The 115343-nt window shown below is 70.3% G+C and carries 102 protein-coding genes, 1 tRNA gene and 1 pseudogene (1 of these 104 cut by a window edge); 54 read left to right on the top strand and 50 right to left on the bottom strand.

What is annotated here, in order from left to right:
• The 3 genes from ER308_RS04785 to clpS form a co-directional block, all read right to left on the bottom strand.
• A protein-coding gene (locus tag ER308_RS04785; protein WP_131153923.1) for a TetR/AcrR family transcriptional regulator crosses the window boundary here: on the bottom strand, window positions 1-236 show its beginning. Its footprint begins 400 nt before the window's first position; 236 of the gene's 636 nt are visible here — the first part of the coding sequence; the start codon lies at window positions 234-236; its stop codon lies beyond the left edge, outside the window.
• Between the two features lie 69 nt (window positions 237-305).
• Window positions 306-809, bottom strand: coding sequence for a DUF2017 family protein (locus ER308_RS04780; RefSeq protein ID WP_131153922.1), 504 nt, complete (start codon window positions 807-809; stop codon window positions 306-308).
• Window positions 810-840: 31 nt separating this feature from the next.
• Window positions 841-1170 (bottom strand): ATP-dependent Clp protease adapter ClpS, encoded by a 330-nt coding sequence (gene clpS, locus ER308_RS04775; protein WP_131153921.1) that lies wholly within the window; start codon window positions 1168-1170, stop codon window positions 841-843.
• A gap of 66 nt (window positions 1171-1236) precedes the next feature.
• Between clpS and ER308_RS04770 the strand changes: the two genes are divergently transcribed.
• The 6 genes from ER308_RS04770 (at window position 1237) to ER308_RS04745 (ending at window position 5936) form a co-directional block, all read left to right on the top strand.
• Complete coding sequence (locus ER308_RS04770) at window positions 1237-2007, top strand: PIG-L deacetylase family protein (RefSeq protein ID WP_131153920.1); 771 nt, start codon at window positions 1237-1239, stop codon at window positions 2005-2007.
• Between the two features lie 197 nt (window positions 2008-2204).
• Window positions 2205-2873 carry a hypothetical protein gene (locus ER308_RS04765; RefSeq protein ID WP_131153919.1) on the top strand — a complete coding sequence of 223 codons (669 nt, stop codon included), beginning with the start codon at window positions 2205-2207 and terminating at the stop codon, window positions 2871-2873.
• Between the two features lie 153 nt (window positions 2874-3026).
• Window positions 3027-3572: an FxsA family protein gene (locus ER308_RS04760; RefSeq protein WP_165491824.1), complete on the top strand. Its 546-nt coding sequence runs from the start codon at window positions 3027-3029 to the stop codon at window positions 3570-3572.
• Complete coding sequence (locus ER308_RS04755) at window positions 3569-4375, top strand: HAD family hydrolase (RefSeq protein WP_131153917.1); 807 nt, start codon at window positions 3569-3571, stop codon at window positions 4373-4375. Before ER308_RS04760 ends, ER308_RS04755 begins: the two co-directional genes overlap by 4 nt.
• Window positions 4376-4383: 8 nt before the next feature.
• Window positions 4384-5481 (top strand): Fic family protein, encoded by a 1098-nt coding sequence (locus ER308_RS04750; RefSeq protein ID WP_131153916.1) that lies wholly within the window; start codon window positions 4384-4386, stop codon window positions 5479-5481.
• Window positions 5482-5705: 224 nt separating this feature from the next.
• Window positions 5706-5936, top strand: a complete 231-nt coding sequence (locus ER308_RS04745; protein WP_131153915.1) for a DNA primase — start codon at window positions 5706-5708, stop codon at window positions 5934-5936.
• A 110-nt stretch (window positions 5937-6046) separates the two neighbouring features.
• Here ER308_RS04745 and pncB read toward each other — a convergent pair whose 3' ends face one another.
• From pncB to ER308_RS04725, 4 genes are all read right to left on the bottom strand, one after another.
• The gene (gene pncB, locus ER308_RS04740; protein WP_205745905.1) at window positions 6047-7366 is read right to left on the bottom strand and encodes a nicotinate phosphoribosyltransferase; all 1320 of its coding nucleotides are present in this window, start codon (window positions 7364-7366) and stop codon (window positions 6047-6049) included.
• A 56-nt stretch (window positions 7367-7422) separates the two neighbouring features.
• Window positions 7423-9462 (bottom strand): ATP-dependent helicase, encoded by a 2040-nt coding sequence (locus ER308_RS04735; protein WP_131153914.1) that lies wholly within the window; start codon window positions 9460-9462, stop codon window positions 7423-7425.
• Between the two features lie 111 nt (window positions 9463-9573).
• Complete coding sequence (locus tag ER308_RS04730; protein ID WP_131153913.1) at window positions 9574-11679, bottom strand: thioredoxin domain-containing protein; 2106 nt, start codon at window positions 11677-11679, stop codon at window positions 9574-9576.
• A gap of 156 nt (window positions 11680-11835) precedes the next feature.
• Window positions 11836-12444 (bottom strand): SRPBCC family protein, encoded by a 609-nt coding sequence (locus tag ER308_RS04725; RefSeq protein WP_165491823.1) that lies wholly within the window; start codon window positions 12442-12444, stop codon window positions 11836-11838.
• A 218-nt stretch (window positions 12445-12662) separates the two neighbouring features.
• Between ER308_RS04725 and ER308_RS04720 the strand changes: the two genes are divergently transcribed.
• Window positions 12663-13694: a radical SAM protein gene (locus ER308_RS04720; RefSeq protein ID WP_131153911.1), complete on the top strand. Its 1032-nt coding sequence runs from the start codon at window positions 12663-12665 to the stop codon at window positions 13692-13694.
• Between the two features lie 80 nt (window positions 13695-13774).
• Here ER308_RS04720 and ER308_RS04715 read toward each other — a convergent pair whose 3' ends face one another.
• From ER308_RS04715 to ER308_RS04705, 3 genes are read right to left on the bottom strand one after another with little or no spacing between them, the layout of a single operon-like run.
• Entirely contained in the window at window positions 13775-14404 is a 630-nt protein-coding gene (locus tag ER308_RS04715; RefSeq protein WP_131153910.1) for a histone deacetylase, read from the bottom strand.
• Between the two features lie 13 nt (window positions 14405-14417).
• On the bottom strand, window positions 14418-15317 hold the full coding sequence (mca, locus tag ER308_RS04710) for a mycothiol conjugate amidase Mca (protein ID WP_205745904.1): 900 nt from the start codon (window positions 15315-15317) through the stop codon (window positions 14418-14420).
• A 32-nt stretch (window positions 15318-15349) separates the two neighbouring features.
• On the bottom strand, window positions 15350-16174 hold the full coding sequence (locus tag ER308_RS04705; RefSeq protein WP_131153909.1) for a competence/damage-inducible protein A: 825 nt from the start codon (window positions 16172-16174) through the stop codon (window positions 15350-15352).
• 108 nt (window positions 16175-16282) lie between these two features.
• Here ER308_RS04705 and ER308_RS04700 point away from each other — a divergent pair, with 108 nt between their 5' ends.
• Together ER308_RS04700 and ettA are read left to right on the top strand one after the other, a co-directional pair.
• The gene (locus ER308_RS04700) at window positions 16283-17155 is read left to right on the top strand and encodes a hypothetical protein (RefSeq protein ID WP_131153908.1); all 873 of its coding nucleotides are present in this window, start codon (window positions 16283-16285) and stop codon (window positions 17153-17155) included.
• Window positions 17156-17245: 90 nt separating this feature from the next.
• Window positions 17246-18922, top strand: coding sequence for an energy-dependent translational throttle protein EttA (ettA, locus tag ER308_RS04695; protein ID WP_131153907.1), 1677 nt, complete (start codon window positions 17246-17248; stop codon window positions 18920-18922).
• Window positions 18923-19187: 265 nt separating this feature from the next.
• Here ettA and cysS read toward each other — a convergent pair whose 3' ends face one another.
• From cysS to ER308_RS04665, 5 genes are all read right to left on the bottom strand, one after another.
• Entirely contained in the window at window positions 19188-20336 is a 1149-nt protein-coding gene (gene cysS / locus ER308_RS04690) for a cysteine--tRNA ligase (protein WP_131153906.1), read from the bottom strand.
• Window positions 20337-20348: 12 nt separating this feature from the next.
• Entirely contained in the window at window positions 20349-20606 is a 258-nt protein-coding gene (locus ER308_RS04685) for a GlsB/YeaQ/YmgE family stress response membrane protein (RefSeq protein ID WP_205745903.1), read from the bottom strand.
• Window positions 20607-20650: 44 nt separating this feature from the next.
• Entirely contained in the window at window positions 20651-21346 is a 696-nt protein-coding gene (locus ER308_RS04680) for a ribonuclease HII (protein WP_165491822.1), read from the bottom strand.
• A gap of 23 nt (window positions 21347-21369) precedes the next feature.
• Window positions 21370-22755, bottom strand: a complete 1386-nt coding sequence (locus ER308_RS04675; protein ID WP_131156898.1) for an NAD-dependent malic enzyme — start codon at window positions 22753-22755, stop codon at window positions 21370-21372.
• A 101-nt stretch (window positions 22756-22856) separates the two neighbouring features.
• Entirely contained in the window at window positions 22857-23273 is a 417-nt protein-coding gene (locus tag ER308_RS04665) for a co-chaperone GroES (RefSeq protein ID WP_131153904.1), read from the bottom strand.
• 63 nt (window positions 23274-23336) lie between these two features.
• Here ER308_RS04665 and ER308_RS04660 point away from each other — a divergent pair, with 63 nt between their 5' ends.
• Entirely contained in the window at window positions 23337-23726 is a 390-nt protein-coding gene (locus tag ER308_RS04660; RefSeq protein WP_131153903.1) for a hypothetical protein, read from the top strand.
• A 55-nt stretch (window positions 23727-23781) separates the two neighbouring features.
• Here ER308_RS04660 and ER308_RS04655 read toward each other — a convergent pair whose 3' ends face one another.
• The gene (locus ER308_RS04655; RefSeq protein ID WP_131153902.1) at window positions 23782-24843 is read right to left on the bottom strand and encodes a S1C family serine protease; all 1062 of its coding nucleotides are present in this window, start codon (window positions 24841-24843) and stop codon (window positions 23782-23784) included.
• Between the two features lie 456 nt (window positions 24844-25299).
• Here ER308_RS04655 and ER308_RS04650 point away from each other — a divergent pair, with 456 nt between their 5' ends.
• On the top strand, window positions 25300-25947 hold the full coding sequence (locus ER308_RS04650) for a hypothetical protein (RefSeq protein WP_131153901.1): 648 nt from the start codon (window positions 25300-25302) through the stop codon (window positions 25945-25947).
• A gap of 421 nt (window positions 25948-26368) precedes the next feature.
• Here ER308_RS04650 and ER308_RS04645 read toward each other — a convergent pair whose 3' ends face one another.
• Window positions 26369-27592 (bottom strand): zinc-dependent metalloprotease, encoded by a 1224-nt coding sequence (locus tag ER308_RS04645; protein WP_165491821.1) that lies wholly within the window; start codon window positions 27590-27592, stop codon window positions 26369-26371.
• Between the two features lie 73 nt (window positions 27593-27665).
• Between ER308_RS04645 and ER308_RS04640 the strand changes: the two genes are divergently transcribed.
• The 3 genes from ER308_RS04640 to ER308_RS04630 all read left to right on the top strand — a co-directional run bounded on the left by ER308_RS04640 (window position 27666) and on the right by ER308_RS04630 (window position 29862).
• Complete coding sequence (locus tag ER308_RS04640; RefSeq protein ID WP_131153899.1) at window positions 27666-28739, top strand: NAD-dependent epimerase/dehydratase family protein; 1074 nt, start codon at window positions 27666-27668, stop codon at window positions 28737-28739.
• 99 nt (window positions 28740-28838) lie between these two features.
• Entirely contained in the window at window positions 28839-29429 is a 591-nt protein-coding gene (locus ER308_RS04635; protein ID WP_131153898.1) for a hypothetical protein, read from the top strand.
• A gap of 7 nt (window positions 29430-29436) precedes the next feature.
• Window positions 29437-29862 carry a molybdenum cofactor biosynthesis protein MoaE gene (locus tag ER308_RS04630; protein WP_165491820.1) on the top strand — a complete coding sequence of 142 codons (426 nt, stop codon included), beginning with the start codon at window positions 29437-29439 and terminating at the stop codon, window positions 29860-29862.
• A 316-nt stretch (window positions 29863-30178) separates the two neighbouring features.
• On the opposite strand, the gene ER308_RS04625 is transcribed toward ER308_RS04630, so the two are convergent.
• Window positions 30179-31444, bottom strand: a complete 1266-nt coding sequence (locus ER308_RS04625) for an IS110 family RNA-guided transposase (RefSeq protein ID WP_205745615.1) — start codon at window positions 31442-31444, stop codon at window positions 30179-30181.
• Window positions 31445-31749: 305 nt separating this feature from the next.
• Here ER308_RS04625 and ER308_RS04620 point away from each other — a divergent pair, with 305 nt between their 5' ends.
• The 8 genes from ER308_RS04620 (at window position 31750) to ER308_RS04585 (ending at window position 41041) form a co-directional block, all read left to right on the top strand.
• Window positions 31750-31989, top strand: coding sequence for a hypothetical protein (locus ER308_RS04620; RefSeq protein ID WP_131153896.1), 240 nt, complete (start codon window positions 31750-31752; stop codon window positions 31987-31989).
• A complete protein-coding gene (gene mreB, locus ER308_RS04615) occupies window positions 31958-33022 on the top strand; it encodes a rod shape-determining protein (RefSeq protein WP_131153895.1) in 1065 nt (354 codons plus the stop codon). The genes ER308_RS04620 and mreB overlap by 32 nt, the downstream gene beginning before the upstream one ends.
• Window positions 33023-33164: 142 nt before the next feature.
• On the top strand, window positions 33165-33542 hold the full coding sequence (locus tag ER308_RS04610) for a hypothetical protein (protein WP_131153894.1): 378 nt from the start codon (window positions 33165-33167) through the stop codon (window positions 33540-33542).
• A gap of 635 nt (window positions 33543-34177) precedes the next feature.
• Entirely contained in the window at window positions 34178-37192 is a 3015-nt protein-coding gene (locus ER308_RS04605) for a UPF0182 family membrane protein (RefSeq protein WP_131153893.1), read from the top strand.
• Window positions 37193-37270: 78 nt separating this feature from the next.
• A tRNA-Met gene (locus ER308_RS04600) sits at window positions 37271-37347 on the top strand.
• Window positions 37348-37672: 325 nt separating this feature from the next.
• The gene (locus tag ER308_RS04595; RefSeq protein WP_131153892.1) at window positions 37673-38035 is read left to right on the top strand and encodes a hypothetical protein; all 363 of its coding nucleotides are present in this window, start codon (window positions 37673-37675) and stop codon (window positions 38033-38035) included.
• Window positions 38035-40446 (top strand): tyrosine-type recombinase/integrase, encoded by a 2412-nt coding sequence (locus ER308_RS04590; RefSeq protein WP_131153891.1) that lies wholly within the window; start codon window positions 38035-38037, stop codon window positions 40444-40446. Before ER308_RS04595 ends, ER308_RS04590 begins: the two co-directional genes overlap by 1 nt.
• A gap of 319 nt (window positions 40447-40765) precedes the next feature.
• Window positions 40766-41041, top strand: coding sequence for a hypothetical protein (locus tag ER308_RS04585; RefSeq protein ID WP_131153890.1), 276 nt, complete (start codon window positions 40766-40768; stop codon window positions 41039-41041).
• Here ER308_RS04585 and ER308_RS04580 read toward each other — a convergent pair.
• From ER308_RS04580 to ER308_RS04570, 3 genes are read right to left on the bottom strand one after another with little or no spacing between them, the layout of a single operon-like run.
• On the bottom strand, window positions 41022-41822 hold the full coding sequence (locus ER308_RS04580; protein ID WP_131153889.1) for an ATP-binding protein: 801 nt from the start codon (window positions 41820-41822) through the stop codon (window positions 41022-41024). The two genes, ER308_RS04585 and ER308_RS04580, sit on opposite strands and share 20 nt — an antisense overlap.
• Window positions 41761-42231: an AlbA family DNA-binding domain-containing protein gene (locus ER308_RS23100; RefSeq protein ID WP_131153888.1), complete on the bottom strand. Its 471-nt coding sequence runs from the start codon at window positions 42229-42231 to the stop codon at window positions 41761-41763. Before ER308_RS23100 ends, ER308_RS04580 begins: the two co-directional genes overlap by 62 nt.
• A gap of 4 nt (window positions 42232-42235) precedes the next feature.
• A complete protein-coding gene (locus tag ER308_RS04570; protein WP_131153887.1) occupies window positions 42236-45070 on the bottom strand; it encodes a TrlF family AAA-like ATPase in 2835 nt (944 codons plus the stop codon).
• 228 nt (window positions 45071-45298) lie between these two features.
• Here ER308_RS04570 and ER308_RS04565 point away from each other — a divergent pair, with 228 nt between their 5' ends.
• The 5 genes and pseudogenes from ER308_RS04565 to ER308_RS04550 all read left to right on the top strand — a co-directional run bounded on the left by ER308_RS04565 (window position 45299) and on the right by ER308_RS04550 (window position 48568).
• Complete coding sequence (locus ER308_RS04565) at window positions 45299-45844, top strand: IS1096 element passenger TnpR family protein (protein ID WP_131153886.1); 546 nt, start codon at window positions 45299-45301, stop codon at window positions 45842-45844.
• A gap of 12 nt (window positions 45845-45856) precedes the next feature.
• Complete coding sequence (locus tag ER308_RS04560; RefSeq protein ID WP_131153885.1) at window positions 45857-46552, top strand: hypothetical protein; 696 nt, start codon at window positions 45857-45859, stop codon at window positions 46550-46552.
• Between the two features lie 158 nt (window positions 46553-46710).
• A pseudogene (locus tag ER308_RS23095) lies at window positions 46711-46947 on the top strand (DUF4062 domain-containing protein); the annotation flags it as partial.
• A gap of 566 nt (window positions 46948-47513) precedes the next feature.
• The gene (locus ER308_RS22260) at window positions 47514-47819 is read left to right on the top strand and encodes a hypothetical protein (RefSeq protein ID WP_240731960.1); all 306 of its coding nucleotides are present in this window, start codon (window positions 47514-47516) and stop codon (window positions 47817-47819) included.
• Window positions 47816-48568 carry a hypothetical protein gene (locus ER308_RS04550; protein ID WP_131153883.1) on the top strand — a complete coding sequence of 251 codons (753 nt, stop codon included), beginning with the start codon at window positions 47816-47818 and terminating at the stop codon, window positions 48566-48568. Before ER308_RS22260 ends, ER308_RS04550 begins: the two co-directional genes overlap by 4 nt.
• Window positions 48569-48603: 35 nt before the next feature.
• Here ER308_RS04550 and ER308_RS04545 read toward each other — a convergent pair whose 3' ends face one another.
• From ER308_RS04545 to ER308_RS04535, 3 genes are read right to left on the bottom strand one after another with little or no spacing between them, the layout of a single operon-like run.
• On the bottom strand, window positions 48604-52713 hold the full coding sequence (locus tag ER308_RS04545) for an Eco57I restriction-modification methylase domain-containing protein (RefSeq protein WP_131153882.1): 4110 nt from the start codon (window positions 52711-52713) through the stop codon (window positions 48604-48606).
• The gene (locus ER308_RS04540) at window positions 52710-55607 is read right to left on the bottom strand and encodes a helicase-related protein (protein ID WP_131153881.1); all 2898 of its coding nucleotides are present in this window, start codon (window positions 55605-55607) and stop codon (window positions 52710-52712) included. The genes ER308_RS04545 and ER308_RS04540 overlap by 4 nt, the downstream gene beginning before the upstream one ends.
• Window positions 55604-61114 (bottom strand): DEAD/DEAH box helicase, encoded by a 5511-nt coding sequence (locus ER308_RS04535; protein WP_131153880.1) that lies wholly within the window; start codon window positions 61112-61114, stop codon window positions 55604-55606. The genes ER308_RS04540 and ER308_RS04535 overlap by 4 nt, the downstream gene beginning before the upstream one ends.
• A gap of 474 nt (window positions 61115-61588) precedes the next feature.
• Here ER308_RS04535 and ER308_RS04530 point away from each other — a divergent pair, with 474 nt between their 5' ends.
• Window positions 61589-61780, top strand: coding sequence for a hypothetical protein (locus tag ER308_RS04530; RefSeq protein WP_131153879.1), 192 nt, complete (start codon window positions 61589-61591; stop codon window positions 61778-61780).
• A 296-nt stretch (window positions 61781-62076) separates the two neighbouring features.
• Here ER308_RS04530 and ER308_RS04525 read toward each other — a convergent pair whose 3' ends face one another.
• Window positions 62077-63156, bottom strand: coding sequence for a hypothetical protein (locus tag ER308_RS04525; protein WP_131153878.1), 1080 nt, complete (start codon window positions 63154-63156; stop codon window positions 62077-62079).
• 322 nt (window positions 63157-63478) lie between these two features.
• Between ER308_RS04525 and ER308_RS04520 the strand changes: the two genes are divergently transcribed.
• Together ER308_RS04520 and ER308_RS04515 are read left to right on the top strand one after the other, a co-directional pair.
• Window positions 63479-63808, top strand: coding sequence for a hypothetical protein (locus ER308_RS04520; protein ID WP_131153877.1), 330 nt, complete (start codon window positions 63479-63481; stop codon window positions 63806-63808).
• Between the two features lie 256 nt (window positions 63809-64064).
• Window positions 64065-64598 carry a hypothetical protein gene (locus tag ER308_RS04515; RefSeq protein ID WP_131153876.1) on the top strand — a complete coding sequence of 178 codons (534 nt, stop codon included), beginning with the start codon at window positions 64065-64067 and terminating at the stop codon, window positions 64596-64598.
• Window positions 64599-64651: 53 nt separating this feature from the next.
• On the opposite strand, the gene ER308_RS04510 is transcribed toward ER308_RS04515, so the two are convergent.
• The gene (locus ER308_RS04510; protein WP_131153875.1) at window positions 64652-65332 is read right to left on the bottom strand and encodes a hypothetical protein; all 681 of its coding nucleotides are present in this window, start codon (window positions 65330-65332) and stop codon (window positions 64652-64654) included.
• A gap of 358 nt (window positions 65333-65690) precedes the next feature.
• Between ER308_RS04510 and ER308_RS04505 the strand changes: the two genes are divergently transcribed.
• Window positions 65691-66248 (top strand): hypothetical protein, encoded by a 558-nt coding sequence (locus tag ER308_RS04505; protein ID WP_131153874.1) that lies wholly within the window; start codon window positions 65691-65693, stop codon window positions 66246-66248.
• Between the two features lie 877 nt (window positions 66249-67125).
• Here the strand turns inward: ER308_RS04505 and ER308_RS04500 are convergent.
• Window positions 67126-68115: an AAA family ATPase gene (locus tag ER308_RS04500; RefSeq protein WP_165491819.1), complete on the bottom strand. Its 990-nt coding sequence runs from the start codon at window positions 68113-68115 to the stop codon at window positions 67126-67128.
• Between the two features lie 743 nt (window positions 68116-68858).
• Here ER308_RS04500 and ER308_RS21380 point away from each other — a divergent pair.
• Window positions 68859-71486, top strand: coding sequence for a hypothetical protein (locus ER308_RS21380; protein ID WP_165491818.1), 2628 nt, complete (start codon window positions 68859-68861; stop codon window positions 71484-71486).
• A gap of 412 nt (window positions 71487-71898) precedes the next feature.
• Here the strand turns inward: ER308_RS21380 and ER308_RS04490 are convergent, their stop codons facing one another.
• Together ER308_RS04490 and ER308_RS04485 are read right to left on the bottom strand one after the other, a co-directional pair.
• Window positions 71899-72210, bottom strand: coding sequence for a hypothetical protein (locus ER308_RS04490; protein WP_131153872.1), 312 nt, complete (start codon window positions 72208-72210; stop codon window positions 71899-71901).
• A 406-nt stretch (window positions 72211-72616) separates the two neighbouring features.
• Window positions 72617-73300: a hypothetical protein gene (locus ER308_RS04485; protein WP_205745902.1), complete on the bottom strand. Its 684-nt coding sequence runs from the start codon at window positions 73298-73300 to the stop codon at window positions 72617-72619.
• Between the two features lie 347 nt (window positions 73301-73647).
• Between ER308_RS04485 and ER308_RS04480 the strand changes: the two genes are divergently transcribed.
• Window positions 73648-74193: a hypothetical protein gene (locus ER308_RS04480; RefSeq protein WP_131153870.1), complete on the top strand. Its 546-nt coding sequence runs from the start codon at window positions 73648-73650 to the stop codon at window positions 74191-74193.
• A gap of 99 nt (window positions 74194-74292) precedes the next feature.
• Here the strand turns inward: ER308_RS04480 and ER308_RS04475 are convergent, their stop codons facing one another.
• From ER308_RS04475 to ER308_RS04435, 10 genes are all read right to left on the bottom strand, one after another.
• Complete coding sequence (locus ER308_RS04475) at window positions 74293-74706, bottom strand: hypothetical protein (protein ID WP_131153869.1); 414 nt, start codon at window positions 74704-74706, stop codon at window positions 74293-74295.
• An 11-nt stretch (window positions 74707-74717) separates the two neighbouring features.
• Window positions 74718-74906, bottom strand: coding sequence for an antitoxin Xre/MbcA/ParS toxin-binding domain-containing protein (locus tag ER308_RS04470; RefSeq protein ID WP_131153868.1), 189 nt, complete (start codon window positions 74904-74906; stop codon window positions 74718-74720).
• Between the two features lie 345 nt (window positions 74907-75251).
• Window positions 75252-76031, bottom strand: a complete 780-nt coding sequence (locus ER308_RS04465; protein ID WP_131153867.1) for a hypothetical protein — start codon at window positions 76029-76031, stop codon at window positions 75252-75254.
• 337 nt (window positions 76032-76368) lie between these two features.
• The gene (locus ER308_RS04460) at window positions 76369-76962 is read right to left on the bottom strand and encodes an RNA polymerase sigma factor (RefSeq protein WP_131153866.1); all 594 of its coding nucleotides are present in this window, start codon (window positions 76960-76962) and stop codon (window positions 76369-76371) included.
• A complete protein-coding gene (locus ER308_RS04455; RefSeq protein WP_131153865.1) occupies window positions 76959-78179 on the bottom strand; it encodes a hypothetical protein in 1221 nt (406 codons plus the stop codon). Before ER308_RS04455 ends, ER308_RS04460 begins: the two co-directional genes overlap by 4 nt.
• 21 nt (window positions 78180-78200) lie before the next feature.
• On the bottom strand, window positions 78201-79298 hold the full coding sequence (locus tag ER308_RS04450) for a DUF4062 domain-containing protein (RefSeq protein ID WP_131153864.1): 1098 nt from the start codon (window positions 79296-79298) through the stop codon (window positions 78201-78203).
• 404 nt (window positions 79299-79702) lie between these two features.
• On the bottom strand, window positions 79703-82492 hold the full coding sequence (locus ER308_RS04445) for a DUF4365 domain-containing protein (RefSeq protein WP_165491816.1): 2790 nt from the start codon (window positions 82490-82492) through the stop codon (window positions 79703-79705).
• A gap of 225 nt (window positions 82493-82717) precedes the next feature.
• Window positions 82718-82873: a hypothetical protein gene (locus ER308_RS21375; RefSeq protein ID WP_165491815.1), complete on the bottom strand. Its 156-nt coding sequence runs from the start codon at window positions 82871-82873 to the stop codon at window positions 82718-82720.
• Window positions 82874-82912: 39 nt separating this feature from the next.
• Window positions 82913-83194 (bottom strand): hypothetical protein, encoded by a 282-nt coding sequence (locus tag ER308_RS04440; protein ID WP_131153862.1) that lies wholly within the window; start codon window positions 83192-83194, stop codon window positions 82913-82915.
• Between the two features lie 458 nt (window positions 83195-83652).
• Window positions 83653-83841, bottom strand: a complete 189-nt coding sequence (locus tag ER308_RS04435; protein ID WP_131153861.1) for a hypothetical protein — start codon at window positions 83839-83841, stop codon at window positions 83653-83655.
• Between the two features lie 720 nt (window positions 83842-84561).
• Here ER308_RS04435 and ER308_RS04425 point away from each other — a divergent pair.
• Both ER308_RS04425 and ER308_RS04420 read left to right on the top strand, forming a co-directional pair.
• Window positions 84562-86319, top strand: a complete 1758-nt coding sequence (locus ER308_RS04425; RefSeq protein ID WP_131153859.1) for a DUF4209 domain-containing protein — start codon at window positions 84562-84564, stop codon at window positions 86317-86319.
• Between the two features lie 323 nt (window positions 86320-86642).
• Entirely contained in the window at window positions 86643-90551 is a 3909-nt protein-coding gene (locus tag ER308_RS04420; protein WP_131153858.1) for a hypothetical protein, read from the top strand.
• 721 nt (window positions 90552-91272) lie between these two features.
• Here the strand turns inward: ER308_RS04420 and ER308_RS04415 are convergent.
• Entirely contained in the window at window positions 91273-91710 is a 438-nt protein-coding gene (locus ER308_RS04415; protein WP_165491814.1) for a transposase, read from the bottom strand.
• A 774-nt stretch (window positions 91711-92484) separates the two neighbouring features.
• Between ER308_RS04415 and ltrA the strand changes: the two genes are divergently transcribed.
• Together ltrA and ER308_RS04405 are read left to right on the top strand one after the other, a co-directional pair.
• A complete protein-coding gene (gene ltrA, locus ER308_RS04410; protein ID WP_131153856.1) occupies window positions 92485-93738 on the top strand; it encodes a group II intron reverse transcriptase/maturase in 1254 nt (417 codons plus the stop codon).
• 227 nt (window positions 93739-93965) lie between these two features.
• Window positions 93966-94883, top strand: coding sequence for a DUF5996 family protein (locus ER308_RS04405; RefSeq protein WP_131153855.1), 918 nt, complete (start codon window positions 93966-93968; stop codon window positions 94881-94883).
• A 564-nt stretch (window positions 94884-95447) separates the two neighbouring features.
• On the opposite strand, the gene ER308_RS04400 is transcribed toward ER308_RS04405, so the two are convergent.
• The 5 genes from ER308_RS04400 to ER308_RS04385 all read right to left on the bottom strand — a co-directional run bounded on the left by ER308_RS04400 (window position 95448) and on the right by ER308_RS04385 (window position 99298).
• Window positions 95448-95909 (bottom strand): SRPBCC family protein, encoded by a 462-nt coding sequence (locus tag ER308_RS04400; protein WP_131153854.1) that lies wholly within the window; start codon window positions 95907-95909, stop codon window positions 95448-95450.
• Complete coding sequence (locus ER308_RS23350; protein ID WP_476700501.1) at window positions 95906-96025, bottom strand: immunoglobulin domain-containing family protein; 120 nt, start codon at window positions 96023-96025, stop codon at window positions 95906-95908. The genes ER308_RS04400 and ER308_RS23350 overlap by 4 nt, the downstream gene beginning before the upstream one ends.
• Before the next feature lie 590 nt (window positions 96026-96615).
• The gene (locus ER308_RS04395) at window positions 96616-97011 is read right to left on the bottom strand and encodes a type II toxin-antitoxin system VapC family toxin (protein ID WP_131153853.1); all 396 of its coding nucleotides are present in this window, start codon (window positions 97009-97011) and stop codon (window positions 96616-96618) included.
• 435 nt (window positions 97012-97446) lie between these two features.
• On the bottom strand, window positions 97447-98952 hold the full coding sequence (locus ER308_RS04390) for a multicopper oxidase family protein (protein ID WP_131153852.1): 1506 nt from the start codon (window positions 98950-98952) through the stop codon (window positions 97447-97449).
• A 118-nt stretch (window positions 98953-99070) separates the two neighbouring features.
• Window positions 99071-99298, bottom strand: coding sequence for a hypothetical protein (locus tag ER308_RS04385; RefSeq protein ID WP_131153851.1), 228 nt, complete (start codon window positions 99296-99298; stop codon window positions 99071-99073).
• A gap of 264 nt (window positions 99299-99562) precedes the next feature.
• Between ER308_RS04385 and ER308_RS04380 the strand changes: the two genes are divergently transcribed.
• The 16 genes from ER308_RS04380 (at window position 99563) to ER308_RS04315 (ending at window position 111788) form a co-directional block, all read left to right on the top strand.
• Entirely contained in the window at window positions 99563-100516 is a 954-nt protein-coding gene (locus ER308_RS04380) for a sensor histidine kinase (RefSeq protein WP_131153850.1), read from the top strand.
• Window positions 100513-101193, top strand: coding sequence for a response regulator transcription factor (locus tag ER308_RS04375; RefSeq protein ID WP_131153849.1), 681 nt, complete (start codon window positions 100513-100515; stop codon window positions 101191-101193). The genes ER308_RS04380 and ER308_RS04375 overlap by 4 nt, the downstream gene beginning before the upstream one ends.
• A 206-nt stretch (window positions 101194-101399) precedes the next feature.
• The gene (locus ER308_RS04370; protein ID WP_131153848.1) at window positions 101400-102611 is read left to right on the top strand and encodes an FAD-dependent oxidoreductase; all 1212 of its coding nucleotides are present in this window, start codon (window positions 101400-101402) and stop codon (window positions 102609-102611) included.
• A gap of 448 nt (window positions 102612-103059) precedes the next feature.
• Window positions 103060-103344 (top strand): hypothetical protein, encoded by a 285-nt coding sequence (locus ER308_RS04365; protein ID WP_131153847.1) that lies wholly within the window; start codon window positions 103060-103062, stop codon window positions 103342-103344.
• 286 nt (window positions 103345-103630) lie between these two features.
• Window positions 103631-104500: a phosphotransferase family protein gene (locus ER308_RS04360; protein WP_131153846.1), complete on the top strand. Its 870-nt coding sequence runs from the start codon at window positions 103631-103633 to the stop codon at window positions 104498-104500.
• Between the two features lie 143 nt (window positions 104501-104643).
• Window positions 104644-104775 (top strand): SRPBCC family protein, encoded by a 132-nt coding sequence (locus tag ER308_RS23090; protein WP_420826202.1) that lies wholly within the window; start codon window positions 104644-104646, stop codon window positions 104773-104775.
• Window positions 104776-105506: 731 nt separating this feature from the next.
• The gene (locus tag ER308_RS04355) at window positions 105507-105971 is read left to right on the top strand and encodes a hypothetical protein (RefSeq protein WP_131153845.1); all 465 of its coding nucleotides are present in this window, start codon (window positions 105507-105509) and stop codon (window positions 105969-105971) included.
• A gap of 179 nt (window positions 105972-106150) precedes the next feature.
• Window positions 106151-106747, top strand: a complete 597-nt coding sequence (locus ER308_RS04350; protein WP_131153844.1) for a TetR/AcrR family transcriptional regulator — start codon at window positions 106151-106153, stop codon at window positions 106745-106747.
• Between the two features lie 128 nt (window positions 106748-106875).
• Window positions 106876-107235: a hypothetical protein gene (locus ER308_RS21370; RefSeq protein ID WP_165491813.1), complete on the top strand. Its 360-nt coding sequence runs from the start codon at window positions 106876-106878 to the stop codon at window positions 107233-107235.
• Window positions 107172-108185: an MMPL family transporter gene (locus ER308_RS04345; RefSeq protein WP_165491812.1), complete on the top strand. Its 1014-nt coding sequence runs from the start codon at window positions 107172-107174 to the stop codon at window positions 108183-108185. Before ER308_RS21370 ends, ER308_RS04345 begins: the two co-directional genes overlap by 64 nt.
• Entirely contained in the window at window positions 108185-109072 is an 888-nt protein-coding gene (locus ER308_RS22715; protein ID WP_165491811.1) for an MMPL family transporter, read from the top strand. The genes ER308_RS04345 and ER308_RS22715 overlap by 1 nt, the downstream gene beginning before the upstream one ends.
• A complete protein-coding gene (locus ER308_RS22710; protein WP_276319873.1) occupies window positions 109039-109386 on the top strand; it encodes an MMPL family transporter in 348 nt (115 codons plus the stop codon). Before ER308_RS22715 ends, ER308_RS22710 begins: the two co-directional genes overlap by 34 nt.
• 63 nt (window positions 109387-109449) lie before the next feature.
• Window positions 109450-109830: a VOC family protein gene (locus tag ER308_RS04330; RefSeq protein ID WP_131153840.1), complete on the top strand. Its 381-nt coding sequence runs from the start codon at window positions 109450-109452 to the stop codon at window positions 109828-109830.
• A 67-nt stretch (window positions 109831-109897) separates the two neighbouring features.
• Window positions 109898-110737 (top strand): AraC family transcriptional regulator, encoded by an 840-nt coding sequence (locus ER308_RS04325; protein WP_131153839.1) that lies wholly within the window; start codon window positions 109898-109900, stop codon window positions 110735-110737.
• A 4-nt stretch (window positions 110738-110741) separates the two neighbouring features.
• Window positions 110742-111158, top strand: coding sequence for a VOC family protein (locus ER308_RS04320; protein ID WP_131153838.1), 417 nt, complete (start codon window positions 110742-110744; stop codon window positions 111156-111158).
• A gap of 90 nt (window positions 111159-111248) precedes the next feature.
• Window positions 111249-111788: a DUF1697 domain-containing protein gene (locus ER308_RS04315; protein WP_131153837.1), complete on the top strand. Its 540-nt coding sequence runs from the start codon at window positions 111249-111251 to the stop codon at window positions 111786-111788.
• 51 nt (window positions 111789-111839) lie between these two features.
• Here the strand turns inward: ER308_RS04315 and ER308_RS22250 are convergent, their stop codons facing one another.
• From ER308_RS22250 to ER308_RS04305, 3 genes are read right to left on the bottom strand one after another with little or no spacing between them, the layout of a single operon-like run.
• Window positions 111840-112337 carry an ABC transporter permease gene (locus ER308_RS22250; protein ID WP_338029793.1) on the bottom strand — a complete coding sequence of 166 codons (498 nt, stop codon included), beginning with the start codon at window positions 112335-112337 and terminating at the stop codon, window positions 111840-111842.
• A complete protein-coding gene (locus ER308_RS22245) occupies window positions 112319-112597 on the bottom strand; it encodes a hypothetical protein (protein ID WP_240732155.1) in 279 nt (92 codons plus the stop codon). Before ER308_RS22245 ends, ER308_RS22250 begins: the two co-directional genes overlap by 19 nt.
• 11 nt (window positions 112598-112608) lie before the next feature.
• Window positions 112609-113100: an ATP-binding protein DrrA1-3 family domain-containing protein gene (locus ER308_RS04305; protein WP_205745899.1), complete on the bottom strand. Its 492-nt coding sequence runs from the start codon at window positions 113098-113100 to the stop codon at window positions 112609-112611.
• A gap of 106 nt (window positions 113101-113206) precedes the next feature.
• On the opposite strand from ER308_RS04305, the gene ER308_RS04300 reads away from it, so the two are divergent.
• Entirely contained in the window at window positions 113207-113638 is a 432-nt protein-coding gene (locus tag ER308_RS04300) for a helix-turn-helix domain-containing protein (protein WP_131153835.1), read from the top strand.
• Window positions 113639-114370: 732 nt separating this feature from the next.
• On the opposite strand, the gene ER308_RS04295 is transcribed toward ER308_RS04300, so the two are convergent.
• The gene (locus ER308_RS04295; RefSeq protein ID WP_131153834.1) at window positions 114371-114991 is read right to left on the bottom strand and encodes a class I SAM-dependent methyltransferase; all 621 of its coding nucleotides are present in this window, start codon (window positions 114989-114991) and stop codon (window positions 114371-114373) included.
• A gap of 44 nt (window positions 114992-115035) precedes the next feature.
• On the bottom strand, window positions 115036-115287 hold the full coding sequence (locus tag ER308_RS04290) for a hypothetical protein (RefSeq protein ID WP_131153833.1): 252 nt from the start codon (window positions 115285-115287) through the stop codon (window positions 115036-115038).
• Between the last annotated feature and the right edge of the window lie 56 nt (window positions 115288-115343).

Raw genomic sequence — 115343 nt, 5'->3', positions numbered from 1 at the left:
GTGCCCTCCAACGCGGAGCGGACCTGCTTCTCCATCTCCTGGACGGCCTCGCCCACGAGCGCGAGGTAGAGCTCACGCTTGGACGGGAAGTGCTGGTAGAGGACCGGCTTGCTGACCCCGGCGGCTTCCGCGAGTTGCTCCATCGACAAACCGTGGTAACCGTGCTCGGAGAACAGTCGGCTCGCGATCGTGATGAGCTGGCGGCGTCGCTCGGCGGCGCGCAAACGGGTTCGCATGTCCCTGATGTTACCGAACGGTATCTTCCCGGCGCCGCTGCCGTGCCGTGGCCCCCGGGCGGAGCCCGATCACTCGTCGAGCAGGCGCCCGCCGAGGACGTCGAGGAGCTCCTCCTGCAGGAGGCCCAAGTAGTGGAGCGCGATCAACGACGGGTCATCGCCCGGTCCTTGCTCCCACTGCTCCTCGGACTCGATTCCCACGAGGGTCGCGAGCGCGAGCCGCGTGTCGTTCAGGGCAGAGAGCCACGACTCGGCCTCGTCGCCGTCCAAGCGGAGCTCCAGCGCGTCGCCGCGCTCGCTGGCGCGTTCGAGCGTGCCGGCGAACGCTTCGATCACGACGCGCTTCTCCTCGGCAAGGGGCTCCCCGATCAACTGGCGATACTCCGCCTCGGCCTCCTCGTCGTCCGGGTAGGCCGGGGGGAAGAGCCGGGCACGGACACCGCCGGGATCGCCCGCGTCGCCGAGGAGGGCATGCAATCGCTCCGGCAGGGTGGCGAGCAGTTCGTACTCGCGGGGTGGCAGGCGGACCCGCAGACCGCCGTCGTTGCCGGGCGCGATGCGCCGTTCGACCATCTCGGCCCCCGAGTCTCGTTCGGTGTCAGAACTAGGCTCGCGACAGCGTCGCGTGCAACCCGTGGGCGTGCAGCCGCGAGACGTAGTGCTCGGCCTTCTCGCGTGGCTCGCTCGCGACCACGGCCTTGCCCTCGTGGTGCACCTGTAGCATCAGCTGGGTCGCGGTCGCCTCGTCATAGCCGAACAGCTTGCGCAGTACGTAGACCACGTAGGACATCAGGGTCACCGGATCGTTCCACACGATCACGTTCCACGGCTGATCCAGATCCGTGTGCTCCTCGACGTCCGCGTCCGGGGCCTCGACCGGTAGTGTCGGCGCGGCCGCGGTCAGCGTGGTGGGCGGGGTCGAGGTGGTCGGCATGACCGCAGGGTACCGAGCGCCGGGTCGGTCCCGCGAGCGTCGAACGAACCGTTCGAAGGAGCACCCGTGCGGATCTGGGAGCCGGAGCGACCCTTTCGTCGTGCCCTCGTGGTCGTGGCGCATCCCGACGACGCGGAGTTCGGGGCAGCGGGCACGATCGGCCGCTGGGTCGCCGACGGCACCGAGGTCCGCTACCTGGTGATGACCGACGGGGCCAGCGGCTCCCAGGACCCGGGGATGTCCCGTGGCCGGCTCGCGGCGATCCGCGAGGCGGAACAGCGGGCCGCGTGCGCACGGCTGGGGGTGGCGGGGGTGCAGTTCGGCGGGTGGCCGGATGGCTACCTGGAGCCCGACGTCGGTGCCCGTCGGTACGTGGCGAGCGTCATCCGCCAGCACCAGCCCGAGGTCGTCCTCACGCTCAATCCGCTGGTGCGCTGGACCGACACCGGCCGGATCAACCATCCCGACCACCGGGCCGTGGGTGATCTGGTCCTGCACTGCATCAACCCCGCGGCCTCCACGCGCCTGTGGGACACCTCGCTGCTGGACGATGGGCTCGAACCCTGGGACGTGTCCGAGGTTTGGCTCGCGAGTCCCGGAGACCCCGCGTTCGCCGATCAGTCGGGCGGTGACCTCGTCGAGTTCGTGGACATCGCCGACACGTTCGGGACGAAGCTGGCCGCGTTGCGGTGTCACGAGAGTCAGCTCGGGGAGACCGATCCGGAGCCACGGGTGCGCGGGATCGCCGCCGAACGTGGCGCGGCGGTCGGCAGGGAGTTGGTGGAGCCCTTCACCATCCTGCGTCAACGCGACCTGGCGCCATTGCCGCCCGTGTAGTCGCCGTTGCTAGAGCGTCTGACTCCGGGCTCGGCCCTGGCCGGTGTCAACCGCACTGTGTAATTCTCGATCACTCACAGCTTTCCTTCGCGGAAGGTTTGCGTTAGGCTACGCAGGGTCAGGTCGTGCGTGACGTCCGATGGCGGGAACGGCTCGGGCATGACCACGGCGGGGGCATGACGACGGGAAGGAAACCGGTGCTGCGGACCACCGGAGATCTGCCGGAGCTCCAGCGGGCCGTCCGGGAGCTGCACGGCGTGGCGGAGGCGATGGTGCGGTGGCCGGATCCCCGCGGTCCTGCCGAGCTGCGGGTCGTCATCGGTCCCGACGCGGAGGCGAGCGACACGACGGACGAGGTCATCCAGGTCCTCGAGCGAGTCGGCGGGGTCGACCTCGACACCCTCGCGCCCACCCCGCGCACTGCTGCCGAACGTCCGGTCTTCGCAGGGCTGGAGGTCCAACGCGGTGAACTCGACACCCGGGTCGAGGTGACCTTGCGCTACCGAGGACGGGAGGTCCGGGGCGCGGCCGAAGGTCTCGCGACCGGGGATCACACACCCCGCACCGCGGCCGCGGCCACACTGCAAGCATTGCGGGAGGTCGTCCGTGACGACGTGCGGATGCACGTCGAGTGGATGTCGCGCGACGGTGCCGGCGGGTCGCGGGACGAGGTCTGCTCGATCGCCGTGACCGTGCTCACCCTCGACGGCCAGGACCAGCACATCGGTTCCGCGCTGATCCGCGGGGACCTGCGCGAGAGTGCGGTGCGGGCGACGCTCGACGCCGTCAACCGGCGCCTCGGGCGCTTGATCGGCGACGCCGCCCTCGACGAGGAGATCGCGAGGCGCGGCCTGCCGAAGGGCTGAGGCCGCGGGCGCAGGGCGACCCGGCCCCTGTGGGATGCACGGCCCGAGGGGTGGACCGGGTCGCCGCATCGGCCGAGGCCGCGGAACGTGCAGGCTCTTAGAATCGAGTGGGCCTCCGATCGTCGAGTCGGACTACCATCGACGGGAGCCACCGTGCGCGCGATCCTCTTCCTCGTCTTCGTCGTCGGACCGATCCTGGAGTTGCTGGTCATCATCCAGGTCGGTCAGCTCGTCGGGCCGTGGCCCACCGTCGGCCTGCTGCTCGCGGTCTCGGTGCTCGGCGCCCTGCTGGTCAGGCGCGAGGGCCTCAAAGCCTGGCAGCGCTTCACGCGGAGCCTGCAGGAAGGACGGGTCCCCGCGGCGGAGGTCGTCGACGGGGCCCTCTTGCTGCTGGGTGGGGCCTTCCTCGTGACCCCCGGCTTCATCACCGACGCGCTCGGCCTCGCGCTCCTGTTCCCGCCCACCCGGGCGGGTCTCCGCCGGCTCGTGCGTGCACGCAGCAGTCTGTTCGTGGCCGGCGCGACGGGCCTGCGTGGTGCGCAGTCGTCGCCACGGGGCGGCCGTGCCCGCCCGCATGACACGAACGACGTGGTCGATGTCGAGGTGGTGCGGGTCGAGCGCGAGGACGCACCCGAGGCCAGTGAGGCGCTCGAGGACGGCCATCGCGACGACCCCTCCGAGGAGGAGCCCCCCCGATGACCAAGGCCGCCGCGTTCTTCGACCTCGACCGGACGCTCATGTCGGGCTCGAGTGCCTACTACTTCGGCAAGGCTGCCTATCGCGAGGGGCTGTTGCCGCTCCCACGGTTACTCGCCGACGGTGTGAGCGGCCTCGTGTTCCGGCTGTTCGGCGCGAGCGACGAGAAGAGCGAGAAGTTGCGCGACCGCATCCTGGCGAGCGTCGCGGGTCACGAGGCCGAGTCGTTCCGTCGCCTCTGCCCGCAGGTGGTCGAGGAGATCCTCCCCCGGATCCGGCCGGAGGCGCAGGCGCTGCTCGACATGCACGCCGAGGCCGACCGCGACGTCTGGATCGTGTCGGCCAGCCCGGTCGAGATCGTCGAGGAGCTCGCGAGCGCGCTCGAGCTGACCGGTGGCCTGGGCACGCAGAGCGAGATCGTCGACGGGGTGTACACGGGGAACCTCGCCGCGCCCTTCTGCTACGGCGAGGGCAAGGCCGAGGTCATGCGCAAGCTCATGGCGGAGCGGGGCTACGAACCGACGAGCTGCTACGCGTACTCCGACTCCGCCAGCGATCTGCCGATGATGCAGCTCGTGGGCAATCCCGTGGCGGTCAACCCCGATCGGCCGATGATGGCCGTCGCCCACCGACGCGGGTGGCCGGTCATCGAGTTCAACCGCCAGCAGAAGCGTGTGATGCGGTGGTCGCTGTCGACCGGTCTCGGCGCGGTCGCCGGCGTCGGCGGCTACGGGCTCGGGCGGTGGCACGGACGTCGCCGGGCCGCCGCGCTGCTCGCCCAACCGCGGCGGATGCGGAAGCGATAGGCGCGCTGGTGTCGTCGATCGCATCCCTGCGCCACACCGAGCGCCTGGTGCAGCTGATCGCCCGTGCAGAGGAGGCCTCGGCACGGCTGGTCGCCGCGCCGACCGATGGGCGTGATCGCCTCGCCGCGATCGCCCGGCGGGAGCAGGCGCGCGCCTCCGCGCGCCTCGACGCGAGTCCGCTCACGGAGGCGACCGCGGACGAGGTGGACGCGGGCGGCGCCGTCGCGCGGACGAAGTCGGAGGAGAGCGGCGCTCGCGAGCCCCGGGGAAGCTGGAGCCGGGCGTTGCGCCTCGAGGGGATGCCCACCCAGGACATCGCCGCCATCGAGTACGCGAACCTGCTGGCCGTCTGGGACCAGGAGTCCGTCCTCGTCCAGCGGTTCGCGCGGGACCCGCTCGACGTGCTCGCCGAGATCCACGGTCGGCTGACCGACGGCTTGGTCGATCCTGCGGTGGTCGGGCGTCCGCGGACGAGCGAGCAGGACGTCCACGACGGTGCCCACGGTCAGGTCGTTTACCGCGGAGCCCCCGTCGCCGAACTCGCTGACCGGCTCGCCGCCCTGGGGCACTGGCTCAGGGCGGGGGCTGACGACGAGCCGGCGCTCGTCGTCGCCGGCGTGGTCCACGAACGGCTGCTCGAATGGCAGCCGTTCGAGGCGGCGAACGGTCGGGTGGCCCGCGTGGCGGCCCGATTGGTCCGTCGTCGGCTGGACACTGCGGGGCTCGCGGTGCCCGAGCTCGATTGGGTCGCCGATCCCCTCGCGTACGCCCGCGAGGTCGCGGCCACGATCCGTCGGCGCGGGGACCTGACCCGATGGGTCGAGTGGGACGCCGAGGTGACCGTTCGCGCCCTGGAGCATGCCGCGGACACGGCGCAGGGGAGGCCTCCGCCGGCCCCCCCGGCGCGCGCGGTTGACGCGCTCGCGGCGCTCGGAGAGGTCATCACCGTCGTGGAGTACGCGGAGGCCGCTGGCGTCGACCGAGCCACCGCCCGGGCCGATCTCGCGCAGCTCGAACGGGCCCGGCTCGTTCGACCCGAGCGGGGGACCGCGGGCCTCAGGGTCCGCCGGACCCGGTCGCCGGATCCGTCCGCCGATCCCGTTTGAGTTCACCTGTCCCGAGCGACTCGGAACCGGGCGAACCACACGCAAAGCACCGCAGGACGTCCTATTGCCTCGACGAAACCCGAGGGACCCTGTCCGATCGGGACGTGCCCGATGGGGCGGGGGTCATCGGCCGTGGGGGCACGTCTTCGAGGGCCGTGTGGCGGTGAGGCTCTCACTGCGCCGCCGCGGGCGGCCGTTGACCCCGAACATGAGAGGTGCGAACCATGCGGAAGAACCTTCTGGCAGCGATCCTCGCCGGCCTCCTCGCCCTTGGCGTGGTTGCTTGTGAGGACGACGCCATCGAGGACGATGCCGGTGACGACGCGCTCGACGAAGAGCCCGATGACGGCATGGACGACGAGATGGACGACGACCTCGACGAGGACCTCGACGAGGACGACGACATGGACGACGACCTCGACGAGGACGACGGCGAGGACGACGACGACCTCTAACCGCGGCACGTCGGCCCGCGTGACCGCGGGTCCACGCGAACGACGATGCCCCCGGGTTCGAACCCCGGGGGCTTTCTCGTCAGCAGGGCGGCGTGAAAGGGCTCCGCGGGTCAGGTGGAGGGGCTGGTGGGTACCGCCAGCTCATCGGTGAGCCGGTCGCGCAGTGCCTGCAGCCGCTCGGTCCGGCGCGGTTGCCCGGGGTGCTCACCGACGCGAGTGACGCTCTCGCGGCACCGTTCGGCCGCCTCGGCCACCGACCGGGCGGGCCGCGTCCGTCGCCCGTCGCGCATGGCCAGCTCGAGCATCTCGCGGCCCTCGAGCCCCTCGTCCGCCAACCCGATCACGTCCCCGTCCGCTCCGCGCCACACCTGCTTGCGGCCGGGATTCGTGGCCTTCTCGGGGGTGCTCGACACCTTGAGGACGGGATTGCCGTCCACCTCGGCGAGCTTGTACACGCCGCTGAACGCGGGATCCTGGCGGGCGGTCACGAGCGCCGTGCCGACGCCGTACGCGTCGATCGGCGCGTCGGCCCGTTCGAGGTCCTCGATCCGCGGGGCATCGAGGTCCCCCGAGACGACGATGCGTGCCTGGGTGTGCCCCGCCGCGTCGAGGCGGGCCCGGACCTCTCGCGACAGCGAGTCGAGGTCCCCCGAGTCGAGCCGCACCCCGCCGAGTTCGTGGCCGTCGGCGGCGAGCTCGTCGGCCACTTCCAGCGCGTGCGGCAGCCCCACGTGCAACGTGTCGTACGTGTCGAGCAGGAGGATGCAGTCCTCCGGGAACACGCGGGCGTACGCACGGAAGGCCTCGGCCTCGGACTCCCACGCCATGACCCACGAATGGGCCTGTGTGCCCGACAGGGGCAGACCGAACCGGCGGGCGGCCTCGACGTTGCTGGTGGAGGCGCACCCACCGATCATCGCTGCGCGGGTCGCGGTGATCGCGCCGTCGGGACCGTGGGCGCGGCGAGCCCCGAACTCCAGGACCGGCTTGCCCCGGGCGGCCCGTGTCACCTGCAGTGCGTTGCTCGCGATCAGCGAGGAGTACGCGATGCGGTTGATCAGCAACGTCTCGACGAGTTGGGCCTGCGCGAGCGGTCCTTCGACCCGCACCAGGGGTTCGTCGCCGAAGACGATCTCGCCCTCGGGGATTGCCCACACGTCCCCGGTGAACTCCAACTCGGCGAGCCATTCGAGGAATGCCGGGTCGAACCGGTCGAGCGACGCGAGATAGTCGATCTCGTCCCTCGTGAACGACAATCCCTCGAGCGATTCGAGCACCGGTTCGAGTCCCGCGCAGACAACGAGATCCACACCCTCGGGGTTGTGGCGGAAGAACAGGTCGAACACGGCGGGTTCGTCCGCTCGGCCGGCCGCGTGGTAGCCCGCCATCATGGTGAGCTCGTAGAAGTCGGTAAAGAGCGCGTCGGACACGCTGAGCCAGCCTCCTCCCGTTCTCCGCGCCGGAGCCGCAACGCTATCGCACCGGGTCACCGCCGCTGCACGAGCGCGAGCAGGTCGTCCCCGTAGCGCGCGACGCGTTTCGGGCCGAGACCGGTCACTGTCGCCAGCTCGGCGGACGTGCGGGGCCGTCGTGCAGCCACCTCGCGCAGCGTCGCATCGGTGCAGACGACGTAGGCCGGCACTCCGTCCTCGTGAGCCCGTGTCCGGCGCCACTCGCGCAGCGCGCCCACCAGCGCCTCGTCGTCGCCATCGGCCGGGCCCCGCTCGTGCGGTCGTCGGCCCTCGTCGCTTCGGGCGGTCCGCGGCCGCGGCTCACGGGCGTCCGGGGCGGACCGCGTTCGGGTGTCGAGCAGAGGGTCGAGGAACCGCGAGGGGCGTCGGCGACTCGGTTTCCCTTTGGGGCCCTCCCGCTGTTGCGCCCACGAGAGGGAGAGGTAGCGACGGGCCCGGGTGCACCCGACGTAGAGCAGGCGGCGCTCCTCCTCGACCTGATCGGGATCATCGCGCGCATGGCTGATGGGGATGAGCCCCTCCTCGACCGCGACGAGATGGACGGCCTCGAACTCGAGCCCCTTTGCCTTGTGGAGGGTGAGCAGGGTGACGGCCTCGACCTCGGCCGGCTCGGGGGCCCCGTCCCCCTCGCGTACCCGCTGCTCGAGCTCGGCGACGAGCCGGTCGACCGACAACGTTGGCTCCTCGGCAGTGCGACGGGTCGCCAACGCCGCGAGCGCCGACAGGTTGCGCCATCGCTCCAGCGCGGTCTCGCCCTCGGGTGCCCGCTTCGGGTGCCATCCCATGCGTCGGCCGAGGACCCGCTCGACGAACCGGTCCGGTCGCGGACCGCCGGCGGGGCGCGCCTCCACCGGAGGTGGGGGATCCTCGCGGACGGACCCGACCCGCCCCTGCTCCTCGGCGAGCGCCGCCACCGCCTGGCGGATCTCCCGGCGGGCGAAGAAGCCGACGTCACCTCGGACGGTGTAGGCGATCCCCGCCCGACGCAGTGCCTCCTCGATCGTCTGCGATTGGCTGTTGATGCGGTACGCGACCGCGATCTCGGCCGGCGGGACCCCCTCCTCCCGCAGCCGCTCGATTCGGCGGACGAGCAGCGCGAGCTCCTCGTCGGCGTCGTCGGCCGGCAGCAGCGTCGGGTCGGGTCCGTCCCCGAGCGTTGGCCGCAGGGTCTTCCCCTGCGCGCCCAGCACTCGGCCGGCGGTCGTGAGCACCTGCGGGGTGGACCGATAGTTCCGCTCCAGCCGGACGACCTGCGCATGGGGGAAGCGCTCCGTGAACCCCGTGAGATACCTCGGTGTCGCGCCGGTGAAGGAGTAGATCGACTGGTCGTCGTCACCGACGACGCACAAGTCGTCCCGATCCCCGAGCCACGCGGAGAGCAGGTCCCACTGTGCCGGGTTGGTGTCCTGCACCTCGTCGACGGTGAAGAACTGGTATCGGTCCCGCACCTGCGCCGCGATGTCGCGACGTTCGGTGAGAAGTCGTGTGCAGAGTGTGAGCATGTCGTCGTAGTCGATCAGACCCTGCTCACGCTTCTGTCGCTCGTAGGCCTCGTAGAGTTCGGCGACCGTCTCCGGCTCCACGGGCGCGGACCGCCCCGACTCGGCGTAGCCGGCCGGGTCCAGCGTCCGGGCCTTCGCCCACGAGATCTCGGCGGCGAGGTCTCGCCCGAGCAGGCCCGCCCGTTGCCCCAGCGGGATGAGCAGCCGCAGTGGCTGGTCGAGCACCTCGGGGAGGGGTTCGTTCCGCCACTCGCGCCAGAAGTGCCGCAGTTGGGCCCACGCGGCGGCGTGAAACGTCGCTGCGCGCACCCGCCCCACCCCGAGCGCGGCGATCCGCTCGCGGAGCTCGCCCGCAGCGCGGTCCGTGAAGGTGACGGCCAGGACCTGATCGGCGTGCGCGACCCCGGACGCGATCTGGTGGGCGACCCGGTGGGTGATGGTCCGGGTCTTGCCGGTCCCGGCCCCCGCGAGAATGCAGACGGGACCGGCAACGGCCGAGGCCGCCGCGCGCTGTTCGGGGTCGAGTCCCGTGAGGAGATCGGAGGCCGTCATACCGTCGTGCAGGCTAGCGCGACGATGATGCGACTCGGCCGTTGGCGTCCCCAGCCTCGAGCCACCGATCCAGGCCACCACCTGGTCGGGCCGCACACGCACGACCCGGGGTCAGCGGTCCTCGGGATACGCGGTGGGCGCATCGTCGCCGAGTTGGCGGCTGAGTTCCGAGGGGTCGGTCGTGGGGGCCTCGCAGGCGAAGTTGCGGCAGACGTACGCCGTCGGCGTGCCGTCGATGCGAGGACGCCCGGCGAGGAGGGGGACGACCTTGCCGGCGTCGTCGGGTTCCCCGAGGGCGAGGACGCTGCCCGGGCGCCACCGCGCCCGGTAGCGGGCCCGTAGCTCGACAGTGTTGGCCTCGTCCGCGGTGCCCACGATGGCCACCTCCTGCGGACCGCCGAGGCGGCGCTCCACCGCGGTCAGCAGCTCGCCGTACCCCGTCGGGACTTGCGCCGCGCGGCCGGCGAAGAGTTGCAGCGTTGCTTCCCCGCGTTCGGCATGGACGGGGTCGCCGGTGAGCGCGGCGAGGCGCAGCCCGGCGTCCGCGAGCGCGCTCGCGGGGGCCGGCACGGCGTTGTCCCAGAGCTCCTTCGGCCGCGTGACGAGCGGTTCGCCGTCGTTGGGGGTGAGGTGGTAGGCGCCCGACGTGTCCCGGTCGGCGAACCGGTCGACGGCGTCGGCGACGAGCTCCTCGGCCCAGCCGACCCAGCGCGGGTCGTGATCCGCCTCGTAGAGGCGCAGGACGCCCTGGGCCACGCACGCTACGTCCTCGGCGAAGGTCTGGGGGATCGGCTCGTGACCCTGCTTCCAGGAATGCCGGAGCCGTCCGTCCACCACCAGTCGCTCGGCGAGGAACGTCGCGGCGTCGCGCGCGGCGGTGACCCAGGCCGGCTCGTCGAGCGCCGCTCCCGCGTCGGCGAGCGCGCCGATCACGAGGCCGTTCCACGACGCGAGGACCTTCTCGTCGCGTCCCGGGCGTGGTCGTGCCGCACGCCGGGCGGCGAGCGCGCCGCGCACCACCTCCCGCGCATCCTCGTGGGCGGGGTCCCCCGCGGGGTCGTCGGGCTGCCCCGCCGCCGGGTCCACCAGCTCGCGGAGCACCGTGGTGCCCCCCTCGAAGTTGCCCTCGCGGGAGACGCCGAAGTACGCCGACCAGCGGTCGGGATCCGCGCCGGCCTCGGCGACGACGTCACGGAACTCGTCCTCGGTCCACACGTAGAAGGCGCCCTCGCCGCCCTCGTGGGTCGCGTGCCCGGGGCTGTCGGCGTCCAGCGAGCTGTAGAAGGCCCCCTCGGGGTGGCGGAGCTCGGTGAGCAGGAACGCCGCGGTCTCGCGGACGACCCGCGCGTAGCGAGGGGCGCCGGTCACCTGCCACGCGTGGGTGTAGGCGCGCAGCAGCAGCGCGTTGTCGTAGAGCATCTTCTCGAAGTGGGGCACGATCCACTGCGCGTCGACCGCGTAGCGCGCGAAGCCTCCCCCCACCTGGTCGTGGATGCCGCCGCGGGCCATCGCGTCGAGCGTGTGCGTGGCCACTCGCAGGGACGTGTCGCCGCCGGCGCGCACGTGGTGTGCGAGCAGGAAGTCCACGGTCATCGCGTGGGGGAACTTGGGGGCGCTCCCGAAGCCCCCGTGGCGCTCGTCCCACGCCTGGGCGGCCTGCTGGGCGGCTTGTGCCGAGAGGCCCGCGTCGATCGTGTCCTCGGTGGGCTCGAGGTGCTGCAGTGACTGCAGATGGTCGGTGACGCGCCCGGCGCTCTCCTCGACCTGGTCCCGCTGGTTCGTCCAGGCCTCGTGGGCGGCGTCGAGGACGCGCGGGAAGGACGGCATCCCGTGACGCTCGGCCTTCGGCCAGTAGGTGCCCGCGAAGAACGGTCGTCCGTCGGGCGTCAAGAACACGCTCATCGGCCAGCCGCCGTGGCCGGTCATCGCCTGCACTGCGTCCATGTAGACCGCATCGACGTCAGGACGCTCCTCGCGGTCGACCTTAATGCTCACGAACCGGTCGTTCAGCGCCTGGGCGATCTCGGCGTCCTCGAAGGATTCGTGCGCCATCACGTGGCACCAGTGGCACGCGGCGTACCCGACCGAGAGGAAGACCGGCTTGTCCTCCTCGCGGGCCCGGGCGAAGGCGTCGTCCCCCCACTCGAACCAGTCGACGGGGTTCTCGGCGTGTTGCTGCAGGTACGGGCTCGCGGAGTCGGCGAGTCGGTTCGCCACAGTGGCCTCCAGGGTGGGTCGGGGCGGGCCCGGGCGGTGCCGGGTGCCCGCTGTGGACGTGTGCTACCGAGAGCCTCGCCGTTGATCGCGCTGTCCACACGACCCGCGGGGTGCTCGGGCCGGACGATCCTCGGGGCGACCAACGTGGCGTGCGGGTCAGCCTGCCTCGTGGCGTCCCTGGTCCGCGGCGGCGATGCGTGCCAGCCGAGCCATCGCGATGCGGGCGAGCGGGCGATAGCCCTCGAGGGCGATCCGACCCGGTCCGGCGAAGACCCCGTCGACCCGCAATCGGGTCGCCACGCGGCTGCCGGTGCCCCACGGCGCCACGACGTGGGCGCTGTCGAGCCACTGCGCGGCGGGTAGGCGGATCCGAAAGTCCCACCGGTGGCCCGGTTCCACGTGGGTAACGACCCCCTGCACACGCGTGCCGGCAGGACCTCGGACGAACAACCGGTCTCCCGGCGCGACGAGGCACGGCTCCGAATGCTCTGCCCGTGCCGCGGTGCCCGACGGGGCAGTGGGCGGGGCGGCGTCGGGGCCCCGTGATCGCGAGCCACCGCGGGGGCGCTGCGGGGCATCCATCGTGGCCACGCGCGGTCGGCTCGCCTGGATCCAGCGAATGTGCGGGGCCCAACGAGCCCACTGCTGCGGATCGGCGAGCAGCGCCCAGACGTCTGCGGGCGGAGCGGTGCTCTCGGCGGCGACGATCACGCCGCCGTTGCCCTCGTCGAACGGGTGTCGGGGATCGTCCGTTCCGATGGTCACGGCAGATCCGATTCGTTCCCGGGAACTCGAGGCGTCGCCACGTGTCCCCCGCAGCTATACCCGTGTTCGCTGCATCCGAACGAGGGTCCGGGCCGGGCCCCCCGGGACATCGCGAACGCCAGCGTCGTCCGCATCCCGGGGTGCGGCCACGAGTGCGCCGGCCGCTCGACGGTGCGCACGGGCGACAATCGAACACGAGTTCGCTATACTGGGATGCCATGCGCACCCTCGCGGACCTGCAGCGCGACCCCGACGAGCAGCCCGCCGACGCTGACGTGCTGCCGATCGAGGTACAGCGCGAGCGAACCTTCGAGACCCCCGAGTTCGCAGGGATGCGGTTCCTGGAGGTCGAGACGAAGTCCGCGCTGAACCACGTTCGGGGCATGCCGTTCGAGTGGTCGATCAACCCCTACCGGGGCTGCTCCCACGCCTGCTCGTACTGTTTCGCCCGGCCGACCCACGAGTACCTGAACCTGTCCCCGGGCACGGACTTCGAGAAGACCGTGGTCGTGAAGACCAACATCGCCGAGGTGCTGCGGCGCGAGCTCGCGAGGCCGAACTGGCGGGGCGCGCACGTCGCGATGGGCACGAATACCGACAACTATCAGCGGGCCGAAGGGCGGTATCGGCTCATGCCGGGGATCATCGACGCGCTGGGCGCCTCTCGGACGCCCTTCTCGATCCTGACGAAGGGGACCCTGATCCTGCGCGATCGTGACGCCCTGGCCGAGGCGGCCGAACGTGTGCCGGTCTCGGCGGCGTTCACCGTCGGGATGCTCGGTGATCGGCTGTGGCGCGAGGCCGAGCCCGGCACCCCGGACCCCCGCGCGCGGCTCGACGCGATCGCTCGGCTGAACGAGGCGGGCATCCCGACGGGGATGATGCTCGCGCCGATCATGCCGGGACTGAACGACGATCGGGACGAGCTGGCCGCGCTCGTCGAGGCGGCCGCCGAGGCGGGTGCCCGGCACATCACCCCGATCGTGCTGCACCTGCGCCCCAAGGTCCGCGCGGTCTTCTGGCCGTGGCTCGTCGCGACCCACCCGGAGCTGGTGTCCCGCTACCGGGAGCTGTACGCGCGCGGCAGCGAGGCCTCGCCCGCCTACCGGCGAGCGGTGGTGGGGTTCGTCCACGAGCGGATCCGGGCGGCGCGGGTGCGCCACGGCGAGCCGGAGCCGCCTCCGGCTTGGCGAGGAGCGGAGTCCGCGGCCGGCGAGCCCGACCCCGGCGTCCAGCTGTCGCTCCTCTGAGCGACACCCCGGCCGCATCTGGGCGGGATTCTCGGCTCGAGTGCGCACGGGCCCGCCCAGACGGGGATGTGTGCCCGCGGTCAGCCCGCGCGTGCCGCGAGGTGAACGAGGCGCTCTCGGGACCAGTGCAGCGCGACGCCGTCGGCCCCGAGGAGATACGCGGCGATCTCGTCGGTCGAGAGGCCCGCGACCGTCCGCAGGCCCGCGCAGAGCCGCTCGAGGTACGCCGCTGGGGGAGGTGCGTCGGGCCACCGCGAGGTGTCGGCACAGGTGAACGTCACCGCGGGCTCACCCACGTCGAGCCAGTCGCCCGCCAGGACCTGTCCGTAGGGCAGTTCCGGATCCAGGGTCGTCCCCCCGCGCTTGGCCGCGGCGACGAGATCGACCGTGAGGTCGGGTCGGCCGTTCTCCTGCCGCAGCACGTCCTCGGCCTGCTCGGTGGTCAGCAGGTAGGCGGTCGCGTGGGCGGCTCCGATGCGCGCGGGATCGACGAACGCGGCGGCGCCTCCCCACGTCGCGAAGTCCCCCCCGAATCGCAAGGGATGAGGCAGCGTCGCGGCGCGGATCGCCTCGGGCGGACTCGGATCCCGCGCCCCGGGGGTGGCGCGGGTGGCGCCCGGGGCCCGCCCGCCGGCGAGGTACCGGCGCAATCGCGCAGGGTCCAGGTTCGAGCCGTAGCCCAGGTACCAGATGCGCGCAGCGGTGGACACGTGACGCTACCCGTTACGCGGCAGGCACGCGTCGGGACGCGTGCACGGCCTCGAGACCGTCGAACAGGCCGGCCTCGGGGATCGACACGCCGACCCGGCTCCGGGCCAGGGTGAAGTCCTCGTAGGGGTAGACCTCCCGGACGATCTCGTCGGGCACGGCGAACCAGCGCCCGTTGGGGTCGACCTGCGTCTCGTGGGCCAGCAGCGCCTTCCGGCGGTGCTCGAGGTAGTCCGCGACCTCGACGCGGGTCGTGACCGGGTCATCGAAGCCACGTGAGCGGCGGCGGGCGAGCATCTCCCCGTAGGGGGACTCGAGGCCGCGCTCCTCGCAGGCGTCGTGCAGCGCCTCGAGCTTCGGCCGGGTGAACGGGTGGCAGTAGTAGAGCTTCTGGGGGGTCCACGGTGCCCCGGCTTCGGGATACGCCTCCGGATCGCCGGCCGCTTCGAAGGCCGCGGCGCTCACGTCGTGGCAGCGGATGTGGTCGGGATGCGGATAGCCGCCGTCCTCCGGGTACGTGACGATGACGTGCGGACGCGTCGAACGGATGACCTCCACCAGGCGCGCCGTCACCTCCTCGAGGGGCTGGTTGTAGAAGGCGTTCGGTGCGAGCAGACCACCGTCGCCCTCGAATCCCTCCACGAAACCCGAGTCCGGATAGCCGAAGGCGAAGTGGTCGGTCACACCGAGGACCTCGAGCGCGTGTGCGAGCTCGGCGCGGCGGACCTCGCCCAGCCGCTCCTTGATCCCCGGCTCGTCCTTGGCGGGGTTGAGGATGTCGCCGGCCATGCCGTCGGTCAGGGTGACGACCGAGACCCGATGACCCTCGTCCGCGTAGCGCGCCATCGTCGATGCCGCCTTCGAGGACTCGTCATCGGGGTGCGCGTGCACGAACATTGCGTGGAACGTCTGCATGCCTCCCACATTACCCCCGCACCATCGGACGCCTACTCCCAACGAGCCTGCCAGCGGGCGGACTGGCGGGCGGCGACCGGGTCGCTCTCCAGCGTCGCGAGGCGCTCTCGGACGCGAGCCTCGACGCGCGCGACCTCCTCCGGGGGACCCTTCAGCCGCACGACGCACTCCTTGCCGGGATACGACCCCACCGCCACGGCCGGATGGTCCCGCGTGAGCTCGCCCAGCAGTGGTGAGAGGGCGGATTCCGGATAGGGGTGGGTGAGCTCCCGAACGTGGACCGACTGTCCGATCTCGGCGAGCAGCGGCTCCACCCCCTCATCCACGATGCGCTCGAACTCGCGGGGCACCCCGGGCAGCACGATGACCGTGGCGCCCTGGGGCGAACGGCTCCCCCCGTCCAGGTCGATGCCCACCCCCGGGGTGATGCCCCGCATGCCGGGGAGGAGGTAGGCACCGTCGGGCACGAGCGCCATCTTGCGCATCGCCTCGAACTGGTCGTCGGGGATCGGGGCGTCGTCCTCCACCGATTGCCTCGCCCACCCGGTGAGCCGAGCGTCGAGGTCGGGATGTGCCACGAGATCGACGTCCAGATACGTCGCCACCGCCGCCATCGTGCGGTCGTCGGGCGTGGAACCGATGCCGCCGCTGGTGAGCACCAGACGGGGGCGAGGGCGCGCGAGCTCGTGGCCGAGTGCCTCGTGGATCGCCGAGTCCTCGTCGGGGACGGTGACGATCCGGTCGACGGCGATGCCGTGGTCGCTGAGCCGGCGGGCGAGCCATCCCGAATTGGTGTCTCGCGTGTGGCCGTCCAGGATCTCATCGCCGATGACGACGATCGACGCGCGGTTGCTCATGGCCGGGAGCGTACCGAGTCCGCACCCAGCCGCCGACTCACGCGTAGGATGCGCGACGGTGCGTTGCCCCACACGTGCCGGCGACACCGTTGGCCGACCGAGAGGCGCATGTACACCACCCCCGACGAGGACCGCTCCGACCTGCTGCTCGCGTGCGCGGTGTTCGTGTTCGGCCCGCTGGTGCTGACACTGCTGCTGCAGGTGCTGCCGATCCAGCGACTGCCGTTCGTGACCCCCGTGCTGCGGGTCGCCCAACCGGTCGCGCTCACGATGCTCGTGCCGTTCCTGCTCATGCGGTATCGACGCGAGTCGTGGGCGACGTTCCGGTTCGGCGACCGCCCGGGCGCCGGGTTCGGAGCGGGCGCGCTCACGGCCTCCCCCCTGGTCGTCGTGAGCCTCCTCGGCCCGATCACCATGGGCGGGTCCCCGTTCGAGTGGATCCCGCTCGTGCCGCAGGTCCGCCCCGGCGGGTGGCTCGTGTGGGTGCTCGAGCGGCTGCTCACGTGGGTCGGCCTCGCCGTGCTCGCGGTCTACGTCTCGACGAAGGCGCGCGAGGCGTTTCACGGCCAGTCCCGCACGCTGCGGGACGGGATCATGGAGATCGGCCGGATCCTGGCGATCATCGTGGCCGTCACGGCGGTGCTACGGGTGCTGGTGACCGGGAGCATCGGGTCGTTGCTCTTCCCGCTGGGCATCACCGTGGCCGCGATTCTCGTCTTCCGCGCGGCCAGCGGCCCGTCGGCCGCGAACCGCGCCGCGCTGCTCGCGCCGACCGTCGTGCTCGCGATCGGCTCGCTGCTCATCAGCTTTCGCCTCGCCCAGTTCATTGACAGTGTCTGGTCGGGCGCATTCATCGCGACCGCCGGCCTGTTGATGGCTGTCATGACCGAGACCCGCCGGAGCGCGTGGGCCCCGGTGGGGTTCGCGGTGACCGTGGCGTTGCTGTCGTTCTCGCCGATGCCGATCCGGCTCATCGTGTAGCCGTCGCGGCTCCGCGACGGCTGCGGCCGGCGTTACGCTGTCGCCCGCGAAACCTGCGACAACTGCCCGCAACCTGCGAGGACGTCGATCGTGGCCGAGTACCAGTACGTCATGAAGGGGCTCACGAAGATCGTGCCCCCGAACCAGGAGATCCTGTCGAACATCTGGCTCTCCTTCTTCCCGGGGGCGAAGATCGGGGTGATCGGACCGAACGGCGCGGGCAAGTCGACGTTGCTGCGCATCATGGCCGGCGTCGACACCGAGTTCGAGGGGGAGGCCTGGCCCGGGCACGGCGTGACCGTCGGCTACCTGTCCCAGGAGCCCGAACTCGACCCGGACAAGGACGTGCGCGGCAACGTGATGGAGGGCACCGCGCACGCCGCCCGACTGCTCGAACGCTTCAACGAACTGTCGGCGAGGATGGCCGAGCCCCTCGACGACGAGGAGATGGGCAAGGTCTACGAGGAGTTCGCCGAGGTCCAGGACGCCATCGAGGCCGCGGGGGCGTGGGACCTCGACCGCACCCTCGAGATCGCGATGGACGCCCTGCGCGTGCCACCCGGTGACGCGGACGTCACGGCGCTGTCGGGCGGCGAGCGCCGCCGCGTGGCGCTCTGTCGGCTCCTGCTCCAGCGGCCGGACCTGTTGTTGCTCGACGAGCCGACCAACCACCTCGACGCCGAGAGCGTCGCCTGGCTCGAACGCCACCTCGAGGAGTATCCGGGCACCGTCGTCGCGGTCACCCACGACCGCTACTTCCTCGACAACGTCGCGGGCTGGATCCTCGAGCTCGACCGGGGCAAGGGCATCCCGTTCCAGGGGAACTACTCGGGCTGGTTGGCAGCCAAGCAGGAGCGGCTGCGCCAGGAGGAGAAGCAGGAGACGGCACGGCAGAAGACCCTCGAGCGGGAGCTCGAGTGGGTCAACGCGAGCCCCAAGGCCCGCCAGGCCAAGTCGAAGGCGCGGATCCAGGCCTACGAGGCGCTGCTCAACCAGAAGCCCGAGGAACGCCAGGGATCGGCGGAGATCCTCATCCCCGAGACCCGGCGGCTCGGCGACCTCGTCGTCGAGGCGGACGGCGTCGCGAAGGGCTACGGCGACACGCTGCTGTTCGAGGATCTCACGTTCAGCCTGCCCCCGGGCGGCCTCGTCGGGGTGATCGGACCGAACGGGGCCGGGAAGACGACCCTGTTCCGGCTGATCGTCGGCGAGGAGGAGCCGGACGACGGCGCGCTGCGGGTCGGGGATTCCGTCGATCTTGCCTACGTGGATCAGAGCCGCGAGGCGCTCGAGGGGTCCCGGACCGTGTTCGAGGAGATCACGGGCGGGCAGGACATCCTGCACATCGGCGGTCGCGAGGTGCAGAGCCGCAAGTACGTCGCGCAGTTCAACTTCCGAGGGCCCGACCAGCAGAAGAAGGTGGGGGACTGCTCGGGGGGTGAGCGCAACCGCATCCACCTCGCCAAGCTCCTCCAGCGGGGCGGCAACCTCGTCCTCCTCGACGAGCCGACCAACGACCTCGACGTCGACACGCTTCGCGCGCTCGAGGAGGCGCTCCTGTCGTTCGCGGGCTGCGCGGTGGTCATCAGCCACGACCGCTGGTTCCTGGACCGCATCGCGACCCACATCCTCGCGTTCGAGGGGGACAGCCAGGTGCGGTGGTTCCAGGGGTCGTACTCGGAGTACGAGGAGGACCGCCGCAAGCGGCTCGGTGACGAGGCCGATCAGCCGACCCGCATCAAGTACAAGCCGCTCACCCGTCCGTAGCGCTCGTCGTGAGCTGCCGTCCCGGGGCTTCGTGACGGCGATCGAAGGGGTGCCAAGAGGAGAGGCCCCCGTGGTCGGCCGGGGGCCTCTCCTGGCGCACGTCGGTTGGCTGCGGGCGGGCCATCCGGGCGCGTGAGTGGTTCGCCCTGAAGCGTGCCCGTCGCCGGGACGCGCTACACACGCGACGGCGAACTTCTACGCGGGATCGATCGATCGGCCGGGCAGCGCCACCCTCCCCGCGAGTCGAGCGGGCCGATGCCGATCGCTACGCGGCCCCGAGATCTATCCCCAGTAGGCCTGCCCCCCACCGAACGGATTCCCCGCGTCCGGCGCCGGCGAGCTCGTCGAGGACGGCGAGCGCGGTGGGGGTGTCCAGGTCGTTCTCGAGCGCGTCCACCATCCGCGCCTCGGCTGCCTCGTCTCGGCCCGCGTCGCCCGCCACATCGGCCCACGCCTTCACCGACTGACAGGCCGCGTCCAACTGGTCCGCGTCGAACGACCAGTCCTCGCGGTAGTGGTGCTGCAGGAGGTAGCGCTTGATCGCCGCCGGTGCGTACCGTTCGCGGAGGTCGGCCACGAACACGAGATTGCGTTCGGACTTCGACATCTTGTGCCCGTCGAGCCCGGCCATCCCGGTGTGCAGCCACCAGCGTGCGAACGGTCCCTGACCGGTCAGGCCCTCGGACTGCAGGATCTCGGCCTCGTGATGGGGGAAGACCAGGTCCCGTCCGCCGCCGTGGACGTCGATGACGCCGCCGAGTTCCTCCATGGCCATCGCGGAGCACTCGATGTGCCACCCCGGCCGGCCGGCCCCCCACGGGCTGCCCCAGGCCGGCTCGTCGGGGGCACTCGGCTGCCACAGCAGGAAGTCGAGCGGATCGCGCTTGTCCGGAGCGTCCGGATCGCCGCCCTTCTCGCCGAACTCGACGAGCATCGTCTCCCGATCGAGCTTCGACAGCGCACCCAAGGCATCGCCCGCGGCCCGGACGTCGTAGTACACGCGGCCGTCCCCGACGTCGTAGGCGACGCCCTGCTCGAGGAGGCCCGCGATCGCGCGCTGGATCGCGGGCACGGCCTCGCTGGCCCACGGTTCCACGTCGGGAGGACGGAGGTTCAACGCGGCGCAGTCGCTCAAGAAGCGCTCGACCTCCTCCCGGGCGATCACCTCGTGCGACCGGCCCGCCTCGCGCGCGGTGCGGAGGATGTCGTCGTCGACGTCGGTGACGTTGCGCACGTACCGCACGCGGTGACCACGGTGTTCGAGCAGGCGGACGAGAGCGTCGAACGCCGTGTACGTGAACGCGTGGCCGAGATGGGTGGCGTCGTACGGCGTGACGCCGCAGACGTAGAGACGGACCGTTCGCGCGCCGACGAACGGCACCACGCGATCACGCCGAGTGTCATACAGCCGCATCGCTTCTATCCCCTAGAGCCGACGTCGCCCCGCGAGCGCGCGGAGCCCGAGCAGCAGGAGCACCGCTCCCAGAACACTGAACGCGAAATCCACCAGCGGACCTTCCGGGCCGCCGAGAATTCCTCGTCCGAGCAGCCCCCCGAGGGCCCCGCCCGCGACCCCGATCGCGATCGTACCGATGCAACCGATCGGTTGGGGTCCCGGTAGGGCCAACCGCGCGACCGCGCCGACGATCAGGCCGCCGAAGAGGATCCCGATGATGCCTTCCACTCACGCCTCCTCCCTGCGCTGCGGGACGCGACCGGTCGGCAGGCCTACCCGAACGCGGATGATCCGACCCCCGTCACCTCGTCGAGCGGGAGCCTCGGCGCGGTCGCGTTCCAGCGAGCCGCGGCCACCGGTCGCCAGCTCAGCCGGTGCAGCTCACAGGGGCCCTGCGCGTCCAGGCTCGCGAGATGCGCCGGGGTGGGATAGCCCTTGTTCGACGCGAAATCGTACGGGGGGAATCGGGGTTCGGCGTGACGCATGAGGGAGTCGCGAGCGGCCTTCGCCACGATCGAGGCGGCCGCGATCGAGGCGCACCGGGCGTCGCCCCCGATCAGGCGTTCGTTGTGGCTGGGGAAGTCGGCGAGGAAGTCCCAGTTGCCGTCCAGCAGCAGCACGTCGGGCCGGTCCGGCAGCGCCTCCACGGCGCGCCTGGCGGCCAGCCGCATCGCGAGGCTCATCCCGAGCCGGTCGATCTCGCGGTTCGACGCGTGGCCGATCCCGATGCCCGGCGCGACGCCCCGCAGCCGCCGCGCGAGGTGCTCGCGTGCCGCCGGGTCGAGCGTCTTGGAGTCCCGCAGCTTGTAGACCCGCCGGTCGGTCGGCAGCACCACCGCGGCGTACGTCACCGGTCCGGCCCACGCGCCGCGTCCGACCTCGTCGACGCCGGCCACGACCGCACCCTCGGCCCACCAGGCGCGTTCGCGGTCGAGTCGTGGTGCGGGGCGGCGGTGGCTGGGCGGCAACGGCACTCCTCGCTCGTCGCGGACTATGTACTCGGTGCGGCATCCCTGACCGCCTCGGCGACGGCAGGGGCCACGTCCGGGTTGAACACGCTCGGCACGATATAGCTGGGGCGTAGCTCCTCCGGGGGCACGACCCCCGCGAGCGCCCTGGCCGCGGCGAGCTTCATCTCGGGGGTGATCCGGGTCGCCTGGGCGTCGAGCGCGCCGCGGAAGATCCCCGGGAACGCGAGCACGTTGTTGATCTGGTTGGGCTGGTCACTGCGGCCGGTGGCAAGCACCGCCGCGTGTTCGCGTGCGCCCACCGGATCCACTTCGGGGTCGGGGTTGGCGAGCGCGAACACGATCGGGTCGCGGGCCATCCTCGCGAGGTCCCCTGGCGCGATGAGGTCGGGCCCCGCGACGCCGATGAACACGTCGGCACCCTCGAGGGCGTCGACCACGGTGCCCCGTTCCCCGCTCGAGTTGGTGGTCCGTGCGATCCGTGCCTTCGTCTCGTGCAGGTCGCTGCGGCCGCTGTGGACGATCCCCTCGCGGTCGGTCACGACGACGTGCTCGACGCCCTCGCCCTGCAGCATCTGCAGGATCGCCACCCCGGCGGCGCCCGCGCCCGCCATCACGATCCGGGCGTCCTCGAGCCGCTTGCCGACGAGTCGCAGGGCGTTGCGCAGCGCCCCGAGGACCACGATGGCCGTGCCGTGCTGGTCGTCGTGGAAGACGGGGATGTCGAGCAGCTCCTGCAGCCGTTCCTCCACCTTGAAGCACCTGGGGGCGGCGATGTCCTCCAGGTTCACGCCCCCGTAGACGGGGGCGAGGAGCTGGACGGTCCGCACGATCTCGTCAGGGTCGCTCGAGTCGATGCAGACCGGCCATGCGTCGACGTCGGCGAACTCCTTGAACAGCGTGGCCTTCCCCTCCATCACCGGCAGCGCGGCGGTGGCGCCGATGTCCCCCAGGCCGAGCACGGCCGATCCGTCCGTGACCACCGCCACGGTGTTGCGCTTGATCGTGAGGCGGCGAGCGTCCTCGGGCCGGTCGACGAGGGCCTGGCAGACCCGGGCCACACCCGGGGTGTAGGCCATCGAGAGGTCGTCGCGGGTCTTTATCGGGCTGGTCGCCCGGACCTCGAGCTTGCCGCCGAGGTGCATCAGGAAGGTGCGGTCGCTCACTTTGTGCAGGGCGGCACCGGGGACGGCCTCCACCGCGGCCGTGATCGCGTCGGACTGGGCACCGTCGGCGGCGTTGACGGTGATGTCGGCCACGAGGATGTCCCCCTGGGCATCGACGATGTCGACGGCGGTCACGCTGCCACCGGCGTCGCCCACGGCGGTGGTGACCTGGCCGACCCCTCGCGAGGAGTCCTCGAGGTGCACGCGCATGGTCATCGAATACTGCGCGCTGGGCAGGGACATGGCGGCCTTTCGACTCTCGTCCGGTTCGTCGTGTCGTGCAGCGTTCGTGGTCACGCCCGGGGCTCGGAGGGTGAGGTGCGCGAGCCCAGTCACGCGCGGGTTCACAAGTAGAGGCCGGTGGGGTCGGCGGCCCGCTCGGCCGACGCCACCGCGTGGACGTCGCGTTCGCGCACGACGAGGAACAGGTCGCCGCGGATGTCGACCTCGACCGCGTCGTCGGGCAGGAAGAGGACCCGGTCCTCCGCTTCGATCCCACGCACCAGCGGACCGACCGCCACCACCCTGCACCAGAGCCCACGGCGCCCCTCCTGTTGGGCGGTGGCGGGGATCAGGATGCCGCCCTTGGAGCGACGCTCGCTGTCCTGGGGTGGCTCGCAGAGCAGTCGGTCGGCGGTGACGCGGACCGCGTGCGTGCCCTCCGGCTCGCTGGCGCCGTCGGGGCTGCCCTCCTGCGGGTCGGACGCGTTGCCGTCCGCGGCCGCGTGCGGGTCTGGTGGGGTGGGCTCGGGAGTGTCCATCGCCGATCGAGCATACCGGTCACCGGGCGTCGTACCGCACCGGACCGTAGGTAGGCTGGGGGTATGCGACCAGGTCCGCAGACGTCCATCGCAACGTCCGAGCGCCTCGCCCGCGCCATCCGGCCGCTGCCCGAGCCCGCGCGTGGCGCCCTCGCGGAGGTCGCGGCGCGCGAGGACCTGCCGCTCGTGGCGGGTGCCTGGGACCGGGACGCCGCCGGATGCCTGGTCGCGAACGTCGTCGCGGTCCGGGAGGCGGGCGGCGGTTCGGAGCCGGACACGCTCGACCGCCGGATCCTCGCGCTCTTCCCGGAACTGTCCAGTCGCGATCTCAACCGGCTGATCGTGGCGTGGGACGAGGCCGCCGGGGAGGCCGGCGCCGACGACGACCAGGCGCTGCGCCGGCTGCTCCGGGCGGCCCTCGCCCGTGTCGAGGAACGGGTCGCGGGAGTCTAGGGCCCCGCTGAGCGCCGGGCTTCGTCGCCCGGCGGACCTCGGGCTACGGCTACGGCTACGGCAGCTCGGTCTGCTCGGGCTGCTCGGTCAGCGTGGTCTCGAGTTCGAGTTCCTCTCCGTCGCGCACGACCGTCAGCGTGATCGTCGTGCCGGGCTCGGTGATGCGGATGCGGCCCTGCACGTCGAACATCGACTCGACCCCGTCACCGTCGATCCCGGTGATGATGTCCCCCTCGGCGAGGCCGGCCTCGTCGGCGGGACTGTCCGGGACGACAGCGACGACGACGGCGCCGGACGCCACGTCGAGGTCGAATTGCTCGGCTGCGCCCGGCTCGAGGTTGTCTCCCTGGATACCGAGGAAGGCCGGCGAGACCTCACCGTCGTCGATGAGGCGCTCGGCCAGCGACACCGCCGTACTGGCCGGGATCGCGAAGCCGATGCCGGCGTCGGTGCCGGTCTGCGAGATGATCGCGGTGTTGATCCCCATCACGCGGCCTTCGCCGTCGACGAGTGGCCCGCCCGAATTGCCCGGGTTGATCGCGGCGTCGGTCTGGATGAGATCGCTCAGGACCACTTCGCCCCGCTGATCGGCCGGTAGGGTGCGGTTCAGGGCGCTCACCACCCCCGAGGTGACGGTCGCGTCGAACCCGAACGGCGAGCCGATCGCGATGGCGGGTGCGCCGACGTTCGGGGCCTCGTCCGTGAACTCCGCGGTGGGGAGTCCGTCCTCGTCCACCCGCAGGACGGCGATGTCGGCGAACGGGGCCGTCGCAACGACCTCGCCGCTACGCGCTTGGCCGTCCCCGAGGGTGACCTGCACCTGGTTCGCGTTGCCCACCACATGGGCGTTCGTGATGAGGTACCCGTCCTCACGGAAGATGACGGCCGAACCGGTGGCGCCCTGGCCGGTCTCCAAGTGCGCGACCGACGGCATCGTGGCTTCGGCGACGACCTCGACCGAGGTGTCGGCCTCCAGCCCCGAGAGGTCCGGGGTGGGAACCTCGTCCGCGTCGGCGGTGTCCTCGCCGGCGGGGGACGCGGCACTGTCCACGTCAGCGTTCTCGACGACGCCGGCGGCCACCACCGCCGCGACGATCGCGGCGACGATCGCGGACACGATGGTGCTTATCGCGATCGCCCGGCCCGCGGGGGGCCGCCGAGGTGGCTCGTGTCCGACCGGTGCGGCCGGCTCCGACCGCGGTGGCCACGTCGCGGCGGGATCTGCGGGTGGGGGCGATGAGCCCCCGGGTGGCGGCGAATCGGGACCCACCGTGCCCAGCGGGTCGGACGTCCCCCCGGGCACCGCGGGACGGTCGGTCTCGGTCGGCTCCCCCGGGTCCGAGGGTTGCTGGTCCGGGCCGGTTGTCTCCCAGCCGCGCGGATCACTGCTCATAGGGAGTCTGGCTCCTGCTGCCGGTTCGGGCGGGGAATGCCTGCGCTGCTCCCCGAAGAGTCGCGTGTGTTCACCCCCGATTCGTACCCTCGGTCGCGGCTCGCGCATCCGTCCGCCCGGTCGATACCAGGGGAACTGTCGACGCGAGGTGCCGTATCGGCTCGGGATAGACTGCGGCCAATGCGTCGAGTTCTGCTGGCCGTTCTGTTCGTCGCCGTTGCTGCGTGCGAGCCCGCCGAGAGCGAGGATCCGCTCGACGGAGCCGAGAACGGGGCCGGCGACGCGGACGAGTCGGTCCCCTCGACGCTGTCAGGCCTTCAGGAGGTCGCCGGGCCGGCGGCGGAGGAGTGGAACAACGACGCGCGGCTCGCCGAGTTGCACGCGGACCTGGGTGAAGACGACGTCGAGAGCGCGCGGCTCACCTATGTCGCTCCCGGAGCGACCTCGTTGCTGCACGTCGATGTCAGCGAGGCGGGTGTGGGCTCGAACACCGCGACACTCGAGACGATCGGGCTCGACCCGGTCCCCGAGGAGGCGCTGACCGAGGTCCCCGATCTCGACGACGCGATGGATCCCGCGGAGACGGCGGCGGCGGGGGAGCCGGCGCTCTCGGAGTGCGGTCACGGGGCCGCCGAGGAGGTCCGTTACATGTCGGGCGCGCCCGAGGGTTGGGACGGGGACACGTGGCGGGTCGACCCGCAGTGGCGGGTCATGCTCCTGGTCGGGGAGGGCGGGGTCGTGTTCGACGACCTCGCCGATCTCGACGTTCCGCCCACCGAGAGCAGCGACGTGGACGTGGCGGACTGCGTGGACCTCCCCGACGGCTGAGGACGCTCGACGGCGCAGGGTCCCGAGGACGCTCGACGGGGGAGCGGTCGAAGGAGAAGCGCACGACCCTCGGTGGCCCGCGCCCATCCCCCCTTCCCCTAAGAGGACGGACCCGGTGACCGACCGAGGGCCGAGCTAGCGCGAACCGTATGGCGCGCGCGCCTCAAGGGTCAACGCGAGTGTCCACAAGTACGGTCCACAGGCCTGACCGCTCAGCGCTTGACCTGCTCGGATGTGGGCAGCGCCTGCGGACAAACCTGTGGATGCGGATGTGGATCGCTGGTCGGATCGCGAACGCGAACGGGCGTGCGCAGGATCGACGCGACCCGATCGTGTGGATTTCGGCGATACCGGCGGGCTCGTGCGCGGGACGGACGTCCTCGGGCACCAGCGCGCCGGGAGGCCCCTCCTGGAACCGCTCCTAGTGCTGCTCGGGCGGGTCGCCGTCGACCCCGAGCTCGATCGCGGCCATGCGCACGAGCCAACGGCTCGGGTCCTCGAGCTCGTCCGGGCGCGGAAGGTGCTCGGCCCGCGCCCAGGCGCGGTCGAGTCCCTCGAGGTCGCGCGCGGCGACCACCGCGTCGCAGAAGTCGCGACCCTGCCGCAGATCCGCGGGCTTGAGGTCGAGGCCCATCAGCTGCTGCAGGAACCGTTCGCCCGGACCGTGCTCTGCGCGGTGGCGCAGCGCGGCCTCCTCGATCCGCCCGAGGGACGGTAGCCGGTCGGCCGCCGCGGCGTGCACGATCGTGGCGCTCCACCCCTCGGTGAATGCGACCAGTGTCTGCAGCTCACGCAGGATCCGCTTCTGGGCCTCCGTCGGCTCGATCTCGAACGCGTCGGGATCCTGCAAAGCCTGCTCGAGCGCCTCGGGATCGGACGGGTCGAAGCCGGCCCCGCCCAACGCGTCCATCATGCGGCTGGGATCGAGGTCGGCCTCCGAGGCGAAGCGACTGATGAGGTCGTCGAGGTGCTCCCGAAGCCACGGCAGACCACCGAACACCCGTCGATGCGCCGCCTCGCGCAGCGCCAGCCAGTACCGCGCCTCGGACTCATCGAGGTCGAAGTCGGTCGCGAACCGCCCCAGGCCACCCCCGACCGTGCCCACCACGCGGGGGTCGGTCGTGGGGACACCGAGGTCGTAGGTCCCGACGAGCTGGTCGGCGAGGTTCCCGGCGACGGTGCCGACCTGCACACCGAACAGCATCGCGCCGAGGGCATCGAGTGCGGGCTTCATGCCGGATGCGGACCCCAACTGCTGTTGGAGCTCCTCGGGTAGCTGACCGCTGAGCGTCTCGCCCATCCCGCGGGCGATCGGCTCGACGTAGCGACCGAGTCCCTCGGCGGTGGTGGCGAGCTCCGCCCACGCGCCCGCGTCGAGGGAGCGCGCCGGCCCGGCGACCCGTGGCAGGCCCGTCACTTGGTCGAGCCAGAGCTCCGCGGTGTCGACCGCGTCGGAGAAGGCTTCCTCGCTCGTGCCGCCGTCACCGAGGGCCCGGGGGTCACGACCAGCGAGCGCTTCTGCCGTCTGCCGGGCGAGGTCCCAGTTCACGGGACCGCCGCTCCATGACATGACCTTGGCCAGTTCGCGGAAGAACGGGACCTGCTCGAACATGCGGGGATCGAACCCGCCGAACGGATCACTCATACCCGCATGGTAGTGGCCGTGGCCGTCGAGCGGGGCGTTTGGTCGCGGGGAGCGCGGCGGGCAGACTGCCGCCATGACCGTGGTGGCCGTTACACCGGTGCGAGGCCCGCTGGGCTCCGCGCTCCTCACCCGTCTCGGGGCGGATCCCGAGGTTTCACGCATCGTCGCCGTGGATCTCGTGGAGCCACCCGTCCCCCCGGGCAAGCTCGAGCTGCGGGTCGCCGACGTGCGCGATCCCGTCCTGCGGCACGCGTTCGAGGGCGTGGACGTCGTGGTGCACCTCGGCGCGTTGTCGCCGGCCGGGCCCACCACCGGTGACCGGCCGGACGACGACGCGGATGGGCGCTTCGCGCGGGTCGTGCACGGCACCCGCAACGTGCTCGAGGCTGCTGCGGCCGTGGGCGCCAGAGGTGTCGTTCACGTCGCACCTGCCGCCATCTACGGTGCGCACCCGGACAACCCGGTTCCCTTGCCCGAGGAGGCGCGGCTGCGTGCCCCTCCCGATGCGCCCGCCGCCTACCGCGCCCTGCTCGCCGAAGAACTCGTTCGGGCGTTCGACGTGCGCCATCCGGACGTGTCGATCGCCTCTCTCCGGCTCGCGTCCCTCCTCGGGCCCGGGGTCGACAACGCCGCGACGGCGCTCATCGAGGCGCCGCGGGTGCCGCTCGTCCGCGGCCACGAGCCGGTGGTCCAGGTGCTCGACGTGCGCGACGCGGCGGCGGCGATCCACCATGCCGTCGGAGGCCACCTCACCGGCACCGTGAACGTCGCCTGCGACGGGTGGGTGCCCGCGGCGGAAGCAGCGCACCTCGTCGGTCGCCGTCTCCTGCGCCTTCCCGAGACCCCCGTGACGACGGCCTTGGCCGGGTTGCGTCGAATCGGTGCGACCGACCTCTCCGAAGGACAGCTCGCCTACCTCATGCATCCCTGGGTGCTGGGGACGTCCCGCCTGCGCCACAGTGGCTGGCGAGCCGAGCGCTCCAACCGCGAGGTGCTGCGTGCTGCCGGGGATGCCCATCGCGGCTATGCGCGGCTCGGTAGCCTGCGCGCCCGTCGGCGCCTCGTCTACGGTGGTCTCGGGACGGTCACCGGCGTGAGCGCCGTCATCGGCTGGCAGCTCGCGCGTAGCCGGCGCCGTTCCCGCTGACGCCGTTCTGCTCGTCCGCCAGTCCTCCGATCGCCCTGCGCTGGACCGCCTCCCCGGTGGTCCGGCGACGGTCCCGCCACCGACGCACCAGGAGCCGAGATGTCCACGCCACCGCCCGAAGGGCAGGAACCCGGCCGCGAGCAGGAGCCGACCCAGCCGCTCGGTCCCGACGGCGGAGAGCAGGGAGGCCCCCCACCGAGCGATCCGGCTGGCTGGCAGAGCGTGCCGCCACCCGGTGCGGCCCCACCGGCCGATCCCGGTGGCTGGCGGCAGGAACCCGTCCCGGCCCCCTCGGGCAACGGTCTCTCGACGGCTGCGCTCGTCTGCGGGATCCTCGCCCTCCTGGCGGCCCTCGGTGGGTTCCTGCTGCTCCCGATCCCGCTGGCGATCATCCTGGGCCTGGTCGCGGTGATTCTCGGCATCGTCGGGATGCGGCGGGCACCCGCCCGCGGGGGCACGGGGCGCGGCACCGGAATCGCCGGGCTCGTCATGGGTGGCCTCGGCCTGCTCGGAGGGATCCTGTGGATCGTCCTCTTCGTCGCGATCTGGACCCAGGTGGTCGACGACCCGGAGTTCCAGGAGCTCCTCGAGCGCATCGAGCGTGGGGAGATCGACTGGACCGACATCGACGACGACGATCTTGACGACCTCGACGACCTCGACGATGACCAGCCCGGCAACGAGGGGTAGAGGACCCGTGCCCGCCCGCACCCACGCCGCCCTCACCTCGGAGCCGCTCTCGACGGATGCCGCGCACCGCTTCTGCGCCGATCCCGCTGCGGGCGCGGTCGTCGTCTTCGTGGGGGCTGTGCGTGAGCAGAGCGAGGGCCGCGCGGTGACGGGGCTGTCCTACGAGGCGTACGTCGAGCTCGCGAATGCCCAGCTCGTGCGCCTCGCCGAGGAGCTCGCGTTGCGCGACGGCATCACGGCCGTGTGGATGGAGCACCGTGTCGGGTCGCTCGGTGTCGAGGAGCCGTCCGTGGTGGTCGGGGTCTCGGCTGCGCACCGACCGGAGGCGTTCGCAGCGGCCCGCGAGGGTATTGATCGCCTCAAGGCCGAGGTGCCGATCTGGAAACAGGAGCACTGGGCCGACGGCGATGCGCACTGGCCCGGGACGACCTAGCTGGCCGTAGGTCTTGTCAAGCATCGTGTACGACATCCTTGGCAGCCCCCGGTGTGCGCGGGGGCTGGCGGGATGCTTGTGTGGCGGTGGGGTGCGAGGTCGGCGGGGCCGTAGGCCCACGCTGATCTATGCGACCTCCACTGAGGGTGGGGTCAGCTGGCTTCGTTCGGGCTCTGAGACGGGTGGAAGGCCGGGCGTCAAGCTAGGAGCGGCGTGACCCGCGAACGAGTCCGCCATAGCCCGTACGACGTCTGATCCCGGCCTTCCTGTCCGCGAGCCTCGCACGATCGACCGCGGATGGGAAGGGTCCGGTGTCCTACTCCTTGCTGGCCCAGCAGGCGGGGTCGTACAGCGTCTGGTCGCGGACCATCGCGAAGGCGATCTTGTTCGCCCGGCGGGCCAGGGCGGTGGCGATGATCGCGCCGGGCTTGCCGCGCTCGCGCAGCCCGGCGGCGTAGCGGCGGGCGGCGGGATCTTGGTGCCACAGGCCCACGCCGAGGTCGAGGATCGCCCGGCGCAGCGGCACCGATCCCTCCCGGCTGATGCCGCTGTCACGACGGCGTCCGGCGGACTCGTACTGGGCGGGGTTCAGCCCGGCGGCGCGGTACACCTGCCGGTGCGAGGGCCAGCGTGCCGGGTCGCCGACGCCGGCGGCGTAGCCGGCCGCGCGGACCGCCCCCCAGCCCGGCCCCGACGTCAGCACGCGGTAGCGGGTGGCGGGCACGAGCGCGTCGATGCGCGCGTCGACCTCGGCGAGTTGGCCGTCCAGGCCGTCGAGCAGCGCCAGATCGGCGGCCAGGACCTGACGGGCCACCGCCGCGTCGGGCGTGGGCAGCGCGTCGCGGGCCGCGGCCACGAGGCGCTCGGCCAGCGCCACGCTCACGCGCACGTCGCGGCGCGCCGCGAACGCCCGGAAGCGGGCCACGCCGAGCCGGGCGAGCCGATCGGGGTCTGAGAACTCGGCCGCGACAAGGCGGCCGACCTTGGTGCCCAGCACGCTCGACAGACTCGCGCCCAGCCCGGGAAAGCAGCGGTCCAGCTGACCGGTCAGCTGGTTCTTGACCGCCGAGCGGGCCTGCACCCGCCGGCGGCGATGCGCCGCCCACGCGCTCAGCTCGACCAGCAGCTCATCACCGACGGCCACCTCGTAGCCGCGGCCGGCCAGCAGCAGATCCGCGATCGCGGTCAAGTCGATCGGGTCGGTCTTGGTCCGACCCGTGCCGTTGACCCGCCGCTGGGCTGACACCCACGCCGGGTTGTGCTCCACCAGCTGCCAGTGCCCGGGCAGCACCCTCGAGGCGACCAGCGGCCGATGATAGTGCCCGCACGCCTCCACCCCCACCCGCACCAACGCCGTCTCCGCCGGCAGAACCCGCTCGACCCGAGCGACGAACCCCGCCACCCCCGACCGGTCGAGAGCGAACTCGAACGGCGCGGCCAGCCGCCGACCCGAGAAGTCGACCACCATCGCCATCGCCGCCGACTTGCCCACATCCACCGGCACCGCCACCAGCCGATCCAACCCCACGCCGACCGTCCGCGCCGAAAGTTGCTGCGCTCGAATACCATGCATGTGCATCATCAAGCCCACCTCCCGGTGGTGTCAGGAGAACCAGGCGCGACAACGCCCGACCCTCGGAACCTGTGCGGGTCCCTTCTGACACCTCCGGAGGCGAAACCCATGGAACCGCTACCGGCAGGTCATATCAGCCAATCCCGACGCCGGCTCACCACCGCCGGCCGATGTTGGTTGCCCGGACGGGCACGCCGGGGAGATTGCAGTGGACCGGCCGGCGAACCTATGTTCCGGTCGTCGGGGGGATCCCGCCGCGCCGATCGCCCGCGTTTCACGTTCGAGCGCGTCCCGCGCCGGAAGGACCGTTGCTCATGACCGTACTGCTCGTGCTGGCCGTCGTGACCTGCTGCGTGTGGCTCCTCGCGCAGCTCGGCCGCGCCTTGCGTGGACGCAGTCCGGAGGCATCTATCGAGGGGTTCCACCGCGCGCTCGACGCCCTGGCGCCCCGCACACGGGAGGCACCGTCAGCACCGTCCGAGGACGAGGAAGTGACGTCAGGGTCGGTGCCCGAGCAGCGTGATGCGGCGCCTGAGCGCCTCGCGGAGAGGTAGACCATTGTCACGAGGAATCGCCGTCGACCTCGGCACCGCGAACACGCTGGTGTACGGCCAGGGTCGCGGGGTGCTGTTGAACGAGCCAACGGTCATTGCGGTGAACCATCACAACGGCGAAGTGCTCGCCATGGGGCACGAGGCCTACGCGATGATCGGCAGGACGCCCGGCCACATCGTGGCCGAGCGTCCGCTGCGCGGCGGGGCCGTCACGGACTTCGATGCGACCGCGAAGTTGCTCAAGCTGCTGTTCCAGAGGGTGCAGGGTGGCCGCACGGTCCGGTGGGGGAAGCCCCGAGTGATCATCTGCGTACCGAGCGCGGTGACGAACGTCGAGCGCCGCGCCGTCGAGGAGGCCGCGACCGAGGCCGGGGCCGGCGAGGTGCACCTCATGGAGGAGCCGATGGCCGCCGCCATCGGCGCGGGCCTTCCGGTTCAGGAGCCTTTCGGGAGCATGGTCGTCGACATCGGTGGTGGCACCAGCGAGGTTGCGATCGTCGCGCTCGGCGGTGTCGTCGTGTCACGGGCCGTGCGTGTCGGTGGCTTCGATCTGGACGCCGCCGTGCAGCGCTACGTGCGTGACGCGTACGCGCTGGCCATCGGGGAGCGCACAGCCGAGGAACTCAAGATCACCCTGGGTTCGGCCGTGCCGCTGCAGCCCGAACAGGAGGCCGACATCCGCGGGCGGGAGCTCGCGACCGGGCTGCCTCGTCACGTCACCGTGGGCTCTGCCGAGCTGCGCGCAGCGCTCGACGACCAGGTCGGACAGATCGTGCGCGCCGTGGTCGAGACCCTCGGCGAGTGCCCCCCCGAGCTCACCCAGGACATCATCGACGAGGGGTTGTGGCTCACCGGCGGTGGCGCGTTGCTGCACGGGCTCGCCGAGCGGGTGGCGCAGGAGACCCATGTGACGGTCAACGTGATCGACAAGCCGCTCGAGGCCGTGGCCATTGGCGCCGGCTCGGTGCTCGACTCGTTTCGGGATCTCCAGAAGGTCTTCCAGGGAACGAGCACGAGCGCCATGCATCGCTAGGGCGCGCGTCCCGACCCGTTGTCGGCACTCGCGGCGATCGGCTTCCACACCGGGGGTAAAGTCGCCGGCACGACGCGCCGAACCTCCCGACGAGCACGCCCACTCCTGGGCAGTGCCGCCGAGCATCGCCGGGAGGTCAACCGTGGAGCATCTCGTCACGTTTCAGTCGGCGGAGGGTCGTGAGGGCCACCACACCGCCAAGAGCCTCGACGACGCCCTGAAGTTCGTCGAGCGCCTGCACAACAACGAGGAAGCCTCGAACGTCCGGTTGTTCCGGATGCACGAGGTACCGATCGAGTTCAAGACCTACGTCAAGGTCGAGGTCGGTGGGGGAGAATCGACCTCGCACTCGGAGGCGAGCGAGGAGCCCGCAGGCAGTACCCCCGAGGAGACCGGGGCTGCCGAAGTTCCTGCCGCGCAGGTCGCGAAGCCGCTCGTCGCGGCGGCCAATCCCGGCACCGAGGCCTCCGGCGAAACGGGCACCGACGCTTCCGGGCGCCGGCTCTTCAGCCGCACGTAGCCGCGAACGGCCGGGGCGGACCCGTCCGCCGGCATCGCCTCCGCCCAGCGGCCGCGACACCGGGCCCGCGGCTGGCCCGTCGAGGGCGCCAGCAACGATGATGCCGCGCTCGATCGCGGCGCATCCTCCGACAGCGTGCGTACACTGGTCGGTCAACCGACCGAAGGGTGGCGACGGTGTCCTTGGCGTTCGCGCACCGTGTGACTCCGGACGAGCGCGTCGTTCGACCTCCTCGCGCCGTCCGACCCGGTCACGGTGTCGGGCGCGCGGCCTCCGCGGCTCGGGTCGTCGCCTCAACGCTGAACACACCGGATGAGTCGGTAAGCTCGGCCGTGCGGACGGCGGAGGCCGTCCGGAGCGGACCGGCTCGGCCGCGCGTACCGGCGCAGGGTCGCTCGCGTCTCGTGCGACCGTGCGGACGGCGGTCACGGTGTGCCCCCGGGAACCCCCGACCGTGCAGGCCCGTTCTCCCTGGTGAGGCCGGGCCACATCGCTCGGCGGTGGTTCCGCGCCTCGCCGATCCCTGGCGCAACGGGGCCGTCGCGAGACCGGCAAGCATCGATCGAATCCACCGCCCGTCGGGCTCGACCGACCGAACGAGCCCGGGACGCCTCTCAGACTCGGAGTCCTAGCCCATGCGTCGTTTCCTCGAGGAGCTCCGCCGCCGCTGGTGGCTCGTGCTCGCGGGTGTGCTCATCCTGCTGGTCCTCTTCGCCACCCGCGTGGCGACCTTCTGGACCGACATCCTGTGGTTCCAGAGCGTCGGCTTCGAGTCGGTGTTCTGGACCGTGCTGACCACGCAGGTCGGGTTGGGCCTCGCCGCGGGTCTCGTGATGACCCTGCTGATCGCGGGCAATCTCCTGCTCGCGAAGCGCCTCACCCCGAGCTACCGCATCCCCTCGGCCCAGGAGGAGGGGATCGAGCGCTACCGGCAGGCGATCGAGCCCTTCAGCCGGCCGCTCATCCTCACCGTCGCCGTCGCGATCGGTGTGCTGTCGGGTGTCTCGGTCGCCCCCGAGTGGGAGGGGTTCCTGCTCTTCGCGAACGGGGTCGAGTTCGGTCAGGTCGATCCCGAGTTCGGGCGCGACCTGAGCTTCTTCGTGTTCACGCTCCCGTTCCTGACGCTCGTGAACTCCTGGCTGTTCACCGCGCTCGCGGTCACCGGCGTGCTGACTGCGATCGCGCACTACCTGTTCGGCGGCATCCGCCCGCAGTCACCCGGGCGCAAGCTGACCCCCCAGGTAAACGTCCACCTGTCGATCCTGCTGGCGCTGATCGTGGGGGTCCGCGCCTGGGGGTTCTGGCTCGACCGCTACATGCTGAGCTACTCCGAGCGCGGCGTGGTGACCGGACTGGGGTACACCGACGCGAACGCCCAGCTCGTCGCATTCGAGCTGCTCACCGTGATCGCCGCGGTGTGCGTCGTGCTGTTCCTGCTCAACATCCGCTTCCAGGGCTGGCTCCTGCCGTCCGCGGGCGTCGCGATCCTCGTCATCGCGTTCGTCGTGCTGTCGGGCATCTACCCGGCGGTCATCCAGCGCCTGCAGGTCGACCCGCAGGAGCTCGAGCGCGAAGAGGAGTTCATCGATCGCAACCTCGAGCTCACCCGGTACGGGTTCGGGCTCGACGAGGTCGAGTTCGAGCCGTACCCCGCGCTCGACGAGCTCGACGAGGAGACCGTGGACGCGAACCAGCGCACGTTCGAGGCCATTCGGCTCTGGGATCCCGCGACCCTGCAGAACACGTACCGGCAGCTGCAGGAGCTCCGGCCCTACTACGACTTCCAGGACGTCGACGTCGACCGGTACGAGTTCGACGAGGACGAGGGCCTGCAGCAGGTCATGATCAGCGTGCGCGAGGTCAACGAGCAGAACCTCGACGCCGCCCAGACGTGGGAGAACGAGCGGCTGACCTACACCCACGGCTTCGGCCTGGTCTCCAGCGCGGTGTCGACCAAGCGGACCGACGGGCAGCCGGTGTTCCTCGTGAACGACATCCCTCCCCAGGGCGTCGACAAGCTCGAGGTCGACAACCCCCGCCTGTACTACGGCGAACGGAGCCCCGAGTACTCCATCGTGCGCACCGACCGCCCAGAACTCGACTTCCCCCAGGAAGGCGACAGCCCGGCCGTCTACGAGTACACGGGTGAGGGCGGCGTCGGTGTCGGCTCCATCTCGCGGCGCCTCGGTTTCGCGTTGCGGTTCGCCGAGCCGAACATCCTGATCAGCAACCTGATCAACGAAGACAGCGACGTGCTCTTCAATCGGCGCATCCGTGACCGGGTGGAGTTGGCTGCTCCCTTCCTCGAGTTCGATCACGACCCGTACCCGGTGGCGATGGACGGACGGATCAAGTGGGTCGTGGACGCCTACACGACCAGCAACATGCTGCCGTACTCGCAGCGGGTCCAACTCGGCGACCTCACCCTCGCCGAGCAGCGCGAACTCGTGCCGACCACCCAGGAGGACGGCACCCTGACCCTCGTCGAGCAGACGGTCGAGGCGCCCGGGATCGAGGGCGAGGCGAACTACATCCGGAACTCGGTCAAGGCGGTCGTCGATGCCTACGACGGCTCGGTGGACTTCTACGTCCCCGAGCCCGACGACCCGATCATCCAGACCTGGGCCGAGATCTTCCCCGACGCGTTCAGCGAGTACGAGGACGCGGGGGAGGGCATGATCAGCCACTTCCGCTACCCCGAGGACATCTTCCGCGTCCAGGCCGCGCTGTTCGAGCGGTACCACATCCAGGATCCCTCGCAGTTCTACACCCAGGAGGACGCCTGGGAGATCCCGATGGACGCGGCGTTCTTCCAGAATCAGGAGGATCAGGACCCCGAGCAGCGCGAGCAACGCGAGATGCGGCCCTACTACTTGCTGACGCGCCTGCCGGGCGTGGATCAGGAGGAATTCGCGCTCATCCAGCCGTACACGCCGGCCGAGCGGAACAACCTCATCGCGTGGATGGCCGGACGTAGCGACCCGGAGGTCTACGGCGAGCTGAAGGCCTATGAGATGCCGCCGACACGAACGGTCTTCGGGCCCGAGCAGATCCAGGCGCGCATCGACCAGGAGACCGAGATCAGCGAGCAGATCGCGCTGTGGAACCAGTCCGGCTCCCGGGTTATCTACGGCGATCTCCTCGTGCTGCCCATCGAGGAGGCGCTGATGTACGTGCAGCCGCTGTTCCTGCGCGCCGAGCAGTCCGATCTGCCCAACCTGGAGCGGGTCGTGGTGATCCTCGGCGACCAGATCGAGATGGCCGAGACCCTGACCGAGGGTCTCGCGGCGCTGTTCGGCGAGGCCGCCCCGGAGCTTGCCCTCCCCGAGGGAACGGTCGAGGAAGACGACGTCGCCGACGCCCAAGCACCCGAGGTCGACGAGGAGGAGGTCGACGAGGACGCGGACGGCGAGGCCGGCGAAATGGATCCGCAGGCCACGGCCACGCTCGAGGAGGCCAGTGCCGCCTTCGAGGAAGCCGAGGAGGCCCTGTCCAACGGCGACCTCGGCACGTACCAGGAGCGCAATGCGGAGGCCAGCCGCCTGCTCATCGAGGCACTGCAGATGATGGGCGGATCGCCCGCCGCCGACGCCTTGCCCGACGGCGAGGAGGCACTCGACGAGGACGACGACGCGGCGCTGGACGACTGACCCCGTCGGGCCGAAGACGAACAACGAGGAAGGGCGGCTGCGCGTTGCAGCCGCCCTTCCTCGTGCTAGTGTCGAGGTCGCGAGGTGGAGCAGTTCGGTAGCTCGCCGGGCTCATAACCCGGAGGTCGCGGGTTCAAATCCCGCCCTCGCAACCAAAACAGCAGATGCAGTCGCCGGAAAGCCCGCCACTGGCGGGCTTTCTGCGTGTCCGGACGCCGTGGTGGCCCGCGATTTCCCGGATCGAGAGGGCCGGATCCGGGATTTCTGACACCGCGCGCCCAGGGCAGCCCTGGGCAGCACACCCCCTGCCAACCGCGCCGAACCGGCGTTCGCATCCCGTGCGATCCCAACGGGGGTGGGCAGGCCCTGGGCACCCCGGAGTCCGCGGTGTCACCGCTGGCGGCGATTGCATCCTGGCCGCCAACGCTCACCGGTCCTGCTGTCACCGCCACCGGGGCGGCGGCAGGAGGCCCGAACACCATGCAAGAGCACGAGCGGTGGCTCAGCCGCAACGAGGTCGCCGACCTCGTCGGGCGCAGCTACGACACGGTTCGTCGCGACGAGGGCCGCGGGCTGTACCCCCACGCCCGTCGGCGGGCCGGCTCCACCACGCGCGAGATCCCCCTGAGCGACCTCGTCGAAGCGGGTCACTACGACCCGGCGAGCGAGGCGGAGTCCGCCGAGGAGACCATCTCCAAGGTCCGCAGTGGCCGGGAGAACAGCGAGTTGCGCGAGGAGCTCGCCAGAGCCCAGGCTCGGATCGAAGCGCTCGAGGAGCGCCTGGCCGACGCCAACGAGGACCGGCGGTTCCTTCGCCGGCTGCTTGAAGGGCGGGCCGCCTGATGGGGCGCCAGCGCACCGGTCAGATCCGCCAGCGGGGCAACAGCTGGGTCGGTGCCGTCCCCTGCGGGCCGAGCGGGCGGGAGCGCAGCGCGTCGTTCTCCCGCGAGGAGGACTGCCGCCGGTGGGTGCAGGCGAGCCTCGAGGCGCTCGACGCCAGCAGGGCCGTGCCCGACCCCGAGCTCTTCCGCCATCCGAGCAGCCCGGTGGTATCGCAGGGCGGCGCAAGCGACGGGGAGGACACCACCACCGACCCGTTATTCGCGACGCTGGCGCGCGAATGGTGGACCGAGTACTACGAGGAGCTCGAGCACGGCGGCCCAGGCCGCGCTCAAGACGTCCTGCTGTCCCTGGAGAACCACCTCGTCCCCTTCTTCGCGAGCTGGCGCGCCAGCGACTTCGAGGTCGGTCCCGGCAGTCAGGCGCGCGCCCACTGCAAGCAGCTGCTCAAGCAGTTGGCCGGCCGCACCCCCGAGCGCCCAACCTCGACATCGCCATCCCCCGATCCCGCGGAGGCCGATGCCGGCTCCGCCGAGCAGGGAGCCGTGGTCACGGTCGAGCGGGCCATCGAGCTCACGGGCACGAGCCGGTCAACGGTCATGCGCGCTCGGCGTGCCGGGCGTTTGCCGAATGCCGACGTTGAGCCCGGCCCGAAGGGGCGGCTCATGATCCCCGTCGACGACCTCGCGCAGGCCGGCCTCCTCGCTGGCCAGAAACCGCACAAGGCACTCCAACAGCCAACCTCCGCGGCGGTGCTGTGGGTGCTCCAGCGGGTCCTGGCCTTCATGCGCAGCAACGGCTACCTGCGTTCGGACCCCACCGAGGGGCTCAAGCCGATGGCGCCCCGGGACGCCGCCGCCCGCACCAGGAGCTCGTCGCCCAAGGCCAAGCCCCTCACGCTTTGGCAGTGCCGCCGCATCGCCGCCCATCTGCACCCCGTGTACCAGCTGGTGTTCTGGCTGCAGCGGCTCCTCGGGCTGCGCGTGAGCGAGGCCTTCGGCTTCTTCGTCCGCGATGTCGTCGACGGTGGAGCCGACGGGATCGTGGCGGCGGGCGCCCAGGGTGGAAGGCCGTTCCTGGTCCGCGACGAGCACGGCGACGTCGTCGCCGTTCGCCACAAGAAGGACGCCAAGAACGAGACCTCAAACCGCCTGCTGGCGGTCCCTACCACCCTGATGCGGTTGATCCGGCTGGTGATCGAGGCCTACCACATGGATCCCGCGACCGGGGAGATCGCCTACGACGCGCCGCTGATCCCCGGCATGAAGGACTACTGGAAGCCCGACCAGCAGGGCTACCGCACGGCGTTACGCAACGCGGGCGCCGCCGAAGGCCTCTCTGACCTCGACGGCGACGATGTCCGGGTGAGGCCTCACACCCTGCGCAAGAGCTTCGTGACCCAGCTGCACGGCTCCGAGCTCGACGACCTGCTCGTCCGTCGTCTGGCCGGGCACAGCGCGGGCACCGACGTCCACGAACGCGTCTACGTTCTCAGCGACCCGTCACTGGAGCCGCTCCGGCGCGCGGCCGCCGAGCTCGATGACGCCGTCGTGCAAGAGGTCGGCTCGGTGCTCGTGCCGACCACGAAACGGCCCCAGTTCGACCACAGCAACCCACTGGCAGGCCAACGTGAGTACAGCGAGGTCGTGCTGGCGCGGGCCTACGCTGACGAGGGCGAGGACGACCCACTCTGCGGCACTGAGCGCGTGGCCGAGGAACTGGATCTCGCGCCCACCACGGCGCGGCGGTGGATGCGCGAGGGCAGAGTGCCCACGGTCGAGGAGCCCGGCCGGTTCGGCCAGACCGAACGATTCGCGCGCCTCAGCGAGGTCCGCCGGGTCCGTGAGCAACTTCACCGAGCTCGCACGCTCAACGACTTGGCTGACGAGGTGGGCCGAACCTATCACCAGCTCTATCAGATGGCGCAGCGACTGAAGCTGGACCTGCCGCGGAGCGGACAGCGGTTGGTCCTCGACGAGGAGTCCGAAGCGATCCTGCGGCGCGAGCTCGATCGGGTCGCCGAGTTGCACCGTCGAGCGATGAGCGCCGAGCAAGCCCGCAGGGAGCTCGGGTGTGTGCTCAGCACCGTGTACCTGCGGGTGCGCCGTGGGGAGCTCGTCGTCGACCCCGAGACAGACAGCAGCGGGGCCAAGTTCATCACCCGGGCATCGGTCGCCGCCTACCTCGAGCGCGAGAGTGCACCCACCGCAAAGGCGAACTCCGTGCCCCTGCCCGAGGCAGTCCGCCTGAGCGGATGGAGCAAGACCGAACTCTTGCGTCTGATGTACGCCGGCCACCTCGAAGCGGTCCGCGTGGGCCGGCGGCTGCAACTCTCCGTGGACAGCCTTGAGCGCTGGCTCAACGAGGATCCGAGCGAAGCGACTGGTGGGAAGGCCCGTGCAGCGCCCCGCTAGCGTTGGCTCCGAGCTGGCGCCAACCAGCCCCGGCGGAGTCCTGAAGCCCGTCGGTCAAGGCCTTCTCGGCACCAACGTCAACCGTCCGGTCTGCTGCGCCGCGCGTGCCTCGCCGGCCGCGATTCGCTTCCGCCCCGAACTGTTTGGCGTATGTGCAGCCGACCCACCGGGGACAGCATGGTAGCCGGAGGCGCTGGTGATGGTCGGGCACGAGGTGTCATACACCGAGACCGCCGACCGGATGCGGGTGCGCGGCTGACGCGACCGGGTCGGCGCCGGCGCCGCACCGTTCGCCAACTGGGTGGAGACGCTGGGGCCAGTGGTCGTGCAGCCGCGGGAGGAACGCGAGTGGCCCGAGACCGTGGTGCTGGACGACACCTGGTTCGATGTCGTCGATCGCCGCACCGGCGACCGCAGCCGAGCCTTCCACATCCTCGGCGTGTACGGCTACAGCGCTGGGGGAGCGAAAGGGCGGGTGTGGGCGCTGTATGCGACCCCGCAGGTAAGCCAGTCCGACTGGAAGCAGCTACTCGGGACCCTTCCCGGCGACCCAACGCTAGCCGGCTTCTCTTGGCCTACGCGCCCCAGATCGTGAGCCGGAGCTCGTGCCCGTCCTGGTGGAACTCCGGCTCCCGACCGGAGAGCTCGGTCGAGCGCTGGACGATCCGCTCGACGCCCTCCCCGCGCTCCTCGATGTAGCGGCGTCCCTGCGCCGTCGTCAACTTCGACAGGAAGGTCACCAGCAGCTGGTTGCGCGTGTACTGGCGATAGCGCATCGACTCGACGTCGAGCGTGTTCGGTAATCCGCCCGGCGAGGCGATCTCCAGCCGATCGTCGAACTCGAGCAGGCGGATGCGCGACCCCACGACGGCGTAGTCCCGGTGCGCGACGGCGTTGACGACCGCTTCCATCACTGCGCCGAGGTCGAACTGCGGTCGGTCCTCACGGCCCACGTCCTTCGATGAGCCGCGTCGCATGTGCCGTCCCACCAGCTCCACCGCGCGATCGACCTGCTGGCCCCCCGGCCCGTCGAGGTCGTGCTCGTCGACGACGTCGCCGTCCATCTGGCTCCCGCGGTACACGACCGCGCGGATCACCGCTTGAGGCAGGTGCGCGTCCGGCTGGGACCCGAACGCAACGAGCCCCGCGATCGTCGGTCGGGTCGGGGCCTCCGCCGCCACTACGCGGCTGTTGCGCAGAACTCGCAGCGAGTCGGACTCCTCCCGCGTCGGAAACACGCGCTCGAGGATCCCATGGTCGAGGTCCTCCAACGAGGCGTCGGGAACGGGCGACTCGTCGTAGGCGTGGTGCAGGCTACGCTCGTGCAGCAACCGCTCCATCTCGAACCCATCGAGGTCGCGTTTGTCGCGTCCCACCCGCCGGTACCACCGACCACCGGTGGTCCGATGTGCGGCCAAGCCGCGCTCGACATGTACGACCACGACGTACGAGACGCCGCCGGGCCCCTCGAGCGGGACGTTGCGCAAGCACCGGGGTCAGCGGCGGCAAGACGTTGTTGCGCGCGACGTCGACCACCCAGTCCCCGACGCCTCGGCGTCGTCGGCCCCCGTAGCCTGCGAGGGAGCGATCGTCCTCGACGCCGACGAGGATCGCGCCACCCACCCCGTTGGCGAACGCGACCATCTCGCCCGCGAAGGACTCCGAGCTCGCTCCCTCGCCGACCACGGACCTGCCCTCGACCCGCGGCGCCTTGAACTCCGTCTGGGAGTCCTCACCACCGAGGATCCGGTTCGAGACCTCCTCGACGGTCGCGATGATCTCCATCCGCTCAGTACCCGTACCGCTGCCGCCGCAGCCGGAACGCGGCCTCACTGCCTTCCATGATGTTGCTCACCACGGCCTTCATCCCCTCGTGCTCGAGCGTGCCCACCTGCATGCCGCCGTCCGCAGTCTCCGAGCCGTCCAGGGCGACGATGCACTCCGCATCGCCGTTGACCGGGACGTTGGCGTTGTGGGTCGCGGCGACGATCTGGCGCTCCTGCTTCCGGTCACGCAGTAGTTCCACCACGACCTCATAGATGTAGCGGTTGTCCAGGTCGTCCTCGGGCTGGTCGAGCAGCAACGGCCCCGAGCCCACCGAGAGGAGCAACGAGAGCACCGCGGTGCTCTGCTGCCCGAGCGAGGCTTGCCGGATCGGGCGGAACTCGCCCGACCCGTCGCGGAACAGGGCGGTGACATGATCCTCGGGCAGGAAACGCTCCATGTCGTCGAAGCGGTCCGGCTCGACCTTCGCCAGCGCCCCCTCGACGTTCCCCGTCAGTTCCCCGTCGCTGAGCGCGCGCACGTGTTCAGCCGTGGTTGCGCCGGCGCGCAGCTGCGCGGCGTCGGCCCGCAGCGCCTCGACGAGACGCCGCCACCGCCTCGCGGGCACTTCGGGATCTGAGCCCTCGTCGTCGTGGCCGTCGCCATGGTGGACCCAGGCCACCAGGTTCTCCCAGTCACGTCCCCGCATGCCCGTCCCGCCGAACCATCGGTCACGCTGCGCCACCGGCTCTTCCTCATCGCCGAATGGGAGAGTGCGCAAGCGGATGTCGGCGCCCGCGTCCTGCAACCGCTGGGCGATAGCCCGGCGCAGCTCGCCGCGCTCGACGTGGAGGGCGAGGAGCTTCTCCCACGTCTCGGTGAGCTCTGCCTCCAACTCCTCCAGGCGCTGCGGCAGTTCGCGCAAGCCCTCCGCCTTGCGCCGCTGGACGGCGAGCTTCGCGTGTAGCGCATCGAGCTGGCCGAGTTCCAGCCCCTGCTCCTCCAGGCGGGCCACCACCTCGCGGTACTGCACCTCCAAGGGGTTCTTGAGCTCCGCGAACGGCCCCTCTTGTACGTCGGTGACGAGCTCTCGGAGTCCGTCGATGCGCTGCACGAGCTCGCGCCGTGCCTCCTCGATGCTGGCGCGGCGCTCCGCGGCTCTCTGGGCCAACTCGGACAACGGCTCGGTCGCGGGGCCGTCGGGAGGGGCGGATGGCCACTGCTCGTTGAGCAACGGGTCCGCCGGGACGGCCTCGCCAGCCTGCTCGATCGCCTCGCGCAAGTCGGTCAGCCACCGCTCCTGGCGCTGGCACTGCCGGTACGTCGCGAGGGTGGGGCTGTCCGCCTCCTGCTCGATGGCGGCGACCTGTCCCTGCAAACGCTCGATCTCGGTCTCGACCGTCGTGCGCTCGGCGAGGCGCTGGGTCAGGTCGCGTCGCTGCTCCTGAAGCTGCTCCAGCCGTCGCACCAGGTCGCGACGGCGCGCGACGAGGTCGCGGAGCTCGTCCCCAACCACGTGATCGATCTCTCGTCGGATGGCCTCGTCGCCCGCAGCGATCTCGTTGATCTGCCGTTGGCTCAGGATGCGCGGCTCGACGAGGGCGCGCACGTCGGCGACCGCGGACGGGTCGTCGGTGTCCGCCCACCGAGCCTCGCACCCGTCCCGGGTGCGGACGACCTCCACGGGCCGGTCGTCGCAGCGGAGGACGAGCCGCACGCGGGTGTCGGCGGTGACCACGTCTTCCAGAAAGCCCTTCACGCGTCGCCCGACCTCGCTGTCCTCACGCGGGAGGTCGTCGAGGCGATCGCGGTCCAGGGCCCAGCGCAGCAGCTCGATGATCGTGGACTTGCCGGTCCCGCGCCCACCGATGAGTGCGTTCAGGGACGGCGACAACTCCACGTCGAGGCCGGCCGCGACCGCGCTCGGCCCCTCGACCCCCACCCCCTCGATCTCGATGCGCTCGATCCAGGTCTCCGGGGGCCGTGGCGGTGGGTCCTGGTGGCGGCGCAGCCGCGACTCGGGGTCGAGCAGCGCCTGGCGGATGCCCTCGACGCCTGTCGCGCTCATCTTCATCCACGTGTGGACCGCGCCGAGCTCGTCGAGGTTGGTCGGGTCGCTGGCGTCGACGAGTGGCCAGGAGCCACGCGTCTCGTTGCGCGTCACGAATGCCTCGAACTGTTGCGCTTGGGAGTCGCTCAGGGCCCCGGGAGGACGCCCGAACAGCGCGGCCGCGGCCCAAAGGCGCAGCAGGTCCTTGCTCTGGTCGAAGTCCTCGCCCCGCACCTGGAATCCCGACCAAGCCCGGTGCGCGAAGGCGTGCTGGCGCAGGAGACCGCTCAGCTCTTCGCTGAGGCCCTTGCCCTTGTCGATGTGCGCCGGCAGTCCGAGCAGGCTCCCGCCGGAGTCCACCGCCTCCTGGATGAAGAGGGCGAGGTCCCGGATGCCGATCGAGGCCAGTTCGGGAGTCCCGTCGCTGCGGAACGGGTTGCGGTTCTGGAAGGCGTGCCCGATCAGCTGCGAGATGCGGTCCCGCTCACCGGGGTCGCCGACCACGAGGAAGTGGCATCCGTCGACGGTGAGCTCCACTCCCGGCAGGACCACGAGCGAATGGCCCGTCTCCGCATGCCACGACTGCAGATGGGTCGTGACATGGTCGAACCCCTCGATCATGTGGTGGTCGGTGACCGCCACGATGTCCAGTCCAGCGTCGGCGCACTGATCCAGCCAGGCCCGAGCTTGGCCCTCGACGGTCCCCAACCCCTTGTCGCGTTCCTTCCTCGCGCCGTCGCCCCACCGGCGGCTGTGATCGAACGGCGTGTGCGCGTGGAGATCGACCCTCCGCCACCTCGCCACGGCCATACAAGCCCCTTCCGGGTCGAACGCTCGCGCCCACAGGCTAGTGGCTGGGCGAAACGGGCAGGGGGAGCACGGAGCGAGCAACGCACCGGTTTGCACCGAACGGCCCGTCGCCCATCATCGACGAACGCACCGGCATCCCGGCCGCCTCGATCGGGGTAGCCCGCGGCGTGCCCGGCGAGGCTCGATCGGGAATCGCGAAGGGCGCCACCGACGCCCGAGGAGGCATTCATGGCACGAACCTGGTTGTCCATCCGCGTGGAGCTGGTCGGCGGACGCGGGGAGCACTGCTGGCCGCGGCCCGGCCGTGTCTTCGCCGCGGCGCCGACCCACACCTTCACCGACCTCGCCGCGGCGATCGACACCGCCTTCGGTCGCTGGGACCGCGCGCACCTGCACACCTTCGACCTCGCCGACGGCGCCCTCGTCGTCGACGCCGGGACGTGGGACGACCTCCCGCAGGTGGGCGAGGTGCACGACGGTCGTGCCCTGACCCTCGATCGGCTGGCGCTCGGCGAGCAGCTCGCCTACACGTTCGACCTCGGCGACGATTGGGAGCACTGCTGCACCGTCGAGGACGCCCGCATCGACCCGACCGAGACCCTCGGGATCGAGCCCTCCGAGCCGATGCCCTTCTGGGGCTGGGGCGAGCTGCCCGACCAGTACGGGCGACGCTGGAGCGCCGACGACGGCGAGAGCGACCCGCCCCCGAACCCCGGCCTCGCCGACCTCCCGCCGCTGCGCCCGCTGTGGGGGACGAACTGGGGCGCCTCGTGAAGCTGCCCGTCGGTGGCGAGCGGCTTGCCGCGCCAGCGCCGGGGCCACGCCCTCGGGTCGCTGGGCATCGAGGGCCGGTCGACGGCGACGACGATGCTGCCGCTGGCGAGTCTGCGGCATCTGCGCAGCCTCGGCGAGGTCGAGGTGCCCGCGAAGCTGCTCAACCTCACCGACAACCGCCAGGACGCGTCGCTGCAGTCAGGCCATTTCAACGACTTGGTCCAGAAGGGCGGGCCAGTAGATCCGGGGCCTGTTTGGCCCCGTTGCTGCCCTCTTCTGGACGATGCCTTCACATTTCCTGAACGCATCTTATCCCGTGTGGACCCGTCGAGCACCGGTCTGCCCGCCGCGCTGGCTAGCGCATGGTTGGCAAAGGTTCGGCAAGTGGCGAGCGCCGGCGGCGTTACCAGTAGCTGGTCGCTCGCCGATGTGGGCGTTTGCGGCTCTCGTCTCGTCGGGCCGCTGTGGCCGCACGCGGTCGCGCAGTCGTCGGCTCATCGAGCGGCTGGTCGAACCCCGTCGGGCTGCGGTTGGGTGACAGACGCACCGCGCCCCAACCCTGGCAACGCCATCGGAGGCGAAGCTGAGGTCGCCGGTGACCAGGTAGGACTCATCGCGTTGCGAGACCTTGACGAGCCCGCCCGTCCCACCACTCCCGACCAGCTCGAAGCGCTCGACGTGTGCTGCAGGGACCGGATTGACGTGTGATGAGCTACGGCATCTGACAGCGCTGTGACCAGGGGTTTCGTGGGTCTGGACCAGTGTTAGTCCTGGTCAGGGCCTTGGACTCCATCACACCGCAATCCGGTCCCTGGTGTGCTGGCGGGTCCTGGAGGAGAGACCGTGGGTCGCGGCATGCTACGCCCATGGACGTGTTTATCAGTTCCGTCGTGGGTGGCTACGAGGCCTACCGTGACGCTGCGGCAGATGCGGTTGCGACGCTGGGGCATCGCGTCGTCAGGGCCGAGGACTTCCCGGCGACGCCTGGAACCCCGCAGCAGGCGTGCCTCGAAGCAGCCCGTCAGAGCGACGTGGTCGTGCTGCTCCTGGGTAGCGACTACGGCGCACCGCAGGCGTCTGGTCTTTCTGCGACTCACGAGGAGTACCGCGAGGCTCGAGAGCGCAGGCCGGTGCTCGTCTTCGTCGAGTCCGACGTCGAGCGCGACCCGGCCCAGGAGGAGTTCCTGCGCGAGGTGCAAGCGTGGACTGCTGGCCACTTCCGGGGGGCGTATTCGAGTACGGACGAGCTGAAGAAGGCCGTGACCAGGGCGCTGCACGAGCATGAGCTCGCGACCTCGGCTGGACCTGTCGACGAGGGCCAACTGATCGCACGAGTGCACGAGCTGTTGTCGGGGGAGCGCGGAAGCACCGGTCAGCCCGTCATGAGCGTGGCAGTGGCCGGCGGTCCCGAGCAGCAAGTCGTTCGTCCCGCCGAGCTTGAGGATCCGACCCTGGCTCGCGACCTCCAGCGGGAGGCACTCTTCGGGGCGCACCCCGTGCTCGACGCGGCTGAGGGCACGCAGGCGCACGCACGCGGGCACACGCTCCGACTCGAGCAGCCGACGGCTTCGGTCGCCGTTGACGAAGCGGCAGCGTCCTGGTCAGCCAACGGGCTATCCAAGCGACGCGTGAGCACGGTGGCGTCCTGCCTGCCCTCGTCGAAGAGGATGTGCTCGATGCCGTGCTGCGTGCTGTCCGCTTCGTCGGTGCGGTTCTCGACAGGATCGATCCGGTTCACCGGCTCACCGACGTCGTCGTCGCCGCACGGATGCTGGGCTCCGGGTATCTGCCGTGGCGGACCAGGGCTGAGCAGCAAGCGAGCCCGAACGCGGCAACGATGTCGATCACTGGTGGTGGGGCCGACTCGGCGGTGATGCTCTCACCCGCTCGACGGCACCGGCAGGCGCTCACGCACGACGCTGAACGCATCGCGACTGACCTCACGGCCTTGTTGAGGAGAGTGCGTCAGGGATGACTATGTCGATGCTCGAGGTGGAGGCGCAGCGTGCCCGGTGGGCGCGGCACCGGGACCTCCAGCGGTTGAACACCGAGTTCGGTGACGAGTTCGCCTCCGGGGGGCTGGCGCGGCACGTCGAGAGCCTCGATTTTCGATTGCTGTTCGTGCCTGCTGATCCCGAGGATTCCGCCGTACCCCTTGACAACACCACGATGGAGTGGCTGAAGGAACACTGCTCGAATGCTCCGGTACTGCCGCGACACCACAAGCGAGCGACCGTACAAGCTCTCGTGTCCTATGAACGGCGACGCGAGGACCGAGGGTGGGATGCCTACGTGGCGGTGCATCAACACGGGGGCGTCGAAGTCGGTGCGGCGATCAGCTACGTCGTGAGAGACACCAGGGTGTTCAGGCTCCGTACTGCCGTCTCGATGGCTGCGGCGGTCACCCGCATGCAGGTCGACGCCGCGGAGCGATGGCAGATCGAGTACCCCTATGAGCTCCTGGTCGCGTTGCGCAACGCGCGCGGTGCGACGCTCGGCAACTTCGCCGAAGGGTGGGCGGAGCCAGGTCAAGGGTTGTTCGACTTCGAGGTTGCCCTGGAAGACTACGTGCTCCTCCGGCGCGAACTCCACCGAGCCTTCGAGCCGGAGTCGGTGGCCGTGGACGTGGGAGATGACCTCGAGCGGGCGTTCGGTACGACCTTGCGGCGGCACCTGGCGGGCCGTGGCGAGCACGAAGGGCGTCTCGACCCACGCATCCTCTGACCTGCTGCGCCGCACGGAGCGGACGCCCCGAGGTGTCAGAGGCCTTCGGAAGCGAGGCGGGGAGCGCCTGCGGCTCCTCCGGCGTCGTGACGTATGGCTTCATCTGCCGGAGGCGGATCTAAGGGCGTCATGTACTCGGATCCGCGTCGGCTCGCCGCAGTGATGGCGTCGTAGCGCTCGAGGACGAGCCGCTTGGTGCGGAACTCGCCGTAACCGCCTCGCTCTGGTGGCTTGCGTTCCTTGCCGGCGAGTGACTCGAACGATTCGAGGACCCACTCGACGTCGTCGCGGCCGAGGCCGTAGACGTGGAAGAACGCGGCGTCTAGCTCGGCACGTAGCAGCTCCCGGCGCGAGTCGTGCCAGCGGAAGGGCGCACCGGGGTAGCCGATGTCGGTGGCCCAAGCTTGGAGGTCCCAGGCGGTGTAGGTGAGCTCAGCTACTCGCGGTGCGGTGAAGTGATTGAGCCGTTCGCCCCATGGCAGTGGCGTCCAGGGGTCGATGCCGAGGGGGAGCTGCTTTATTACGAATAGGGACATGTTGGCGTCTACTGCACTGCGAGCCACATAATCGCACGCCAAGCTACTAAGACCAGCCAGCAAAGTGGCCAGATGCTTTGGAAGGGTTTGAGGGAGTAGCAGTACTAGGCTGCTCATGGCATAACGAGGAAGGGCGCTGCAAATGAGTGTCCGCTCGTCCGTCGCTCTGGCGATTGCGCGACACCCGATGAACCAGTCACGGCCCCACCGGCCTGTGAGCCGTTCGTCGACGTGGGCTTGGTCGACCCAGTAGCCGGGTAGCGTCGCGAAGGTCGGGTCGGCCTTGGCTTCACTGCTGACGGCGGGGATCCAGTTGACGCGCTTCTGCTTCTCGGTCTGGCCTTCGTAGGTGCCGGCGCGGTGGTCGTAGAACCAGATCAGCTTGCCCTCGTACAGCGGCAACGCCCGGTTCCCGTCGGGCCAGGTCAGCTGGTTGCCGTCCAGCTGCGCGCCGGAAGCCTCCGCTGTCTCCTGATCGTGGAATAGCTGTGAGTCGTTGGCCATGTGGAACATCGACATGAGCTCGACACGCCAGGGGTTGTGCGCGGGGTCCTCGGGAGAAGCGGTGTCGTTGACGAGGACGCCGGCGTTGCGGTGGATGGTGGCAGTGATCTCAGCGTCGCGGGCGTGGCGGAACAGCGGCGCAGTCTTGGTGTTGGGGTTGATCGCGGCGATGTCCTCAGGCGTGAGGTTGTAGCGCCGCTCGGGGTCGTCGATCTGGCTGGCTTGCCATACGTGGCCGGTGAAGCCGATCTTGTCGACGGGATGATGGCTTCCGACAAGGGTGACGAGGGCGAAGGTGACGCGATCGTTGACTTCGGGAAACAGCCGGTCGTGGTTCCAGATCGACCAGAAGGAGGCCAGTCGCCGGGCTTCCACGAGATGGGCGAAGAACGGCGCGTAGGTCGCGCCGGTGGCAAGCCCGGTAGGACTGAGGAAGCCGGCAGCGCCCCCGGGATTGTGGGCGTGGAGGAAGTGGTCAGCGAACACGGCGTAGAGGTTGACGTCGCCGACGCCGCCCAAGGGGAACCGGCCGGACTGGCGGAGCAGCTCGGAGTGCGCGCTGGAGGCGCGAAGGGAGGCGTCCCACTCCTCGGCGAGCGTCTGGTCGACGGGATCGTCGGAGGCGCGCAGAGCGTTGATCATGCGGTTGCGTGCGGCGGCGTTCTTCGCGTCGGCGATGTCGTCGCGGCCGTGGGCGGCAAACCACTCCCGCTGTTGGACCTTCACGCGTTCCCACGGGGGGTTGCCGAGCAAGACGTCGAAGCCGCCGTTTTGAGCGATGTGGGGGAAAGCGAGGTGCCAGTGGAAGAAGCCGTGCTGCTCCGCCTGGCCCTGGACCCGTTGGACGCCGGGGCGGCTGGCGGCGGGTAGGTCGCCGTGGTGGGTGTCGTAGTAGACGTCGAAGGGTTGGTCGTCGGCGGCGGCTTGGGTGGAAGTCTTGGGGGTGGTCCAAGTGGCGAACCAGGCGTCGCAGCGCAGCCTTGCGCGTCGCAGGGCTTCGGATTCGGTGAGCGTGGCGTGGATGCGCTGCTTCTCGGCGAGCGCGTCGGGATCGTCGTCGGGCAGGGCGGCGATGCGGGAAGCGTCGCCGGCGAGTTCAGCGGTCGGGTCGCCGCTGGCGGCCCCGGCGAGATCGAGGGTGAGCTGGCCTTCGCGGCGGCGCTTGTTCGCGGCTTTGAGCTTGTTTGCTGCGGCGCGGACGTCGCTGTGCAGCACCTTGAAGGCCGCGTCGGGGATCCCGCGGGGGTCGGAGGCGCCGGGGTGCCAGTCGACGATACTGGGGTCGAAGCCGACGCCGAGGACGGCGTTGCCGGCCTTGAGGTGGTGGTCGAGGAAGGTCAGCGGCTTGCCAGGCACGTGGCATTCGAGCCACAGGGCCATCTTGGCGAGGTCGACGGCCATGGGGTTGACGTCGACGCCGTGGATGCAGCGGCTGACGACGTCGCGGAGCGCGTCGCGGTACGCCGTGGGGTCGGGTTCGGGGTTACCGGTGCGGTGGGCCGCGACGTGCTTGGCCAGCCGGTGGGCGGCAGCGACGAGGAAGTGCGCCGAGCCCATCGCCGGGTCGCAAACGGTGAGGTCGAGGAGCGCTGCGGCGGCCTCATCGCCGGCGCGGCCGTCGATAGTGCGGGTGACGACGGGGTCGAGGGCGTCGTCGAGGACGCGGGTGATCAGCGAAGTGGGGGTGTAGTAGCTGCCGGTGGTCTTGCGGGCGTGCCCGGGGGTGTGGGCAAAGGTGAACGTGCGCGCGGAGGCCGAAGCGGTAGGGGTGAGCTCGAGCAGCGCCTCGTACACCGCGCCGAGCTCCTCGGCGCCCATGTTGCGGTAGTCGACCCGGTGGGTGGTCCCTTCGCGGCGGACCCAGGCGAGGTGGCGCAGCGCGGCGAGGTAGCGACGGTTGGTGATCGTCGCGTCGTCGAGGTCGGGCGTGGAGGCGGGATCCCACAGGTCGCCGAGCAGCGGCGGCAGCGCGAGCGCGGACAGGCCCGCAGAGCGGCCGAGCGCAGCAGTGACGGTCTTGTGGGCTTCCCACGCGTCGGGGTGGCGCCCGCCGGTATGGCGGCGCGCCTTCTCGCGCCACACCGCGGTCGAGTAGTAGTCGCGGTAGGCGGCGACGGCGTCCGGGTCGGCGTCGGGTGGATGGAGCAGGCCGCGGTCCTCGACGGCGAAGAGGAACACGTGGCGGTAGGCGACATACAGCAGCTGGCGGTACAGGTCGGTGCTGTCGAGATCGCCGTCGGCGAGGCGCTGGCGCAGCGCGTGGTTGTCGGGGTGCTCGATGGCGCCCTGGCCGAGCTCGGTGATGGCCTCCTCCACGCCCCGGCGGAGCTCGTCGAGGGCGCGCACGCCGGTCTGGGCGGCGTAGGACTGCCACTGCTCGGCGTAGCAGTCGGCGGGGCTGGGGCCGGTGAAACGGCTGGCGTGCAGCGCGGCCCACAGGACCGCGAAGTCGGGGTAGTTCTCGTCGCCGAGCATCGCGGCGAGGTCGAACTCGACGTAGGCCTGCCTGGTGAGCGCGGCGTTGTTGCGCAGCAGCCGCAGGGTCAGTCCGTTGGTGACGATGCCCCAGAGGTGGCGGCTGGTGCGGTTGAGGTAGTCCTGCAGCGTGGAGTGCGGCGACTGCCGCACGGCGCCGGCGACTCCGGGGGTGGTGCGGTCGAGCGGCACGCCAGCGGGCAGCAGGTGCAGCGGGACGCGGTCGCTCCACAGGTGGGTGATGGGGTAGCGGTCGCGCTCGTCGTCGGGGTCGGCGTCGTCGACGGCGAGCCCGCCGGGCACCGGGTCGGGTTGGTGGTAGCCGAGTTGGTCGAGCAGGTGGCGCAGCCACCGGTCGCGAGTGAAGTCATCGGAGCCGTAGTGCTCGGTGCCGTGCTCGCTGGTGCGCAGCTCACGGTGGGCTGTGAAGTCGACCCACGCGGCCTTGAGCAGCGTCCACGCCGACCGCATGGGGGTGCGCAGGTCTGCCGCCGCGGGCAGGTCGTAGGCCTCAGGTTTGGTGCCGGGTAGCTCGCTGGGCTCGTCGCGGAGCACCGCGAGCAGCGACCCGCCCCACAGCCCCCCGACGGTGACGATGGTGCCGAACTCTCCGGTGGTGCGGCTACTCATCGGTCGCTCCGGCGGGGGTCGGGTAGCAGGACGTGCAGGCTGACGATGTCGGGGTCGGGGTGGGCGCGGGTGGCGGAGCGCCCGAAGCCGGCCTCGCGGCCGCCGGCGAAGCCCTGGCGCACGCGCCGGTGGGCGGTGAGCAGCTCCTCGGCGCGCTGGTCGGCGAGCTCGTCAAGCGCCTCCCGCCACTCGCCGTCGAGACAGTCGAGCGCCCAGGCGGCGTCCTCGCGGCGGTCGGGGTCGGGCAGGTTCACGGTGGGTTCGGCGTCGGCGAGCTGCTCGGGGTCGACGTCGTCGACCGGGCCGTGGCGGCGCAGCGGGATGGTGGCGACGTCCTCGACGAGCACGGTGCGGGTGTCGCCGCGGCGGGTGGTGGCCAGGTCGTGGCGGAACCGGACGGTAGCGAGCACGGTGCGCGTGTCGACGGTGTCGGTGGCGATGGCCCCGAGCCGCGAGGCGGGGGCGTGCTCGTAGCGGTCGATGGCCGCGTCGACGATGTACTGCGCGACGGTGCCTATCAAGGGATGGGTGCGGACCAGCTCGATGGTGCCCGCCGGCGCCGCGCCGTTGATGCTGGCCTCGATGTGGTCGGGCAGCTGGGTGTCGGGGAGCGCGTCGGCGAGCTCGTCGCGCAGCTGAGTGGGAAGCCCGGTGAGGGTGAGGGTGAGCCGGTCGCCGTCGCGGTGAGCGTGTCCGTCGAGCGCGGTGACCGCGGTGGCGAGGAATCGGGCGAGGTCGTCGGGCTCGCCGGCGGCGGCTTGGGCGGCGTCGAGCTGGGCGACGGCTTCGCTGGGGTCGATGGCGTGCTGGGCGAACTTGCTGCGGGAGCGCTGCTCGCGGTCGGCGGCGTCCTCCCAGCGTTGGTCGATGTCGTCGCGGACCTGCTGGTAGGCGCCGTCGTCGAGGAGCTGCTGCTGACTCCAGGAGGGTTGGGCGAGCAGCCGCTCGGCGGCTTCTTCGATGACTTCCTCGGACGAGCCGGGGATGGGGATGGCGATGCCGAGCCGGTCGAGGATGGTGCGGTGCTTTCGCAGTAGCACGTCGAGGATGAGGTCGTCGATGACGACGTCCTCGCCGTGCAGCGCCGCTACCCGCACTCTCGGGGCGGTTTGCCCGTAGCGGTCGACGCGTCCCTCGCGCTGCTCCAGCCGCGTGGGTGACCAGGGCAGGTCGTAGTGCACCACCGCGGAGAACCAGCGCTGTAGGTTCAGTCCCTCGGCGAGGCAGTCGGTGGCGACGAGGATGCGTGGCTGGTGGCCGGCGAGTTCGTGGACGTCGCGTTCGCGCTCATCCGATGGCGTGTCGCCGGTGACCGCGGCGACGGTCACGCCCTTGAGCCGTCGGTCGAGGTGCTCGGCGAGGTAGTGGGCGGTGTGGATGAAGCGGCAGAAAAGGATGGGGTGATACCCGTCGTCGACGAGTTCGCGGGCGAGCTCGACCGCGCGGGCGAGCTTGGCGTCTCCCTTGGGTCCGGCGAGCTCGTCGGCGCGGTCGGCGAAACCGCGCAGCAGCTCGGCGTCGTTGCGGACCTGCGCGCCGATGTCGAGTTCAGCGTCGGCAGTGACGTCCACGGCGTCGAGGTCGAGTGTGGTCTGCCGGCCGGCCTCGTCGACGTCGTCGACGGTCGCCTCGGCGGCCAGCTCGGCGGTGCCGGCGCGGTTGCGTAGCGTCTCCGCGGCAGCGGCGGGGGAGGACGCCAGCGCGCGCAGCAGCCCGAGCACCGACCACCAGCGCACTCGCCAGTCGCGCTGCCCGCGCTCGCGTGCCTGGTGCAGCTCGCCCTTGGCCCACGCGATGACGTCCTCGGTCAGCGACTCCTGGCCGCTGGTGGGTCGCCAGAGCCCGTGCGGGTCGGTGAGGTCCTCGCGTTCGGGGAACGGCGTGTCGGCGCCGTAGCCGTAGCGGACGTCGTGACGCTTGCGGGCGATGAAGTGGCGCGCCAAGAGGGCGCGCTGGTCGCCGGTGAGGTCCGCCTCGGGGTCGACGTCTGCCAGCTGGGGGTGCAGCAGCCCGACGAGGCTTCGGAACGCGCCCTCCTTGCCTGAGTGCGGCGTGGCGGTCACGAGCACGAGGTGGCGCCGCGGGTCCGCCGCAAGGCCTTCGAGCAGTTCGTGACGCAGGTGCTTGCTCGTGTTGGCGGGGTCCTTGGCGCACAGGTGCGCCTCGTCGACGATGAGCAGGTCGGGGGCCGTTTGGATGTAGTCGTCTCGGCGGCGTCGCGACTTGACGTAGTCGAGCGAGACGACGGTGACGGGGTGGCGGTCGAACAGCGACTCGCCGTAGCGCAAGTCGCGTTCGAGCTTTGCAGCGGTGGAGGCCAGCACCGGGGTGGCGTGCAAGTGGAACTTCTCGGCCAGCTCGCTGGTCCACTGATCAGCCAGATGCGGTGGACACAACACCGACAGCCCGTTGGCGGCGCCGCTTGCCAGCAGCTCGGCGGCGATGAGGCCGGCCTCGATGGTCTTGCCGACGCCGACGTCGTCGGAGATCAGCAGCCGCGCGGCGGGGTGGGCGCGCTCGTCGGGCGCCTCGTCCAGGCGCAGCGCCATCATCAGCGGGACGAGCTGATAGGCGCGGGGGGTGACCGCGAGACGGCCGAACGAGCGGAACGGGCCGGGAACGTCGGCGACGCCGAAGCGGACCGCGTCGCGCAGCAGCCGCGCGGAGCGGTCGCTGCCGAGGTCGTCGAGGGTGGGAGCGGGGAACTGGGCGGGCTCGACGCGTTCCACGTCGGGTAGCACGCCGACGGGTTCGTTGTCGGCGCCGGCGATGGGGCGCAGTACCAGCAGCTGGTCGGTGGAGCCACTCTGCACCACCCACTCGCGGCCGCGGGCGGAGACCAGCGAACCGACGGGAAACTCGCGCGGCTCGCTGGCGGTGTCAGTGGCGGTCATGCGTGGGGCCTTCCGAACACGTGCTCGTGGACGTCGAGGGTGTCGGTCCACCGCTGCCGGGTGGTCTCCCACGCCTCGCCGGGGTGGGCGGGGAACCGCACGACGCGGTAGCCGACGTCCTCGAGGTTCTCGGTGTCGCGGCGGTCGCGGGCCTGCTGGTCGGCGCCGTCGTGGTGGGGCCCGTCGATGAACACTGCGGTGGGCTTGCCCGCGTCGGGCTCGTAGATGAAGTCGGGCATGCACTCGGCAGCCTCGACCAGGCGCTGGCCCATCGTTGGCGGCCGGTGGCCGCGCTCCCGCAGCAGGTCGAGCCAGTCGCGCTCGAGCTGGGAGGAGGTGCCGTTGTACAGGGGCTGCCAGTCGTAGCTTGCGGGGTCCTCGGCGGCCAGTTCGATGTCGGCGCCGTCGCTTCCGGATGGGGGTGCGGCGCCGGTGTCGGTGACGACGACACGGGCGTTGGCGAGCGCGATGAGCGCGGACTTCGCGCCGTGCGCGTCGCTGCGGTCGAGCAGCTCGTGGTCGCGCTGGTTGGTGTAGGACAGCAGGCAGTCGTAGCACGCCGCGTCGCAGTCGGAGTGACGGTGCGGAGCGCGGCGCACGTCGCGCCATCCGTCCGAGGCGTCGGGGTCGGGTTGGTAGTGCATGCGCTCGAGCGCGGTGCGGGCCAACTCGGCGAGCGCGTCGGGCCGTTCGGGGTCGACGAGCAGCCGCAGCACCCCCGCCCCGCCTTCGGCGGCCTCGTACAGCAGGAACGCGTCGCGCTCGCGCGGGTCCTCCGAGGGCAGCGGCTCGCCGGCGAGCTCGGCGTCCTCGAGCTGGTACAGCTCCTGGCTCGCGGTGCCGAGCGCGGCCTGCAGGGTGGCGACCAACGAGGCGCGGCCGCGCTGCTCCGGCTCGGTGTACTCATCTTCGTCGGCGGCGGTCGCGAGTAGCGCCGGGTCGGGGCGGACAACGAGCGTGTTGCGGCGGTCCTCGACGAACGGGACGACCTTGGTGATCGGCTGCCCGGTCGGGTCGTCGTCCGCGCGCGCGGCGCCATCACCGTCATTGTCGACGGTGGCATCGGGCTCGGGCTTGGAGGCCCATCGGCCGTCCTCGACATTGAGCCAGAACCCGTGGCCCTCTTCGGCCTTGCGGCGGCGCCACCCGAGGTTCAGGCGCGTGAGCGTCGCGGTGTGCCCGTAGACCAGTTCGAGCAGCGGCTGCCCATCGGCGGCCTCGGCGCGGGCGGCGGTGCGGTCGAGCCGGTCGCCGCGGCGAGCGAAGCTGAACCCGGTGCGCAGCTCGTAGCCCTGCCGGTTGCGCTCCTCCTCGTTGCTGTTGATCCGCTCCACCCGGCGGGTGGCCACCGAGGTCATGCGGAACAGGTTGTGCCAGTGGAACCCTTCGGCCAGCCGCGTGCCGCAGTTCACGCACAGGTCGGGCAGCAGCGCGTCCTCGCGCTCGGGGCGGTGCAAGTGCCCGCACGTTCGGCACATCGCCCCGTCGGCGAGCAGCTGCGCCTCCCCGTCGTCGCGGATGGTGTCGGCGTCGACGGGCAGCATCGCGCGCACCACCCGGTAGATGCTGCCGTCGTGGTAGATCGTGGTTTGCGGGCCGAACTCGGAGACGGCGACGAACCGGGGACGCTGGAGCATCTCGGCGTCCTCGCTGCTGCGTCCCCGGCCGGGGAGGTAGGCCGACAGCGGCAGCCGCGGGAACGAGTAGCCGGGCAGGAACCCCTCGGCGGCGAAGTAGCGGTAGGAGTAGAAGTCGGAGGTATACGAGCTGCCGTGCTCCTCGGCCAGCAACAGGTCGACCTGCTGCCGCGCGGTGCGGTAGGCCCGCAACGCCTGGTCCCGCTCGTGCTTCGTGCGGCCGCGGTCGTTGGCGATCCGGTGCTGTTGACGGATCTGGGCCATCGCGGCTTGGTACAGGTTCGCCCACCGCTGCGTGGCGGCGGCGAACGCATCCGCGGCCCCGTCAACGACCCGGTCGACCCAGGCGTCGTCCCACCAGGTGGCCTGGTCGAGGTCGTCGACGCGGGCGAGGACGCGCGCGGCGGTCTGCTTGGCCTGCCCGCGGGCGGTGGGGCTGCGCAGCTTCGCGTCGATTTCGGCGTCGACCCCAACGGCGGGTGGGGTGGGCTCGTCGTCGATGTCGAGCACCTCGCCCATCGAGCGGTCGAGGTTGGCGTCGCTGGCGCCCAGCAGGATCGCCTGGACGTGCGACTGGACCAGGTCCTCGTTGGCGAGGTCGATGCGCGGCGGGGCGACGTGGCCGGCGACCATCTGCCAGGGCTTCTGGAAGTAGAACTGGTCGTGCGCCGACCCCGTGGAGCAGTAGGTGAACACGAACGCCGCCTGCCCGGAACGGCCCGCGCGCCCCGACCGCTGCGCGTAGTTCGCGGGCGTCGGTGGCACGTTGCGCAGGCCGACGACGTTGAGGTTCGCGATGTCGATGCCCAGCTCCATCGTCGGGGAGCAGAACAGGGCATCCAGGCGCGGCGGGTCGTCGCGGAACTGCTGCTCGCGTTCCTCACGCTCGGCCGCGGGCACCTGGGCGGTGTGCTCGGCGGCGCGGATCCCCGCGAGCGCGTCGGCGGTCGCGGCGTAGAAGCGCTGGAAGAACTCGTTGGCGGACTTGCTCGCCTCCGGCGCCCGAGGCACCCGCAGGCGGTCGCGCTGCGGAGCGCCGTCGCCGGGGGTCCAGCGCATCTGCGACGCGGCGACGCGGTACAGCGTCGCGCCGTCGGCGGCCTGGCCGGCGGCGACGAGCAGGCCGGCGTGCTCCAGCACCCCGAGCAGGTGCTCGATCGCCGCGCCGACCTCGTCCTGGGAGAGCCGTCCATCGAACGGGTGGCGACCCAGCCAGCGGCCGAACGCCGAGGCCGGGGTGGCGTGCTTCCACTCGGCGGGGTCGGGATCCTTCACGCCCTTGGCACGCTTGATGCGTGGACGGGCGACGACCGCGGTCCAGCTCGCCAGCTTCTCGCGGTCGTCGACGCGCCACGGGTCCAGCAGCGTGTCGAACGTTCTGCTGGCCAGTGTCTCCTGCTGCCGCGGGTCGAGCGCGTCAGCGTGGATCGCCAGGTCGCGCCGCAGCCAGTCCAGCAGCACCCGGCCGACCTCTTCGCGCTGGGACGCGGTCGCGCTGGTCAGCACCGTCGCCGTGCCATCCGCCGACAGGTCCGGGCGGGCCCACAGCTCGTCGTCGGCGGCGAGCTCGGGCAGATCGACGTAGTCGACGCGTAGCAGCCCGACGTTCTCGAGATTCGGGGCGGTGATCCGCCAGCCACCACGCAGGTCGTGGAAGATCCGGTAGCGCAGCACCGCGCGGAACGCTTCCTCGATGGCGCGGCGCCGCCCGTACGAGGCGTCGGGGGTCTGGGCGTAGTCGGCGAAGTCGAGACCGAGTTGGTCGTGGACGCGCTGCTCGATGTCCTGCGAGCCGACCCCCCGCGCGCCGGCCTCGCGCACGGTTTGGTAGATCGCCGAGCGCAGCAGCCCCACCTGGACGAAGTCGTTGAAATGGCCCGACTGCAGCGACGCGTCCTGGCGGTTGTCGGTGAAGTTCAGCAGCTTCGCGGGCACCTCGACCTCGCCGAGGCTGCGCAGATGCCGCAGACTCGCCAGCGTCAGCATCGTCGTCGCCGTCGACCGGCCCTCGATGCCCAGCGACCCGAGCTTGGCGAGATCCGATTGCATCGTGTGCGGCCCGTAGCTGATCCCGCACGCCAGGCAGAACCGGAACGGTCGCGGCACGAAGTGCGCCGCCTCGCCCTCGACGTTGCGTTCCCAGCCGAGCCCGTCGACGCGTACCGGCTGCGGCAGGAAGGCGGCGCGGCGGCGCTCCACCCGCCGGCCGCCGTCGGGGCCCTCCTCGACCCAGTCGTCGGGTACCCGCTCGACGACCTCGGCCTCGGAATGCGACGGCCACGGATCCCGCGTCGACACGTGCAGAAACCCGAGCGTGCCGCCGTGCTCGCCCTGGCCGTCGCCGACGTCGCGGGGGTGGTAGCGCACCTGCCCGTCGACCTCGACGCGCTCTACCGGGTAGTAGTCCTGCCCGCACTCGCGGCAGAACGCCAGCGGGAAGAACCGACGGGTGCGGTCCGACTCGGGGTCGTACTGCTGCGCCTCCATCGTCAGGCGGCGCGCCGCCTCGCCCTGCAGCGTCGCCAGCACCGACGAGCCGCGCGAGACGAACTGGTGCAATCGGAACGCGAACGCCGGTCGGTCCGTGCTCGGATCCATCAGCCGGTCGCCGGCCAGGATCAGCTCGCGCAACGCCTCCGCGCACGCGCCAGCCTCCGCGCCGGTCTCCTGCGCCAGCCGAGCGGCCAGCCCGGGCAGCTGGTGCGGTTGCGCGCGAACCAGCGGGCCCTCGCTGCTGCGCGCCACCCCGACCTGCGACTCGACCCACGCCGACAGCGGGTGGCCAGCCAGCTCGTCGAAGGTGGCGGGTGGGCGGAATCCGTCGACGTCGGCGGCGGTCGGGTCGGCAGCGTGCTCGTTGGTGGTGCGCTCCAGCGTCTCGCCGATCACTCGCTCGGCACCGACGGTCCCGCCGAACAGCGTTGAGGCGACATCAGCCACCGCGGCCCGCTGATCCGCCGGCGACCCGCCGGAGGCCATCGTCGCCGACGTTCCCACGTACTGGACGCCCTCGGCCCCGGTCGCCTCCGCGAGGCGGCGCAGCAGCAGCGCCACGTCAGCGCCCTGGCGGCCCCGGTAGGTGTGCAGCTCGTCGAGGACGAGGAACGCGAGGTCGCTGGCGTGGCCGACGAGCCGGCGGTCCCATACCCGCGAGAGGATCAACTCCAGCATCACGTAGTTGGTAAGCAGGATGTCCGGCGGATGCTCGATGATGGCGTTCTTGACGTTGCGCGGCTCCTGCCCCGTGTAGCGCGCGAACGTCACCGGGCTCGCGGGCGCCGAGGTGTCCAGCCGCCCCTGCTCGTCCAGACGGCCGGCGAGGTTGCCGTACGGCAGGAACTTCTCCAGCTCCTGAAGCTGACTGTTGGCCAACGCATTCATCGGATACACGACGATCGCGCGGATGCCCCGACCCGAGCCCTCGCGCAGCACGCGGTCGACGGCGGGGACCATGTAGGTCAGCGACTTGCCCGACCCCGTCCCCGTCGTCATCACGAAGTGGTCGCCCGCGGCAGCCGCGCGAATGCCCTCCACCTGGTGTCGGTACAGCTGAAACGGCTCGCGGCCCCCATTCGAGGTCTCGCGGGCGAACAGCTGCTCGCAAGCCTCGTCGAGCGTCCCGTCGGCGACGAGGTCGGCCACCGACGCGCCAGGGGAGAACTTCGGGTTGATCTGCACCCACGGGTCGGGCCACAGCCGCTCCGACGAGAGGGCCTCCTCGACGACGTCGCGGACCCGCTCGTCGGCGATGTTGATGAACCCCTCCACATAGGAGCGGTACTCCCTGACGACCTCGTCGCGCAGCGCGAAGGCATCCAGGCGGCTCGACACCCGCTGACGCGCTGCCGCGGCATCGACCTCGACGCTCACGCCTGCCTCCGATCCACATCGCCACGTGGCCCAGAGGATCGCACCTGCGGTCCGAGCACGAAGACCTACAAGGCCGACGAATGTGACCTCGACGCCGGAGCCGCGGGGTGGTCGGCCGGATACCTGGGGCTGCCGGTCCGAGTGGGGGTCGGAAGGGTGCCAAGGGCGCCGCGGGTTGGTTGTGGCAGCCTTGGCGTCCTTGCTTGGTCAGGGTTGCTGGTGGGGAAGCGACCACGACCAGGTGCCGTCGGGGCCGTGCTTGTTCGAACGGACGTCGAGCCGCTTTTTCGCGCGTTTGAGGGTGCGTTCGGCGATCCCGGCGGTGCTGGCCTCGGCGATGATCTCGCGGGCTGGGCGTGGCCCGGGCTTGAGTGTGTCGGTGAGGAAGCCTCGGCTTCGTCGCGTGCGCCGTGGTCTTCGTCGGGGGTGCGCCCAGCGAGCGTTCGCCGTCGAGGTCTGGGCGTTGGTGCAGCCATGAGAACTGGGGACCTCATTGCCGCGGTACTCATCGACGCTGGGCGCGAGCCAACCGCCGACGGGTCGACGATGACCAGCCGAACGTCGCCTCGAGCTTCGATCTCGGCGCTCTGGGCGATCTTCGATGCCGGCGAGTTCGGCCTCGGCGGCTTCGAGTTCGGCCTCGGCGGCTTCGAGTTCCTGGGTTAGCTCGCTGGCATGCTCTTCGAGTTCCTCGAACTCTTCTTGGGTCCGCTCCTCTAGGTCCGCGAGTTCCTGTTGAGCAGCTTCCCCCGATCTGCGGCCCCGGAACTCGCAGCACCGTGCGGCCCTAACGCGCACAACCACGATCACGCCCGCCGCGGCCAGGCGCGCCAGCGGCGGGCACCCGCGGGCCGGTCATCGTCGCGTGGCGTGAGCTTCTCGGGGGCCGAGGACCGGTCTGCTGGTGCGGACGTGTGCAGGAGGGCGGGGTCGGGGCCAAGCGCGCCCGGCAGTCCTTGGCCCTAGTCGCGAGCTTCGATCAGCTCGATGGTGTCGATCTTGAACGCTGGGACAGTGGTGCCCCCGCCGATGGTGGTGTCGTAGCTGTAGGAACCACGCCCGGTTGCCCATACCTCCACGATGTCGTTATTGGTGATCCCGTCGAGGTCGGGGCAGTCCTCGGTAAGGGCCGACAGCATAGGCGAGTCCTCGTATCCAAAGGCGCTGCGCACGTCGTAGTCTCCGATTCCGCTGCTGTGTTCAGCCGACACACGCGCGTGGAAGGCGCACGGCCCGGTGGCCGAGTCGAACTGCACGATGCGAGCGAACATGTGTAGGCATTCGCCTTCATACTCCTCCGGATTGCGCTCGACCTGACCGCGGTCGATCGTGCTGCACTCGGCTAAGCGGGCCTCTTCGCGCTCGGCTTCGGTCTGGGTTCGCACGTCCTCAGCGCAGGCGGCGACTTCCGCGACGAGCGATTCCTGGTCGGTGACGTGGTCCCAGTTGCTGTCGTACTCGACAAGGGTGCCGATCTCGCTGTCGATGTCGTCTTCGGCCTCGGCGCAGGCTCGTGCTACCTCGTCCTCGACTTCTTGCTCACGTTCGGCGCGGATCTCTGGGTCGTACTCCTCGCGGAGTCTGTCGGCCTCCGTTTCGAGTTCGGCTGCCTCGGACTCGGCGCTGGACAGGTCCGAGGCGAGTCCATCCCGCTCATCTTCGATGGCTTCCCGTTCGGCCTCGGCGGCTTCGAGTTCGGCCTCGGCGGCCTCGAGGTCCTGGGTTAGCCCGCTGGCATGCTCTTCGAGTTCCTCGAGTTCCTCTTGGGACTGCTCCTCTAGGTTTGCGAGTTCCTGTTGAGCATCTTCCTCCTGATCTGCGGCCCTGGAACTCGCAGCAAGCGCAAGGGCAAAACCCGTAACCGCCACCGCCGCGAGCAGGCCGATCGCTCCCCACACCGGTGGGAAGCGACGGAGTGTTGAGGCGGCTTGCTGGAGACGAGAACGAGATGGCTCGTTGGGAAGCTCGTCGCCCTCCGGGTCGTCGCCCGGCTGCGCCGCCTCTCCCTGCGGGCCGCCGTCGTGGTCTTGGTCCCCGCTCATGACCGACCCCCCAACGTCCGACAGTGACGAGATGGCCCAACCCCCGCCGAGCCCCACTGTCCGATAGGACACTCACGCCCGGCGACTCTCTTGTCAACACGCGCATCGGGCACCTAGCCCGCATGCTCGCTTCGGCGGAGGTTCACCTGCGCCGCGACCGACCGTCAGCGACGCGCGTGCGGCTCGTGCTGGCGGGGCGTTGCCGCCGGGATCGCGCGCCCGGGCGTGTCAACGGTTGTCGCGGCGGCCGCTGGCCCGACCGTCGGTCGACGCGGCGGGAACCCACCACCGCCGCGAACCCTGACTTCGGAGGTAGCAAGCGATGAGCACACCGACCCTTCAAGCGCGAGTGGCGTCTACGCCCCAGCTCGAGCAGCTCGCGCACGACGCACACCAGGCAGGCTTGAGCCGGGTTCTCTCTGACGAGCTTCGCGCACGCCTCGACCCCGACGGGATGCACGTGCTGAAGCCACTACTCGTGCACGACGACGCCGACCCCGACCGCGACCCGGTGCGTCGCCCCGCGCACGTGCGCTGCTACGCGCTCATCAAGCTCAGCGACCAAGAGGTCGACGACACGCCCGTGCCGGTGGTCTTCCTTGACGTGGCCCTGCGTCCCTTTCGCGAGCTCCCCGCTCCCGACGAGTGGTGACCGGGAACTGGCACGAACGAGCACCCGAGCGCTTGTGGGATCCCCGCTGGTCGCAAAGCTGCCTGAACCCCGACGACGGTGAGTAGTCCGAGTTCCCGCCCGCCCGGTCGCGAAGGTGGCCGCGAGGGCCACGCCAACGCCGCCGCTAGCAGGGCCGCGCCCTCATGAGCGCATCCGGGGGTTCTCACCGCTGTTGGTGGCCTGTTACGCTATGTCGTGAGCGGACCTGGTGTTGGCGGGATCGGAGGGCTCGAACATGACCAGGACACCCAGCGCGGGCGCGGCGGGGCGTGCGCGCCTGGCCGCGGCCGTCGGCGCGCTGGCGCTGCTGTTGGGCGGGGTGGTGCTGGCTGCGCCGGACGCGCACGCGGTTGGCGACACCGGCTGCTACTACAGCCACGAGGCGCAGCGCCACTACTGCTACGGCAACCAAGGCGGCGGGTTCGCGCCCAGCGAGCCGCAGAACGACGTCGGCGCCGGCTACTACTACCACGACCCGCAGGGGCACACCTACACCCCCAACCGCGGGTCGCTGCACAACCCCGGTGCCTACGGAGGATCCTCGCGGGATTACTCGAGTCGCGGCGGGTTCGGCGGGTTCGGAGAGTCGAGCTCGCCGCTGGATCGTGGCGGGTTCGGAGAGTCGAGCTCGCCGCTGGGGTCTGCGGATCGTGGCGGGTTCGGCGGGTCGAGCTCGCCGCTGGATCGTGGCGGGTTCGGCGGGTCGAGCTCGCCGTGGGGCTCCAGCGGCGGGTTCGACCGCGATCCCTACGACCCCTACGACTGGTAGGCCACGCGCGAGCGCGAGCGCGAGCGGGAGGGCGTCGGCGCGAGCGCGGCGAGCTAGCCGGCCAGCAGCTCGAAGTCGCGGGTGAGCGCGGCCACCAGCGGCCGGTAGACAGCGAGTTCCGGGTGCGGCGCGCCGCACTGCTGCACGCTGGTGCGGGTCACGTGCGCCCAGCCGTCCGCGTCGGGCACGGCGTCGGCGCGTCCGACGTGCTCGCCGCACCATCGGCACGCCATCTGCGGGTAGACCTCCTGGACCGCCACGTGTGGATGCTCGTCGTCGAGGCTGCCGAGATGGGTCACCGGCGTCGCGGCGCCGCCGTCGTCAGCGTGGCGTTCGCTTGCCAGCGGCGCGCTGCGACGCGCACTCGACACGACGACGAAGCGGCGGTTGGCGGCGTCCCACACGCCCACGCTTGCCTGCCCTCCGGACAGCGCGTACACCGCGCGGTCGGCGCAGTCGGCCAGCGCGGTGGGCAGCTCGCGCGCCTGCGCGTCCGGCGGGGGCGAGGTGACCGGCTCGCCGGTCTCGGGGTCGCAGCACGAGGGGCACGGGGACGGCTCGTCGCTGTGCTCGCGCAGCACGATCGTCATGTCGCGCTGCCCGTCGCAGTTGCAACACGCGCCCGAGTCGAGCGCGGCGCGCACCCGCTGCGGGAAGTCGGCGGGCAGTTCGCCGCGCTGCGCTGCGGCCGCGACCTCGTCGTCGTCGAGCGCGACCTCGGTGGTGGCGTCCATGCGCGGGAGTGTGCCGCGCCCATCTTGCGTGACCCGGGCAACCCGTGGCGCCGCATCCGCGACCGGGATCCGAACCGAACGGCGGAGAGGGCCCGGGGCCTCGCGGCGGCGAGGCGTCGAGCGAGGCGGAGCGGTCACGCGTGGGCCGGCTGACGTGCCTGGTATGGCGGCTCGAGCTCCAGGGGCGGCCGGCGCTGGCGCGGGACGCGGGGAGGGGCGGTCGCGGCGCTCGACTTCTGTCGCAGCTCATGGCTGTGACACCGGTGCCCGAACGGTCGATCCGCGAGCTCTTTCGCTTGATCTTTGGGTTCGCCGCTGGGATCCCCTCAGCGGTGGAACCGACCGGACGGAGGACGGGATGGTTGACGAGTACGACGATGAGCAGGAGCACGAGGAGGGACACACGTTCTCGCCGGGCTCCGGCGAGCCCGGTGAGCCCGGTGAGTTCGATGCGGCCGAGTCGGCCGAGGGCGAGCCCTACGAGTCCTCTCGCGACTCGAGTGGCGGGTGGTCAGACGAGGTCGACGCGCCCTTCGCGGATGAGAGCAGCGCTATCGGTGGCCGCGAGGACGCTGGCGGCGAGCCTGCTGGCGAGGCGGAGAGCGGTGAGTCGCTGGCCGAACGCGGCGCGGCGAACCTCACGGTGGCGGGGACGTTGTGGCTGCACTATCCCAGCCGGGACGTGCGGGTGCCCGCTGAGTTCAGCGGGTTCGACGCGCTGCGGGTCATGCGCATGTTCGCTCGCGCTCGCACCGAGGGTCTCGATGACCGCGTCGACCCGCTGGTGTCCAACGCGCGCAGCGTGTGGCTGGCGCTTGACATCGCCTCCGAGGGGGCGCCGCTGGCGATCACCTGGGTGCCCGTCAGCGCCGAGCCGGCGCGGCGCATCGCCATCGACCCGCTGCCGACCGGCTAGCGCCGCGCCGGGCGAGTGCACGAGCGACGGGGTCGCGTTCCCTTGAGGCGCGGCCCCGTACTCGTGCTCCCGACTCGTTTGCTCGCTACTCGTTGCTGGGGGGTCGGGCGTCGGTCTGCGGCGAGTGCGCGGGGCGCGGGCGCCGGCACCGTCCGCGCATGCGCCCGCCCAACCACGTGGATGATCGCCGGTCGCTGCGACCCTGCGACTACCTCGCCGACCCTTTCGGGTTCGGTTGGCGCGCTGACGCCGAGACGGCCATCCCGCCAGGTGGGGACCGCGTGTCGCGGGATGTGGCGCTCGTGCAGCACCGTCTGGTGCTTCGGTGGCGAACCACTTCCGGGGCGCCGACCGCCGGCGCGCTCTGCCGACGCTACGAGATCTCGCGCATGACGCTGCACCGCACGCTGATCGGCCAGCGCTGGCAGGGCGAGACTGTGCTGGTCGCGCTGCTGCACGCCGTGGGTGGGGTAGTGCAGCAGCGCAAGCAGCGAAGCTCGGCGGGTCACCAGCAGAAGCGACCCGGCGCCGCGTCGCGGCAGGCACGTCGCCGACGGCGGGCCCCGGCCCGACTGCCGGCCAGGTCGACGCGCCGCTCGACGCAGGGACGCGGGCGTGCGCTCACCCCTCGACGATCCGGTCGTCGCTGGCCCGCTGCTGGCGGCTGGGCAGAAGTGGTCGCGGCGAGCCCGCGGTGCGGCGCTGGTGGCGCGCGATGGCCTCGACGGCGGGGCGACAAGGCCGACGAGTGTGACCTCGACGCCGGAGCCGCGGGGTGGTCGCGGCCGGATACCTGGGGCTGCCGGTCCGAGTGGGGGTCGGAAGGGTGCCAAGGGTGCCGCGGGTTGGTTGTGGCAGCCTTGGCGTCCTTGTCTGGTCAGGGTTGCTGGTGGGGAAGCGACCACGACCAGGTGCCGTCGGGGCCGTGCTTGTTCGAACGGACGTCGAGCCGCTTTTTCGCGCGTTTGAGGGTGCGTTCGGCGATCCCGGCGGTGCTGGCCTCGGCGATGATCTCGCGGGCTGGGCGTGGCCCGGGCTCGAGTGTGGCGGCGAGGAAGGTCTCGGCTTCGCCGCGCGCGCCGTGCTCCTCGTCGGGGGTGCGCCCAGCGAGGCGTTCGCCGTCGAGGTCTGGGCGCTCGTGCAGCCATGCGAACTGGCCATGTTCCTCGATCTGGTAGTTCAGGGTTGGCGCCGTGCCGGTGAGGTTGGCTTTGACGTGGGCCACGGCGGCGAGCTGGTTGTCGTCGGGGTCGGTGCCGGCGAACAGCACCGACCGTACGAGCTGACCGAACGCCGCTGAGCCGGTGATCCGATGCAGCGCCACGTCGGCTTCGGCTTTGCGGACGTGCATGACCAGCAGCACCGCGACCTGGTGCTCGGCGGCGACTTGTCGCAGGCCCTCGAGAGCCGAGCGGACTTCGCTGCCGCGGTACTCATCGACGCCGGGGGCGAGCCAACCACCGACGGGGTCGACGATGACCAGGCGAACGTCGCCTCGAGCTTGGATCTCGGCGCTGAGCGCGGCGGCGTCCGCGGACGTGAACGGAGCTACCTTGCCCCGCTGGTCGCAGATCCCGTCGATGACCGACACGCGAGTCAGATCGGCGCCCAGGTCCTCGAGGCGAGGTCGCAGCGTGTCGGCGGCTTCGTCCTCGAACGAGGCGAGCAGCACACCGGCGGGCCCGCCGCTGTGCTCATCGCCGGGAAGGGGATCGCCGCGCGACACGCTGGCGGCCAGCGCGGCGCTGAGGTAGCTCTTGCCGACACCGCCGATACCGGCAAGTGCGGAGAGCTTGCCCAGCAGCAACCGGCCACCGAACAGCGGCTGGATCTCCTCGCGCGGCACATCAGCCAGCCGCCGTGTCACCAGACGACGCTGGTCGTCGCTGGGCGTCGCCGGGGAGCTGGCCGTGTCCGCGCCGGGTCCGCCATCCGATGCACTGGTCGGCGCTGCGGTCGGCCTGGGATCGGTAGGTTCTGCGGGTCCGCTCATCCGAGCTCACCCGCCCCAGGGCTAGGCGAGGGGAACGCGCGCGGCAACGGCCGGTTCGATGCGCTCGGGCCGGCGCGGTCGACGCCCGTCGGTCGGTGTTCTTCGGTCGTGCTCGTCTCTGATCGCATGCGAGGCCATGTGCGGCCGCTCGTGGGGAGTGCAACCGACGGCCGCAGTGGCCCCGGGCCCGGCCGGCGGCGGGCCATCTCGCGCTCGTCGCGTTCGCCGATCCTCATCGGCCGGGCAATCGCCACCGTAAGCGTGGGGACGTGGCGGTGCCCGCGGACCGTGCACGTGTGGCCGGTGGTTGCCTCGGTCGGCCTGGCCGCCACGTGTCGGGGGCATGAGCGAGACGACGACACCCCGGTTCTTGACCGCTGAGGGCCCTGAGGGGCCGCGTGCCTGGGCGGAGGCCGTGGAGCTGGTGCGCGCGGGCGAGGCCGGCGCCGGCGACTTCACGGTGCGCCTGTCCCAGGTCGTTCCTCAGCCGAGTCCTGAACCTAATAACGCGAACAATCATTGATTCTCACGAGAGTGATAGGTTGATGGTGATGTCTGTGCAGGAGTCAGCTGAGGTAGAGGCACGCGCCGCGACCAGGCCGGCGTGGCGAGACCTGGTGGCCGACGGGGTGGAGCCGCGGCTGCCTGAGGAGTTGCGCGCGTTCTTGGACGCGGGCCGCCCGCTGGCGCTCGTGGGCCGGTGGAGCACCCCCTCGGGCCCGAAGGCGGTGCAGAGCGCGGTCGAGGACTTCCTCACGGCCGTGGAGGTGACCGAGCGCCACACGGGCTTGCAGATCCGCGACCGCCTGCCGAGCGTCGAGGCGCTCGTCCAGCAACTGGCGGCGCAGCCGACGGTGTCGCACCCCGAGCGCGGGCGGGACAAGCCGATGCGCCATCGCATGCTGGTGCTCGACCTGCGCGCCGAGGCGGGCATGGTCGCGTTGTTGATCACCGGCTCGGGCGCGAAGGTCATGCCCGATGGCCAGCAGCCAGTGGTGCTCAAGCTCGCCGAGGTCGTCCGCGAGTACGAGGCGGCGCTGCTGGTGCGCCATCGTGAGGATCGCTCGGCGCGGGTGAAGTGGGCGCTGGCCCCGCTGGCCGACAGCTTGGAGCAGACCGGCGCGTTCCTCGCCTCCGGCGAGCAGCCGCCGCAGCAGTTCGATGACGCGAGGAGCATCATCGAGTTCTTGCGCGGCGGGGAGAGCGCGGAGAACGCTAAGAACCTGTTCCTGCAGACACGCCGCGGCCAGCGCGACCTGTCCGAGTACGAGATGCGCAGCGGGCAGGCGGGCTACCGCATGGGCACCCCCGTGCCGCCGGGGTTGGCGACCTGCTACCTCGACGACGGCACCGGGGGGCGGGGCCGGCGGGTGCTGTTCCTCGACACGCCCGCGTGCCGCCCCGACCCCCAGCAGGTCACCTCGGGGCTGCCGCGGGTGTTCGACGCCGACGGGCAGCCGGTCGACCAGGTCGCCAACGTGCGGTGGATCCTGGAGCGGCTGGGCCGCCCCCAGTGGCCGATGCACCGGGTCCTCGAGGGTCTCACCCGGCGCCGCTACAGCACCCAGCACCTGCGCGAGGTGCGCCGGGACCCCGCAGCCTGCTACACCCTCGCCGACCACGCCCGCTACCCCGGCGGATACCGGCACCTGCTGGACAGCATCATGCACAACCTCGAGGTGTACGAGACCGGGGTGCTGCCCCGCGAGCTGCACCCCGAGCTCGACACCCCCGACATCACCGGAGTGATGCCCCCCGACGGGCCGTGGGCGCAGCCCGAGGACTTCGCGCGGATCCGTCGCTGGAGAGCCGAGAACCACGACCGCCGCAACCGCGCGGTGAGTTTGCCGCTCACCGGCGTCGAAGGCACCTACAACGGCGAGGCGGTGAAGCTGCTCACCGAGCACTGCCCTAGCCGCGACATACCGCCGCGCTACAAGTTCACGCTGCTGGCGCACTACCCCGACCGCGCCCTCGCGCCCGCTGGCCATGTGCGCATCCCCTGGGCGGTGCTGCACGGCATCCTCACCGACGCGATCCGCGACGCCGACGGGCTGCCGCTGCGCATCGTCGGCCTCGACGACCTCGGCGACGCCGACCACGCCCAGCGCCGAGCCGAGCTCGACGCCGCCGTCGCCGAGCTCGACGCCGCCCGCCGCGACCTCGAGCGCCTCGAAGCCCGCCTGGAGGACACCGACGAACACGGCGCCCCCCGGGTCACCGGCGCGCTGCTGGACCGACTCAACACCCGCTACAACACCCTGGCCGAGCAGACCATCCCCGACCTCGAGCGCCGCGCCGCCCAAGCCCGCGCCCACCTCGACCAAACCCTCGCCCCCGACCCCACCCTCGCCGGCCACGACCAACTGCTGCACCTGGTCGAGCGCCTCGGCGACCCCGCCGACAGCACCCTCAACGGGCTGTGGAAGACCTCGCTGTGCGACCTCGAGATCACCACCACGCGGCTACGTGAGGGCTCCGCGCGCGGCTGGCACGTTGAAGTCACCGCCACGCTGCGATTCACCGACGGCGAGCACACCTACGACATCCCCGTGCACGGCCGCTGGCGCACCGGTGCCGCTTCACGGCTGCCGCAACGCCTCGACGATCTCGCCCAGGCCCACCTCGAACGCATGCGCGCCGGCGAGCCGCTACCCCATCCCGACGCCATCCGCTGGCGCCAGGTGCGCCCGCGACTGACCCAGCTGCTCACCAGCGAGGGGCGCCCCCCGCTGGTGATGGGCTGCAGTGACCCGACCATCACCGCCATCGCCACCCGCCTGCACCTCGACCCCAAGCAGCCCGACGCCGCCCTCGCCAGCGAGCTCGACGTTTCGCCCGCCCTGGTCGCGCGCATCCGCGAGATCCACCTCGAGCCCCTGGCCCGCAGAAACTGGCGACAACCCCCGCCGCCCGGGCTGCGAGCGCTGTACGACCTCGCCGTCGTCAACGGCGGCCACGTCACCGCCGCGGACGCCGCCGAACGCGCCCGCGTCAGCGCCGCGCAGGTCTACAACCTCGCCGCCGAGCTGCGCGCAACCACCGACCTGTGGACCACCCACCTCAAACGCGGCTACCAACTCCGCGCCTGCAGCTGCGGCGCCCTCGACTGGACCCTCCCCGAGATCCCCGAACCCCTCCACGCCATCTGCCGCGCCTGCCGCCACGACCTCGCCGGCCTGCACTGGCCCGCCGACCCCTACCAGCGCTATGAGGCCGGCAGCGGATGTACCCCACCGGCGTGAACGAGGGCGCACGGTACAGGTGCTGCGGTGCTAGCCCAGAGAGCACCGGCGATGTCCGCCGGGCGCCGCGTCAGGCACCGGTGGGTGATTCGAGGCCGGCGAGCAGCCGGCTGGCGGCGCGGTCGTCGCCGGCGGCCAGGGCATCAACGGGACAGCGCTCCCGAGTACCGGCAAGGGCGTGAGCAGCCACTCAGAGACGCTGCTCTCGATCATCAGTGCGCAGAGCCGGGCAACGACGGCGACGAACTCGGCCACGCTCGGACCACGTCGTCGAACTCGGCTGGTCACCGCGGCGCGCGTCCCTGAGAGCCTCGGCCAGCCCGGGGGGCCAACTGCCGTACGTTCGCGCGCCGGGAAGCCTCGCGGAGCCTGACGTGCCGCGATCCCGTCGACGACGGGGCCTCGACCGTGTTCAGCACCACACCATCTGCGCGGTGGCAACAACGAGCCCGACGAGGATCACGAAGGCCGCGAGCGCCTCGAGGCCCAGCGCTTCGGCGATCCGCTCATCGGCGTGCTCGCGCGCCTCCCGGTCCCCGTCGACGCGGGCCTGGCGCTCCTCGGCGAACTCGCGGTGCACCTCGGCGCGGGTGTCCTCGAGCTGGTCGCGGACGTCGAGCACGCGGCCCTCGAGGTCCTGCAAGTCCGCGCGCAGCTTGACGAGCTCGCGGTGCGGCCAGCGGTCACGCCGTCCGTACCGGTGGACCCTGCCGCGCGCACTCATCGACGCGGTGGCGGACAAGGAGCTGGACAAACTCACCGTGCGTGTGCGCCCCGGGAGCCAAAGAACTCGCCGCCCCTGGTTGACCGCCCTCCCGGCCAGCCGGCCCATCCGACGAGATGCCGCCTGGGCGAGACCGCGAACCCGTTGCGCTACCCCGGTAGGCGTCCGAGGTAGCGGTAGGTGCGTACCAGGCCCCACGCCGCGAGGCCGCCGCCGACCAGCTGGACTGCCATCGGCAGCGGCTCCGCGCACCACATGCCAGCGAATGGTGCCCGACTGCGGTTCACGCGCCCAGGAGCCCGTACAGATCCGGCGACGGGTCGTGTCTCGCCGGCGCGTTGCTGGCCTTCGCGACCAACAGGCTGGGTCACCGACCCGGGCAAGCCGGTGTCGGGAGGCCCGTGGGTTAGAGGCTGCCGTGCTCGTCGACGGGGGGCTCTCCCTCGTCCGGGCGTCGGAACAGCCCCGGGTCGCTGCCGACCTTGAGTCGTAGCGGTTCGCCGCGTTCGACCGCTCCGCGCAGCCCTGCGGCTGTCGACAGTGCGAACCACGGCAGCTGGTCGGGGGTGAGCAACTGCCACCGCGTGTCCTGGTCACAGCGCACCGCCGCGAACACCGGGCGGGCGACGCCCACCACGACGACCAGCCATGCCGGGCTGCTCGCCCCATCCGGGGTGGGGGACCAGGCCACCCGCGAGGCCGTCCCCAGGATGCGCCGCGCGCCCGAGGTGACCTGGTCGATCGCCGCGACGACCTCGGTGCGGTCGGGGTCGAGGAGGGCGACGTCGAGGAAGTCGTCCGACCGATCTGCGGCTATAACGAGCGGGGCCGGCTCGTCACCGTGCAGACCATCGAGGCCGTCGGTGAACGCGGCGGCGAACGCTTCGATGTCGGCATCGCGTACCGGATTCGTGGGCGCGTCGTTGGGGTGCATGCTCGTACCGTGCCGGCCCCGCTCGGCGGCGCACACCCCGACGCTCGCGTCGACGTTCGAGCACGCCCAGACGGTCAATGTCGAGGGGTCGGCGGCACCCCTGCCATCACCGACGAACTGCAGCCCGGCAGTGCCCAGGCCGGCTTGAGCGAGCACCCTCGTGGTCCCCGCTGCCCCGCAGGGCACGGCGCGCATTCCAGGTCTCGTGGTGGGATCGCCGGGATGCTCGCTCGGGGGCCACCAAGTTCCCCCTGGCCGGCCGCTTCGCACGGGCCTCTGGGCCGGTTCGGGGTGGTGGCTGGCTGTCGTGGGGCGAGCGGGGCACATGGTCGGGGTTGTCGTAACGGCCGGCCTCGTCGCGGGTGCGCCGCGGTTCCCCTGGGGGTGTTGCCGCTGGCCGGTGCTCGGCGACGCCCGACCGTTTGCGGATCAACCGCCCCGCGTCGCGCCTCTACGCGGCGACGTGGATGGTTGGCCCGCTGAAAAGCTTGGAGCTGCGACCCATGGAACCCATCCGCTACAGCATCGACGAGGCCTGCGACTGGATCACCGTCCTGGACTCGCTCGTGGAGAACACGCCGCCGGCGCTGCCGGTGTCGGCGGGCACGGTGGTTGAACTGGCCACCGTCGCCGCTCGCGCGCAGGTCGAGCAGCTGCTACGCAGCGACCAGCCGCTCGACTGGAACGCGGACACGGCGGACGCGGTCGCTGCCGGCGTGACCCCGATCGTTCAGGCCGCGGTGTGCCCCGACGCGCCCCGCGGCGGGCAGGTCGCCGCCATCGTCGGTGAGCTCGTCGCCCGCACTGTGGAGTGCGTCTGGTCACCCCACCAGCCGGTGGGCCGCTGCCGCAGCTTCGGTGACCCGCTGGCCGTGGTGCCCGAGTGCCAGTGCGGCAATCCGCAGCTCGCGCCCCAGTGCCAGTGCCCGGACCTGCAGCCTTTCGCTGCCGACGAGCCCGACGAGCCGCACGCCGCCGTGCCCGGCGATGTGCGCTGCAGCTCAGACGGCTGCACCTACTACAGCCAGCCACAGTCGGTCGACCCGTAACCACCGCGGCCCGCCGAATCCAGACCCGGCTGGCGTCACCAAGCGTCGAGCGAGGCCGCCGAGCACCTCATCGACCTCGAGGATCACCTGCGACTGGGTCTAGCGCCTCGGAGCAGTGCCCTCGGACTGCACGTCCAAGCGGTACCGGTCACCGTCTCGCTCGCGCACCGTCGCCAGCCACCAACCGCGCCCGCCGTCATGCAACCACAGCTGCGACCTGGCCTCGAGGCCGTCATCGCCGTCGAGCTGTGCCTCGTGGATCGTCGCCTCGCCGCGCTCCCGGAGCTGACGTAGCAACCGCGGCGTGACCTCCACCACCGGATGGTCCAAGACGACCACGCGTGCCCGAGCACCGTCGATGCTGGTGACCCGCGCCGTCGCGGCAGCGACATCGTCGCCGCGCAGCCCGATCATGTCGCCCTCACGCACCTGCGCGAGCTCGGGCCCGGTCAGGTTCACTGAGAACTGCTCGGCGTGACCGACTCGGCTGTAGTCCACGAAGACCGTTGCCACCGGCTCTCCGTTCACTGGTAGGTCCCCGCGTCGAACGCGTCCGCGGCTTCGCGCACCCCGTCGCGGTCGCCGTCGGCGATCGCGTCCAGCGGGCGACGACCGTTCAGCAGCCGGTTCGGCGTCTGCCACCACTGGGCGATGCCGCGGCGGGTGAGGCTGTCGCCGAGCACCGCGCCGATGTCGCGCTTCGCGTCACCCACCGGTTCGCCCCCTTGCCGCCGCCGACGCTTCCACAACCGATCGTGCCATGCATCCGAACACCACCGCCGCTGAGCGCTACCGCGCCCAGCCCACCTCCGCGCCGACACGATCGCCAAACGGCGGCCTGTTGCGCCGCTACCAGCTCGAAGACGAGCCGGACGCGCGACCACCAGAGCAACGATCCCCTCTCGCTCGGGGCCGCGGTAGGGCCAAACGTCCCCTGGGCTAGGGTCCGGTCGCCGACATCGGTTGTCCCGCATCGATCGAACGCGCCCATCCCGGCGTGGGTTGAAGTCGAGTCGTGTTCGGATGGGTGTAGGGCCGCAGTAGCAGGTGGCAGCGGGCTACAGGTGGTGGATCCACTCGCGCACGAAGGGCGGCAGCGACTCGGTGCTGAGTTGGGAGAAGGCGTCGCGCCACGTGAGGGTGGGGTGGCTGGCTGAGGCGGCCGTCCCGGTCTTGACGAGGTAGGCGAAGGTGGCGTCGAAGCCCAACAGCTCGGTGACCAGGAAGCGTTGCACGTCGGTCTGGCTCACGGCGTGCAGGCCACGGCGGGCGAACTCTCGCTTCTCGCCAGACGACGACGGGTAAGAGCCCTCACCCGAGGTCCACTTCGCCTCGATCCACAGCACCCTGTCCGGTGACCCGTGGATCACCAGGTCGGGCTTGCTGTTGAACGCCCACTTGAACACACACGTGCGCCGGAACTCATCGTTGTCGGGGATGTTCGCCGCGAACCGGCGCACGCTCCAACGCCCGGGGTACTGGATCTCGTGGCTCGAGGCTCGCGGGGTGGCGCCGAAGAACGTGTTGAACTGCTCGACGGCGCAGTGGCGCAGCCAGTCGGCGTTCGCGGGTGCCAGCAGGCCGACGATGGCGTCACGCCGTTGCTCGGGATCCTCGTGCAGGCTCCACAGGTCGCGGGCGTAGGTCCACTCGACAAACACCTCGGCGGCAGCCGGCTGCCCGAGACCGTCCCAGCCGATGGCATCGGCGAAGCGCTCCAGGTTGCCGCTGTGCAGCAGCGCGGCGTACAGCATCGCGACCGCGTTGCGTTCCTCCCGGTTGAACGTCGAGAACGCTCCCGGCGGCTTCAGCCACCCCTGAAGTGAAGATCCCCCCATAGACGGAGTCTAGCCCACGGCCTGGCCCAGCCCCGACGCAACCCAGCGACCCCGGACACACCATCCATCGCCGCGCCGCCCTTTCCGGTGAGAGTGGAAGTTGAAGGAGATGGCGCGGGGGTGTAGGACCGCGCTGGGGCCGTCCTGGGCTCGCTTGGCGCACCGTCGTCCCTGCCACGTTGCTGCCTTCGGGCTGGGGGCGGAGAGCACCCACCAGGGACAGCTGCCAAGGCCTCCGTTGTGGCAATCGTCCACCGGGTCCGGATCCATGCGCCTGTGGCTATGGGTTGCGGGTGTCGTGAAGCGTTCTGGCGGCCGGGGGCGCTGGTGGGGCGCGTCAGCCGCTGTCGGTGGTGGGGTCGGCTGCCGTGAGCTGCGCGTTGGCCGCGCCCAGGGCATGGTGTTTGGTGAGGATGCGTCGGGCGCGGTTGAGGCGCGAACGCACGGTGCCGGTGGGGATGCGCAGTGCCTCTGCGATCTCGGTGTAGGACAGCCCTTCCCAGGAGTACAGGAGCACGACTTCTCGGTCTTTGCGGGAGAGGGCCGCGAGCGTGTCTGACAGCCCGGCTGCTTGCGTCTGTGCGTCGAGGCGGACTGGGGCGGTCTCGACGGGGTCCTCGTCGACCGTTCCGCGGCCCCGCAGCCGCTCGTACGCTGACCGTCGACGGCGCTGGTCGCGCCAGTAGCGGCGCAACAGGTTGCCGGCGATGCCGTACAACCACGGCCGCGCCGAGGCGCGGTCGGACTGGAAGCGACCGCGGCCTTCGAAAGCTGCTCGGAACACCTCGCCGGTGAGATCGTCAGCGACGTCGCGTCCGGCGCGTCGGGCGAGGTAGCCGTGCACCGCGTCGACGTGGCGCTCGAAGATCGCGCCGAACGACTGGGGGTGGGTCAGCGACTCGCGGATGACGTCGGCGTCGTCGCCGTTCATCGCTCGGTTCCGTCGCAGCCCTCGGTGACCAGTGCTGTGGCCTGATCGCTCAGCCCGCCGTTGAACTGCGCTCCGGCGAAGAGGATGATGACCTCGGGGGCGTGCCACAGGACGTGGTTGACCACGTAGTCGGCGGGGGGTTCCTCGGCGGCGGAGACGTCGTCGGTGACGGTGCGCCATTGCACCTGCAGGCCGAGATCGCGGACCTGGTCGGCGGCGGCGTCCACCGAGAGCCCGCGAAGGTTGTTGCAATGCAGCGGGCCGCCGGGCCGGTCGGCGTTGAGCGGGATGCTGGTTTGGAACGCCTCGCCGTCCTCAGCGGGGCGACCGATCGCCAGTTCCCCACTGCCCGACCATCCCTCGGGGACACGAATGCCGATCGGGCTCTCCTCGAGCTCGCTACCTCGCTCGCCGATCGGCTCGATCTCGTTCGTGGTGTTCATCAACAGCCGCCCGACGCTGAACGGGTCGCTGGACACGAACGTCACGTCGAGGTCGATTCCAAGATCTTGGAGCTCTGAGCGGATGCGCTCAGGATCGGCGGTTGGTTCGAGAAACCGCACCTCGGTGTAGCCGTCCCGCTCGACAGCCTCGACCGCTTGGGCAGACGACGGGCCCAGCGGATTGCCGGGATCGCCCGGCGAACCCGGATCACCGGAGAACGTCACTGGCCCCACACCCACGACCACCACCGCGGCAACCGCCGCAGCGATGGCCAGGGCGGGCGCCAGCCGCCAGCCCGGTACGAACCGGCCTCCCAGAGAGACTCGTTCCCTACTGCCCGCCGCAGATTCCCGCTCCACGGCGGCGGCCAACGTGGCACGCGCTCGCGCCCGCACCTCGGGACTCGGCGGCGACGGGTCCGGCCGTCCACGGGCAAACTCCTCGAAGTCCATCCCCAGCTCCCTCACATCGCGGTGGAGTTCCGCAGGGAGTTGCCCACACGCACGCGACCGGTTCACATCAGACTGCTGGCAGCGAGCGAGCGTTACCCCAAAGCGGTCAGGCACAGGGATCTCTCGGGCCGAGGGGGCAAGTTGGAAGCCTTCACTGGTCGACGACCAAAGTCCCGACGCCCGTTGTCCGACCCGGCGAGGGCCGCACTGGAGGAGCCCGAGAGGGGACGTTGGGCCGTGTTCGGCAATCATCCGGTGGCAGGAGATACCGGCCGCGTACTTCGTGGCTCTCTCTGACTGCGGATCCACGAAGTGCGCCATGGCCGCCCGACAACGCCCGAATCACCGTCGCGACGCGCGGAAGGCATGCACGAGCCGCGTCGCCAGCTCGCGACCGATGTCACCGGCGCCGCTGGTGAGCGCGCCGACAGGCACGGCGTCCTCCGGCTCGACGCGCACCACCTCACGCTGCGAGAAGCCGAAGGAGACGCTGTTGCGCTTGCCGAGGTCGGCCACGCTGCCCTCGGCGGCCATGGCGACCCCCGACAGAGCGGCGGCTACCGCCGCACGGTCGCCGCCGATGAGGCCCAGGCTCGCCGCGAAGCGCAGCTTCGCCGCCACGGCGGAGGCCAGGTCCTCGGAGTCGACGACCGCGCCCATCCCGTCGGACGGGAGCGGCCACCAAAGGCTAATGGCGCTATCGCGGTCAACGCGGACGCCGGCCACGCCCTGGCGCCAGTCGTCGGAGCGCGCCCAGGCTGCGGAACCGTCGGTGCCCGTATCTACCGGCTGGGCCTGCGTGAATAGGCCGTGCTCCCTGCCGCGTCCCGCGAGCGTCCCCCCGAGGACCTCGAGCTGCCCGACCGCAAGCCGCGACGCGTGGGTCAGCGGTAGGACGTGCATTTCGACAGTCGCGGGCTGGCCGGCGTAGAGCTGGCGCTGGTCGGCGGCCACCCAGGGCACCGCGGGGGCGGGGCCGGGTAGTCGTTCCCACGCCAACGCTGAAGGCATGGACTCGTGCTGCCGCACGACTGCCGTGACGGCTGTCAACAGGTCCGTCGCGCCGTCGAACGCGGCGCGGAACCGGCCTGTCGCATACTGCTCCACCTCCGAAACGAAGGCGCGCTGGTCGGCGTCCATCTCGACGCCGCGCTTGAGGAACGCATACAGGGGGATGCCGCGGCTGCGGGCGACGTTGAACTCCTCGTGCGTAGGTGCCACGCCGGTGTCGGGCAGCCGGTCACCGTAGGAGGGTCCGAGCAACAACAGGCAGATGTCGCAGCTCGACACCGCCTCCATACACGCCTGCCGCGACGGGACGGGCTGGGCAGTGAAATCCTCGAAGCGGACCGGGACATGCCCCAGTGCGCTGATGAGTCCCCGCAACGCGTCGCGCTCCTCTCCGAGGCCACGTCTCACTGACGAGATGAACGCCCTCATTCCTGCACCCCCGGTTGATCGGCTCTCGAATGTACCCGGCTGCGCCGGCGGTGCGGGTTTACGCACCTCTCAGCGCTGGGCCCGGACGGCTTGGATACGCAGGTGACCGTTTAGGTGGGGACCGCGCATGTGGCCTTCGACGAGTCGCCGCGACTCCACCTTCGGCTTGTCTCGCATCGACGAGGGCTCAGTGGCGTGTAGGGCCGTGCTTGGCCGTCGATGGGACCTGTCCAGTCATGCTTGAGCCTACGCACCTGACCCCGGTTCCGCGCGCGGCTGCTTACGGACTGTCGGGGCGGCTCTCGATTCGCGGCTTCGATGGAGTTGAGCATTACCTTCGAACCATTAAGGAGGTCACGTTGGCGCCACTCGAGGATGCTGTCACACCAAACGATCCGCCTAGGCTAAAGGCGCGTGATGAAGTCGCGCGCGAGTCCTCGCACGTGTGCGGAGGGGTGATCCTCTAGGGCGGTGGCGGTTTCACGTGCCAAAGCCGTATCTGCATCTTGCCGACTCAAGCCGACAAGGAGAGCCCGCGGCACAACCGCGCCTCGGTCGTGGACGAGGCGTCTGGCTAGTTCCATGACCAAAGGATCGGGATCGGTCGCAGAGAGTCGGCCCACTGCATTGGCAGCCGCACGACGCACGGATACCCGTCCATCCGCCACGAAGGAAGCCAATAGCGGCCGCATCCGCTCGCACCAACCGCGCCCGAAGATTGCCGCGGCATCACACCGCTCGTGCTCCGACCCAAGGGAAAGTTGCGTGACGGCAATGTCGGCAGCCTCATCTGCGATCGCCCCGCTGGCGATTGCAACCGCGATGGCTGCGGCGCCGAGCGGACGCCCGCCCATCTCTGCGAAATAGGGGGAGTTTGTTATAGCGCTCGTCGCGGCGGCTAGGCGATCAAGGACCTCATCCGGTATCCGCTCGTACTCGTTCGCGATAAGTTCAAGGGCGCCGCGCTTGTGGTCGGCCGCTACGCAGGAATGCGTTAGGAGTTCCAGAAGCGGATCCCACCTCGCCACATCTGGAAACCACATGTTAAGTACCGCCAAGCCCAGGCCGGCGTCGTGGCGCCCGAAACCCCATTTGGATCTATTTGCGCTCTCGATCGTCTGACGTACCATTGCCTCAAACTTCACGATGAGAGAATCGGCCTGCGCTGAGCTAAGGATGGTCACTGCACCCATAGCTGAGAGTGCGTTCAGGTCCCCTTTGATCGCCCGTGCAACTACCTCTTGCTTTGCCTCCGCGTCATCATGTTCCGCGAGCTTGCCCAGTACGGCCGCGCCAAGCGAGCCTCGGTCGCCTTCAGCGAGTCGACGAAGACCCCTCCGGACCTCGTTAGTGAGCTCTTCCGAACTGAACTCTTCAATCCAGTCCGTTAACGTTGACGCAAGCACTTCGTCGACAGGGCCCTCGTGAGATGCGAGACACTCGGCTGCGAGTAGCCGAGACTGCGGACTTCCAGCTGGTAACAGACCGCGGACCGCCTCGACGACGGCCAGATCGACCCAGAAGAAGGGAACGACTCGGTCCCTGAAGTCCGTAGGATCGCGTAGAACGGTCAATAGCATGCCGATCCATTGAGCGGCCATGGATTCGTCGGCGAGGTCACCAACTCTGGCCAGGACTTCGAGGTTGGACTTGGCTGTGGTGTGAGTCCAACTTTCAGGACCGATACCATGCAGCAAAGCAACTAGGGATTCTATTGGGCCGACGCGCCGCACGTGGTCAACTGCCAACTTCAGCGAAGCGTGATCTCCACTCCGCCGTAGGCTGTGCAGGTTGTGGCTTATCCCCTCGGCATCCCCCACGGCGTGCCGTCGCATCAAAAGCTGCCTAGAGGATAGTGAAGCAATCGTACTCCAAGCCCCGTGCTCAGCTGTTAGGTCGGCGTTGAGTTCGGCCGCGAACAGGTTGACTTCCTCCCGGTCCTCAACAGTCCAGCGACTGGTGGTGTCCTGCGACCATCTGTGGAAAGCGCGCTCAACTGTATTTGTGAGTGCCGAGGCGATGGTCTGTGATCGCCACCACATAATCGCGTTGTCTGCCGCGGTCAACGTTCCGGCCAAGTCGCCGGAGGCGAATCCAGCGATCCTAAACAACAGCCACGCGGCTGCACTGGCCAGCCCGGAAACAGTGACATCATCGGCGTCTCCTGGGAACTGCCGCTGAGCTTCGACTGCGTCGGCCCGTGCACCGACCAGATCGCCGACCTCGGCGCGTATCCGGCCCCGCTGGACGAGCACCCACCCCTGATCCACAGGTCCTAGGCTGTCCTCCTCGACAAGGCGGTCAAGCACTGAGCATGCCTGGGTGAGGCGGTCCGCCCTGAGAAGCACGCAGGCCAAGACGACGCCAACTGCGGCCTTCGCCTCTGCGGTCGGTGCCGTAGCGGCTGCGTGTTCGAGGCCATCCAGGGCATCATCGAATGCCCACGTGCATACGGCCCGGACGAGGGACCATCTCCAGTCGCGGCCAACGTAGGGCTGATGAGGATCCGGAACTGAGCCGTGCGCGTCAGCGAAGCGCTGAAGATCTAGGAACCTGCCTTGGGCGCAAAGTGCGAGCGCTTCTTCCGCCGCTATGGGTGCCTCGTGCCCGATGTTGGGGTGGGGCGCGACGAGCCGGGGGGCAAGCAATGCGTACCGGAGGCGGCGGCCAGGGGGGACGGCGTCCGCTGACGCTGTGAATGACGTCCCCTCAAGTTCGGGGGCAGCCTTCTGCTGGGCTGCGACGGCAAGGAGTTCGTCAAGGTGCTCCTCATCGATGGACTGCTCCCGCGGAACGAAGATCTTGCAACCCTTGCCCGTGGAGATGACATGCTCGGCTGTTACGTGCGCCCAGTGGGAGACATTGTGATCGAGATCGTGAAGTACGAGCAGGTGCGGTAGACCATGTGCGACCCAGTCATCGAAGTGGGTCGCCTCGGGCTCGTAATACCACCATCCCGCTATTTCACCATTCTCATCGCGAACTTCGTGATCGAACCATGACGAGCCGGCCTTGACTTGTGCCCCCACTATCAAGCCACGGTCGAAGAGACGGTGGTCGCGCGCTTCGACGAGGAGATCAGTGCCGAGATCATGCGCATCATTCGGGACGGGACCCCAGCCGATGCGCTGAAACTTGGCACTGACTTCGCTGGCCCCGGCGCCGCCAGTCTGCTCCTGCTCACTAGCACGCAATAGTGACCTTCCTGCTACTTCGTAGCCTACCGTTTTCGATACTCTGGAAGCAGAGGGTGCCACACGGTCCCACTGTCGGGGGGGAATGCAGTCGCCGCCTCTCCCGGCTGCTGCTCTCCTTAGTGTCCCGGGATGTGGTGGAGGCGCTGGGGCGGCTGAGGTGCCTCACCGACGCAGCTCACGGTAATCGAGCTGCGCGGGCCACCCACCAATGGCTCGGGTCACTCAGCGTGAGGCCGTAGCCAGCGCACTGCCTCGGCGAAGGTCGGTGGCCTCGAACGCGCCGAAGCCCCAGTGCCCGAGGCCGTCGCACACGAGCACGTGTGGCGCCTCGGCGTGGCCTGACATACCCGTCGCGCCGTGGCGGACATCCTCGGTCACCGAGCAGATCTCCGCTCACTGTCTCCTGCCGGGTCCCGGTCACAGGCCCCGGCGGCCAGACAGGGGTGCAGGGTCGTGCTGGGCTCGCGGCAGCAGTCGCTGGCGCACAGCCTGGCGGGAGAGGCCGAGCAGCCGTGCGACGTGGGCGCACGAGGCGCCGTAGCGCAGGGCGTCGACGGCGTCGCGGTCTTGCTGGCGCTGCAGCCGCGCGACGAGCTCGGCGACGACGGCGAGGCGGTCCTCGATCTCGACGACGTCAGCGTGGGTCAGTGCTCGGCGGACCGCGAGCTCGGCGCGGTCAGCGGCGCGGTAGCGATCCACCGTCTGGCCTCCTCGACAACTTGGTTGTCCTCACCGCGGGCTGGTGTGAACTTGGTTGTCAAGCGACCGTGCCGATCCCGATGTTCGGGACAACCGCCGACACCGCCAACGGTCGGAACTCGCAGTGGCGGGGTCGGGCTGCGCGCTGGGGGAGGGGACTGCTAGCGCGGCGGCCTCGGCCGCCGTGGCGGTCGAACCAGACCGCGAAGGGGGGGACCTTCGGCGTCGGAGGCGGAGCGTGCTGGCGCGATGGGGTGGTCGCGGAAGACGTCGCGAGCGTCGTGGTCGCGCTCGGACGCCGAGTAGGCGCGCTTCGTTGGTGTGCGACCACGTACCGGGCGTCCTCAGCAATCCCCATCAAGATGGGTTCGCGCTGCCCCCGCTGCTGCGCTCTAGGACGAGGTCATCTGCGACCGTTCGCCCTGACCACCCACGTCGACACGGTCCACCGCGCCTACTCAGCTGCCGACCGAGAGCGCCGACTCGCCCGCGTACTGGACGCTTTGTCGCCCTGACCTTAGGCAATCTTCGCGCCCGTGCAGGTCGCACCAGCCAAGGCGGCGGCCGTGTGCGTCGTCGACGTACAACCGGTCATGGCCGTAGCGCCGCCACCGCTGCACCTCAATGTCGCTCATGCCGAAGCCCATCGACAGCGACCTCAACGAGATTGAGGACCGCCTCGTCCCCAACGCTGAATGCCGGCCTGCCCCACCACGGTTAAACCAACCCGGCCACTATCGCCCTCGGCCGGGACGATGCAGGACAGTGGACTTGCCGTTCGCGCTCGCGTGGAATCGCCGCCGCCACCTAACTCTGGTGACCATGTCACACCCATCGGCGAGGATGTCGGCGTCCGCCTGCACGAGGAGGATGCTATGCACAACGTCGGCGAGCAACCTGGTGTTGGCCGCTACTGCTGCGTGAACTGTGACTGGTCAGTCAAGCTCGACGATGCGGATGATCGGCTCCCGCCGTGCGGTAAGTGCGGGGCAGGTCATCAGACACGGTATCGCCGCTGCTAACAAGGGAATCAGCGGCCAGCGTAGCGCTCGGAACCTCATGGCTGAGCGAGCAGGGGTGGGAAGCTGGCCGCAACGCGCAGGTCAGAAGCCTGAACCCGCGAGCGCCGAGCGGGGACGCTCTCGCAGGACACTGGCTCACTTGCGGGCGAGAGAGAGCGGGAGTCCACGAGGCCATTGGGCTCGACTGCCCCATCCCTGCGAGCGAGGCCGCACGACTTCTTGCGGTCCCAACCAACCCGGCGAGGGCCGCATTCAGCGAAGGGAAAGGACGTTTGACCGTCTTATGCTGCCGACCTGTAGCCGGGAAGCGTATGGATCTATACACTGCTGTCGTCCCATCTCATAATGTCACCGTTCTCCCTTGCACGGTCGCATACCGCTGCGTCGCTGAAAGAGTTCGCATTCATGGAGGCAGGGGGAGCACGGGAGCTTGCGACTCTCGCCGACGAAGCGGCTCTCGACGCCGAGGACATGCATGACATCGCCTCCACTCTCAGGGGCCACGTTGCTGAAGGCAGGGACGACGTCGACCAGCTGCTCGAGGCCTTCGAATACGTGCACCAGCTAGGCGAGGGACGTGGCCGGTTCATCCCCGCTATGCAGATGGGTGAACGGACCTACCCGGTGCCTCTGGAGCGAGTACCTCAGGACACGCTGGCCATCTGGACGGCCGTCGCCACCTTCGCCGAGCACCCGGCGGTTCGAGCACGACTGCAGGACCTGTTGTTCCACCGTCGCGTCGACAACGGCCGCGAGCGAGCGAGTTCGGCGGTTGATGCCTACCTGGAACTGTCACGGCGTTGGCCCACGATCCAGGCAGCGGTGGAGCTGCTTCCCCGGGCACTGGACCTGAGCCAGCGGGTTGGACTGAGCGAGCGTGTCAACGCTGGGTGCTCCCTCGCACTTGATCTCGCTGCCGAGCAGCTCGACCACCCACAGCCCAAGCCGGGAGCGCCACTGCAGCTCCTCAGGTCGACTATCGAGGTTGGCTGTGACGATCCGCGCGTGGATGAACTGCTGCAGCGTGCCCGCGACGTGTTGCCCAGCCTGTGGGACACGAAGTCGACGATCGAGCTGCAACTACGTCGGGTCGCAGGCGATGAACGCCATCCACTGAACCGCCAGCTCGTGCTCCGGCACCTGGACGAGGCCGAGCAGCACACCGGCATGCGGCGCGCCCGGCTATTGCAGGATGCCGCCGAGCTTGCCCGCGACCGGCAGCTACCAGATCTGCACAAGCGGTCGATCCGGCACCTGCAGCAGCTCCACGCCGACGACCTCGAGATGGAGACGATCGAGACGGAGGTCCAGGTCCCGGCCGAAGAGATCCGCAAGGTGTTCGAGGCCTATCTCGACGCGAGCGACTGGCGGGAGGCACTCGAGCGGTTCGCGTTCCTGCAGGTGCCCACCGGAACCACCGAGCGCAATCGCCGACAGGTCGCTGAGCAACAACAGGACAGCCCCCTCCTCTCGATGGTGTCGACCGTCATCTACGACGCGGACGCCATGCCCATCTACCGCCCCAGTACCGAGGAGGAGCGGTTCGAGTTCGACCTCGTCCGCACCGAGGCGTTTCATCTGCAGTTCTGGGCGCACCTCGCGGCGGACGTTTTGCGCGAGTTGCCCCGGCGCTTTGGCTCTCCACCTTTCCGCGACCTGGAGAGCTGGCTGTCGGAGGCTCCTCATGTCAGTGACGACGTTGCACGCAGCATCCGTCGCGCGCTCAAGCATTTCTGGGCTGGCGAGTACGAGGCCTCGGTGGCGGTGGGAATCCCACGCATCGAGGCGATGGTACGGCAGCTGCTCCTCCAGGCCGATGCGGCGATCTACCGGCTCCAGCGCGGGGACACACCAGGGCAATACCCGGGATTGCTCAAGCTCGTTGAGGCACTGGAGGGCCTGGGGCTGCCCGAGACCATCGTGCGCTACCTGAACACCGCGTTCACCAGGGCGACCGGCCTGAATCTTCGTAACGCCTTCGCACACGGCGCCCTTGCCGATCCGTCACCGCAGGTGGCCGCGATCGTGTGCCACGCGCTGGTCTTCCTGGCCCGCCTGCCAGTAGCTGCAGACAACGACGATGGAAGCACCGACGGGCAGTGAAGGTGGCCGCCCTTGACGCAGGCGGCCCGGGAGTCGAGCTAGAGGCCGCGCTCGCCCGGGCTGCGACGGGGCGTGGGACTGTGCTGGGGGCTCCCAGTAGCTGAGGGATTCCAGCGGGCAGGAGTTCTGACAGTGCATCCGGTGACCGACGGATCCCTGGGGTCGGGGCTACCCTCGCGGCAGGATGCTCGCAGGGCGCACGGAGGCCGGTGGTGACGGGTTTTTCTCTACAGGAGCTCGATCGGCATGTACTCCCTGTTGGTGAGCGCGTCCCGGTAGACAGCGACGGCTTTCTCATCCCCCAACCGGACGACCCCTGGTGGATGACCCCCTCTGCTCGTCCTCGCCCCGCGCTGGAGCTCACCGCCTCGCAGGCTTTCGTTCTCCTGGCACCTGGCGGTGTCGGCAAGACCACCGTGCTGCAGGCGCTGCGGACACTCGAACCTGACGCGATCGAGATCCCGTTGCGGCGGCTTGACCGCAGCCGGATGCACGACCGGCTCGTCGAGGTAGCCGCTCACGGAGTGCCCATCTACCTTGATGCCATCGACGAAGCGGCCCTGTACGAGGAGGCGACCCACCGCGTCCTCCAGGAGCACCTCGCCGCACCTGAAGCGCGCAGCGCGCCATGGCGCCTCGCGTGCCGCCCCGCTGCCTGGAACCCGGCCTTGGCCGAGCAGCTCGGCGCAGCCCTGCCTGCCTTTGAGGAGTTCCGTCTGTTGCCGCTGAGTCGGCCGGCGGCCCGAAGGATCACCGCGGAGGTGGTCAGCGACCCTGACGCGTTCCTGCGGGCGCTCACCGAAGCACGGCTCGGCCGACTGGCCGCCACGCCGAGCCAACTGCTCGCGGCCGCACGGCAGTGGGAACGCTCAGGTGACCTCCCGGCCAGCCACCTAGAGGCAATCCGGTTCGAGATCCGCCACCTACTCGCGGAACACGACTCGGTCCGGTCCAGTCGCCAGGCAATGCCGGCCGATCGGCAGCACCGGCTCGCCGCTCGGCTCGGTGCCATCGCCATGCTGACCGGCAGCCGCGCATTCTCCACCGCCACGGCGCTACGAGTCGACGCCACCAGCGTGCACACGTTGCCCTCAGACCCGGAGCCCGAGCAGCCGGGCATCCCCTTGACCAGCGACGACTACGAGGCGGTCCTCGATACGGCCCTGTTCGATGCCGCGCCGGACGGCACGATCGAGTTCCGCCACCAACAGTACGCCGAGCATCTCGCCGCGACCTACTTGACCGGCCGCGGCATCACCCGTCGGCAGCTGCACGACCTGCTCGGCGTGCACTACGACGTGCTGCCCGGCTCCATGGTCGGCGTTGCCGCGTGGCTGGCCGCACTCAACCCGGGGCTGGTGGACGACCTGGTTGCTGCCAACGCCCTGGCGTTTGTCCAGGCCGGCGTCGAGCTCCCCTCGGAGGGGGTGTTGGCGGCCATCGTCGATCGGCTGCTGGAGCAGGCGGCGGCGGGCGAACTTGACCCCGCCTGGCAGGCCGACCTCGCCCCTCTCGCACACTCCGGCCTCGAAGCTCAACTCGGTGCCGAACTCGATCGCGGCCTCACACACTCGTGTGGGCTGTGGTGGGTCGCCGCCCTCGCTGCCGCCGGAGACTGCCGGGACCTGGCGGACGAGCTCAACGCCGCGGCCCGCGACCCGCAGTGGGCTCCTTGGGCCCGCCTCGTCTGCGTGCAAGCTGTCGACGTGCTCGCAGACGCCGACCAGCGGCGCGCTCTCACGCCGCTGCTGTACCTGGGCCCCGACGAGGACCCCGACGACCAGCTCCTCGCCGGCGTCGTCTCAGCGTTGTACCCGCAACAGCTGGAGACCCGCGAGTTGCTCGCGGCGCTGAGGCCCCGTCGGTGGCCTGATCTCGTCGGCAACTACCTCGTGCTGCTGGGTCAGCTTCCCGACCACATCCCCGACCAAGACCTGCCCGATGTCCTCGAGTGGGCGGCCGAGCACGTCAGCGACGAGGAGGACGCCTACGGCAGACTGATCCCACAGCTCGTTCGTCGCGCATGGGCCTGTCGTCGCATCGCCACGGTGCTGGGGTCGCTGGCCCGGCTCCTCGCGGCTATGTCACCGAGCGACAGCCACCGGTGGGCCCCTCGAGAGGCGCTCCCATGGCTGGAGCAGGTCGATGACAACGCGCGCCGCCGACTCGCTGAAGCGGTCGCCGTCGAGGCTCCGGACGACGACGTATGCTTGACATTACTCGACCTGCGGCTCATAACCACTGAGGACGTCGAATGGCTGCTGGACAGCCTGCCCGGTCTGCCCGCGACCGCCCGCGAGCCGCTGGCGGCCTGCGTGCCCTACCTGCTCGGACAGCCGACAGCCAAGACGGCAGACCTGGTGCTCACCCTTCCTGAACAACACCCCGCCTACCTCGCCACCGACCACCTTCGTGGCAGCAGGTCCGTCCAGTCTGAGCCGGCCCGGCGCTGGCGGCGCCACCGCGAGCGCGAAGCCGAAGCTGAGGCCACCCGCGCCACCACCGATGAGCGCCGGGAGCACCTCGTGGCCGCGCTGGAGGCTGCCGAAGTCGACACTGAGGCTTGGTGGCGGGTCACCTACTGGCTCGCACAGGGGGAGGACCCGCCAACAGGGGACGCCCTGTTCTCGCATGACCTTACGCGCCGGCCAGGATGGCAGCTGCTAACAGAAGAGGGGCACGACCGAGTCATCGCCGTCGGACTGGAGTATCTGCGCACACATGGGCTCGCGCCCCTGAACTGGCAGGGAAGGGCGCGGATCACGACCGGCGAAGCGCTGGTCGACTGGGCCGGCGTCTACCTGCTGACCACCCTGGTTCGACACTGTGCGGAGACTCTGGCGGACCTCGACACGGCGCTGTGGGTGCCGTGGGCCCCTGCGATCATCGGGGCGTGGAACTTCGACCGTGACGAAGACGCCAGCCTCCGTGGCGCCCTGCTCGACGCCGCGCCCCTCGAGTCACGCGACGCGCTCCTCGCCGCCGCGCTCAACGACCTCGACGCGCGGCAAGACCACGAGCGCAACGGGCTCCTGCCGACAGGATTCGAACATCTCGTCGACGACCTCGCCCCCAACCTCCACGACCGTCTGGTAGCCCGTCGCTACCACGGCGAGCTCGCACACCGGATCCTCGACCTCCTAATCGAACACGCACCCGAGCGTGCCGTCGAAACCTGCCGCCAGCTGGCCACGCACGCTGACGCCGAGCTAGCGCTACCGGCGCGACAGGGCCTCGCCGGCCTCGAGCCCGCCACAACTGTGGCTGAACTGACGACCACCCGGTCGGAATCCGGCGACCTCGTCGCCGTCGTCCCGAAACTTCCCCTCGAGCGGCTGGGAAGCGGCGACCTGAACGAGCTGGCACGGCTCCTGCTGGACCGGTTTCCGTTCGCCGACGATCCACCCACGCCGTCGACGTACGTCTCGAACCCCTGGATCGAGACCCGGGAGACCCGCCGCCGTGTGCTCGAGCGCCTGGCCGACACCGGCCGCTTTGACGACCTGCGAGAACTAGCCGCCCACCGTCCCGACCCCGACAGGGACATCCTGCGCCGGTACGCCCGACGTGCACGCATCCGGGCCGCCGACCTCGCCTTCGAGCCGCCCAACCCGCACGGTCTGCTCCACCTCCTCGCCCGCGCAGACGCCCGGCTGATCCGAAGCAGCGCGGACCTCCTCGAGGTAGTCATCGAGCATCTGCACACCATCGAAGGTAAACTCCAACACCAGCACGCCTCCCGCTACCTCTGGAACCTCGGGCCAGCCGAGGCCCGCCCCAAGAGCGAAGACGAGATCTCCGAGTGGATCCGGGGCGAGCTCGAGACCCGCCTCGGCGGGGGCAGCGTCGTCGACCGCGAGATCGAAGTGGCCCGGCGCTCACCGGGTGGGCTCGGCACCCGCATCGACCTGACCGCGACCCGCACCACCGCCACGCAGCCCGCCCACACCGCCCGCGTGGTCATCGAAGCCAAACACCTCAACAACCGCCGTCTGCTCACCGCGCTGCACGACCAACTCGTCACGCAGTACCTGATCCCGTCCGGATCGACCCACGCCATCTACCTCGTGTATTGGGTGCCGACACACCAGCGGCCCGGCGACTGGCCGGCATCCATCCCTGGGAGCCAAGCCGCGCTGGAGACGCAGCTCGACGAGCAGACGACGCAGCTCGGGGCGGACCTGACAGTACGGCCGTTCCTGCTGAACATCTCTCGGCCGAGCGGAGGATGAGGCCAGCCATCAGCGAGGCTTCCATCGGACCCGCTACGCCTTTCCACGATCACTCAGCGGCGACGTACCGACATCGCGCGCCGGTGTGTAGTAGACGAACCGCCGGCGGTTCGCATCGGTTCGTCTGCTGATGGGCCGTCGGGAGCGCGGCGACCCACGTCCCCAGCGGGTTGCTGGCCCCTAGCCAGGCGGTCGCGCGACCCCTTCGAGGGGGACAAGGGCTGAATAGCGTGGCATGGTGATCCGGAAGCGGGCGTTTCTTGAGCGTTTCTTGAGTCCGACCCATCCGGGAGGGGCAGCGGGGGAGGGCAGGTGCCACCTCCAGCCCGCTGACCAGGAGGAACAATGCGGTCGCCAACCAGTAGCCGTGGGACGGGACCTGCCGGGCCCGACGAGAGTCAGCTCGCAGACGTCTTGCGTCGATGGCAGCTCCCTGATCTACCCTCCGAGGCCATGAACACGAGAGTTGACGCGCAGGCCGTCGGCGCGCGGAGCACCCGGGTTCCCCGGAACAATCCCGGAGCCATGACACCGGTGGCCCTTGGGCAGGCCTTGGGTGTCGCCTATGCACACCCTCGTGTCCAGGGGATTTGCCCAACTGATTGCCCGGACGCCCGCAAGTTCATCAACTTCCCTCGCAACCACCGCGAAACCCCTGGTCAGCCGGGGGTTTTCGCATTTCGGCGGCCGGCTCGATCTGGGCCGTATGTTCACAGGATGCTCACATCCGTTCGCGCTCACGGGGCATCGCCCTCCTCGTTGTCGTCGCTGTCGTGCTGCTCGGGGGTCTCGTCGTCCTCCTCCTCAGGGTCGGTGGCGAAGACGCTGTCGGCGAGCGCCTGCGCAGCCTCGGACTGCATGCCGGGGATGACGTGGGCGTAGGCGCGAAATACGCCGACGCTTTGCGAAGGATCTCCTTCGCGCGTCGCAGCTCGGCGTTCTCCGCGCGCAGCCGCTTGTTCTCCTCATGCTCAGCACTGCTGATGCCCGCGCGCTCGCCGTCGTCGATCTCGGCCTGCCGGGTCCAGTTACGCAACGTCTCAGGGTTGATGTCCAACTGATCGGCGACGCGCTTGATCGCGCCGCGCTCGTCGATGTCGCGGACCATGCGCACAGCCCGCGCCTTCAGTTCCTCGGGGTACTTACGTGGTGCAGCCATGGAGCCACTCTCCTTCCCAAACTCCAGGCTCTCCACCATCCCCGGGGCGTCCCAATCCCTGCCTCGGTAGCCGGATCTACCGCCGTTCGCCGAGCCCGGCACCCGTAGGAGATCTTCGGCTCCGAGATGCGTGTGAATCACCGGGTATCCCCGGATAGCAGGTGCCAGGCCAACGCGGCCCAATGGTGCGTCACGAATGCGGAAGGGAGCTGATCTGATGTAGGCAGAGCTTCTGGAAGCAATGCTGCGTGGATGATGGAGGATTTGTGGCCCTCCGGCGGCGCCCTGCGTGGGGGAGCCGTCAAACCGCCCTCTGCTGCGTTAGCTGAAGACTGTCGTGGTGAGCGATGAGGGAGAAGGCGCCCTTGAGGCGTCAGGTAGGGATCAGGAAGGCGAGCGCAAGCGAATCGCTGATGACGTGTCGCAACCGTAATTAGGTGACATCAAAACCGAGGCGACGTTGGCGCTTTGGGATGAGTCTGGCGGGTGCCCGCTTACTGGCCAGGTGGTGTCCGGCATGAAGGCGACGCGAGCCTGATCTGCGGCGTTCACGCGGAACGTGAGAAGGCGCGCCCTGACACCGACCGCCCGAGGGCGGCGAGAGGGAGCGTCCCGAGCGGCTGGAACCGCGAGGGATTGAGTACCGTCGCTGTGGCGCGCTGGCGGACTGGCTTGTAGTAGCGGTGAAGCCCCTGTAATGGGGGTGGAGCGAAGGGGCCAGGTCGTCCGTGGTGGTTCGTCCGACCAACCAGGCATCGCCTGGGAGGAGTCGCGGTGAGCAAACTGAAATCACAAGGCAAGCCGTTTGCGATCTCGAAGTGGGACGTCTGGGAGGCGTTCAAGAGGGTCAAGAAGAACGGCGGCGGGCCAGGGGTCGATGGGCAGACCATCGAGGCGTTCGAGGCCGACCTGCAGGACAACCTGTACAAGGTCTGGAACCGGATGTCGTCGGGGAGTTACTTCCCGCCTCCGGTCAAAGCGGTGGAGATCCCCAAACAGCACGGCGGCGGCACCAGGACCCTCGGGGTCCCGACCGTCGCCGATCGCGTCGCCCAAACCGTGGTGGCCATGCATCTGGAGTCGCGGGTGGAGCCGGTGTTCCACCCCGACTCGTATGGCTACCGGCAGGGTAAGGCGGCGTTGGACGCGGTGGCGGTCTGCCGCAAGCGTTGTTGGGAGCACGACTGGGTCATTGACCTTGACGTGGCTAGCTTTTTCGACAGCGTCCGGCATGACCTCATCGTCAAGGCTGTGGAGGCCCACACCGACGCCCCGTGGGTGCTGCTGTACCTCAAGCGGTGGCTGCAAGCGCCGATGCGGCAGCCCGACGGGTTTTTGCTGCAGCGAGACCAAGGGACTCCCCAAGGGTCAGCGGTCTCGCCCGTGTTGGCCAACTTGTTCCTGCACTATGCGTTCGACGCCTGGATGCAGCGGACCTACCCGCGTGTCCCGTTCGAACGCTACGCCGACGACGCGGTGGTGCACTGCGTCAGCGAACGCCAGGCCCGCCACGTGCTGGCCGCGATCGCCGAGCGTATGGAACAGGTTGGGCTGCGATTGCACCCGGCCAAAACGAAGATCGTGTACTGCAAGGACGCGAACCGGCCGCTCGACTACGAGCACACCAGTTTCACGTTCCTGGGGTTCACGTTCCGGCCGCGCGGCGCGCGGCGCAAAGACGGCAGGATCTTCCTGGGGTTTGCGCCCGCGATCAGCAAAGACGCCCTCAACAAAATCAGCGGTCAAGTCCGCCGATGGCGGCTGCACCGCCGAACCAACCTGACCCTTGTCGAACTGGCCCGAGCGATCAACCCGATCGTCCGCGGCTGGATGAATTACTACGGAGCGTTCTACCGCTCCGCGATGTATCCCCTCCTCGCGCGCATCAACGCCTACTTGGTGCGCTGGCTCCGCCGCAAGCACAAACGGCTCCGAGGGGTCCACCCAGCCCATCGTGCGTTCACCGGAGCAACCAAACGGGAGCCCCGGCTGTTCGAGCACTGGCGCTGGGTGCCCTCCGTCTGGTGACCAGGACGATAAGAGCCGTGTGAGCTGAGAGGTTCAAGCACGGTTCTGTGGGGGCCCGGGGGTGCGATCCCCCCGGGCTACCCGACTCCCTTCGAGTACTTGCAGATTGCGGTCCTCGCCGGGAAGGCCCGCTGCTGCGACCCGACGTCCTGTAGCCTCTCGGGGTGAGGCGGCTGTCGGTTGTTCTTGGCGTGCTCGTGGGTCGCACCAGCAACGAGGAGGCACTCATGCCCGCCCCGGTCTGGCCGGCGCTCCCGCTTGAGGAGTGGCACGCCCCGAAGGAGACGCTGCACCGCTACGCCCAGATCGTCGGCAAGGTGCGCCTCGACCTGGTCCCGTTCCAGAACCACTGGTGGCACGTGACCTTGCACGTGGCAACCCGAGGCTTTTCCACCGGACCGATGCCGTCGGGCGACAAGACGGTGGAGATCACCTTCGACTTCGTCGATCACCGGCTGGTGGTCACCGTCGACGATGGCACCGTCGAGTGGTTCGACTTGGTGGATGGGCTCGCGTGCGCGGACTTCTATCACCAGCTGCTGGCGACCCTCGACCGGGTGGGGGTGCACCCGCAGGTGCATCCCGAGCCGTTCGATCTGGACTCGCCCGCCTTCCCCAACGACCGGCAACACCACGCCTACGACCCCGAGTGGGTGGCGCGCTACTGGCAGGTGCTGCAACGCATCCAGTGGGTGTTCGTCGAGTTCGCGGGACGCTTCAACGGCAAGCAGGCGCCAGTGCAGCTGTTCTGGCACAGCTTCGATCTCGCGTTCCAGCGCTTCTCCGGCCGACCCGCACCACCGCGCGCGGGCGCAGACCCCGTCACCGCGGAGGCCTACTCGCACGAGGTGATCAGCTTCGGGTTCTGGCCCGGCGACACCCACACCCCCTACCCGGCGTTCTATTCCTACACCGCGCCCGAGCCCCGCGGGTTGACCGAACAGCCGCTGGCTCCTGACACCGCTGTCTGGCAGCCCACCGGCGGCAGCGCCCTCTTGCCCTACGACGACGTCCGCACCGCCTCCGAGCCGCGAGCTGCGTTGCTGGCCTTCCTCGACAGCGCCTACCAAGCCGGCGCCACCACCGCGGGCTGGGACCTCGACGCGCTCGCCACACAGGCTGACCCCGACCGCAAGAACCACTGAGCAATCAGATGAGAATGTCAACTCGAATCCGCCCCGTCACTCCGGGGCGGGTAGCGGGGACGCATCGCTGCGCCCCCGCCGGCCTGCCAGGTACCACCGATTGTTCCTACGAGGACGTGGCTCAGACTCTGGAGCCGGTACGGGCCCCTGGGACGGCCCACCTCTTCGTGCCCGGACCGGCGACCCAAGCAGCGATTTGCCCCGCCGCCGTCGTGCTCGCCACCGACAAGACCCCCTCCGGTGCCTCCGAGCCCTGGCATACCGCAGACTGCATTCACGGCTCAGACGCATACCGCCTGGTCCACTCCACCTTGGCAACGACTCCGCGCCGCTCATCAGGGACGCGTCCTGACCCTCGCAGAAGCCGACGACCCAACCCTCGAGTCGGCCCCAGGACCGCGACAGGCCGAGCGAGTTCGGTCCAACCTCCCACCGACAGACCGGTGAGTTCAACCCTTGCCGGGTAGGCCGGATGCGGCGGCCCTCACGCCCTGTAGCGAAGCGGGTTGCCAGCGTCGCAGGGTCGGCTCGCTTCCACGTGCCCTCCGGAAGGCAGCCGAGAGGCTACCGGTCCACGTAGGCGGCGAGGTTGGACAATGAGCTGGCGAGCCCGGCGGCATGGTCCGCGGCCGAGATGCCGTCAGGGACGTCCTCGGCGCGGATCTCGACACGGGTACCGTCGTCCGCTGCGACCAGCTCCCACGTCATGGTCATCGTGCCCGCGAACGCGGGATCGTCAGACGCGAAGTCGACGGCTTGGACGACGCGGACGCCTGGCATCAGTTCCACGAAGCGGACGTCGACCACGTCTGAGTCGGCGGTGGCTTTGCCCGGCGCCCCTGAGGCATCGGCGTAGGTCAGAACCATCCGGTACCCACCCCCGGGCCGCGCGTCGAAGCGTTCGAACCGGGCAGTCATCCCGGACGGCGGCAGCCACTGCAGCATCGCCTCGGGGTCCATGAGCGTGGCGTAGACCCTGTCGGGCGGTGCGGTGACGGTCCGCGACGCAACATCCGTGCGTGTCATCCCAGGCTCCCTTCGACTTGCTCACCAGCGGCATCACGCAGCCAGTGGCAGACCAACATCAACGGCTTCGACTTGCTCGAGCGGCACTGCAGGGTCGCCGTGAACACGTTGGGCATGGCCACCTCCTGTTCCGACCGCAGTATCCACTTGGAGGACATGTCGGCTGCCCGGGACTCATCGCTGGGACCATGCGCTGCGGCGTACACGTCAGCTGAGCACGCCCAGGCTTCACACTGGCACGGACTTCGCACGACGAGCCCCCGGCGGCGAATGACCACCTCGAGGGCCACGGTCCAACCTCCCTCGCTGAGCCGCGTGAGTTCAACCTGCGCCGGGTTGGTCCGTGCGCAGGGTGGGGCCCGAGTCCTTCGGTTTGCACCGATGCGTCGCCCGGCTCACAGGCGTTTTGGCCGAGGGACAGCAGGACCCTGATCATTCGGATGCGGTCCAGCTGATCGAGTCGGTCACGAATCCTGTTAGAGGTGGGGTTGCTCGACTTCGCTCCCGACCGCCGGGAAGCTGGACATGCACGTTCGCTCAACTGACTGACAGCGCGGATCGCACCCGTCCGGAACCCGCAGTCTTGCCAGCCCAGCGGGCACAGCGTCGCGCGGTTCCGACAGCGCCAGGGCCGCAATAGCGCGGGCACGACGTGATTGCCAGAGCCGCTCCTGGGATCGGGTAGCAGCCGGTCTCAGCTCAGGTCTTATCGCAGCGCGCCGATCGGCGCAGTCTGGACCAACCCTGCGGCGCTACGTGCGAGATCGTCATCAAGGGTCACCAACGCGTGGGCCTGAAGCTTGGTTAGTGCGATGTACTCGGCGTCGTACGTCGAGGCTGATTGCAATTGATCGGCGACCTCCCACGCCACCTTCCGCAGTACGGCGTCCCCGAGGAGCCTCATCTTCATCCGCCCTATGTCCTTCAGGCGATCGCGCGCGATGTCTGCTGAAAGCTCTCCTCGGTGGACCTTCTCGTGAAGCGCCGACAGCGTCTGCGAACGAATGAGCGTGGGTGCAAGGAGTTCGTGCTCCTCGGCAACCTCGAAACTCTCTGCCGCAAGGTGGAGGACTGCGCTGGCATCGACCACAAACTTGGTCACGGTCGCTCCGATCGAGTGCCCCAGCATCCGATGAAATTCTCCGGACCGCTCGGAGGCTACCTGTTCATTTCGGACCACGGCCTGCTGCCATCGTCCTGCCGGCATCTGCGGCTATCGCCTGGTTGCCGAAAGCGGTCTGACGTCCGGACTGTCAGAGGAACGTGTATCGGGGCTGGCGGTCTGGTTGGTCGCCTGCGGGCAGAAGCCCATCCCTCCAACGTGATCTGGAACGCATTGAGGGCTGGCCTGCATCGGTCATCCACCTCCTTGTGCCACTGGAAGTCGACACCCTGGACGACGGGGACCGGCACGAGATCGATGAAGGGACGTCGACCACGTTGGACTCGGCGCACTGCTTGTCCCGCACGCCGCGTGATGGGGCTCACCCTCTGTTTCATTTCACCCTCGATGTCGGTTGGTCGTGGTCCGGGGAGGTCAACGGTCGGTGGGCGCGTTGTTGTCCGTCGGCGGGGCGATGGTGTATTGGCCCATCATGCCGGCGTCCTCGTGGTCGAGGATGTGGCAGTGGTACATGAACGGGGCGTCGGGGTCGGGTTCGGTGTCGAAGCGGCTGATGATGCGCACGGTCTGGCCGGGGGCGAGGAAGACGGTGTCTTTCCATCCGGCGAGCTCGGGCGGCGGTGGGTCCCCGTCGATGTCGAGGATCTGGAAGTGCACCAGGTGGACGTGGAAGTTGTGGTAGGTGTTGCTCGCATTGGTGATCTCCCAGATCTCGACGGCGCCGCGCGGGATGGTCTGGTCGATGCGGGCCATGTCCATCTCTCGGCCGTTGATGCGGGAGAAGCCCTCGAGCTCAAAGGTGCGGGTGGTGGCTGCCTCGTCGGGCCGGTGACGCTCGACGGAGGCCAGCGTGCCGGGAAGCGGCGGCGCGTCGCGCAGTTGGTCGGCTGCGCGCAGCTGCAGGACGTCGAAGGTGTCGTGTCCGCCGTTAGTGCGTTCAAGCGGGAAGCCCATGCCGAGGTCGGGCGGGTAGCTGCGCAAGGTCGTGCGCTCCCCTGGGTGCAGCTCGACGATGATCTCGGCGCGTTCACCGGGTGCGAGCTGCACCCGGGTGCTGTCGACGGGCTCGTCGAGCAGTCCGGAGTCGGAGCCGATGAGAGCGAACCGGCGGTCGTCGTCGAAGCCGAAGTCGTAGACGCGGGCGTTGGAGGCGTTCAGCAGCCGCAGCCGCACCCGTTGGTCGGCGACGTCGAGGTGCGGGTTGTGGGTGCCGTTGACGAGGATGTCGTCGCCGAGGACGCCGACGAGGCTGGCGGGCCCTTCGGCGGTGCTGAGCTGCCCGTCGCCGTCGAATTGCTTGTCCTGGACGATGACGGGGATGTCGTCGACCCCGTAGTCGGACGGCAACGCCAGCTCGTCGGTGTCGTGCTCGTCGATGATGAACATCCCGGCGATGCCGCGGTAGACGTGGTCGGCGGTGCGCCCGTGGGGGTGGGGGTGGTACCAGAGGGTGGCGGCGGGCTGGTCGATGAGCCAGTGCGGCTGCCAGATCTCGCCGGGGTCGATCATCTGGTGGGGTCCGCCGTCCATCGCGCCGGGCAGGGCCATGCCGTGCCAGTGCAGCGTCGTCGGCTCGGCCAGGTCGTTGGCGACGCGGATGCGCACGTCGTCGCCGCGGCGGGCGCGCAGTGTCGGGCCGAGGTAGGTGTCGTTTGCGCCCCACGTGGCGGTCTGGGCGCCCGGGAGAAAATCAGTCTCGCCCGACTGCAGGGTGAGGTCGAAGGTTTTGCGCCCGTCGGCGTCGATGTCTGGCTCGAGCAGCGGTGGGATCGCGAGCGGGTTGGCGAAGTCGAGGTCGTCGACGGTCGATTCCTGCGCCTGGGCGTACACCCACGCGCCGGCGGCGACGGCGGTCAGCGCGACGGTCGCGACGAGGAGCGCGACCCAGCGGATCGCTCGGCGGACCGGTGGGCGACGCATCGGCTGGTCTCCTGTCAGCGAGTGAGGCAGATGGTGCGAAGGGAATGGAGCGGGACGGCTGGGCTGCTCAGGAACGACGTGGGGGTGTCGCCGCGTCTTTGCCCTGCTCGGGGTCGAGTTATCGGGCGAGCTCGGCAAGGGATTCGGCGGTGCGCTCTTCAGCGTCGACGGCGTGTTCTGCGAGGCGTCGGTAGCCGCGGTCGCTTCCTGCGGCGAGCTCTCGCGTGGTCTCGATGGGGGTCGCGTCGATCTTGGTGCGGGCGGTGGCGAATACGTTCCACAGCACTACCGACCCGATGATGGTCAGCAGCGCCAGCAAGGCCAGCACGAACACCTCTCCGGCCATCGAAAGCCCCTTTCGCTCGCGCGCTCCGAAACCAGTCGCGACGTCAGGGACGCTAGGACCGAGCGGACCACGTGCCATCCGCCGTGGGGCGTCGGTTCTCTACGCCCGCGGAAGAAGCAGAGCCAGCCTGGTATACGACAGATCGAGTAGGACGACGCCACCGACCCGGCGACGACTGCACCGGCCGTGGTTCCTAAGATCAGGTCTGGAAGTGGCGGCGTTCGGGATGACCGGCATCCAGGCACTGCGGATCGCGGATCCGACATGGCCTGCGGCGCCGATGAGCGGGGACAGGGACTAGTGGGGTACCCGGGCGGGCCGGTCACGGTGGTGCTGATGGCGGCGATCTACGTCGTCGCTGCAGCCGGACAGCGGCGTTGGGCGTGGCTGGCCGCGGCGCTGTTCGCGGGCGGCGGCGCCGTCTTCCGCGCCGTCGTCGAAGGCGATCCGCTGGTTTCGATCGCGCTGAACTCGGCGCTGTTCGTGCTCGTGGCGCTGCTCGGCGACGCCGTCTACAGCCGTCGGGCGCTCCGGCAGGAGGTGCAGGCACGTCTCCGCCAAGTCGACGTCGAGCGGGAGCGGGAGGCGCAGCGGCGCGTGATCGACGAGCGCATGCGCATCGCTCGGGAGCTGCACGACGTGATGGCGCACACCATCGCCACGGTGACCGTGCAGGCCGGCGTGGCCACCGACAGCCTCGACGACCGTTCCGAGGACACCCGCACGGCGCTGCAGACGATCCGCGGCAGCGCCCGGCAAGCCATGGCCGAGTTGCGGGCGACCGTGAGCGTGCTACGCGACGGCGATGACCCGTCCCCGCTCGCGCCCGCCCCCGCCCTCGCAGACCTTCCCGCGCTCGTGGAGTCCGCTGGTCAGGACGGCCTGCGCATCGACCTGCACGCGGCGGCTGCCGGTGACGCCCTGCCCGCCACGACCGAGCTCACGGCCTACCGGATCGTCCAGGAGGCAGTGACCAACGTGATCCGTCACGCCGGTGCGACCTCCGCGGTGATCACCGTCGACCAGCGCGGAGGGCAGCTGGAGATCATCGTCGACGACGACGGACGGGGATCCGATGGGACCGGCTCGGTGGGGTACGGGCTGCAGGGGATGCGCGAGCGCGCCGAGGCGGTCGGCGGCCGGCTGCACGCAGGCCCCAGAGCCGACGGCGGATTCCGCGTGCACGCCCACCTGCCGACCGCAGGTCCGGGCTCGTGAGCCGGTCGCCGGACGCCGGTGTCCGGGTCGTGCTCGCCGACGACCAGACCCTGGTCCGGGCCGGCTTCCGGCTGATCCTCGAGCGCGACGAGCGCATCGAGGTCGTCGGAGAAGCCGCCGACGGACAGGAGGGCGTCGAGCTGGCGCGCCGGCTGGCCCCCGACGTGGTGCTCATGGACATTCGCATGCCGGTCATGGACGGCTTGGAGGCCACCAGGCGCATCCTGGGCGACCAGCGGACGGTCGGTACCCGTGTCGTGGTGCTGACCACGTTCGAGCTCGACGACTACGTCTTCGAAGCGCTCCGTGCCGGCGCGAGCGGCTTCCTGCTCAAGGAGACCGAGCCCGAGGAGCTCCGCAGCGCCGTCCATGAGGTCCACGCCGGTCAAGCGCTGCTGTCGCCAAGCGTGACCCGCCGTGTCATCGCCCAGTTCGCGCAGGCCCCCCACCAGCGTCCCAAGGAGCCCGAACGTCTGGAGCTCCTCACCGACCGGGAACGCGAGGTCGTGGCGCTGATCGCCCAGGGGCTGACCAACAACGAGATCGGCCAGCGGCTGTTCATGAGCCCGGCTACCGCCAAGACCCACGCCAGTCGCGCCATGACCAAGCTCCACGCCCGCGACCGTGCCCAACTCGTCGTCATCGCCTATGAGACCGGCCTTGCCGGACCACGCTGAACCGCCGCCTCGCGTCCACCTTGGCTGTCCCGTCGACCGCGCCGCTCAAGGCTCGAGTGCTGGAGCGCCTGCTGCTACGCAGGTGGTAGCAGCACAGAGCGCATCTACGCCGGATGCCGCAGCGAGATGGCGCCCGCAGGCGGACGACAGGCCGCGACCTGCTCCGTACCGTCACAGCAAGCATCAAGACGGAAGGGGAGCAGGACATGGCCCACGTGCGAACCGCACTGATCGTCGGTGGCGGCGTCGCCGGCCCGGTCGCCGCCGTCGCGCTGCACAAGGCCGGCATCGAAGCGGTCGTCTACGAGGCCTACGCCGACAGCGCCGAAGGCGTCGGGGCGTTCCTCGGCCTCGGACTGAACGGCATCGACGCGCTCCGCGCAGTCGACATGGACAAGCCAGTGCTCGCACGCGGGTTCCCGACCCCACGGATGGTCATCATGAATGGGAACGCCAAGGTCCTCGCCGACTTCCCCAACGGCGGAGCGCTCGCCGACGGCACCCGCGCGGTCACCATCACCCGACCCGACCTCTACACCGCCTTGCGAGCAGAGGTGCTGCGGCGGGGGATCCGCGTGGAGCACGGCAAACAGCTCGTCGACGCGCACATCAGCGCCGAAGGTGTGCAGGCACGGTTCGCTGACGGCAGCATCGCGGAGGCGGACCTGCTCATTGGCGCCGACGGGCTCCGCTCGACGGTCCGCCGGCTCATCGACCCCGCCGCACCCGAGGCGACCTATGTCGGGTTCCTCAACACCGGCGGCTACGCCCGCGGCATCGACATTCCCGGAGAAGCGGGCGTCAACTACCTCGTCTTCGGCAAACGTTCCTTCTTCGGCTACATCAAAGCTCCCGACGGGGACATCTGGTGGTTCGCCAACCCACCGACGCCAAGCGAGCCCGACCCCGCCGAACTCGCCGCGATAACACCCGAACAGTGGCGCACCCACCTCACCGAGCTGTTCACCGACGACGCCACCCCCGCCCTCGAGGTCATCGACCGCACCGAGGACAACTTTTCCGGTTGGATCACCTACGACCTGCCGTCGGTGCCGACCTGGCACAACCACCGCATGCTCATCATCGGCGACGCCGCCCACGCAGTGTCCCCGTCCGCCGGGCAAGGCGCCTCCATGGCCATCGAAGACGCCGTCACGCTCGGCAAATGCCTCCGCGACAGGCCGCACACGCCCGACGCCCTCGCCCGCTACGAACAACTGCGCCGCGGCCGCGTCGAACGCGTGGTCGCGCAAGGACGCCGCAACGGCAACGGCAAGACCGCCGGACCCGTCGGACGCATCGCCCGCGACCTGTTCATGCCACTGGCCATGCGCTACATGTTCCGAGCCGGCCGGGACCCCTTCCTGTGGCTGTGGGACCACCACATCGACTGGACCGCGCCGGCCCGTACCCCCTGACCATCATGGTGCTGTCCTCAACCCGCCTCCGACCTTGTGGCGTGCAGATCGGCGACACCGAAGGGCATCCAGTCCCTCGCACCGGCCGCGAGCCGAACTCGCCAACGATCGGAGCACGATGAGCCGCAGTGCCGGTCGCGCCGCACAAGCCGCAACGGGGACCGCTGTGACAGCGCACCTCGGCGGCGTAGGGGTGTTCACCACGCTGGGCTGGGGCGCAGGACCCTCTGTTAGATCCATGGGAGCCGATCTCCGTCGCCGCCTTGTACGCTGCCCAGCCCTCCTGGCGGCCATGGGCATGCGCCATCGGCGCCCCCTGCCCTGGCCGCAGCGGTTGCCGCGCTCGGCCTGGCGGTCCTGCCGTTGTCGCTGCACAGCTTCCTTCGTGGCCCGGCCGGGATCGTTGGTCGGCGGTGGCCACCGACACGTCGGGTGGCCTGATCTCTCGGTGCAGGCCGGCAGCCAACTGCGCTTGCGCACCGTTCCACCGCTCGAGGCGGCCGCCACCCTGCGCGACCTTCCGGGGATCCACGGGGAGACCATCGAGGGTGAGGAGCTGGTGGTCCGCGGCGACGGCGACGTGCTCCACACCGTCGCCAACGTGGTCCACGACGCGGGCGTGGTCGGGTTTCGCCCCGGCTGGGGTAGGCCAGCCTCGAAGACGTGTTCGTCGAGCCGACCGGCCGGGACCCGACGAACTCCACGCGTCGCAGCGGCGGAGGCCGCCTCGTGACCAGGCTGGCCACGCTGACGAAGACCGAGTTCATGCTGGTGCGGCGCCGCGTCGCCAGCGGGTTCCGCCGATTCGATCCGGCTCGCGGCCCTCAGGACCGGCGAAGGACTAACGTGCAGGGTGCCCATGTTCGCGCATCGGGTGGGCGAATCTGCTGCGGGCCGCTCACGGCCAGCCCGGCCAGTTGGGTGGAGTGACCGGGCGAGGATGACATGGCTGAGCGTTCGGACCGACCGATGACCGGTGAGCCCGGCACCGTGACGAGTCGTCGGCCACAGGACTTCTCATGACCGCACCCGCGCACGATCTGGTTGTGTGGCTACGCCGACGTCTCGAACGCCCGGATCTGACCACGTCGCTGCTGGGCAGCGGAACCGACCATGAGGTCTACGCCGCCGACGACGATCTCGTCGTACGCGTGGCGAGGACGCACGATCTTGCACGCGGCCATGCGCTCGTTCGCGAGGCGTCGCTGCTCACCTACCTTTCTGGTCGCCTCGGAATCGCGATCCCGGTGCCCGTGCTCGTCGACGCGGGTCGTGGAGTGCTCGTCTGCCGTCGCATTGCCGGCCGGTCGCTGCTGGGCATGGGGGTCAATGACCCGCTGGCTGTCGCAGCGCCGCTCGCCGACGCCCTCTCGAAGCTCCATGCGACACCGATCACGTTGGCCTCTGAGATGGCAGCCCCGGACCCTTACCCGCTGCCGACCTGGCGTGACGACGCCGCGGACACCTACCGCAGCATCGCCGGCGAGCTTCCGATCGATGCGCGGCGAGCGCTCGAGGCGTTCCTCGCCTCTCCGACACCTCACGAGCCGACAGCGATCGCACTCTGTCACAACGATCTTGGTGCCGAGCATCTGCTGGTCGATCCGCAAGACGGACGCTTGACCGGAATCATCGACTGGAGCGACGCGGCCCTGACCGACCCCTGCCGCGACTTCGCCCGACTGTTCCGCGACTTCGGTCCTCGCGTCCTGGAGCGGATCCTTGGCGAGTACTCCTGCGAGTTGGGTGTCGGAAGCCGCGACCGGATAGCGTTCTACGCACGCTGCACCCTGATCGAAGACCTCGCCTTCGGTTTCGAGGCCGGTGACCGGCGATACCGAGACGCCGCGATCGCCCATCTCGAACACACATTTCGGCGGCACCCGTAACCTCGTCTTGCTTGTCTTGTGGAATGGCCGCTCGATGGTGAGTGCGGTGACGGCGACGGCCCTCGAGGTCCGATCTGTTCAAGACGAAACCAGACGGCGATCGGAAGCTGTCGTGGCAAGCGGGCGCGTCGGACGGAGTAGTCGTGAACTGGTGGTCGTGCGAAGTGACTGTGCAGATCGAGATCCCTGCCTCCGCGGCGCAGGTTTGGGGCGTGCTCGCCCGACCGGATCGATATCCGGACTGGAACCCCGCACGTCGTGGCCTGGCAAGGTGAATTGGAGCCTGGTGCTCGCGTTGGGAGACACTCCGGACCACCACCGGCCGTGAACTCACGTTCCGGCCGATCCTGACCAGGATCGAGCCCGGACGGGAGCTTGCGCAGCGCGGGCGCACGTTCGTCCCGGGCCTCTTCACGGCCATCCATCGGTTCGTGATCGAGCCTGCCGACGGCGGCCAGGTGCGTGTCGTGAAGACGGAAAGGATGAGCGGGCTACTAGTCCCCTTGGTCCGTCGGTGGCTGGTTACTGAGACCACGCAACAGTTCACCGCTGTGCTGGCAGCCTTGGCACGGCGAGTCGCCGATGACGACGCTGCGCCCAAGGAGTGAACGGAACCCCACGAGGTAGGGCCGGACGATGAACAGACCAACCGCCACCACACCGGAGCCCGCTGCCCTGATCGGGGACTTGGCCGCGCCCGCGAGGTGGCTTCAGCCGCAGGTCCGCGGCTACCGCCCATTCATCGCGGGAGACGTGCCCGCTCCGGCGTACTGCCTGCTTCCCCGCAGCCACGTCTCCGTCGTGGTGCCCTGGGAGGGCCAGGTCACCACAACCTCGACACTCGACGCCGAGACCCGACCGTCAGACTGCTTCGTGGCCGGTCTGCACCTCGGGCCCGTGCACCTGCATGCGTCCGAGCAGACCGAAGGCCTGGAGATCGAACTGACACCGACCGGCGCCCGTCGCGCCTTCGGGGTCCCGATGCGTGAGCTAACAGACGGTCGAAGTGGTCCTCGTCGACGTCGAGGAGGGCCTCGTCGTCGTCACCGACGTCGACCGCGCCATGTGGCTGGTGCCGTCCTACATCTTCACCGACGAGGACGGCGGCCCCTGGCAGACGCTGGCGATCGAGGACGGGTTCCTCGAGTACGAGCGTCCGCCCGCCGACGCCGACACACTCCCGATCGAACCCGACCCGGCGGCGCCGCCCCGCGAGCGCGAGCTGCCGGCCCCGCAGCCCCCGCCAGACGAACCGGACGATCACGGCCCCAGCGCGGACCTCGAGGCACTCGTGGAGGACCTCGTCGGCCTCGGCGAGCAGGAGGCGACCGAGCGTCTCGAGGCGGAGGGGGCGAGCGTCCGCGTCGTGTACCGCGACGGCGAGCTATTCGTCGTCACCGACGACTTCCGTCCCGACCGCGTCAACCTCCACATCGAGGACGGAGAGGTGACCGACGCGACCATCGGGTAACCGACGGCGGGGGCGTCCCGGGGTTGGCGGGGGCGTCCCGGGGTAGGGGCGTCCCGGGGTTCAACCGGCGTTGACTTCCCCCGTCACCCGGCTAGCTTGGCCGCGATGCGAACGGACTCGCGACACGGCCCTGCTTCCGGGGTGGCTCGATCACCGGGGCCGGAGCGACTGAGGGCGGGCTGATGGCCCGTACCGGCAGACGGCCCGGCAACGTCGACACGCGCAGCGAGATCCTCGCGGCGGCGCGGCAGCAGTTCGCCGTCGACGGCTTCTCGGGAGCGACGATCCGCCGGATCGCCGCCGCCGCGGGTGTCGACCCGGCGCTGGTCCATCACTACTTCGGCAACAAGCGGCAGTTGTTCGTCGCGTCCCTGGAGCTCCCGTTCGATCCCACCCCGGTCGTCGGATCGGTGCTTCCCGGTGAGGCGGAGCGTGCCGGGGAGCGGCTCGTCCGCACCCTGCTCGAGGTCTGGGGGACCGACAACGGGCAGGCCATGATGCAGTCCCTCCTGCGGTCGGCCCTGACCGACGAGCAGGTCATGCGAACGTTGCGGGAGTTCATGCTCGAGACCATGGTGTCCCCGCTGGTCGTCGAGATCGCCCCCGACCAACATCGGTTCCGCACCACGCTCCTGGCGTCCCAGGTCATGGGGCTCGCGATCCTGCGCCACGTCGCCCGGGTCGAACCGCTCGCCTCGGCGGACCCCGAGATGGTGGTCGCCGCGGTCGCTCCGACGCTCCAGCGGTACCTCAGCGGCGACGTGGGCGGAGCCTAGCCGAGGCGAGCCCGGCCCATGCCCCGGCGCTGCGGGGCTCAATACTCAACGTCTGTTGACATCTGCTCTTGACCCGGCGTAGGATGAGTTCATCAGTTGTTGAGTTATTAGCCCGGAGGGGCAGCCGGATGCGCACCTTGCTCGACGCGCTCGCGACGGTGGCCACGCGGTGGCCGCGGTCGGTGCTGGTGACGCTCGCGGCGGCCACCGTCGGCATGGCGGCGCTCGCGACGGACCTCGAGGTCGAGGTCGACCTGACCCAGCTCGGACGCGAGGGCTCCGAGGCGGTGCAGGCGATGGACCGCGTCCGCGAGGAGTTCACCGACCCGGCGGCGACGCTGCAGGTGATCCTCGAGCCGGTCCCGGCGGAGATCTGCTCAGCGCTCGGGGCATCGAGGCCGTCCTGGCTGCCGAGGACGTCGCCGTGGAGGCGTTGGGCAGCGACGCGCGCACCGACGAGGGAGGTCGGCCGCAGCTGCTGTCGCTGACGGCGGGCCTCCCCGAGGGAACCGCAGCGGCACCGGACCAACCCGTCACGGGCCCCGATGCCACGGACCCCGATGCCACGGACCCCGATGCCACGGGCCCCGACGTGACGAGCCCCGACGTGACGGGCGACGCCCGGGTGGGCGCGACCCTCGGTGAGGCGGTGGCCACGAACCCGCAATTGGCGAGCCTGGTCTCCGACGACTTCGACGCCGACGCGGGGACCGCGCGCGCCACCGTGCTCGTCGTGCCGCTCGATCCCGGACTCACCGAGCGCGAACGCACCGACGCCGGGGAGCGCCTGCAGGGCGCCTTCGCCGAAGCCGGGGACGGCGCGCAGGCCGAGGTCGACGTGACCGTGTTCTCCGACGGTCTCTTCGGCGAGGGGCTGCTCGAGGCGATCCGGGGCGAGGTTCCGAGGCTGTTCGGCTCGGCGCTGCTGACCGTGCTGCTGATCCTGGCGCTCGCGTACCGGTCGGTGCTCGACGTGGCCGTCGGGTTCGCCGGGCTCGTGGCCACGGTGGTTTGGACGCTCGGGTTCGCGGCGCTGCTGGGCCCGCAGCACCTCGGGTGGACCGGCCCGCTGACCCAGCTGGTGGTGGTCATCCCGGTCCTGCTGGTCGGCCTCGGGATCGACTACTCGGTGCACCTGACCGCCCGGTACCGCGAGCAGCGCGCGGCCGGACAACCGCCGCCGGCGGCAGCCGGGCGCGCACTCCACACGGTCGGCGCCGCGCTCGTCCTCGCCACGGCCGCGACCGCCGTCGGGTTCGGCTCGATCGCGATCGCGCCGCTGCAGATGCTCGCCGACTTCGGCGTGTTCGTGGCGGCCGGCGTGGTGTGCGCCTTCCTGCTCATGGGTCTCTCGTGCCCGCGGCCCGCGTGTGGCGGGACGGCCGGAGCCGCAGCAACGGGACCACCGCGGTTCGGGAGCTCGGGCTCGCCGGGCTGATGCGCGGGCCGATCCGCCTGGCCCGCCGCGCCCCCTTCGCCGGGATCGTGGTCGCGGCGGGGCTCGTCGCCGGGTCGTTGCTGGCCGCGACCCAGCTGGAGGTCGAGTTCGACCGCGACGACTTCGTGCCCGAGGGCTCGGAGGTGGAGGCCACGCTCGCGCACCAGGCGGAGCTGTTCGGCGCCGGCGTCACCGAGTCCACGTTCGTGGTCGTCGACGGTGACCTGACCGACCCCACCGTGCTCGACGCCCTGTGGGAGGCGGAGCGCGAGGTCTCGGGCCTGGAAGGGGTCCGCACCGTCGGCGGGACCCCACAGGTGCTGTCCGTCGCCGCACTCGCCGCGGCGATGCTCGAACAGCCGGCGGAGCCCGCGTCCGCGCATGGCGACGACGCCGGGTCCGGCGACGCGCCGCAGTCCGGCCCACCCGGGGACGTCTGGACGGGCGACGGGTTCGCCGACGACGCGGACCTCGACGCGCTCTACGACGGACTGCGCCAAGCGGTCGGCGAGACGCGGATGGCCCAGCTCCTGTCCGCGGACCGTGAGGCGGCCCTCGTGCAGATCCGCACGACCGCCGGCGACGCCGGCGCCGAGAGCGTCCGACGCGGGGTCGAGGCGGCCTTCGCGCCGGTGGAGCGCGCTGGGGCCACGGCGACGGTGACGAGCGAGCCGATCATCGTCTCGGAGATGAGCGACGACCTCGGCGCGTTCCAGGCGCGGGCGATCGGTTCGACCCTCGTGGTGGTGCTGGTGCTGCTCACCGGCTACTACGCGTTCGCTCATCGCCGGGGGGTGCTGGGGTCGTCGCCATGGTCCCGGCCGTCGTCAGCTCCGCGTTGCTGCTCGGCACGATGTGGCTGCTCGGGGTCAGCTTCAACGTGCTGACCGCGACGCTGACCGCCATCGCCGTCGGTATCGGGGTGCCCTACGGGGTCCACGTCGTCAACCAGTTCGTCGAGGACCTCCGGGACGCCCACGTCGACATCGCGATCGAGCGCACGCTGCGAGCGACGGGGGCCGCGCTCACGGGGTCGGCCGTCACCACGCTCGGCGCGTTCGTCGTGCTGTCCTTCTCCGACCTGCCGCCGATGCAGTCGCTGGGACGGCTCGGGTCCGTCGGGATCGGGTTCGCGCTGCTCGCCGCGATCCTCGTGCAGCCGGGGGCGCTGGTCCTCTGGGCGCGCCGACGGGAAACCTGACACGGTGACCGGGGTTGCGTATCTTCGCGGTACGACACCGCCGACCCGACCACGGAGGGCGCCATGGATGTCGTGAGCGTGCGCTACATCGTCGACGACGTCGAGCAAGCCATCGCCTTCTACCGTGACCATCTCGGGTTCGACGTCGACCTCCACCCCGCGCCGGGGTTCGCCAGGCTCCACAAGGATCGCCTCCGGCTGCTGCTCAACGCACCCGGGGCCGGGGGCGCCGGCCGCGCCGGTGGCGGCGACGACGGTCCACGACCGGGTGGCTGGAACCGCTTCCAGCTGACGGTCGAGGACCTGGACGGGCTCGTCGCGACCCTCCGGGCCGCGGGGGTGACGTTCCGCTCGGATGTCGTCAGCGGCATGGGCGGGCGACAGGCCCTCGTCGCCGACCCTGCCGGCAACGTCGTCGAACTGTTCGAGCCTCACCAGGACTGAGCCGGAAGGAAGGGACGCCGACCGCACCGAGCCGACGGACGCAGCGGGGCGGCAGTACGATCTCATGATGGAGCAGGTGACGGAGGTCTGGTTCGGGCCTCCACACGAGGCCCTGCGGCCCGAGGTCGAGCGCTACGTCGGGTACCGGTTCGCCGGCTTCCCCGCCGGGCTCCACCGCGGGCTGCCCTCCAGGCACCTGACGTTCATCGTGAGCCTCGCCGAGCCGATCGAGGTAGCGGCGATGCCGGATCCGACGCAGCCGGGCGGCTCGTACGCGGCCGTGGTCGGCGGGCTGCAGGGGGCCCCGGCGGTCGTCGCGCACGACGGGGACCAGGTGGGCATCGGGGTCGAGCTGGCACCGACCGGGGCGCGGGCGCTGTTCGGCATGCCGGCCGGCGCGATCGCCTCGACCGTCGTCGAGCTCACCGACCTGCTCGGCAGGGGCGTGGCCACGCTACCCGAGCGGACGGCGCAGGCGGGCACGTGGGGCGAGCGATTCGCGATCCTCGACGAGGTGCTCGTCGCGTCCTTGCGGGACCGCACCCGGACGCCGGCCGACGTGGCGTGGGCGTGGCGACGCCTCGAGGCGTCCGGCGGCACGGTGCCCGTCGGCGCGCTCGCCCGGGAGCTCGGGTGGAGCCGGCGGCACTTCTCCGAGCGCTTCCGTCGCGAGCTGGGACTCCCACCCAAGGTGGCCGCCGGCGTGCTGCGCTTCGACCGGGCACGCTGGCTGCTCGGCCGCGACGACCACCCGGACCTGGCCACCGTCGCGGCAACGTGCGGGTACGCCGACCAGTCCCATCTCACGCGGGACTGGAACCGGTTCGCCGGCTGCCCCCCGACGGTGTGGCTCGCCGAGGAGCTCCCATTCGTTCAAGACGAACCGGACGCGGACCACGGAGACTGAGCGCATGGACACTTCAACCACCGATGCGACCACGCCCGTCACCGTCTGGCCGGTGCTCGTCTACGACGACGCCCGCGCCGCGATCGCCTTCCTCGTCGAGGCCTTCGGCTTCGAGGAGGTCGCCGTCTACCCGGACGAACGCGACGACCGCCTCGTCGTCCACGCCGAGCTCCGCTGGCCCGGCGGGGGCCTCATGCTCGGTTCCCGGGGCGCGGGGCAGGAGCCCTTCGCCTCCGTGCCCGCGTGCCCGGCCATCACCTACGTCGTCACCGACGACCCGGACGCGCTCTACCGACGGGCCAAGGCGGCCGGCGCGGAGGTCGTCCGCGAGTTGCGCGACGAGGACTACGGGTCCCGGGACTTCTCCGTCCGCGACGTCGAGGGGAACCTCTGGGCGTTCGGCACCTACGCCGGGGAGTGACCGGCCCTGCGGGCGCGTATCCCCCAGACCCTCGGAACCGTCGCCCTCCGCTACGGTGCGCCGCGGACCGACGGAGGGTATGGGGTGCCCATGAGCCATATGGTCTTCCTGCTGCGCGGCATCAACGTCGGGGGCCGCGCCCGAGTGCCCATGGCCGAGCTGCGCGAGACGCTCGGCGACCTGGGGCTGACCGACGTCGAGACCTACCTGCAGAGCGGCAACGTGGCGTTCGCCGCGCCGTCGGACGACCCCGAGGACCTCGTCGGGACCGTGGAGGCCGCGCTGGCCGACCGGTTCGGCTTCGAGATCCGGGTGCTGCTGCGGACCCACGGAGACCTCGCCGCCGTCGTCGCCGACAACCCGTTCCTCGCCCGGGCGTCCGGCCCGAAGTCGCTGCACGTGGCGTTCCTCGCGGCGGCACCACCGGCCCAGCGCGTGGACGGCCTCGATCCCGACCGATCCCCGCCCGACGCCTTCGCGGTCGCCGGGCGGGAGATCTACCTGCACTACCCGAACGGCGCCGGCCGCTCGAAGCTCACGCTCGACTACCTCGAGCGGCAACTGGGCACGGTCGGCACCGCCCGGCACTGGAACACGGTCACGAGGCTCGCCTCGATGACCGCGCCGTGAGCGCGGCTCCGTGCCCGATCGCGTCACGAGGCGACTGCACGGGGCCGCGGGTCAGCTCGACGCGCGCTGGAACGTCCGGGTACCGACGATCCCGCCGACCAGGGCCAGCACGGCCGCGATGACGAAGCCGGCGACGACGTCTCCGGTCGCGAACTGGCCGGCGAACAGGTCCCGGGCGGCGTCGACGAGGTAGGAGACGGGGTTCGCGCGCGAGAGGTTGTAGAGCCACGTCGGCCCGAGCGACATCGGCAGGAGGATGCCGGACAGCAACAGCAGCGGCAGGGTCACGCTGTTGAGCACCGACGCGACGGTGTCCTCGCCGGGAGCGACGAGCCCCAGGGCGTAGGAGAGCGACGCGAAGGTGGCGCCGAGCAACGCCACGAGGAGCAGCGTGAGGACCACCCCACCGGGGCTCGGCCGCAACCCGAAGAACGCGACCGCGATCAGGACCAGCAGCAGCGACTGCACCAACAGCGCCGTCAACGTCGACAGCACGCGGCCGGTCAGCAGCGCACCGCGACGGGCGGGCGTCACCCGCTCGCGCTCGATGACCCCTTCCCGCTTCTCGGCGAGGATGCCGAAGCCGGCGAAGGCGGCGCCAACAACGCGAGCAACAGCACCATGCCCGGGGTGAAGACCAGCCAGGGGTCGCCGTCGCCGAACCCTGGAGCGCCGGCCATGGGCTCGAGCAGCGGCCCGAAGAGGGTCAGGTACAGGGCCGGTTGGGCCACCCCGAACACGACCCAGACGGGTTCGCGCAGCTGCAGTCGCAGCGCGCGCTGGTAGACGAGCCAGGTGCCACGGAACACGGGGCCTCCTGTCAGGCGTGGCGGTCCCCGCCGCCGACGGGCAGCGGGTCGGCGGGGGCGTCGGTGTGGTCGGCGGTCGGGGCGTGCTCGGCATCGCGCAGCGAGCGGCCGGTCAGCGTGAGGAACACGTCGTCGAGGCTGGGCCGCATGACGCTGAACCCGCCCACGTCGATCCCGGCGTCGTCGAGGCGGCGCACGAGCGCGAGCACCGTCCGCTCGCCCTCGTCGACCGTCAGCCGGACGTTGTGGTGCTCGGCGTGGACGTCGCGGACGTCCGGCAGGCCGGCGAGCTCCTGCTCGGCACGAGCGAGCGCCGCCTCCTCCGAGAGGTCGAGCGTTACCACGTCGCCGGAGACGCGACGCTTGAGCGCGTCCGGCGTGTCGGCGGCGACGACCCGGCCGGCATCGATGATGAGGACCCGGTCGCACAGCGCGTCCGCCTCTTCGAGGTAGTGCGTGGTCAGCACGACGGTCGCCCCGCGGCCGCTGCGCAAGCCGCGCACGTGCTCCCAGAGGTTGGCCCGGCTCTGGGGGTCGAGGCCCGTCGTGGGCTCGTCGAGGCAACCGAGCGGTTCCCCTGGAGGGCTCCTGGGGGCGCAGGCGCGTCGGATGACCCTGCGGTTGGCGGAGGCGCGTTCGTGGGCGGAACGGTACGCGGTCGCCGACAGCGTGCTGACCGATCGCTTCACGCAGGACCCTGGCCCCGACCCACGGTTGGACCACGCATGGCACCGCCTGAGCATCGAGAAGGGACGAGGAAGCCTCCCGCGGCTCGCTGATCAACTCGGCTGGTCGTCGCGGCACCTCGCCCGACGCTTCGCCGACGGGATCGGGCTGGCGCCCTCGACGGCCGCGCGACTCGTCCGCTTCGAGACCGCCGCAGCCTTCCTCCAGGCACCAGCCGCACCTACCTGGGCCGAGGTAGCAGCCAGCTCCGGCTACGCCGACCAACCGCACCTGATCCGTGATGTCCGAGACTTCGCGCACACCACGCCCGGGCGGTTGCGCACGGAAGTTGTCGCGTGCGTGCCACAGCTCTAGCTGGCCGAGGACGAAATGGTGCTGCGTATGTGTGGCCATGTGCTCCCGCCGGTCGGCGAAAACTCAGTGAACTGGCTACACCATTCGAAACCGTGGCGGTGGTTCCAGGTCCTACAATTGGCTCGCAGCTGGTCCAATCGTCCGTCGTGGCCAAACTGCCTTCCGGCGGCCCCTTCCCTCTGGCGAACTTGACATGATTGTCTCCCCGGATGCCGGCTGGATGTAGAGTCACCGCATGAGAGCGAAGCGCGCCTCGGCCGTGGTCCTCATCGTTGGCCTCGCGCTCATCGGGCTCTACTGGACACTCGCGATACTCGAGGTCGGACGCGTTGGTGCCCCCACCGATATCGGTGGAGGCGTCGTTGTCCTCGCGGGCTATGTTCTTACGGCCGTCGGACTCATCAGCCTTCTGGTCGATCGGCTGAGGACACGCGGCGGACAACGGGGAAACGGCCACCCTCGGGCCTGACCTGCCTGCACGATCGTGCACACAAGCTGGGATGGCCCCGCGTGGGTCGGCATTGGCCCAATTCATGAACACGCACTTTGCCGCCTGCCTCAGCTCAGTCGTGCTCACGAAATCGTCGACGAGTTCTACCTGCCCCTCCTACTCGCCCGGACCCGCTAGACCCCAAAGTGCGGTCCGCAGCAGTGGCTGGGCTACCCTCGAGTGCTTGCCGGCCGCCTATAAGAACCTCTGAGAGTGATGCGGGTTGGTGTCCTAAACGGTGACTAGCGGGTTATCCTCGCGAGCCATGCGGGCACGGGAACATCGAGGAAGGTCGCCTCGATCTGCGACTCGGCGATGGATTCGACCGAAAACCCCTCGGCGAAGATTGACCGGATCTCCTCCTGACGGATTCGGCGCGGACCGTCGCTGCCGGGCACGCGATCGCTGAAGCATAGCAAGTGGTAGGCCGCCCCTGACGCCATGACTCGCCCAAGCACGTTCACGAGCGACCCGCGAGCCGAGTCAGGCAGCACGTGGAAGAACCCGCAGTCGATAATCACGTCGAAGGTCTCGTCGAGCATGTCGACGGCCAGTGCGTCGTCCACGAGGAACCGGGCCTGCAGACCCCGCTGCCGCGCCTTGTCCCGCGCTGTGGCGATCGCCGTCGGAGCGAGGTCGACCCCCGTTGGCGGCAGGCCCATCTCGGCGGCCAGCAGGGCGTGCTCACCGGTCCCACAGCCAAGGTCCAGGACCGCGCCGTGCAAATGACCGGCGTTGGCCAACGCGATGAAAGGAGCCTGCGGCCGGCCGATGTCCCAAGGTGGGGTCTGAGCGTAGGACGCCTCCCGGTCGTGCGGGAGCCGCTCACCGCCCCGGTGATCTCCGCTGCCTTGGGCCGACATGGCTACCTCTCCGACTCGCGGCAGAGGGTAGCTTCGTTGGCTGGTCAGTCCCTCACGATCGTTCGGGCAGCTCGGCGGTGATCGCTAGCCATGTCCCAGTCGTGCAGCCGGCGACCCTCGATGCCGTACTCACCCCACGCGTCGAGCTGGTTGTAGCAGCCGAGCCATTCGCGGACCTCATCGCCATCGAGCAGGACCACTTCACGGTCCGAGGCTAGGCCGTACGCTACGTCGCCGAGATCGATGCGGTGGGCGTCGTGGATCGCCTCAGCGGTGGGCGGCGACCGCCTCACCATCGGTGAGCTTCACCGGTCAGCTCGCGAGAAATAGTCAAGACCTGTGGATCGGCGTG

Source organism: Egibacter rhizosphaerae (assembly GCF_004322855.1).
GTDB lineage: Bacteria > Actinomycetota > Nitriliruptoria > Euzebyales > Egibacteraceae > Egibacter > Egibacter rhizosphaerae.
The sequence above is the reverse complement of the archived record's forward strand: the minus strand, read 5'-3'. Positions and strand labels throughout refer to the sequence as shown.

Coding starts and splice junctions, on each gene's coding strand:
- ER308_RS04490 (WP_131153872.1), bottom strand. CDS start 72,210: ATGAGTGCGCGCGGCAGGGTCCACCGGTACGGACGGCGTGACCGCTGG.
- ER308_RS04295 (WP_131153834.1), bottom strand. CDS start 114,991: ATGTCGGCCCAAGGCAGCGGAGATCACCGGGGCGGTGAGCGGCTCCCG.
- ER308_RS04370 (WP_131153848.1), top strand. CDS start 101,400: ATGGCCCACGTGCGAACCGCACTGATCGTCGGTGGCGGCGTCGCCGGC.
- ER308_RS04400 (WP_131153854.1), bottom strand. CDS start 95,909: ATGACACGCACGGATGTTGCGTCGCGGACCGTCACCGCACCGCCCGAC.
- ER308_RS04565 (WP_131153886.1), top strand. CDS start 45,299: ATGGCACGAACCTGGTTGTCCATCCGCGTGGAGCTGGTCGGCGGACGC.
- mca (WP_205745904.1), bottom strand. CDS start 15,317: ATGCAGACGTTCCACGCAATGTTCGTGCACGCGCACCCCGATGACGAG.
- ER308_RS04595 (WP_131153892.1), top strand. CDS start 37,673: ATGCAAGAGCACGAGCGGTGGCTCAGCCGCAACGAGGTCGCCGACCTC.
- ER308_RS04540 (WP_131153881.1), bottom strand. CDS start 55,607: ATGACCGCCACTGACACCGCCAGCGAGCCGCGCGAGTTTCCCGTCGGT.
- ER308_RS04550 (WP_131153883.1), top strand. CDS start 47,816: ATGACTATGTCGATGCTCGAGGTGGAGGCGCAGCGTGCCCGGTGGGCG.
- ER308_RS04460 (WP_131153866.1), bottom strand. CDS start 76,962: ATGAACGGCGACGACGCCGACGTCATCCGCGAGTCGCTGACCCACCCC.
- ER308_RS04450 (WP_131153864.1), bottom strand. CDS start 79,298: ATGAGGGCGTTCATCTCGTCAGTGAGACGTGGCCTCGGAGAGGAGCGC.
- ER308_RS04665 (WP_131153904.1), bottom strand. CDS start 23,273: ATGGACACTCCCGAGCCCACCCCACCAGACCCGCACGCGGCCGCGGAC.
- ER308_RS04300 (WP_131153835.1), top strand. CDS start 113,207: ATGACCCTGCGGTTGGCGGAGGCGCGTTCGTGGGCGGAACGGTACGCG.
- ER308_RS04360 (WP_131153846.1), top strand. CDS start 103,631: ATGACCGCACCCGCGCACGATCTGGTTGTGTGGCTACGCCGACGTCTC.
- ER308_RS04640 (WP_131153899.1), top strand. CDS start 27,666: ATGACCGTGGTGGCCGTTACACCGGTGCGAGGCCCGCTGGGCTCCGCG.
- ER308_RS04425 (WP_131153859.1), top strand. CDS start 84,562: ATGTCACCGTTCTCCCTTGCACGGTCGCATACCGCTGCGTCGCTGAAA.
- ER308_RS04380 (WP_131153850.1), top strand. CDS start 99,563: ATGGCCTGCGGCGCCGATGAGCGGGGACAGGGACTAGTGGGGTACCCG.
- ER308_RS04390 (WP_131153852.1), bottom strand. CDS start 98,952: ATGCGTCGCCCACCGGTCCGCCGAGCGATCCGCTGGGTCGCGCTCCTC.
- ER308_RS04605 (WP_131153893.1), top strand. CDS start 34,178: ATGCGTCGTTTCCTCGAGGAGCTCCGCCGCCGCTGGTGGCTCGTGCTC.
- ER308_RS04480 (WP_131153870.1), top strand. CDS start 73,648: ATGGAACCCATCCGCTACAGCATCGACGAGGCCTGCGACTGGATCACC.
- ER308_RS04745 (WP_131153915.1), top strand. CDS start 5,706: ATGCGGAAGAACCTTCTGGCAGCGATCCTCGCCGGCCTCCTCGCCCTT.
- ER308_RS04650 (WP_131153901.1), top strand. CDS start 25,300: ATGCGTCGAGTTCTGCTGGCCGTTCTGTTCGTCGCCGTTGCTGCGTGC.
- ER308_RS04290 (WP_131153833.1), bottom strand. CDS start 115,287: ATGGTGAGGCGGTCGCCGCCCACCGCTGAGGCGATCCACGACGCCCAC.
- ER308_RS04700 (WP_131153908.1), top strand. CDS start 16,283: ATGTACACCACCCCCGACGAGGACCGCTCCGACCTGCTGCTCGCGTGC.
- ER308_RS23350 (WP_476700501.1), bottom strand. CDS start 96,025: ATGCCCAACGTGTTCACGGCGACCCTGCAGTGCCGCTCGAGCAAGTCG.
- ER308_RS04635 (WP_131153898.1), top strand. CDS start 28,839: ATGTCCACGCCACCGCCCGAAGGGCAGGAACCCGGCCGCGAGCAGGAG.
- ER308_RS04645 (WP_165491821.1), bottom strand. CDS start 27,592: ATGAGTGATCCGTTCGGCGGGTTCGATCCCCGCATGTTCGAGCAGGTC.
- ER308_RS04510 (WP_131153875.1), bottom strand. CDS start 65,332: ATGGACGCCACCACCGAGGTCGCGCTCGACGACGACGAGGTCGCGGCC.
- ER308_RS22710 (WP_276319873.1), top strand. CDS start 109,039: ATGTGGCTGCTCGGGGTCAGCTTCAACGTGCTGACCGCGACGCTGACC.
- ER308_RS04435 (WP_131153861.1), bottom strand. CDS start 83,841: ATGGGCTTCGGCATGAGCGACATTGAGGTGCAGCGGTGGCGGCGCTAC.
- cysS (WP_131153906.1), bottom strand. CDS start 20,336: ATGCGGCTGTATGACACTCGGCGTGATCGCGTGGTGCCGTTCGTCGGC.
- ER308_RS04505 (WP_131153874.1), top strand. CDS start 65,691: ATGGTTGACGAGTACGACGATGAGCAGGAGCACGAGGAGGGACACACG.
- ER308_RS21370 (WP_165491813.1), top strand. CDS start 106,876: ATGCGCACCTTGCTCGACGCGCTCGCGACGGTGGCCACGCGGTGGCCG.
- ER308_RS04545 (WP_131153882.1), bottom strand. CDS start 52,713: ATGAGTAGCCGCACCACCGGAGAGTTCGGCACCATCGTCACCGTCGGG.
- ER308_RS04455 (WP_131153865.1), bottom strand. CDS start 78,179: ATGGCGCACTTCGTGGATCCGCAGTCAGAGAGAGCCACGAAGTACGCG.
- ER308_RS04735 (WP_131153914.1), bottom strand. CDS start 9,462: ATGACGGCCTCCGATCTCCTCACGGGACTCGACCCCGAACAGCGCGCG.
- ER308_RS04530 (WP_131153879.1), top strand. CDS start 61,589: ATGAGAACTGGGGACCTCATTGCCGCGGTACTCATCGACGCTGGGCGC.
- ER308_RS04330 (WP_131153840.1), top strand. CDS start 109,450: ATGGATGTCGTGAGCGTGCGCTACATCGTCGACGACGTCGAGCAAGCC.
- ER308_RS04415 (WP_165491814.1), bottom strand. CDS start 91,710: ATGGCTGCACCACGTAAGTACCCCGAGGAACTGAAGGCGCGGGCTGTG.
- ER308_RS04385 (WP_131153851.1), bottom strand. CDS start 99,298: ATGGCCGGAGAGGTGTTCGTGCTGGCCTTGCTGGCGCTGCTGACCATC.
- ER308_RS04660 (WP_131153903.1), top strand. CDS start 23,337: ATGCGACCAGGTCCGCAGACGTCCATCGCAACGTCCGAGCGCCTCGCC.
- ER308_RS04755 (WP_131153917.1), top strand. CDS start 3,569: ATGACCAAGGCCGCCGCGTTCTTCGACCTCGACCGGACGCTCATGTCG.
- clpS (WP_131153921.1), bottom strand. CDS start 1,170: ATGCCGACCACCTCGACCCCGCCCACCACGCTGACCGCGGCCGCGCCG.
- ER308_RS04720 (WP_131153911.1), top strand. CDS start 12,663: ATGCGCACCCTCGCGGACCTGCAGCGCGACCCCGACGAGCAGCCCGCC.
- ER308_RS04515 (WP_131153876.1), top strand. CDS start 64,065: ATGACCAGGACACCCAGCGCGGGCGCGGCGGGGCGTGCGCGCCTGGCC.
- ER308_RS04420 (WP_131153858.1), top strand. CDS start 86,643: ATGACCCCCTCTGCTCGTCCTCGCCCCGCGCTGGAGCTCACCGCCTCG.
- ER308_RS04405 (WP_131153855.1), top strand. CDS start 93,966: ATGCCCGCCCCGGTCTGGCCGGCGCTCCCGCTTGAGGAGTGGCACGCC.
- ER308_RS04520 (WP_131153877.1), top strand. CDS start 63,479: ATGAGCACACCGACCCTTCAAGCGCGAGTGGCGTCTACGCCCCAGCTC.
- ER308_RS23100 (WP_131153888.1), bottom strand. CDS start 42,231: ATGGAGATCATCGCGACCGTCGAGGAGGTCTCGAACCGGATCCTCGGT.
- ER308_RS04625 (WP_205745615.1), bottom strand. CDS start 31,444: ATGATGCACATGCATGGTATTCGAGCGCAGCAACTTTCGGCGCGGACG.
- ER308_RS04570 (WP_131153887.1), bottom strand. CDS start 45,070: ATGGCCGTGGCGAGGTGGCGGAGGGTCGATCTCCACGCGCACACGCCG.
- ER308_RS04465 (WP_131153867.1), bottom strand. CDS start 76,031: ATGGGGGGATCTTCACTTCAGGGGTGGCTGAAGCCGCCGGGAGCGTTC.
- ER308_RS04590 (WP_131153891.1), top strand. CDS start 38,035: ATGGGGCGCCAGCGCACCGGTCAGATCCGCCAGCGGGGCAACAGCTGG.
- ER308_RS04325 (WP_131153839.1), top strand. CDS start 109,898: ATGGAGCAGGTGACGGAGGTCTGGTTCGGGCCTCCACACGAGGCCCTG.
- ER308_RS04525 (WP_131153878.1), bottom strand. CDS start 63,156: ATGAGCGGGGACCAAGACCACGACGGCGGCCCGCAGGGAGAGGCGGCG.
- ER308_RS04705 (WP_131153909.1), bottom strand. CDS start 16,174: ATGAGCAACCGCGCGTCGATCGTCGTCATCGGCGATGAGATCCTGGAC.
- ER308_RS04675 (WP_131156898.1), bottom strand. CDS start 22,755: ATGTCCCTGCCCAGCGCGCAGTATTCGATGACCATGCGCGTGCACCTC.
- mreB (WP_131153895.1), top strand. CDS start 31,958: ATGCGGCGCCTGAGCGCCTCGCGGAGAGGTAGACCATTGTCACGAGGA.
- ER308_RS04320 (WP_131153838.1), top strand. CDS start 110,742: ATGGACACTTCAACCACCGATGCGACCACGCCCGTCACCGTCTGGCCG.
- ER308_RS04620 (WP_131153896.1), top strand. CDS start 31,750: ATGACCGTACTGCTCGTGCTGGCCGTCGTGACCTGCTGCGTGTGGCTC.
- ER308_RS22715 (WP_165491811.1), top strand. CDS start 108,185: ATGCGCGGGCCGATCCGCCTGGCCCGCCGCGCCCCCTTCGCCGGGATC.
- ER308_RS04315 (WP_131153837.1), top strand. CDS start 111,249: ATGAGCCATATGGTCTTCCTGCTGCGCGGCATCAACGTCGGGGGCCGC.
- ER308_RS04780 (WP_131153922.1), bottom strand. CDS start 809: ATGGTCGAACGGCGCATCGCGCCCGGCAACGACGGCGGTCTGCGGGTC.